The sequence below is a fragment of the Paenibacillus sp. J22R67 genome, from assembly GCF_059692175.1.
Genome location: NZ_JCAUAX010000002.1, coordinates 115,344 through 230,686, shown reverse-complemented (window position 1 = coordinate 230,686; position 115,343 = coordinate 115,344). Strand labels below are relative to the sequence as shown.

General features: G+C 44.2%; 122 protein-coding genes and 5 pseudogenes (1 of these 127 only partly in view). 101 read left to right on the top strand and 26 right to left on the bottom strand.

The window, feature by feature from the left end; genetic code table 11:
* Positions 1 to 25: 25 nt before the first annotated feature.
* Positions 26 to 358, bottom strand: a complete 333-nt coding sequence (locus AC58VC_RS07125) for a winged helix-turn-helix transcriptional regulator (RefSeq protein ID WP_497368986.1) — start codon at positions 356 to 358, stop codon at positions 26 to 28.
* Positions 359 to 505: 147 nt separating this feature from the next.
* Here AC58VC_RS07125 and AC58VC_RS07120 point away from each other — a divergent pair, with 147 nt between their 5' ends.
* Positions 506 to 1,711 (top strand): MFS transporter, encoded by a 1,206-nt coding sequence (locus AC58VC_RS07120; protein ID WP_497368143.1) that lies wholly within the window; start codon positions 506 to 508, stop codon positions 1,709 to 1,711.
* On the opposite strand, the gene AC58VC_RS07115 is transcribed toward AC58VC_RS07120, so the two are convergent.
* Positions 1,690 to 1,950, bottom strand: coding sequence for a hypothetical protein (locus tag AC58VC_RS07115; protein WP_497368142.1), 261 nt, complete (start codon positions 1,948 to 1,950; stop codon positions 1,690 to 1,692). The genes AC58VC_RS07120 and AC58VC_RS07115 overlap by 22 nt on opposite strands.
* A gap of 20 nt (positions 1,951 to 1,970) precedes the next feature.
* Here AC58VC_RS07115 and AC58VC_RS07110 point away from each other — a divergent pair, with 20 nt between their 5' ends.
* On the top strand, positions 1,971 to 3,029 hold the full coding sequence (locus tag AC58VC_RS07110) for a hypothetical protein (RefSeq protein WP_497368141.1): 1,059 nt from the start codon (positions 1,971 to 1,973) through the stop codon (positions 3,027 to 3,029).
* A gap of 43 nt (positions 3,030 to 3,072) precedes the next feature.
* Here the strand turns inward: AC58VC_RS07110 and AC58VC_RS07105 are convergent, their stop codons facing one another.
* The 3 genes from AC58VC_RS07105 to AC58VC_RS07095 form a co-directional block, all read right to left on the bottom strand.
* Positions 3,073 to 3,291: a hypothetical protein gene (locus AC58VC_RS07105; protein WP_497368140.1), complete on the bottom strand. Its 219-nt coding sequence runs from the start codon at positions 3,289 to 3,291 to the stop codon at positions 3,073 to 3,075.
* A gap of 160 nt (positions 3,292 to 3,451) precedes the next feature.
* On the bottom strand, positions 3,452 to 4,216 hold the full coding sequence (locus tag AC58VC_RS07100) for an AIM24 family protein (protein ID WP_497368139.1): 765 nt from the start codon (positions 4,214 to 4,216) through the stop codon (positions 3,452 to 3,454).
* A 115-nt stretch (positions 4,217 to 4,331) separates the two neighbouring features.
* On the bottom strand, positions 4,332 to 4,823 hold the full coding sequence (locus AC58VC_RS07095) for a DUF6022 family protein (RefSeq protein ID WP_497368138.1): 492 nt from the start codon (positions 4,821 to 4,823) through the stop codon (positions 4,332 to 4,334).
* Between the two features lie 153 nt (positions 4,824 to 4,976).
* Between AC58VC_RS07095 and AC58VC_RS07090 the strand changes: the two genes are divergently transcribed.
* Together AC58VC_RS07090 and AC58VC_RS07085 are read left to right on the top strand one after the other, a co-directional pair.
* Positions 4,977 to 5,681, top strand: coding sequence for a MerR family DNA-binding transcriptional regulator (locus AC58VC_RS07090; RefSeq protein ID WP_497368137.1), 705 nt, complete (start codon positions 4,977 to 4,979; stop codon positions 5,679 to 5,681).
* 15 nt (positions 5,682 to 5,696) lie between these two features.
* Positions 5,697 to 6,090: pseudogene (locus tag AC58VC_RS07085) on the top strand (GNAT family N-acetyltransferase).
* 87 nt (positions 6,091 to 6,177) lie between these two features.
* Here the strand turns inward: AC58VC_RS07085 and AC58VC_RS07080 are convergent.
* The 3 genes from AC58VC_RS07080 to AC58VC_RS07070 are packed head-to-tail and all read right to left on the bottom strand — an operon-like array spanning position 6,178 to position 9,826.
* Positions 6,178 to 7,281, bottom strand: coding sequence for a GerAB/ArcD/ProY family transporter (locus AC58VC_RS07080; RefSeq protein WP_497368136.1), 1,104 nt, complete (start codon positions 7,279 to 7,281; stop codon positions 6,178 to 6,180).
* A gap of 8 nt (positions 7,282 to 7,289) precedes the next feature.
* Positions 7,290 to 8,351: a Ger(x)C family spore germination protein gene (locus AC58VC_RS07075; RefSeq protein ID WP_497368135.1), complete on the bottom strand. Its 1,062-nt coding sequence runs from the start codon at positions 8,349 to 8,351 to the stop codon at positions 7,290 to 7,292.
* A gap of 26 nt (positions 8,352 to 8,377) precedes the next feature.
* On the bottom strand, positions 8,378 to 9,826 hold the full coding sequence (locus AC58VC_RS07070; protein WP_497368134.1) for a spore germination protein: 1,449 nt from the start codon (positions 9,824 to 9,826) through the stop codon (positions 8,378 to 8,380).
* A 192-nt stretch (positions 9,827 to 10,018) separates the two neighbouring features.
* Between AC58VC_RS07070 and AC58VC_RS07065 the strand changes: the two genes are divergently transcribed.
* On the top strand, positions 10,019 to 10,348 hold the full coding sequence (locus AC58VC_RS07065; RefSeq protein ID WP_497368133.1) for a MazG nucleotide pyrophosphohydrolase domain-containing protein: 330 nt from the start codon (positions 10,019 to 10,021) through the stop codon (positions 10,346 to 10,348).
* A gap of 85 nt (positions 10,349 to 10,433) precedes the next feature.
* Here AC58VC_RS07065 and AC58VC_RS07060 read toward each other — a convergent pair whose 3' ends face one another.
* Positions 10,434 to 10,613: a hypothetical protein gene (locus AC58VC_RS07060; RefSeq protein ID WP_497368132.1), complete on the bottom strand. Its 180-nt coding sequence runs from the start codon at positions 10,611 to 10,613 to the stop codon at positions 10,434 to 10,436.
* Positions 10,614 to 10,865: 252 nt separating this feature from the next.
* On the opposite strand from AC58VC_RS07060, the gene AC58VC_RS07055 reads away from it, so the two are divergent.
* Genes AC58VC_RS07055 through AC58VC_RS07045 form a run of 3 tightly spaced genes read left to right on the top strand, consistent with a single transcriptional unit; the run spans position 10,866 to position 11,857 of the window.
* Positions 10,866 to 11,171 carry a PadR family transcriptional regulator gene (locus AC58VC_RS07055; protein WP_497368985.1) on the top strand — a complete coding sequence of 102 codons (306 nt, stop codon included), beginning with the start codon at positions 10,866 to 10,868 and terminating at the stop codon, positions 11,169 to 11,171.
* On the top strand, positions 11,171 to 11,518 hold the full coding sequence (locus AC58VC_RS07050; protein ID WP_497368131.1) for a DUF1048 domain-containing protein: 348 nt from the start codon (positions 11,171 to 11,173) through the stop codon (positions 11,516 to 11,518). Before AC58VC_RS07055 ends, AC58VC_RS07050 begins: the two co-directional genes overlap by 1 nt.
* 9 nt (positions 11,519 to 11,527) lie before the next feature.
* Positions 11,528 to 11,857, top strand: coding sequence for a DUF1048 domain-containing protein (locus AC58VC_RS07045; protein ID WP_497368130.1), 330 nt, complete (start codon positions 11,528 to 11,530; stop codon positions 11,855 to 11,857).
* A 107-nt stretch (positions 11,858 to 11,964) separates the two neighbouring features.
* Here the strand turns inward: AC58VC_RS07045 and AC58VC_RS07040 are convergent, their stop codons facing one another.
* Positions 11,965 to 12,324 carry a MerR family transcriptional regulator gene (locus AC58VC_RS07040; protein WP_497368129.1) on the bottom strand — a complete coding sequence of 120 codons (360 nt, stop codon included), beginning with the start codon at positions 12,322 to 12,324 and terminating at the stop codon, positions 11,965 to 11,967.
* Positions 12,325 to 12,426: 102 nt separating this feature from the next.
* Here AC58VC_RS07040 and AC58VC_RS07035 point away from each other — a divergent pair, with 102 nt between their 5' ends.
* On the top strand, positions 12,427 to 13,137 hold the full coding sequence (locus tag AC58VC_RS07035; protein ID WP_497368128.1) for an SDR family NAD(P)-dependent oxidoreductase: 711 nt from the start codon (positions 12,427 to 12,429) through the stop codon (positions 13,135 to 13,137).
* Between the two features lie 159 nt (positions 13,138 to 13,296).
* The gene (locus tag AC58VC_RS07030) at positions 13,297 to 14,037 is read left to right on the top strand and encodes an NAD(P)-dependent oxidoreductase (protein ID WP_497368127.1); all 741 of its coding nucleotides are present in this window, start codon (positions 13,297 to 13,299) and stop codon (positions 14,035 to 14,037) included.
* A gap of 52 nt (positions 14,038 to 14,089) precedes the next feature.
* Here the strand turns inward: AC58VC_RS07030 and AC58VC_RS07025 are convergent, their stop codons facing one another.
* Together AC58VC_RS07025 and AC58VC_RS07020 are read right to left on the bottom strand one after the other, a co-directional pair.
* Positions 14,090 to 14,566: a heme-degrading domain-containing protein gene (locus tag AC58VC_RS07025; RefSeq protein ID WP_497368126.1), complete on the bottom strand. Its 477-nt coding sequence runs from the start codon at positions 14,564 to 14,566 to the stop codon at positions 14,090 to 14,092.
* Positions 14,567 to 14,715: 149 nt separating this feature from the next.
* Complete coding sequence (locus tag AC58VC_RS07020; RefSeq protein ID WP_497368125.1) at positions 14,716 to 15,936, bottom strand: MFS transporter; 1,221 nt, start codon at positions 15,934 to 15,936, stop codon at positions 14,716 to 14,718.
* 306 nt (positions 15,937 to 16,242) lie between these two features.
* On the opposite strand from AC58VC_RS07020, the gene AC58VC_RS07015 reads away from it, so the two are divergent.
* On the top strand, positions 16,243 to 17,283 hold the full coding sequence (locus AC58VC_RS07015; RefSeq protein WP_497368124.1) for an NAD(P)-dependent alcohol dehydrogenase: 1,041 nt from the start codon (positions 16,243 to 16,245) through the stop codon (positions 17,281 to 17,283).
* A 117-nt stretch (positions 17,284 to 17,400) separates the two neighbouring features.
* On the opposite strand, the gene AC58VC_RS07010 is transcribed toward AC58VC_RS07015, so the two are convergent.
* Positions 17,401 to 18,276, bottom strand: a complete 876-nt coding sequence (locus tag AC58VC_RS07010; protein WP_497368123.1) for a LysR family transcriptional regulator — start codon at positions 18,274 to 18,276, stop codon at positions 17,401 to 17,403.
* Positions 18,277 to 18,391: 115 nt separating this feature from the next.
* On the opposite strand from AC58VC_RS07010, the gene AC58VC_RS07005 reads away from it, so the two are divergent.
* Together AC58VC_RS07005 and AC58VC_RS07000 are read left to right on the top strand one after the other, a co-directional pair.
* A complete protein-coding gene (locus AC58VC_RS07005; RefSeq protein WP_497368122.1) occupies positions 18,392 to 19,630 on the top strand; it encodes a YbfB/YjiJ family MFS transporter in 1,239 nt (412 codons plus the stop codon).
* 26 nt (positions 19,631 to 19,656) lie between these two features.
* The gene (locus tag AC58VC_RS07000; RefSeq protein WP_497368121.1) at positions 19,657 to 20,484 is read left to right on the top strand and encodes an alpha/beta fold hydrolase; all 828 of its coding nucleotides are present in this window, start codon (positions 19,657 to 19,659) and stop codon (positions 20,482 to 20,484) included.
* Between the two features lie 111 nt (positions 20,485 to 20,595).
* On the opposite strand, the gene AC58VC_RS06995 is transcribed toward AC58VC_RS07000, so the two are convergent.
* Entirely contained in the window at positions 20,596 to 21,480 is an 885-nt protein-coding gene (locus tag AC58VC_RS06995) for an NmrA family NAD(P)-binding protein (RefSeq protein ID WP_497368120.1), read from the bottom strand.
* 253 nt (positions 21,481 to 21,733) lie between these two features.
* On the opposite strand from AC58VC_RS06995, the gene AC58VC_RS06990 reads away from it, so the two are divergent.
* Positions 21,734 to 22,315, top strand: a complete 582-nt coding sequence (locus AC58VC_RS06990; protein ID WP_497368119.1) for a TetR family transcriptional regulator — start codon at positions 21,734 to 21,736, stop codon at positions 22,313 to 22,315.
* A gap of 94 nt (positions 22,316 to 22,409) precedes the next feature.
* Here AC58VC_RS06990 and AC58VC_RS06985 read toward each other — a convergent pair whose 3' ends face one another.
* The 3 genes from AC58VC_RS06985 to AC58VC_RS06975 all read right to left on the bottom strand — a co-directional run bounded on the left by AC58VC_RS06985 (position 22,410) and on the right by AC58VC_RS06975 (position 23,472).
* A complete protein-coding gene (locus AC58VC_RS06985; RefSeq protein WP_497368118.1) occupies positions 22,410 to 22,715 on the bottom strand; it encodes a hypothetical protein in 306 nt (101 codons plus the stop codon).
* Positions 22,716 to 22,837: 122 nt separating this feature from the next.
* Positions 22,838 to 23,269 (bottom strand): hypothetical protein, encoded by a 432-nt coding sequence (locus AC58VC_RS06980; RefSeq protein WP_497368117.1) that lies wholly within the window; start codon positions 23,267 to 23,269, stop codon positions 22,838 to 22,840.
* On the bottom strand, positions 23,266 to 23,472 hold the full coding sequence (locus tag AC58VC_RS06975) for a helix-turn-helix transcriptional regulator (RefSeq protein WP_497368116.1): 207 nt from the start codon (positions 23,470 to 23,472) through the stop codon (positions 23,266 to 23,268). Before AC58VC_RS06975 ends, AC58VC_RS06980 begins: the two co-directional genes overlap by 4 nt.
* A 236-nt stretch (positions 23,473 to 23,708) precedes the next feature.
* Here AC58VC_RS06975 and AC58VC_RS06970 point away from each other — a divergent pair.
* The 5 genes and pseudogenes from AC58VC_RS06970 to AC58VC_RS06950 form a co-directional block, all read left to right on the top strand.
* Positions 23,709 to 24,425 (top strand): annotated as a pseudogene (locus AC58VC_RS06970) (ABC transporter ATP-binding protein); the annotation flags it as partial.
* 56 nt (positions 24,426 to 24,481) lie between these two features.
* Positions 24,482 to 25,996, top strand: coding sequence for an ABC transporter permease/substrate-binding protein (locus tag AC58VC_RS06965; protein WP_497368115.1), 1,515 nt, complete (start codon positions 24,482 to 24,484; stop codon positions 25,994 to 25,996).
* A 190-nt stretch (positions 25,997 to 26,186) separates the two neighbouring features.
* A complete protein-coding gene (locus tag AC58VC_RS06960) occupies positions 26,187 to 26,927 on the top strand; it encodes an N-acetylmuramoyl-L-alanine amidase family protein (protein ID WP_497368114.1) in 741 nt (246 codons plus the stop codon).
* A gap of 252 nt (positions 26,928 to 27,179) precedes the next feature.
* Entirely contained in the window at positions 27,180 to 29,462 is a 2,283-nt protein-coding gene (locus AC58VC_RS06955) for an Ig-like domain-containing protein (RefSeq protein ID WP_497368113.1), read from the top strand.
* 194 nt (positions 29,463 to 29,656) lie between these two features.
* On the top strand, positions 29,657 to 30,526 hold the full coding sequence (locus tag AC58VC_RS06950) for an aminoglycoside phosphotransferase family protein (RefSeq protein ID WP_497368112.1): 870 nt from the start codon (positions 29,657 to 29,659) through the stop codon (positions 30,524 to 30,526).
* An 18-nt stretch (positions 30,527 to 30,544) separates the two neighbouring features.
* Here AC58VC_RS06950 and AC58VC_RS06945 read toward each other — a convergent pair whose 3' ends face one another.
* Positions 30,545 to 30,949 carry a VOC family protein gene (locus tag AC58VC_RS06945; RefSeq protein WP_497368111.1) on the bottom strand — a complete coding sequence of 135 codons (405 nt, stop codon included), beginning with the start codon at positions 30,947 to 30,949 and terminating at the stop codon, positions 30,545 to 30,547.
* Positions 30,950 to 31,183: 234 nt separating this feature from the next.
* Between AC58VC_RS06945 and AC58VC_RS06940 the strand changes: the two genes are divergently transcribed.
* The 7 genes from AC58VC_RS06940 (at position 31,184) to AC58VC_RS06910 (ending at position 37,838) form a co-directional block, all read left to right on the top strand.
* Complete coding sequence (locus tag AC58VC_RS06940; protein ID WP_497368110.1) at positions 31,184 to 32,281, top strand: FAD-dependent monooxygenase; 1,098 nt, start codon at positions 31,184 to 31,186, stop codon at positions 32,279 to 32,281.
* A 185-nt stretch (positions 32,282 to 32,466) separates the two neighbouring features.
* Entirely contained in the window at positions 32,467 to 33,279 is an 813-nt protein-coding gene (locus AC58VC_RS06935; protein ID WP_497368109.1) for an MOSC domain-containing protein, read from the top strand.
* A 188-nt stretch (positions 33,280 to 33,467) separates the two neighbouring features.
* Positions 33,468 to 33,758, top strand: coding sequence for an ArsR/SmtB family transcription factor (locus AC58VC_RS06930; protein WP_497368108.1), 291 nt, complete (start codon positions 33,468 to 33,470; stop codon positions 33,756 to 33,758).
* A 158-nt stretch (positions 33,759 to 33,916) separates the two neighbouring features.
* On the top strand, positions 33,917 to 35,101 hold the full coding sequence (locus tag AC58VC_RS06925) for an MFS transporter (RefSeq protein WP_497368107.1): 1,185 nt from the start codon (positions 33,917 to 33,919) through the stop codon (positions 35,099 to 35,101).
* Positions 35,102 to 35,117: 16 nt separating this feature from the next.
* Entirely contained in the window at positions 35,118 to 36,383 is a 1,266-nt protein-coding gene (locus AC58VC_RS06920; RefSeq protein WP_497368106.1) for an ISL3 family transposase, read from the top strand.
* A 62-nt stretch (positions 36,384 to 36,445) separates the two neighbouring features.
* Positions 36,446 to 37,096 (top strand): FMN-dependent NADH-azoreductase, encoded by a 651-nt coding sequence (locus AC58VC_RS06915; RefSeq protein WP_497368105.1) that lies wholly within the window; start codon positions 36,446 to 36,448, stop codon positions 37,094 to 37,096.
* A gap of 46 nt (positions 37,097 to 37,142) precedes the next feature.
* The gene (locus AC58VC_RS06910) at positions 37,143 to 37,838 is read left to right on the top strand and encodes an alpha/beta fold hydrolase (RefSeq protein WP_497368104.1); all 696 of its coding nucleotides are present in this window, start codon (positions 37,143 to 37,145) and stop codon (positions 37,836 to 37,838) included.
* 131 nt (positions 37,839 to 37,969) lie between these two features.
* Here AC58VC_RS06910 and AC58VC_RS06905 read toward each other — a convergent pair whose 3' ends face one another.
* On the bottom strand, positions 37,970 to 38,809 hold the full coding sequence (locus AC58VC_RS06905; protein WP_497368103.1) for an amidohydrolase family protein: 840 nt from the start codon (positions 38,807 to 38,809) through the stop codon (positions 37,970 to 37,972).
* Between the two features lie 217 nt (positions 38,810 to 39,026).
* On the opposite strand from AC58VC_RS06905, the gene AC58VC_RS06900 reads away from it, so the two are divergent.
* From AC58VC_RS06900 to AC58VC_RS06640, 53 genes and pseudogenes are all read left to right on the top strand, one after another.
* Complete coding sequence (locus AC58VC_RS06900) at positions 39,027 to 39,470, top strand: cell wall hydrolase (RefSeq protein ID WP_497368102.1); 444 nt, start codon at positions 39,027 to 39,029, stop codon at positions 39,468 to 39,470.
* Between the two features lie 195 nt (positions 39,471 to 39,665).
* Positions 39,666 to 40,712, top strand: coding sequence for a phosphotransferase (locus tag AC58VC_RS06895; protein WP_497368101.1), 1,047 nt, complete (start codon positions 39,666 to 39,668; stop codon positions 40,710 to 40,712).
* A 55-nt stretch (positions 40,713 to 40,767) separates the two neighbouring features.
* A complete protein-coding gene (locus AC58VC_RS06890) occupies positions 40,768 to 41,277 on the top strand; it encodes a P-loop nucleotide/nucleoside kinase family protein (protein WP_497368100.1) in 510 nt (169 codons plus the stop codon).
* A 136-nt stretch (positions 41,278 to 41,413) separates the two neighbouring features.
* Positions 41,414 to 41,692: a PQ-loop domain-containing transporter gene (locus AC58VC_RS06885; RefSeq protein ID WP_497368099.1), complete on the top strand. Its 279-nt coding sequence runs from the start codon at positions 41,414 to 41,416 to the stop codon at positions 41,690 to 41,692.
* Between the two features lie 148 nt (positions 41,693 to 41,840).
* The gene (locus tag AC58VC_RS06880) at positions 41,841 to 42,275 is read left to right on the top strand and encodes a DUF2975 domain-containing protein (protein WP_497368098.1); all 435 of its coding nucleotides are present in this window, start codon (positions 41,841 to 41,843) and stop codon (positions 42,273 to 42,275) included.
* Positions 42,276 to 42,285: 10 nt separating this feature from the next.
* A pseudogene (locus tag AC58VC_RS06875) lies at positions 42,286 to 42,387 on the top strand (helix-turn-helix domain-containing protein); the annotation flags it as partial.
* Between the two features lie 188 nt (positions 42,388 to 42,575).
* Complete coding sequence (locus AC58VC_RS06870; RefSeq protein WP_497368097.1) at positions 42,576 to 42,926, top strand: YciI family protein; 351 nt, start codon at positions 42,576 to 42,578, stop codon at positions 42,924 to 42,926.
* On the top strand, positions 42,923 to 43,414 hold the full coding sequence (locus AC58VC_RS06865; RefSeq protein ID WP_497368096.1) for a sigma factor: 492 nt from the start codon (positions 42,923 to 42,925) through the stop codon (positions 43,412 to 43,414). Before AC58VC_RS06870 ends, AC58VC_RS06865 begins: the two co-directional genes overlap by 4 nt.
* 23 nt (positions 43,415 to 43,437) lie before the next feature.
* On the top strand, positions 43,438 to 44,178 hold the full coding sequence (locus tag AC58VC_RS06860) for a DUF6596 domain-containing protein (RefSeq protein WP_497368095.1): 741 nt from the start codon (positions 43,438 to 43,440) through the stop codon (positions 44,176 to 44,178).
* Between the two features lie 75 nt (positions 44,179 to 44,253).
* Positions 44,254 to 44,676, top strand: a complete 423-nt coding sequence (locus AC58VC_RS06855) for a VOC family protein (protein WP_497368094.1) — start codon at positions 44,254 to 44,256, stop codon at positions 44,674 to 44,676.
* 86 nt (positions 44,677 to 44,762) lie between these two features.
* On the top strand, positions 44,763 to 45,191 hold the full coding sequence (locus tag AC58VC_RS06850; protein ID WP_497368093.1) for an HIT family protein: 429 nt from the start codon (positions 44,763 to 44,765) through the stop codon (positions 45,189 to 45,191).
* Between the two features lie 45 nt (positions 45,192 to 45,236).
* On the top strand, positions 45,237 to 45,746 hold the full coding sequence (locus tag AC58VC_RS06845) for an AAA family ATPase (RefSeq protein ID WP_497368092.1): 510 nt from the start codon (positions 45,237 to 45,239) through the stop codon (positions 45,744 to 45,746).
* 287 nt (positions 45,747 to 46,033) lie between these two features.
* A pseudogene (locus AC58VC_RS06840) lies at positions 46,034 to 46,444 on the top strand (glutathione peroxidase); the annotation flags it as partial.
* A 43-nt stretch (positions 46,445 to 46,487) separates the two neighbouring features.
* Positions 46,488 to 47,405: an AEC family transporter gene (locus AC58VC_RS06835; protein WP_497368091.1), complete on the top strand. Its 918-nt coding sequence runs from the start codon at positions 46,488 to 46,490 to the stop codon at positions 47,403 to 47,405.
* Between the two features lie 112 nt (positions 47,406 to 47,517).
* Positions 47,518 to 48,003, top strand: coding sequence for a DinB family protein (locus tag AC58VC_RS06830; protein WP_497368984.1), 486 nt, complete (start codon positions 47,518 to 47,520; stop codon positions 48,001 to 48,003).
* 188 nt (positions 48,004 to 48,191) lie between these two features.
* Positions 48,192 to 48,560: a YrdB family protein gene (locus tag AC58VC_RS06825; protein WP_497368090.1), complete on the top strand. Its 369-nt coding sequence runs from the start codon at positions 48,192 to 48,194 to the stop codon at positions 48,558 to 48,560.
* Between the two features lie 342 nt (positions 48,561 to 48,902).
* Entirely contained in the window at positions 48,903 to 49,787 is an 885-nt protein-coding gene (locus tag AC58VC_RS06820; RefSeq protein WP_497368089.1) for a phosphotransferase family protein, read from the top strand.
* Positions 49,788 to 49,861: 74 nt separating this feature from the next.
* Positions 49,862 to 50,929, top strand: coding sequence for a DUF4037 domain-containing protein (locus AC58VC_RS06815; protein ID WP_497368088.1), 1,068 nt, complete (start codon positions 49,862 to 49,864; stop codon positions 50,927 to 50,929).
* 92 nt (positions 50,930 to 51,021) lie between these two features.
* A complete protein-coding gene (locus tag AC58VC_RS06810) occupies positions 51,022 to 52,254 on the top strand; it encodes a mandelate racemase/muconate lactonizing enzyme family protein (RefSeq protein ID WP_497368087.1) in 1,233 nt (410 codons plus the stop codon).
* Positions 52,255 to 52,326: 72 nt separating this feature from the next.
* Positions 52,327 to 53,709 (top strand): ABC transporter substrate-binding protein, encoded by a 1,383-nt coding sequence (locus tag AC58VC_RS06805; protein ID WP_497368086.1) that lies wholly within the window; start codon positions 52,327 to 52,329, stop codon positions 53,707 to 53,709.
* Positions 53,710 to 53,824: 115 nt separating this feature from the next.
* Positions 53,825 to 55,570 (top strand): sensor histidine kinase, encoded by a 1,746-nt coding sequence (locus AC58VC_RS06800; RefSeq protein WP_497368085.1) that lies wholly within the window; start codon positions 53,825 to 53,827, stop codon positions 55,568 to 55,570.
* The gene (locus AC58VC_RS06795) at positions 55,567 to 57,165 is read left to right on the top strand and encodes a response regulator (protein WP_497368084.1); all 1,599 of its coding nucleotides are present in this window, start codon (positions 55,567 to 55,569) and stop codon (positions 57,163 to 57,165) included. Before AC58VC_RS06800 ends, AC58VC_RS06795 begins: the two co-directional genes overlap by 4 nt.
* A 288-nt stretch (positions 57,166 to 57,453) precedes the next feature.
* Complete coding sequence (locus AC58VC_RS06790; protein WP_497368083.1) at positions 57,454 to 58,830, top strand: ABC transporter substrate-binding protein; 1,377 nt, start codon at positions 57,454 to 57,456, stop codon at positions 58,828 to 58,830.
* Between the two features lie 22 nt (positions 58,831 to 58,852).
* Complete coding sequence (locus tag AC58VC_RS06785) at positions 58,853 to 59,794, top strand: carbohydrate ABC transporter permease (protein ID WP_497368082.1); 942 nt, start codon at positions 58,853 to 58,855, stop codon at positions 59,792 to 59,794.
* Positions 59,795 to 59,812: 18 nt separating this feature from the next.
* The gene (locus AC58VC_RS06780; RefSeq protein WP_497368081.1) at positions 59,813 to 60,643 is read left to right on the top strand and encodes a carbohydrate ABC transporter permease; all 831 of its coding nucleotides are present in this window, start codon (positions 59,813 to 59,815) and stop codon (positions 60,641 to 60,643) included.
* Between the two features lie 40 nt (positions 60,644 to 60,683).
* On the top strand, positions 60,684 to 63,335 hold the full coding sequence (locus AC58VC_RS06775; RefSeq protein ID WP_497368080.1) for a hypothetical protein: 2,652 nt from the start codon (positions 60,684 to 60,686) through the stop codon (positions 63,333 to 63,335).
* A gap of 91 nt (positions 63,336 to 63,426) precedes the next feature.
* Positions 63,427 to 64,485, top strand: coding sequence for an amidohydrolase family protein (locus AC58VC_RS06770; protein WP_497368079.1), 1,059 nt, complete (start codon positions 63,427 to 63,429; stop codon positions 64,483 to 64,485).
* A 17-nt stretch (positions 64,486 to 64,502) separates the two neighbouring features.
* The gene (locus AC58VC_RS06765; protein ID WP_497368078.1) at positions 64,503 to 64,898 is read left to right on the top strand and encodes a Rieske (2Fe-2S) protein; all 396 of its coding nucleotides are present in this window, start codon (positions 64,503 to 64,505) and stop codon (positions 64,896 to 64,898) included.
* A gap of 88 nt (positions 64,899 to 64,986) precedes the next feature.
* Complete coding sequence (locus tag AC58VC_RS06760) at positions 64,987 to 67,080, top strand: AraC family transcriptional regulator (RefSeq protein ID WP_497368077.1); 2,094 nt, start codon at positions 64,987 to 64,989, stop codon at positions 67,078 to 67,080.
* Between the two features lie 244 nt (positions 67,081 to 67,324).
* Positions 67,325 to 68,326: an ABC transporter permease gene (locus tag AC58VC_RS06755; RefSeq protein WP_497368076.1), complete on the top strand. Its 1,002-nt coding sequence runs from the start codon at positions 67,325 to 67,327 to the stop codon at positions 68,324 to 68,326.
* Entirely contained in the window at positions 68,326 to 69,207 is an 882-nt protein-coding gene (locus tag AC58VC_RS06750) for a carbohydrate ABC transporter permease (RefSeq protein WP_497368075.1), read from the top strand. The genes AC58VC_RS06755 and AC58VC_RS06750 overlap by 1 nt, the downstream gene beginning before the upstream one ends.
* A gap of 76 nt (positions 69,208 to 69,283) precedes the next feature.
* Positions 69,284 to 70,810, top strand: a complete 1,527-nt coding sequence (locus AC58VC_RS06745) for an extracellular solute-binding protein (protein WP_497368074.1) — start codon at positions 69,284 to 69,286, stop codon at positions 70,808 to 70,810.
* A gap of 61 nt (positions 70,811 to 70,871) precedes the next feature.
* Positions 70,872 to 71,693: an SDR family NAD(P)-dependent oxidoreductase gene (locus AC58VC_RS06740; RefSeq protein WP_497368073.1), complete on the top strand. Its 822-nt coding sequence runs from the start codon at positions 70,872 to 70,874 to the stop codon at positions 71,691 to 71,693.
* 25 nt (positions 71,694 to 71,718) lie between these two features.
* Positions 71,719 to 72,795, top strand: a complete 1,077-nt coding sequence (locus AC58VC_RS06735; protein WP_497368072.1) for a lactonase family protein — start codon at positions 71,719 to 71,721, stop codon at positions 72,793 to 72,795.
* A 185-nt stretch (positions 72,796 to 72,980) separates the two neighbouring features.
* Positions 72,981 to 73,316: an HIT domain-containing protein gene (locus tag AC58VC_RS06730; protein ID WP_497368983.1), complete on the top strand. Its 336-nt coding sequence runs from the start codon at positions 72,981 to 72,983 to the stop codon at positions 73,314 to 73,316.
* Positions 73,317 to 73,344: 28 nt separating this feature from the next.
* A complete protein-coding gene (locus AC58VC_RS06725) occupies positions 73,345 to 74,013 on the top strand; it encodes an HAD family hydrolase (protein WP_497368071.1) in 669 nt (222 codons plus the stop codon).
* 52 nt (positions 74,014 to 74,065) lie between these two features.
* Positions 74,066 to 74,977, top strand: coding sequence for an aldo/keto reductase (locus AC58VC_RS06720; protein ID WP_497368070.1), 912 nt, complete (start codon positions 74,066 to 74,068; stop codon positions 74,975 to 74,977).
* A gap of 250 nt (positions 74,978 to 75,227) precedes the next feature.
* Entirely contained in the window at positions 75,228 to 75,563 is a 336-nt protein-coding gene (locus tag AC58VC_RS06715) for a DUF1801 domain-containing protein (RefSeq protein ID WP_497368069.1), read from the top strand.
* 22 nt (positions 75,564 to 75,585) lie between these two features.
* Positions 75,586 to 75,930, top strand: coding sequence for an ArsR/SmtB family transcription factor (locus AC58VC_RS06710; protein WP_497368068.1), 345 nt, complete (start codon positions 75,586 to 75,588; stop codon positions 75,928 to 75,930).
* Complete coding sequence (locus AC58VC_RS06705) at positions 75,930 to 76,430, top strand: SRPBCC family protein (protein ID WP_497368067.1); 501 nt, start codon at positions 75,930 to 75,932, stop codon at positions 76,428 to 76,430. The genes AC58VC_RS06710 and AC58VC_RS06705 overlap by 1 nt, the downstream gene beginning before the upstream one ends.
* 271 nt (positions 76,431 to 76,701) lie before the next feature.
* Positions 76,702 to 78,111, top strand: coding sequence for a phospholipase D-like domain-containing protein (locus AC58VC_RS06700; RefSeq protein WP_497368066.1), 1,410 nt, complete (start codon positions 76,702 to 76,704; stop codon positions 78,109 to 78,111).
* A 108-nt stretch (positions 78,112 to 78,219) separates the two neighbouring features.
* Positions 78,220 to 78,675 carry a DinB family protein gene (locus AC58VC_RS06695; protein ID WP_497368065.1) on the top strand — a complete coding sequence of 152 codons (456 nt, stop codon included), beginning with the start codon at positions 78,220 to 78,222 and terminating at the stop codon, positions 78,673 to 78,675.
* A gap of 413 nt (positions 78,676 to 79,088) precedes the next feature.
* The gene (locus AC58VC_RS06690; protein ID WP_497368982.1) at positions 79,089 to 80,660 is read left to right on the top strand and encodes an FAD-dependent oxidoreductase; all 1,572 of its coding nucleotides are present in this window, start codon (positions 79,089 to 79,091) and stop codon (positions 80,658 to 80,660) included.
* Positions 80,661 to 80,819: 159 nt separating this feature from the next.
* The gene (locus AC58VC_RS06685) at positions 80,820 to 82,775 is read left to right on the top strand and encodes a hypothetical protein (RefSeq protein WP_497368064.1); all 1,956 of its coding nucleotides are present in this window, start codon (positions 80,820 to 80,822) and stop codon (positions 82,773 to 82,775) included.
* Positions 82,776 to 83,282: 507 nt separating this feature from the next.
* Positions 83,283 to 85,004, top strand: a complete 1,722-nt coding sequence (gene poxB, locus AC58VC_RS06680; RefSeq protein WP_497368063.1) for a ubiquinone-dependent pyruvate dehydrogenase — start codon at positions 83,283 to 83,285, stop codon at positions 85,002 to 85,004.
* 260 nt (positions 85,005 to 85,264) lie between these two features.
* Positions 85,265 to 86,086 carry an oxidoreductase gene (locus AC58VC_RS06675; RefSeq protein WP_497368062.1) on the top strand — a complete coding sequence of 274 codons (822 nt, stop codon included), beginning with the start codon at positions 85,265 to 85,267 and terminating at the stop codon, positions 86,084 to 86,086.
* A gap of 92 nt (positions 86,087 to 86,178) precedes the next feature.
* Positions 86,179 to 86,859 carry a TetR/AcrR family transcriptional regulator gene (locus tag AC58VC_RS06670; RefSeq protein ID WP_497368061.1) on the top strand — a complete coding sequence of 227 codons (681 nt, stop codon included), beginning with the start codon at positions 86,179 to 86,181 and terminating at the stop codon, positions 86,857 to 86,859.
* Positions 86,860 to 87,086: 227 nt separating this feature from the next.
* On the top strand, positions 87,087 to 87,653 hold the full coding sequence (locus AC58VC_RS06665) for a CBO0543 family protein (protein WP_497368060.1): 567 nt from the start codon (positions 87,087 to 87,089) through the stop codon (positions 87,651 to 87,653).
* Positions 87,654 to 88,016: 363 nt separating this feature from the next.
* A complete protein-coding gene (locus AC58VC_RS06660; protein WP_497368059.1) occupies positions 88,017 to 89,291 on the top strand; it encodes an epoxide hydrolase family protein in 1,275 nt (424 codons plus the stop codon).
* A gap of 423 nt (positions 89,292 to 89,714) precedes the next feature.
* A complete protein-coding gene (locus AC58VC_RS06655; protein ID WP_497368058.1) occupies positions 89,715 to 91,202 on the top strand; it encodes a spore germination protein in 1,488 nt (495 codons plus the stop codon).
* A 14-nt stretch (positions 91,203 to 91,216) separates the two neighbouring features.
* A complete protein-coding gene (locus AC58VC_RS06650) occupies positions 91,217 to 92,365 on the top strand; it encodes a Ger(x)C family spore germination protein (RefSeq protein ID WP_497368057.1) in 1,149 nt (382 codons plus the stop codon).
* Between the two features lie 7 nt (positions 92,366 to 92,372).
* The gene (locus AC58VC_RS06645; RefSeq protein ID WP_497368056.1) at positions 92,373 to 93,476 is read left to right on the top strand and encodes a GerAB/ArcD/ProY family transporter; all 1,104 of its coding nucleotides are present in this window, start codon (positions 92,373 to 92,375) and stop codon (positions 93,474 to 93,476) included.
* Positions 93,473 to 93,676 carry a hypothetical protein gene (locus AC58VC_RS06640; RefSeq protein ID WP_497368055.1) on the top strand — a complete coding sequence of 68 codons (204 nt, stop codon included), beginning with the start codon at positions 93,473 to 93,475 and terminating at the stop codon, positions 93,674 to 93,676. Before AC58VC_RS06645 ends, AC58VC_RS06640 begins: the two co-directional genes overlap by 4 nt.
* A 266-nt stretch (positions 93,677 to 93,942) precedes the next feature.
* Here the strand turns inward: AC58VC_RS06640 and AC58VC_RS06635 are convergent, their stop codons facing one another.
* Positions 93,943 to 94,611: a CAP domain-containing protein gene (locus AC58VC_RS06635; protein ID WP_497368054.1), complete on the bottom strand. Its 669-nt coding sequence runs from the start codon at positions 94,609 to 94,611 to the stop codon at positions 93,943 to 93,945.
* 415 nt (positions 94,612 to 95,026) lie between these two features.
* On the bottom strand, positions 95,027 to 95,584 hold the full coding sequence (locus AC58VC_RS06630) for a TetR/AcrR family transcriptional regulator (RefSeq protein WP_497368053.1): 558 nt from the start codon (positions 95,582 to 95,584) through the stop codon (positions 95,027 to 95,029).
* Positions 95,585 to 95,737: 153 nt separating this feature from the next.
* Between AC58VC_RS06630 and AC58VC_RS06625 the strand changes: the two genes are divergently transcribed.
* The 7 genes from AC58VC_RS06625 to AC58VC_RS06595 all read left to right on the top strand — a co-directional run bounded on the left by AC58VC_RS06625 (position 95,738) and on the right by AC58VC_RS06595 (position 101,404).
* Positions 95,738 to 95,887, top strand: a complete 150-nt coding sequence (locus tag AC58VC_RS06625; protein ID WP_497368052.1) for a hypothetical protein — start codon at positions 95,738 to 95,740, stop codon at positions 95,885 to 95,887.
* Positions 95,888 to 96,102: 215 nt separating this feature from the next.
* Entirely contained in the window at positions 96,103 to 96,273 is a 171-nt protein-coding gene (locus AC58VC_RS06620) for a hypothetical protein (RefSeq protein WP_497368051.1), read from the top strand.
* Positions 96,274 to 96,458: 185 nt separating this feature from the next.
* The gene (locus AC58VC_RS06615; RefSeq protein WP_497368050.1) at positions 96,459 to 96,932 is read left to right on the top strand and encodes a DinB family protein; all 474 of its coding nucleotides are present in this window, start codon (positions 96,459 to 96,461) and stop codon (positions 96,930 to 96,932) included.
* 193 nt (positions 96,933 to 97,125) lie between these two features.
* Positions 97,126 to 97,872: an SDR family NAD(P)-dependent oxidoreductase gene (locus tag AC58VC_RS06610; protein WP_497368049.1), complete on the top strand. Its 747-nt coding sequence runs from the start codon at positions 97,126 to 97,128 to the stop codon at positions 97,870 to 97,872.
* Between the two features lie 324 nt (positions 97,873 to 98,196).
* Positions 98,197 to 98,739, top strand: a complete 543-nt coding sequence (locus tag AC58VC_RS06605; protein ID WP_497368048.1) for a hypothetical protein — start codon at positions 98,197 to 98,199, stop codon at positions 98,737 to 98,739.
* A gap of 137 nt (positions 98,740 to 98,876) precedes the next feature.
* Positions 98,877 to 99,584 (top strand): response regulator transcription factor, encoded by a 708-nt coding sequence (locus tag AC58VC_RS06600; protein WP_497368047.1) that lies wholly within the window; start codon positions 98,877 to 98,879, stop codon positions 99,582 to 99,584.
* Positions 99,581 to 101,404, top strand: a complete 1,824-nt coding sequence (locus AC58VC_RS06595; RefSeq protein ID WP_497368046.1) for a sensor histidine kinase — start codon at positions 99,581 to 99,583, stop codon at positions 101,402 to 101,404. Before AC58VC_RS06600 ends, AC58VC_RS06595 begins: the two co-directional genes overlap by 4 nt.
* Positions 101,405 to 101,504: 100 nt before the next feature.
* Here AC58VC_RS06595 and AC58VC_RS06590 read toward each other — a convergent pair whose 3' ends face one another.
* Positions 101,505 to 102,968, bottom strand: coding sequence for an aminotransferase-like domain-containing protein (locus tag AC58VC_RS06590; protein WP_497368045.1), 1,464 nt, complete (start codon positions 102,966 to 102,968; stop codon positions 101,505 to 101,507).
* A gap of 106 nt (positions 102,969 to 103,074) precedes the next feature.
* Here AC58VC_RS06590 and AC58VC_RS06585 point away from each other — a divergent pair, with 106 nt between their 5' ends.
* Positions 103,075 to 104,022 carry a DMT family transporter gene (locus AC58VC_RS06585; protein ID WP_497368044.1) on the top strand — a complete coding sequence of 316 codons (948 nt, stop codon included), beginning with the start codon at positions 103,075 to 103,077 and terminating at the stop codon, positions 104,020 to 104,022.
* On the top strand, positions 103,938 to 105,041 hold the full coding sequence (locus tag AC58VC_RS06580; RefSeq protein WP_497368043.1) for a VanZ family protein: 1,104 nt from the start codon (positions 103,938 to 103,940) through the stop codon (positions 105,039 to 105,041). Before AC58VC_RS06585 ends, AC58VC_RS06580 begins: the two co-directional genes overlap by 85 nt.
* A 72-nt stretch (positions 105,042 to 105,113) precedes the next feature.
* On the opposite strand, the gene AC58VC_RS06575 is transcribed toward AC58VC_RS06580, so the two are convergent.
* Complete coding sequence (locus AC58VC_RS06575) at positions 105,114 to 106,013, bottom strand: NADPH-dependent F420 reductase (protein ID WP_497368042.1); 900 nt, start codon at positions 106,011 to 106,013, stop codon at positions 105,114 to 105,116.
* Between the two features lie 160 nt (positions 106,014 to 106,173).
* On the opposite strand from AC58VC_RS06575, the gene AC58VC_RS06570 reads away from it, so the two are divergent.
* Both AC58VC_RS06570 and AC58VC_RS06565 read left to right on the top strand, forming a co-directional pair.
* The gene (locus tag AC58VC_RS06570; protein ID WP_497368041.1) at positions 106,174 to 106,512 is read left to right on the top strand and encodes a helix-turn-helix transcriptional regulator; all 339 of its coding nucleotides are present in this window, start codon (positions 106,174 to 106,176) and stop codon (positions 106,510 to 106,512) included.
* Positions 106,513 to 106,646: 134 nt separating this feature from the next.
* A complete protein-coding gene (locus AC58VC_RS06565) occupies positions 106,647 to 107,351 on the top strand; it encodes an SDR family oxidoreductase (protein WP_497368040.1) in 705 nt (234 codons plus the stop codon).
* Between the two features lie 50 nt (positions 107,352 to 107,401).
* Here AC58VC_RS06565 and AC58VC_RS06560 read toward each other — a convergent pair whose 3' ends face one another.
* Both AC58VC_RS06560 and AC58VC_RS06555 read right to left on the bottom strand, forming a co-directional pair.
* Positions 107,402 to 107,665: a hypothetical protein gene (locus AC58VC_RS06560; protein WP_497368039.1), complete on the bottom strand. Its 264-nt coding sequence runs from the start codon at positions 107,663 to 107,665 to the stop codon at positions 107,402 to 107,404.
* Positions 107,666 to 107,820: 155 nt separating this feature from the next.
* Positions 107,821 to 108,417 carry a sterol desaturase family protein gene (locus AC58VC_RS06555; RefSeq protein WP_497368038.1) on the bottom strand — a complete coding sequence of 199 codons (597 nt, stop codon included), beginning with the start codon at positions 108,415 to 108,417 and terminating at the stop codon, positions 107,821 to 107,823.
* A 173-nt stretch (positions 108,418 to 108,590) separates the two neighbouring features.
* On the opposite strand from AC58VC_RS06555, the gene AC58VC_RS06550 reads away from it, so the two are divergent.
* The 5 genes from AC58VC_RS06550 to AC58VC_RS06530 all read left to right on the top strand — a co-directional run bounded on the left by AC58VC_RS06550 (position 108,591) and on the right by AC58VC_RS06530 (position 111,949).
* Positions 108,591 to 109,196, top strand: coding sequence for a TetR/AcrR family transcriptional regulator (locus AC58VC_RS06550; RefSeq protein ID WP_497368037.1), 606 nt, complete (start codon positions 108,591 to 108,593; stop codon positions 109,194 to 109,196).
* 187 nt (positions 109,197 to 109,383) lie between these two features.
* Positions 109,384 to 109,830 carry a VOC family protein gene (locus AC58VC_RS06545; protein ID WP_497368036.1) on the top strand — a complete coding sequence of 149 codons (447 nt, stop codon included), beginning with the start codon at positions 109,384 to 109,386 and terminating at the stop codon, positions 109,828 to 109,830.
* Positions 109,831 to 109,962: 132 nt separating this feature from the next.
* The gene (locus AC58VC_RS06540; protein ID WP_497368035.1) at positions 109,963 to 110,451 is read left to right on the top strand and encodes a GNAT family N-acetyltransferase; all 489 of its coding nucleotides are present in this window, start codon (positions 109,963 to 109,965) and stop codon (positions 110,449 to 110,451) included.
* Between the two features lie 134 nt (positions 110,452 to 110,585).
* Entirely contained in the window at positions 110,586 to 111,098 is a 513-nt protein-coding gene (locus AC58VC_RS06535; protein WP_497368034.1) for a GrpB family protein, read from the top strand.
* A 215-nt stretch (positions 111,099 to 111,313) separates the two neighbouring features.
* Positions 111,314 to 111,949, top strand: coding sequence for an S-layer homology domain-containing protein (locus tag AC58VC_RS06530; protein ID WP_497368033.1), 636 nt, complete (start codon positions 111,314 to 111,316; stop codon positions 111,947 to 111,949).
* A gap of 226 nt (positions 111,950 to 112,175) precedes the next feature.
* Here the strand turns inward: AC58VC_RS06530 and AC58VC_RS06525 are convergent.
* Positions 112,176 to 112,313: pseudogene (locus AC58VC_RS06525) on the bottom strand (oxidoreductase); the annotation flags it as partial.
* A gap of 180 nt (positions 112,314 to 112,493) precedes the next feature.
* Here AC58VC_RS06525 and AC58VC_RS06520 point away from each other — a divergent pair.
* The 6 genes from AC58VC_RS06520 to AC58VC_RS06495 form a co-directional block, all read left to right on the top strand.
* On the top strand, positions 112,494 to 112,931 hold the full coding sequence (locus AC58VC_RS06520; RefSeq protein ID WP_497368032.1) for a hypothetical protein: 438 nt from the start codon (positions 112,494 to 112,496) through the stop codon (positions 112,929 to 112,931).
* A 77-nt stretch (positions 112,932 to 113,008) separates the two neighbouring features.
* Positions 113,009 to 113,281 carry a hypothetical protein gene (locus AC58VC_RS06515; RefSeq protein WP_497368031.1) on the top strand — a complete coding sequence of 91 codons (273 nt, stop codon included), beginning with the start codon at positions 113,009 to 113,011 and terminating at the stop codon, positions 113,279 to 113,281.
* A 157-nt stretch (positions 113,282 to 113,438) separates the two neighbouring features.
* Entirely contained in the window at positions 113,439 to 113,813 is a 375-nt protein-coding gene (locus AC58VC_RS06510) for a YciI family protein (protein ID WP_497368030.1), read from the top strand.
* Between the two features lie 110 nt (positions 113,814 to 113,923).
* Positions 113,924 to 114,073 (top strand): hypothetical protein, encoded by a 150-nt coding sequence (locus tag AC58VC_RS06505; RefSeq protein ID WP_497368029.1) that lies wholly within the window; start codon positions 113,924 to 113,926, stop codon positions 114,071 to 114,073.
* A gap of 413 nt (positions 114,074 to 114,486) precedes the next feature.
* Entirely contained in the window at positions 114,487 to 114,765 is a 279-nt protein-coding gene (locus AC58VC_RS06500) for an ADP-ribosylglycohydrolase family protein (protein ID WP_497368028.1), read from the top strand.
* A gap of 278 nt (positions 114,766 to 115,043) precedes the next feature.
* Positions 115,044 to 115,343, top strand: partial view of a helix-turn-helix domain-containing protein gene (locus tag AC58VC_RS06495; protein WP_497368027.1) — the beginning only. Its footprint extends 1,803 nt past the window's final position; only the first 300 of its 2,103 coding nucleotides appear in the window; the start codon lies at positions 115,044 to 115,046; its stop codon lies beyond the right edge, outside the window.

Sequence of the window (115,343 nt, the reverse complement as noted above, 5' to 3'; positions counted from 1 at the left end):
CTCCCAAAAAGCAAAATGATACCCATTACTGGTCAACGGCTCCCCATTTTACCGCCCATTTATCCATTTCCTTCAGAGCGGTTTGGAAATCCATCCCTTTTTCTGTTAACGAGTATTCCACCGATATAGGAACAGTAGGAAACACTTTACGCAGCACGATCCCGTTTAATTCCAAATGTCGAAGGACATCGGTTAGGGATTGCGTTTTAACAACGGCTAAGTCCCGGTGCAGCTGTTTGAACCTTCTTGGTTTCTTCGACAACTCCGCGATGACTAGAAATGCCCATTTGGCTCCAAGAATTCTCAGCACTGAGCAAATGTTAGAGAATTCTTGTATCTCTTCTTCCTCTTTTTCCATCTTCATCCGCCATCACCTGCTTACTTAAATTTAGTTGATCAAAATATTTGGACAATATCCAAATACTTTGCCTTCTTACGCAAAGATTGTAGCTTAATTATAATACATTCATACCCCTTACAAAAGAACACGAGAGGATGGATGATCATGAATCGAATGGCACTATATGTAATTGCACTTGGCGTATTTCTAACTGGAACATCCGAGCTGGTTGTTTCCGGTATTCTTCAGTTAATTGCGAATGATCTACACATTTCTATTGCCTATGCCGGCCAATTAATAACGGTGTATTCCCTTGCTTTCGCCATAGGGACTCCCATCGTTACCGCTTTTACATCACGTCTGGGGCTTAAAAAAGTCCTAGCCGGCTCATTAACTGTGTTTTTCCTAGGAAGCATTCTTGCTTTCGGCTCTAAAACACTTCTCCCGTTGATGGTATCACGCTTGATACTTGGTGTAAGTTCCGGTGTCTTCCTTGTCGCTGCTTTTGGCGCCGCAGCAAAGCTCGTGCCTGCTGAGAAGCTAGGCCGTGCGATTAGCACGATTGTACTCGGATTCAGCAGCGCTATGATCTTAGGCGTCCCGATCGGCATTGCCATTACGAACTGGTTGAACTGGCAAGCGATCTTCCTGATATTAGCTATCGTCAGCTTGGTAATTACTCTTGTGATTATCCGTCTACTGCCGGAAATTGAAGGGGATGTGCCTGTTTCCTTCCGTCAGCAGTTCAAAGTACTTGGCAGCTTTGTCATTGTCATCGGACTGCTGCTCACCTTTTTTAGAGAATCCGGCAACGCGATACTGTTTACGTATTTAACTCCTTTTATGACCCAGATTCTGCACGTGAAAGCCTATAACATCGGACTCATCATGCTGGTATTGGGTATTTTCGGCACGATCGGATCACGAATAAGTGGTTACGGTATAGATCGTTGGGGAGCTTCTCGTATACTTCTAGGTAGCCTGATCGTTCATATCGCAACGTTAATACTTCTTCCTATCGTAGGTGATAACCAGATGGTCGGGCTCAGTTTGATTGCACTGATGATAACCGCTCTATTCATTGGAGGACCAGCTGTTCAGACATACTTCATCCAACGAGCACCGCAGTCTTCCAATTTGGTATTGAGCTTGAATACATCCATCATTCACCTAGGCTTAGCGGCGGGTTCTGGTGCAGGCGGTGCTTTGATTACAACCACTTCAACTGTAGCATACAATCCTTGGGCAGCCGGATTTGTCGTAGCGCTAAGCTTTATAGCCGCAATTGCCTCCTTCTCCATGGGAGGTAAGCGCCAAAAGAGTGAACAGACAACGGGTTCCCTAAACAGTTACACCAAATCAACGTTATGAACCTCCAATTGCTTGACTTTGATATCAAGGCGAAGGGGCAAGGCGCCGCTTTCCAGATGCTTCAAACTTGCACATCGAACGTTAGGCAATCGGGCCGTACAGCGGATGGTGGAGCAGACCGTCCCTCGAATAAAGGAACATACCGGAGCAGAGTCTGTGGCAGCTCCCGAAGTCCAGCGTTTGATGGACAACAACAGCTTCAAAGTTAAGACATCGAGCATGTTTAGCGTGCGAGGCAAAGAAATTAAAGATCGATAACGTGCTTGCCATATATCATGAGATCGCCAAAAATGATTACGCCGAACGAAACGTACAACTGGAGAATATCGTAAAGGAGTGTGACGCGTATATCAATAATCACCCTATAAACAAGTTGGTTTCTAGAGTGGAAGAGCTGAAGCAGCAAGCGACTGAGGAAAAGGGCGTCATAAAGAAGATCTTGCTGGCTGAAGGAGAATCGGGAACGCAGAAGTTTTACAAGATGGTCGAGGCTCAGGATGAATGGCTGCTTGTAAAGGACAAGGTGCCAGGTCTAGGCGACATCGTATTCGGCCCGATGTTTGATAAAATTATCGTGGAGCTAAGAAAGACTCCTGGAGACATCGAAGAAGTATTGCAACACGAGGCCGACCGATTGGTGGATATAGCCGAGGATTCGAATACGCCAGAGATTACGAAGATGGTGTTGAAAGATGTTTTGGACAATAAGGGCAATATCAAGATGAACGCGTTGAACCCGGGAGCACGGTTTACGAACAATTCGGAGAAGAAAAAAGGTGTGAAGGAGAAGTATGTGGTCAATCACAATCTCAATGCGCCGGGCGGTTCAGCGGAACGGCTAGGGTCGCTTACCCACGAATTTACGCACGTATCCATCTCAGAGAAGTTCGGCAACACGCCGTTGTTCTTCGCCTTCGCCCCGAACACGAGCGAGGACGATGTGAAGGAGCTCGTGAATAAGCGCCATCAGGATTTGGACAAGTTGATAACCACTCTCAGCTCGGGTAAGTTCTCACAAGAGCAGCTATCTCTGCTCAACATGAAGCTAGAGTATCCTCGCAAAGGCGGCACTAGCGGTGTGCAGAGATACATTTCGAGCTTTTTCGATAGCAAGAAAATTACGGTGCAGGAGAAAGAAAAAGCCGAATCTTATGTTAATAAAGGAATGGACAATACGGTCATTGAATTCGATACCGTTATTAATCAGATGCTGATCTACATGCATCAGTGGAAAATTGACAGGGAAAACCCGTTTTACAAGCTGCTGTACACGGTTGCCGAAGACGCTTACGCCCACCAGCAAAAAGGTATAAAATAAAGTCATGGAGTCAGTTAGCTTTTGAGAATGTTTATCCGCGTCTTTACTGTGGATTAGCCTCGATTTTACCGCCCTGCCATTCGAATTGATACTCAAATTGCGCCGTCGAACCGTACGCTTCCGGAGAGTAAGGAATGACGACTGGATTCGTTTCCGTGGGCTGGAGGGGTTGATCATCGGAGAGTAATCCGTTAGCGCTTACGCCGATTGCTGTCAGGGAAAACAGACCAAAACATATCCAAACTATTTTCATTGTCTTCATTGATCCCAGCCTCCGCTTCCGTTTGCATGAAGTTTGTCTTCATTGTACGAAAGAATTGTCATGGGTGAATTAGCAGGATGTAAAAATTGCGTTGAAACCAGGATTGAACCCCAAAAAAATGGCGGCAAGGATTCGTCACCCCAAGCCGCCACTTGCTTATTTACTTATAGGTGGACAACGGTGCTAGCCAAACGAGACCCGTTCCCCGGTACACGTTGACAAGCCCCTCGCCGGAGGCTGCGGACCCGAGCAATGATTTCCCCGACCGTTCCACAGAAAAATCCAACGAATGCGACCACATCATTGCGAAATTTCCATCTACTCGAAGCACATCATTTTTCAGCTCAACAATGACCGCTTCTTCCGAAGGAATCGGTGCCTCCACAACAAGCACACCTTTGCCTCTGGCGCTGAGATTGAATAGGCCTTCGCCTCCGAGCGCAGCGGAAGACAAGTTCTTGCGGGATACCACTTGCGTTTGGAGTGACGACTCGCAGGCCAGGAAAAGACCGTCATCCAGCACAATATGGTCATTGTCTACATCGATCAGCCACAAATATTTGTAGGTCGGCTCCATCATGATGGTTCCTTGCCCTTTATATAAGGGTTTGATGGCACTTTCCCCGGATACGGCACCTGAAACGAGATTGCGAAGCAGGCCGCCAGCCCCTTTAACCCCTGAAGTCATTTCAATATTGCCGACATAATACTGCATCGCGCCTGCACTCATCATGATTTCACCGTTCAGTTCAACCATGACCTGCCTTTTTTTCATATTGCTCTTAGTCATATAAAAGTTGGCTTGTGCGTCTGCAATGGTGGTGCTGCTCAAATCCTGCTTATATTCAAGCACACTGAAAGGTCCCAATTTCTCTTTGATCACAACATTGCTGTTATCCGTTAAATTACTTATTGTAAATGCCATATGAATGCCTCCGTTTTATGTAGTGGTGATTATCGCAGCGTCTATCATTTTGGCGAAATCTATCACATTCATACGGATTTCAACTAGAAAGGTTACACAATACTTGCGGAATAGATCATTTTTTTTGCTTTAGTGAAATTATGGACTTAATTTCAGTGCGCTCAGTTTCAGTAAGGGCTGAGAACTTGGGCAGTTCGGGAACATCAAACTGAAGGTGGGAGTGGGCGAATTCCAGGACGAGTGTGCCGATGGGCTGGTTGTGACGATTATTCAGCACGATCCAAAAGACTCGAATTTCCCGCCCGGGGCTGCCCCATTCGGCTTTTTCCAACGAGTTTCGAAAATTTAGGCATCCCGCAATAACAAAATCCCCTGCGTGAGCAGGCTCCGCCGGTTGAAATCCGCATCGCTCAAGCTCTTGCCAGGCCTGCGGAATGAGTCGATCCAAATACATTCCATAGGTAGAGTCCTCTAATTCAGGAAATAGGGCAGTAAGTTCTTGGACATTCGTCTGAAGCACGCTCTCCCAGCTTAGCTCCACATATTCGGACAAAGCCGCGGCCACTTGGCCAATCGACATGTCCGGATTCAATGTGATTATTGGCATAAACGTATACCTCCAACTTTTTTAAGTTTCAGATTGATTGTATAACATTAAAGCAAATGCAAAGGTTTTACTTATTTTATATTGAATTATATGCAAAAGAAATCATAAACCTTACAAGCAGTTTAGACATTCATTCTTATGGAGGGTGATTTCATGAGCCGATCCTTACGTCCCGCGGAAATTGCCAATCAGTTAGGCATCAGTACTAGTTCGCTTAGAAATTACGAAGCCAAGGGAATCGTTCCTCCAGCCAATCGGGCTTCCAATGGTTACAGGGTATATACGAATGAACATGCTGCTTACTTTGCATGCATTGTCGCGATGTCCCCGGGGTTCGGCATGGAAATTACCTCGGCGGTACTTACTCATTTTCAGAGACGAGAACTAGGGCCAGCCCTCTGGCTAATTAATGACGCCCAGGCAGCAACGCATGAAGACAAGTTTGTCCTAGAGGAAGCGGAGGGACTGATGAAGGGTCTGACTGTCAATAGTGACGAAGGGTCCGGATGGATGACCATAGGGGAAATGTCCGCGGCTGCCGGCATCCCGTCTTCGACGCTCCGGTATTGGGAACATGACGGATTAATCGCCGCGGCGCGGCATGAAGACAACAATTACCGATTGTATGATAAGTTTCAAGAGGTGAAGGTGCGGATACTGAAATCAACGCAAAAGATGATGTATTCGAACGATACCGTACGCTTGAAACAAGCGGTCCGGAGCCTGCCTTCATGGGATTTAGCAGCCATGCAAGCGCTGATCGAGTCGGCCCGTGCAGCACTAGCTCATCGGAACCGAGAACAGCTAAGTGGATTGCACAGTCTGTATAGACTCGCTTCCGAGCTGGAACTGGTATGAGAGGGGGGACTTACTTTGAAAGTACTAGAAACTGAACGGCTGATTCTTCGTCAACAAACAATTGAGGATGCGGCTTTTATCCTTGAGCTAGTGAACGATCCTTCTTGGATCCAGTACATAGGCGATAGAGGAGTAAGAACCATCGAAGACGCGCGGGACTATATTTTAAAAGGAGCTCTAGCCATGTATGATCGTTTGGGTTTCGGAGAAAGGATACGCCTACGAGGCCGCTTCTGCAGTGATGCGTTATGCTCAATCCATTTTAGCGTTAAAACGTATTGTAGCTATTACCTCTGAAGATAATCATGCATCGGCCAAACTATTAGAAAAATTGGGGTTGCATTTTGAAAGTATGATCCCATATGCGGGTTCAGAGGAAGAAGTCTGCTTGTATGCAATTAACGTCTAAATTAAACCCTCCCAATTCTAGCAAAGCTAGAGATTATTTATTGGGAGGGTTTTTATCATGACTTAGAGCGAATGAAACCTAAGAGGATTATTCGAACTGTATCGTCTTTGTTTTTTTCTGTGAGATTTTGCTGCGAATCATTGAAAGGATAAAGAGTAATGGAATATACACATATATACAATAGAATCCAATCTCAACTACATTTTTTCCTAACCACTCAATCTTAACACGATCGTTCAACGGTAGAGTTGCCAGAAAGAGTGCTACAAGGATCAGGAGTAGTGACAATGTGGGTTTAAGCTTCGTAACTCTCTTTATTATTCGAGTGCAACTCCAAATCGAGAGACAAAGCATGGGGATAATGATCATAAACCAGATGCAAATGAAAATAAATTCAATTCTTGCAATAATGGAAAACTCAATGACTTTTATCATGACAAGGGTCGGCCAGTAGGTATGCTTTAATAGCCCCTTACTAAAATACATGATGGTTACAAAAATGAGTACGGAGTACTTGAGTGTGAGTAAAAATAAACTGAGATGAGCCCATTTTACATTTTTCTCTGGGGATTTAATAAAAGGAAAATAAATCAGTAAACCTTCGAATCCTATAAACATGATGCCTGAATTTTTAGAAGACGTGAGCAAATCGTTGATAGAATGATTAAACATGGGCAACACATTAATAAAATGTCCATATTTAATATTGAAGTACAGTAACAATGGCAGCAGCCAGGAGAAAATGACCCCAAAAAGGCAAAAGCCGGCTATTACTCGAAATCCTCCAGAAACGACGTGATAAATAACAATGATGAATAAAGTTGCCAGAATCCACGTTCTAAGATTGGGGAACATCCAAATTTGAATGATTTCTATATAGCCGCGAAAGACAGTTAAAGCTAATATAAAATAGTAACCAACGAAAATTAGTGAAATCGCATTCCCTAGAAACTTACCAAATAGGATGCGATGTAAGTCAATAATATCTTTGGCTGGATTGCCAAGCATTTTAAATATCATCCAAATGATAACATGAAGGCTTAAACCCATTAAAAGGACCGAGATCCAAGCATCATTGCCTGCAAATTCAAAAACGAAATGTTGATAACTTAATGCACCAATCCCGACGATAGAAGCATGGATGAGGAAAAATACAAAGAAGCCGGAAACTGTGTAGTTATCCTTTACCACGTTCTGCATTATTGCCCAACTCCCAATGATAATATTTCAACTTCTGTGCTCACATTAAATTTGATGTTTGGGTAAATTTGAGCTGTAAATTTCTGCTCATTCCATTTCTTATGACGAGTACTATAAAGATTGCCTATCCCAATTGGATCGACAAGATTCATCTGGAAATTTTCTAGCAGGGCTTTGATTTTAACAGTTAAGTTAACTTCAATTTGTTTTTTTAAATTAAGCATATCGTTGTTGTTTTCAAAAACATTTAAGGTTGCCGGATACTCGCCAAGGTCAATATTTAGATGGAGCGAAATTGTGGCTATTTCATTTTCTACGATCATTTTTTTTTCTGAATAAATAATTTTAAAAGAAATTTGCTCGTCTTGATCATTTTTGAAGCTATATGTGCTTGAGCGGATATCGTTTTTATCATCTTTAAGAAGTTTAATAAATAAACCTTTTTCATTTGTCAGCAAAAGCCTTAATTTCTCACCACGAAAAACACCTACACCGTCCATTTGCAAAACATCTTTAGGTCCTTTAACTATAAGCGGCAAAAAAACATCCTGTCCTTCTCCAAAAAATTGGTCAAGAAATATATGGCCGTTTGTGGAAGGGGTATTCCCGTTCTCCATATTTTGTTTGATCAGATTTGATAAATAGATGGGTGGGTATTTCAAAGTTTCTGTTAAGATATCACTTGACTGATCGGTTGTTAAAACAAGTGTCGAACGATTGCTAATAAGAGGATCTCGAACAATGGTACTGGCAAGTTCGGAAATTCCATTTCTTGCTATTTTTTCACTGATGACTAAAGTCCGCAATTGACCGACTGCAATAGGGTGATCCGATTGCGAGGTGAAAGCATTAAGTACCTCATAAAGCGATTTAGCTTCTCCCTCAAGTAAAAACAAGTTTGATTTCTTCTCATAAGCACGATAGGTCCCGCTAACTCTTAATGTATCTCCTTGCAAGTCGCAACCTATACTTTGAATGAGTTTGATCCGATCTATGATCTGCTCTTTTGCGCATCCTGATAAAAGGAAGCAAAAGAAAATAAGAGTGACATATCTTTTCATTGACGATAATTCCCTTACTTACAAATTTATTCGTTATTGTAGTCATCATTATTATCTTTCGCTTTACTTACCTTATATCGTTTGTTCCTGAGAGGGCGTAAAAAATTTGGTCGATTTTCAGTAAGATTAAGAGAAGATCGAATTAAACTATCTGTGAAATCACGGAAACGAAATGGGTACAAAGGAACTAGATAAGGAGTACCCAATGATTTTAATCGCAGCAAATGGCCCAAAAGAATGACTAAACCAATCATAATGCCTAATCCGCCCCATGCTGCCGCTAAGATAATCAAAGGAAACCTTAAAAAACGGATTGTATTAGCCATTTTGAATATCGGGGTGGCAAAGGATGGGAGGGCAGATAGTGAGACAATGATGATTAAGATGTTGCTAGTAAGAGCAGCTTGAACCGCTGCTGTACCGAGTACAATACCGCCAACAATCCCGAGCGTTTGTCCGACTTTAGTAGGCAATCTGGCTCCAGCTTCGCGTAACATCTCGACTGTAAATTCCATCAGCAAAACTTCAATAAATGGTGCAAAGGGAACATTCGTTCTAGATTCGATGATCGGACCAAGAAGCGACTGCGGTATGACGGAATAATGAAAGGTTAATATGGCTACATAGGCCGGAGAAGCAAGAATGGATATTAAAACTCCAAAATACCTGATACACCGAAAGAAGGAACCCAAAATCCAGGGCAAGTAATAATCTTCCGGCGAGGCGAAAAAATCAAATACGGTGGTAGGTCCAGAAATGAAATAAGGGGACCCACTACTTAATATGACCACTTGTCCGTTCATCAAATTAAATTTTGCCCTATCTACGCGTTCTGAAGACATAAATAATGGAAATGGTGAATTTGCTTTATCTGCTATGATCTGGTCAAGAATAGAACTGTCAAATAACATGTCAACGTCAGCATCTACGATTCGTTGTCTTACTGTATTTACATGCTGGGGGTTGCAGACACCATCCAAATAAATAATCGTTACTCTTGTTTGTGAAAGTGAACCTACGATGCATTCCTCGAATCGTAAATTCTCCGAAATAAGTTCCTTTCGGATTAAATTTAGGTTGGTATCGATATCTTCAACAAAGCCGACTTTTGGGCCAATAACGCTGTATTCGTTATCCGCTTCATTATTACTACGATATCCGCGCTTTAGATCCGCAATAGGGATTAAAAGCCCTTCATTCAAATCAGGCTCAAGTTGAACATAAATGAAGCCTTTAACTAAACTTTGTGAAACCTCGTTCGCGTTTGAAGATAATGAGACATTTTCCAGTGGAATCAAACTTCTTAATGCAAGAAGATGATTAATTTCTGATTCTGAAATTTGGAGCCGATGTAATAATTCGTGGTGAATAAGTTTCTGGTCTACAATCGCTTTGCAATATGTAAAGTGAATCCGTTTACCATGAATAGTATGCACAGATTGCACCAAATCATTCGATTTGATGGTATCTTTCAAAGCCGTGTATATATTTACTGGAATTAGAAACACACCTCTCCGTATCATCTTCATGTATTATGAACTTGGATGGGGTCTGCTATTCCCATCAAATAGACGTACCGTCAAATCTTAGGGGCAGGATGATGGAATAATATGATGATATAATTGAATAGGAAATTAATAACATTTTGATGATTTGGGGATGAGAGAGTGGCATCTGAAGTTTTTAATAATAAAACGATCAATGACCTATGCAGTGATGCATTTGAGATTGCAAAGCAAAATGGCTGGCACGAGGAAAAAAGAGAATTTGGTACTTTAATTGCTCTTATGCATTCAGAGTTATCGGAAGCCCTTGAAGCATATAGGAAAGATTCTGAGGATGTCATGTGGTCTAATATAACGGAAGAATTGGCTGATGTCTGTATACGGATTTTTAACGCGTGTGGGGAGTATAACCTTGACCTTGCAACAGCAATAGAAAATAAGATGGAGAAAAATAAAGCAAGAGGATATAAGCACGGTGGAAGGCGAATTTAATGTTCGATCAAACAAAAGAAGGATCCGCAACAGCGGATCCTTCTTACATTCACAGAATATTGTCGGCCGCTGAGATTCCTTATCTTTAAATCTGTTTACGATTTCTTTCACGATGCTTTTGATTCAATAGGACCGCAACGCCCATAATGACGACACATGCTGCAGAGCCTAATTCGTAACCTAGTTCTTTTGCTCCCGCGACACCTCCGATTACTCCGCCTGCAATTATACATAATCCGCATATCATACCTGCTTTTCCGATCATTCTGAACACTCCCTCGTTTTTTCTTATGTATTGATCTTACCAGAGTGCATCTTTATAGATTAGTGACCTTCTTCACGAAAATGATATGACTATTCTCACATTATTCGTGCCTGAACTGTGTAATAATCCGTATCAGTGCAAACACTATTGACAATACATCTACTACGTGTTACTTTGTAGTGGTAGTAAGTAATACTTCATACCAGTCATACAGAATAGCAAGGAGTGATTGTGCTGGAAAATCTAACGGAAATGCTCAAAGGGGCGCTTGAGGGCTGTGTTCTTGAAATTATAAGCCGGAAAGAAACCTACGGCTACGAAATAACGCGACGGCTGAACGCCCTCGGCTTTACAGATGTAGTGGAGGGAACGGTGTACACCATCTTGATCCGGCTTGAAAAAAACAAGTTGGTGGAGATCACCAAAAAGCCTTCAGACGTGGGACCGCCGCGAAAGTTTTTCGCGATTAACGAAGCGGGGCGCGAGGAACTGCAGAGGTTCTGGGAAAAATGGGAATTCGTATCATCAAAAATTAACGAGTTAAAGGAGCAAAAATAATGAATTTTTGGGAGAAAATCACCGGCAGCGACATGACGAAAGAAATGAAAACTTTTGAATCGCGAGTCAAAAAACTGCCAGCTGATTATCAAGCGGCATGGGGAAAAATCAATGCCAATCTTTGGCCACACTCCGATTTCACTGGTCGCAATCTTATGCCAATTCTTGACGGTGTGCTTGGCCTGCTCGAAGAAACGGCGGCGGACGGTCAGAGTGTCCTAGAGGTATTGGGTGACGATATCAAAGGGTTCTGTTCAGCGCTGGCCGGCGAAGAAGGGGCAAAGTCTTATCGCGACAAGTGGCGCGAGCAGCTCAACACGAATATCGCTAAAAAATTAGGTAAATAGGAGGATAATATGAGCATACAAGATATCATCAAAGGCAAAAAAGAGTGGCGTGCGCACGTGGCGCGTGTCAAAGCGCTTCCGCAAGATTATCAGATTGTTTATAAAGAGATTCAAACCTATTTCTTTAAGGTTGGCCCAATAGAGCTTACTGACGGGACGGGTTTGCTCTCGGGAATTATTGATCTCTTTGAAGAAGGGGCGGCCTTGGGGAAGGGCGTACTCGAAGTGACGGGCAGTGACGTAGCGGCTTTCTGCGACGATCTAATCAAAGACTCAAAAACTTACGCTGACCTATATCAGGAATCTGTTGTCCAAGAAAGTAAAAAGAAAAGACCATGAACACTGAAATCCTAAAGGGCGTCAATTTTGAAGTGAAGCGAGGCGAGATTTCGCCTTGCTTGGCTCCAAGGGCGCGGGCAAGCCGACGATTGTCATGATCCTTTAAATTAATAATTTTCCCCGCGATAATAGCGCTTCAGTTTTTCTTCCAAATGTACGAGCTGTGCCTCCTTCTCCTCAATATCTTTCAACAGCTTTTGCTTCTGATCTTCAATCTGTTTGATTCTCTCCGGCAGGGTTGAGGTTCCTTCGTTCACCTTATCATAATACTTTTTGATCTCCTCCACACTCATCCCGGTTTCGCGAAGACACTTGATAAAAACCAGCCAGCTCAGATCATCATCCGTGTATAGACGGTTATTCTGCTCGTTTCGGGCAGCTGGTTTGAGTAGTCCCTTTCTTTCGTAAAAGCGGATGGCTCCAATATTGATTCCGACTTCCTTAGCCACTTCTCCAATCGTTAACATACTAACCCTCTTTTATAAAAAATAATTGTTGACCTACACTAAGTGTAGCATAGTAACTTATAAATCGTAAAAGAAAAATCAATGAGGGAAAGAAGGATTCGCATGAAAAAAACCGCTTTAGTAACCGGAGCAAATAAAGGAATTGGATTTGAAATTGTTAAACAGTTAGGTGAAGCAGGCTGGAAAGTCCTCCTTGGAGCACGAAGTGCCGAACGAGGTGAAGCAGCTGCTTCCGAGTTAACTTCCAAGGGGTTAGACGTAGAATTTGTACAGATCGACATGGGAAACTTGAAAACCATCGAACACGCAGCCGAGATAATCAACAAGAATTATCCTGACTTGAAGCTTCTAATCAATAATGCTGGGATGCCTGGGGCTTTCTCCCGCTCTTTTATGGATACCAAAGAGGAGGATCTGCGGAATGCATTCGAAGTTAACTTTTTCGGCACTTTCCGTTTGAACCAGCGCTTGTTCCCTTTAATTAAACATAACGAAGGCACAATCATGAATGTATCGACCGATATGGCTTCTCTGGACCATATGCAAAATGCTGAGTTTACATTAAATGCATTTGATTATAACTCATCTAAAACGGCCAACAATGCCATGACACTGTCAATGGCTTATGAAGTCCGAAACAGCAGCGCTCAAGTATTCACGGTAACGCCTGGATTCACCTCAACAGATCTTAACGGCAATGCCGCAGGCGGTAAATCAAAAGAAGCCGCAGCTGCGATTATTGTGGGTTATGCGACAGATGGCAAACGTCATAACGCCGAATTCTTGGACGAGAAGGGCGTTTACGCCTGGTAATCCTCCCAACCTCCGGCTGACAAAATAGGCTACCTCTTTCTGGCATACTTACTTTCAAGTAAGTACCCTACTTTAAAGTGGGTTCTTAACATAATTTCGAAGCGATGCTAAGCTTGAGTTAACCAAATATTGGGAGCCATTAAAGAGGAGGAATGAACAATGAAAATTATTGTTTTTGGAGCGACGGGGAATACAGGCAAAAGAGTGCTGGCACAAGGGATAAAAATGGGGCACGAAATGACCGCATTTGTACGAAATTCTGAGAAGCTTTATGATCAATTAGGGGAGCAATCCGCAAAGCATGTGAAGGTGATCGTGGACGATATCATGGACCCGGTTAGCGTTGGTGAGGCGCTCGCGCATCAAGACGCTGCTATTATTGCAGCCGGGCATGCGGGGCAGGGAGAAGAGTTTGTTCGTATTATCGATAACATTATAAGCCAATGTGAAGTCCAACCTAATTTCTCTGGGAGAGTATGGATAATGGGAGGAGCCGGTTTGCTCGATATTCCATTTACCAATCTTATCGGTAACAATTTACCTGGCTTCCCAACTGAGTATAGGAATCACAACTTGAATTTCGCAAGGTTACAACAGACTCAACTCGATTGGTCCATTATGTGTCCGGGAACAATGATTGATTCAAGAGTGCATACAGATTCGATTCATCTACATGTAACAACGGAAACCTTGCCCATTCCGATTCCAGAGACGATCAAGGCATATTCCGAGGCAGAAATAGCCGGTCACTTGTTCAGCCGACTTCAAGAGCTTGATGTTGTTTATGACGATGTCGCCATATGTATGCTGGACTATATTGAGCTCGGAGGAGCGTTTAAAAGAAAAAGGGTCGGTTTAGCCTATCAAGCCGAATCTGTCACTGTATGTAAGTATAATTGAAAGGCCGGCTTGTCTGTCATGACAAACCGACCTTGTATACTTTAGCTAACCTTCATTGACTAGTTCCTAAGAGGAAATCCTTTAGTACAGAAGTAACCATCTTGTGATCTTCGTCACCTGGCAGTCCTGATACTGAAATTGTTCCTACAATGCCTTCATCTTTTAGCAATAACGGAAAGGCGCCACCCTCAGCCTTGAAGTCATTCGGATTGAGGCCAGAGGCTTCCACCGTTGAATCGGTTGATTTCAGAAATACGTGCATATAATAGGAACTATGCCCGAAGTGATGGACGACGTTATTTTTCCATGAGACCCATTCATCGTTATGAGAAGATGTACCGTCCAATCTGCTGTAAAATAACAACTCATTGTTTTTTCGAATATCGACGACAATTGATTTATTCTCTCTCATCGCTTTTTCTATAATCCTGTTGCCAACCCTGTAAGCAGTTTCATTCGTGAAAGCGGAAAACTTGAGTTCATTTTCTTCCTGTAGCAAAGTCATTAATAAATCGTCGTATGTATCCAAAGAGAACACTTCCTATTCTACTGAATTATCATTTCCTGTTTGATATTATACACACAATTGATAGTTATTAACTAGAAGTAATGCTGAATTATTCATAGATGGATAAATACAAGCAGTACCTCTTATTGAGTTCGCTTCTTGATTTGGAATTATGACTGTTCGGATAAAGTCCGCATTTTTCGAAGTGATGGAAACAGGAACATCCAGAGTCCAGCAATTACAATTGTACCGATACCACCGACTAAGGTTGCTGGAACCGCTCCAATAAATCCGGCTAATGTACCCGATTCGAACTCTCCCAACTGATTGGAAGTACCGATAAAGAGGGAATTAACGGCATTGACCCGCCCCAGCATTTCATCTGGAGTTTGCAGTTGTACGAGGGATGACCGAATGATGACGCTAATCACATCAGAAGCACCAATAAGGAATAATGCCACAAGGGAAATGAATAAATTGGTCGAAACGGCGAAAAGCATAGTTGCCAATCCAAAGACGGCAAGGGCTGCAAATAGCATGTAGCCAACAGCTTTCTTTAGTGGATAATAGACCAAAATAATAGACATTAGCAAGGCACCGATGGCTGGTGCGGTTCGCATTAATCCTAGTCCCCATGGTCCCGTATGAAGGATATCCTGGGCAAAAATCGGCAGTAGAGCAGTGGCACCACCCAGCAGTACAGCAAAAAGGTCAAGTGATATCGTCCCAAGGATTATCGGTTGGCGGTAAACGAACATGATTCCGGAGAACAGGGAACGCAGGGAAACCGGCTCGGATTTGCGCACTATAGGATTTGAACGGATGAAGAAGGTTAGGATACCCGCAGTTAGAAGGGCGAGTGAAGCAACCGTATAAACGAAAGATGAACCCGCCCAATATAGTAATCCTCCCATCGAAGGCCCGAGTATCTGTGATAATTGTCCGACCGAGGTGTTCCAGGATATAGCCTGTTGAAGGAATTCTTTTGGTACTAATTGAGGCAACAATGCCGAAGAGGAAGGGCCTTCGAAAGCACGGCAGGCTCCTAGAACGGCAGCCATTATTAGGATATGACTCTGGCCTAGCGAATCTGTAAGACTACCTAACAAAAGTAATAAGGCCATACCGGCCTCTACGATCTGGCATAGAAAGACAATATATCGCCGATCATAGCGGTCTGCGAAATGTCCCACAACCAATGTAAGTAGAACCATTGGGAGAAATTGCGCTAAGCCAACAAGACCGAGACTGAAGGCGTCGTGGGTCAATTCATACATTTGCCAACCAATGGCTACGGAAAGCATCTGGAAGGCAATTGAGGATAACATTCGGGATACCCAATAGTTCTTATAATAGGGAATTTGGTGAATTGAACTGCTTGATGGGATCAAGTGTAGGACACATCCTTTCAACTAATAACTTTATAAAGTGTATTATAGTCTATTTAGAATTGAAACCTGAAACAATTTTCAAGAGGAGTATTCTACGTAGAAAATAACCAACCCACCGCGGTTGGTTATTTATGTTTTTTATTTGAGAAAGTGAGAAACAGGATCAAAAGTTATCCTATCATACAAAAAGTATCTGTACTTACAAAATTGTGCGTTCTATTCAATAGAAACGGAAAGGAGGTAAATTAGATAATAGATTTGTCAAAGCGTTTTACTAGTAAATTTATTGAATAGGAGATTACACCCATGTGCAAAACACACGTTTTAAGTGTTTCAATGGCTAAAGCGAAATTTGAGAAGACCACGATTGAGAGACGAGCGTTACGACCTGATGATGTCTCGATTGATATAAAGTTTAGCGGTATTTGCCATTCCGATATTCATATTGCTCATGGGGATTGGGCAGGAGGAATTTTTCCTATGGTGCCTGGACATGAAATTACCGGGATTGTAACGGCAGTAGGTGAGAAGGTAACGAAATTTGCTGTAGGTGACCGAGTCGGCGTAGGCTGCTATGTGGACTCTTGTGGAGAGTGCGAGTACTGCCTCCGTGGCGAAGAGCAGCATTGTTTAAAAGGAAATGTGGCCACCTACAACTCCTTGGACTATGAAGGCAATCCAACCTATGGAGGTTACAGCCAGAACATTGTTGTTACTGAAAGATTCGTTGTGCTGATCCCGGATGGTTTGGAGCTAGATGTTGCAAGTCCGCTTTTGTGCGCTGGTATTACCACATATTCCCCATTGAAACGCTGGAATGCTGGGCCAGGAAAAAGAGTAGCGATTCTGGGGATGGGTGGTCTTGGTCACATTGCAATACAGTTTGCACATGCTCTGGGTGCTGAAGTTACCGTATTAAGCCGCGCAAAAGATAAGGAGAAAGAAGCATTGAACTTTGGCGCGGATCATTACTTTTCAACGCTTGATCCTGAAACTTTCAACACGCTAGCAGGCCGTTTCGACCTGATTCTAAACACAGTATCCGCCAACATTGATGTGGATTTGTACTTATCGCTGCTTCGCCTAGATGGGACATTGATTAATGTCGGAGCATCGGCGGAACCGAGTCAATACAACGTTTTCTCTCTAATCATGAGTCGTCGCAGTATTGCGGGATCCTTTGTAGGTGGACTTCCGGAAACGCAAGAAATGCTTAATTTTGCTGCCGCGCATAACATTATTCCTCAAATCGAGGTTATCGGTGCTGATCAAGTAGATGAAGCCTATGAGCGAATTCTACGCAGCGACGTTCGGTACCGATTCGTTATCGATATATCCACTTTATAGAACGCTAAGATTAGTGACGATCCATACGAGTCCTAAGACTCGGGGATTATTCGCAGCGAAAACAGCAGCAGTCTAGGACTTTTATTTCTCGTCCATGGCTGCTGCTGTTTCGTCTGCTTAGAACCTAGCTTTGATTGCGTCCATTAATAGTAATGTTGCCTTACCCAAGAACTGTTTATCTTTATAAACGATGCCCAAGGACACTAGAGGATTCATGTCGGTGAAAGGCTTGATAACAACGGATCCTTCCAGTTCCAGGCCATCATAAATCGGAACAATGCCTACACTGAATGCTTCTTTGATCATTTGCTGAATCACAAAAAAACTTCCAACTTCAAGGTAAGAGAAGGGATTATTGCCGGTTTGAGAGAGTGCCTTTTCCCATAACTCCCGGTAAATGCAAGTAGGTTCTTTGACAAGAACGGTCATTCCGGCGAGGTCACTTACCGAGATATCATTTTGATGGACTAGCGGATGATCCGCTCTCATCATGACTCCTAATTTCTCCTCAATCAGTGGCTCAAACTCCAGCATGAAAGAAGCAGATGGAGTCGAGCATATGCCGAAATCCAATTCACCAGACCGAACCCTCTCCGAAATTGATTTGCTGCCGCTCACTTCCATGGTTAATTGCACCTTCTGGCGAGTTGCACAAAAGTCGGCTACGACGGTTGCAAGTCTCTGGCTCGCTATGGGCTCAATTGCGGCGAAGTGAACGGTTCCACCGTCCCCCGCTGCGATATCGGAGACGGTCTGCCTCATGGACCCGACCGCTTTGAGCAGAACGGAAGCCTCACGATGGAGCCACCGGCCAGCTTCTGATACGATCACACGTTTGCCATCGCGCACGAACAAAGAAACTCCGAGATCGGCTTCAAGACGTTGAATTTGAAGGGTTACTGTTGATGGAGCGTATTGTAATTCCTCTGCAGCTTTCTGAAAATGACCAAGACGCACGCAGGCTTCAAAGGTTTTTAGGGCTCGAAGATCCATTGTTATCCTCGTTGCTTTAAGATTTATGAATGATTCATTCATATAATTCAATTTTACAAAATATACCTCCGATTGTACACTAGGATCAACATAACATTTTAGGGGAAGATGGGCTATGGGCACGAAATCGGCATTCAGTTGGATTACTCTGTGGGCATCACTTTTGTTTGTCGTCATTCTCGGTTTTTCTCGGCTCTCTTACGGTATGTTCTTGCCTGGGATACAGAGAGAGATCGGAGGGAGCTACGGTCAATTGGGCATATTAGGAACGGTCAACTTTATTGGATATTTGGTCGGTACCTTGTGTCTGTCTCCTTTGATCTCCAAGTTTCCGGAACAGAAGCCTGTTATCAATCGATTGTCGTGTTTCTTGCTCGGACTGGCCATGATCGGTTCGTCATTTAGCCATCACTTTGTTCAACTCGGGTTATGGCGGTTCGCAATCGGTTTGTTCTCCGCTTTCGCAACGGTACTAGTCTTGTCTATAGCGATGGAAGCTGTTCGAGAAACGGAACGAGGAGTGGCGTCGGGGCTTATCTGGCTGGGAGGTTCTGCCGGAATTCTAGTTACGGGATTATTCGCTCCAATCACCATCGATCCTTCTCACTTACAAGGGTGGCGGTATGCTTGGGCATCTATGGGCGTATTCGGTGTCATTGCGGCTTTCGGGTTCGAGCTAGTCACTGTAAAGAAAGGATCCTCAAGAAAAATACGCTCGCCGTCGGTTCCAAGCCTCGGACACGATAATGTCTACAGTTTCTTGTTGAATCCAAAGAAGCTCTTATTTTTAATCGGATCTTATTTCTTCTTCGGTTGGGGATACATCATCTATTTCACATATTTGATTCCCTATCTAGTGAGCAAAGGCGTTCCATCTCTCTATGCAGGTTTGATTTGGTCCACAATTGGGTTCGCGGGTCTTTTTAATGGATGGATTGGGGGCAGAGCGATCGACCGCTGGCCAAATGGGTATACACTTGCGTCTGGGTTAGCGCTGGGGACGCTAGGGGTAATTGGCGTAACCACCAATAATTTGTTTGTAACAGCATTAGGCGCGGTCATACTCGGGATGGTCTCCTTTATTACCCCGCCGCTGATGACAACTGCACTACTTCGGAGACAGGTCTCTGATCACATCTATGCGAAATGTCTTAGCGTAGCCACTGCCTTTTTCGCTTCGGGGCAGATTATCGGTCCTATCGTTGGGGGCATGGGTGTCGAACGTTACGGTTTGCAATTCGGCGTCGCGTCTAGCGCGATCTTTATGGCGATAGCCGCCGTGTTGGCAGGTTTATATGGACATTTACAAAAGAAAAGATCTGATATTGATCCCTCGGAGGTTGTGGGAGAGTAGAGTTGAATAAGGGGAGTGACATTATAATGTCGAGTACAAATAATCATAGCTCGGTAGCAAGGAAATTCTTTCAATCTGGAAATCTTCGGCTTTCTTATCTGGATTATGGCGGAGATAGCGAACGAGTGCTTGTTATGCTGCATGGATATATGGCTAATGCGAGATCATTCTCGGAGCTGGCTGTGCGGTTCAAAGATTGGCGGATTATTTCATTGGATCAACGTGGACACGGTTGGAGCGAGCATCCATCCGGGGTGGAATACACAAGGGATCATTATGTGAAGGATATTCTGAATCTAATTCAGTCAGAGCTAGGGGGACAGCCAGTTACAATCCTGGGGCACTCCTTGGGTGGATTAAATGCTTATCAATTCGCGGCCCAATATCCCGAATTGGTAAAAACCATTATCGTCGAGGATATCGGTGCGGAGATTAACGCTGACTTCTCTTTTGCCGACAAACTTCCTTTTCGCTCGCCTTCTTTGAAGGAACTGAGACGATCGCTAGCAAGTATTGGGCTCAGGGCCATCGATTATTTTGCCGAAAGCGTATTTGAGGATGAACTCGGTTGGGGTTTCAGAACAGATCTAAAAGGACTGCAAGTATCCGTTCCCCTATCCAACGGTATATGGTGGGAGGACTGGTTAGCGTCGAGTTGCCCGATCCTGCTTATACACGGTGGGAAAAGCTTCATTCTTAGTACCGAACACGCGAAGCGAATGGAAGCAAGAAGGCCTAACACGAAGTTGATCGTGTTCGAACAATGCGGCCACGGTGTCCACTCTGATGATTTAAATGGTTATTATCAGGCGGTAAAAAACTTTCTAATGGAACACAATGAAGTACTAAGATAATGAGCGTTCGCTATTCATTCACAAGAAAGAGGGGAGCTTGCCAACGGCAGCTCCTCTTTTTCTTGTTCAACTAACCCTATCCAATGAGGAAATGGCAGGTTGTACCTAATGTCAAACCGTAGCATAGCATTGATAGGCTGGCTTGAGCACTTCTTCACACCACTGACGGAAACTAGTTGCGGCAGGCTGCCCACTACGGACATCATTATCGTAAATACCTTCATTTTGAGCGTTTACCATATCCATATAGTCTTGTGCCCATGCCTCTGTCCCGAATTGAATCAAATTTGCTTTATTGTCAGCTAGAGAGATCTGCTGAAAACGGATAGGCTGTTCTAGTACTTCAGACATCACACGCGCCATTTCATTTGGTGTCAAAGGATGGGGGCTGAACACCGGGACACTTTCCTGGCCACTCCAGGATTCATCGAGCATCAACTTAGCAGCCACTGTGGCAATATCTCGGGTGGCACAAGTAACGAGCTTGCGATCTCCAGAATTAGCCATGAAAAACATACCTTGGTTTTTGATTGCCCCGAGTTGGTGGAGTATATTTTCCAAAAAGAATGGCATACGTAAGGATCGGTAGCTCACGCCTGATCTTTCGATTAAATTGTCCATCGCAAATGCTGGCGATAATAACCCGGCGTTTTTGCCGAACTCGCGACCCATGCTTGACACTCCAATCACTCGTTTCACCCCAAGACTCTTGATTGCTTGGCAGGCTGGCCGAGTGAAATCTAAATAGTAATCCATTGAATTCTCAACTCTAGGGTTCGGAGGTACTAACCAGAATACACTGTCAGCGCCTGCAAACGCCTTCGTAACGACATTCAAGTCATCATGCGAACCCTGAACGACCTCAACACGTTCGCGTACTAGTTTGGATAACCGGGAAGGATCTCGCGCAATCACACGGATAGCTGCTTCACTGTTAATAGCATTGTAAAGAACCTGTTGCCCAATCTGGCCAGTGGGAGTCGTAATAACAATCACATGTACCACCTCCAAGAGAATTTTTCTTTCACATTACTCATCCTTTCTAGTTTTTCTGGACCAATGAACGAACCAACCTGGATTTTACATTGTTGTGTAAGCTACATCGTCAGTGCTAATGTTATACTGAGCGGTTTGAGCTAAACAACCAACAAACATCTGAATTCTTTGCTTAAACAACACATTTACCTATTTGTTGTTCTGTAGCATTTTATAGAACGATCCTAACTATACTTTGAGGTGAGAAGCATACATGCCGACCAACACAAACGATCCCCGTGTGAAACGGACACATCAATTGTTGATGCAAGCTTTTATTGATTTGCTTGAACAGAAGAAGAATATCTATTCTATTACAGTACAGGATATTACGGCTTATGCGACTGTAAATCGCGCCACATTTTATGCGCATTTTGCAGATAAGTACGCATTTCTTGAGTGCTGGATGAGAGAGAAATTTCAAAAAAAGCTGAAGAATGAGCTGCCAAATGCTGTTTTATCTGATACCAAGAGTATGCAAACGCTTATTTTAATCGTTTTCGATTTTCTTGTCCGTACTCGTCAGTATATGACAGTGGCTGATCGTCAGTTTGAACCACTATTTGAGATTACGATACAAAAGGAACTTTATCATCTATTATTGTCCTGGTTAAATGAACAAACGGATGCATCCGTTTCACAAGTGACGGTCGAGACTACCGCCCTCATTGCGAGCTGGGGCATATTTGGATCAGCTATTGAGTGGAGCAGACATCCGCAGGATCAATCAGTAGAAGTTGTGGCGCGAGAAGTTTTGGTTGTAGTTGCAGCAGGGTTAGCACCAGTATTAGGGTAACTACTATAGTTCAAAAAAAAGCGGCAGTCTAGGACTTTTTCATGTCCTAAACTGCCGCTAGTTTGTTATATGGCGTAAGTCATACACTTATTATTCAAACTTGACTTGAGGGCTGTTTGGCTTGCTGCTGCTTAAGTGAAGTTTTCTTCGTAACTAACTGCTTGGAGAGAACTGCTTGTAAACGATTCATGTTTTTGATTTCTTCGTTTAACTTATTTATTCGAGTCATTTTGCTGCTTAAATCGCTGTGCGATTGACTTAATTTCATATCTCTTTGCAATTGATTAATTTTAGATTGAGCTTTTTCTATTCTTTTCTTTTCGTTTACAATTTTGCTTTCAATGGCAGCAATTTCTTGTTGTAACTGATTAGTAATCGCTTTTGTGAAACTAATGGACATTCAAACACCCCATAATCGTTTAGTATAGCTGAGACATCATTCTACTATAAAAAACTCGGTTAAGCGAGTAGGGCGAATTAATAAGTGAATATGCGAAAACCACTCGGCACCAATGAATGTAATTACATCTCTTTATAGTACTTTAAACGGTAATAAGTGCAGTATCCCAGGATAAACATATAGGTGAAAACAAATAGCAATAGCACTATTAAATCTATACCCATCAAAGCAATTGCTGTAATTAAGGCTCCAAACACAAAAATCATCATGTCATAAGCTTTCGCTTTTGCCCCATTAGCGATTGCCAAATTACGTTCATCTTTTATTTCAATCTCTAGCTGCTTTGCTGCGGCAGGATTATTCTTCATAGCGTGTCTGACGACTATTTCTCCCATCCCGTGACCGAAAATTCCACAGCCAAGCCCAACACAGATATAAGGCAACACGCGCAGTATACCATGTGGATCATCAATTGTTTTGATGAAGTACAGACCAACAGCTAATAGTCCTACGCCTACAAGGGTAAGAAAATAAGACGAAATCGTTTTTTTCATATATGTCCATCCTCCTCATAAATAAAGATTTCTTCAATACTCATATCGAAAAAACGAGCAATCTTGAACGCTAAAAGGATCGATGGGTTATAACGTCCGTTTTCAAGCGAACCGATAGTTTGCCTTGACACTTCAAGAGCTGCGGCTAATTCTTCTTGCTTAATTCCGCGTTGCTTGCGGATTTCTTCTAACCGGTTGTTCAATGCGTTCACACCCCTTATGGAAAGCTACCTTTCCGTAAGAGGAGTATATCGTGAAATGAATGAAATGTAAAGCGTACTTTCCATTTTTGGGTGCATCTCTTTTGAGAAAGCGCATTTGAGGATGAACTCGGTAGGGGATTCCGAACTTGGCAAATAACTTCACAAAAAGGAAGCATAATATCTAACAAATATAGTCTTTTTTGGTGATAACAGATTAGTCAAGCAGGAGGAAGTACATGATTCGTTTTGAGCAAGTATCTAAGCAATATTCGGAAAATACATATGCTTTGCAAGGAATCGATCTGCAGATAGAAAAAGGGGAATTTTTCGTTCTTATCGGTCCTAGTGGTTCAGGAAAAACGACACTGATGAAAATGGTTAATCGGTTGATTGAACCGACTTCAGGTACAATCATTCTTGACGAAAAACCCATCCGTGATTATAACATTCACGAACTGCGCTGTAATATCGGATATGTACTTCAGTCTATAGCGCTGTTTCCTCATATGACGGTAGAACAAAACATTTCGATCGTTCCTGAGCTGCGAGGATGGAATGCGAAAGCGATCCGCATAAGGGTAAATGAACTGCTTGAAATGGTAGGTTTAGACCCGTTCACATATAGAAATAGACGACCAGCTGAACTTTCTGGCGGACAGCAACAGAGAGTCGGCGTAGTCCGAGCTCTAGCTGCTAATCCAGACATCGTCTTGATGGATGAGCCGTTCAGCGCGCTGGACCCAATTAGCCGAGAGCAACTGCAACAGGATTTGGTCGCACTGAAAAAAACAATTTCTAAAACTATTTTGTTCGTCACTCATGATATACAAGAAGCAGTTTTACTTGGCGACCGTGTCTGTTTGATGAAGGAGGGGGTAATCATCCAAGTGGGTTCCTCTAAGGAGCTAATACAGAATCCGGCAACTAATTTTGTGAAGGAGTTCGTCGGTTCAGCTTATGGGAATAGCCACAAGTAGTACACAGTTGGAGACGAAGAAGGGATGAGGCAATGAGCGCGTTGTATCAAGCTTTTATGGAACGCAAATTCGAGATCATTAAGGCAATCGGTGAACATATTCAAATTTCATTTATAGCTCTAATGATAGCTGTCGTCATAGCTATTCCCATTGCCATTTACGGGACAAGGCGTCCACGGTGGGCAGAAGGAATAATCGGAGCGTCGGCAGTGTTGCAAACGATTCCTTCCTTAGCACTGCTAGGGCTGCTCATTCCTTTCGTAGGGATTGGTAAAAAGCCAGCGATTATTGCACTCATTATCTATTCTTTACTGCCCATTTTACGAAATACATACACGGGTATTCGGCAAATTGACCCTAACTTGATTGAGGCATCTAATGCAATGGGAATGAATGGCCGGCAACGACTTTGGCGTGTCGAGCTTCCACTTGCGTTACCGTTTATTATGTCTGGTATTCGCACGGCTACGGTGCTTGTTATAGGAACAACAACACTCGCGGCGCTCGTCGGAGCAGGAGGATTAGGCAAATTGATCCTGCTCGGCATTGATAGGAACAACCATGACTTGATCATCCTCGGCGCTGTACCTGTTGCCTTGCTAGCAATGGCATTTGATTACGTATTGCGCTTTGCGGAGCGTACTTCTCTCATTCGAATACGCGTATTTGTCGGTGTCGGCTTGATTTGTGCAGTTCTTATTATCGTTTCGCTATTACGAGGGACTGCCGCCGGAGTGATTGTGATTGGTGGTAAATTAGGTGCTGAGCCGGAAATTTTGATCAACATGTACAAGCTACTTATTGAACGAGAGTCGAAAATAAAAGTCGAACTTAAGCCTGGCTTAGGTAAAACGACGTTTGTGTTCGAGGCACTTAAATCTGGGTCTATTGATATTTACCCAGAATTCACGGGGACAATCGTTTCAACTTTTCTGAAAGAGAAAGCCGCCAGCACGAATAGCTCTGATGTATACGAGCAAGCTCGAGCAGGCATTCTTCTTAGCAATAATATGGTACTGCTGCACCCTATGAAATATAACAATACCTATGCTCTGGCAGTGCCAACACAGCTAGCGGATCAATACCAGCTAAAAACCATCTCCGATCTGGGTCGAATTTCCACAAAAATTCGCCCAGGTATGACACTAGAGTTTTCCGATCGGGAAGACGGGTATCGTGGCATTGAGAAATTGTATGGGCTTCATTTTGCTAATATTAAAACAATGGAAGCAAAGTTGCGTTACACGGCAATCCAATCTGGCGACGTTAATCTCGTCGATGCCTATTCAACGGACAGCGAGATCCAGCAGTATCACTTAACCGTTCTTGAAGATGATAAAAAGCTGTTCCCGCCTTACCAAGGTGCATCGCTTCTGAGGCAGGAAACGCTGGAGAAATATCCGGAGCTCGAACGGATTCTCAATAAACTAGGAGATAAAATTACGGACGACGACATGCGCAAAATGAATTACCAAGTCAATGTGCAACAAATGTCCGCGGAACTAGTTGCTCAAAACTACTTGAAGAACGCGGGTTTACTTCCTTAAAGGAGAAGGTTGTTTCCAGTAAAGAACGGCATCTGCGAAACACCGTCCATGAAAAGACGGTGTTTTTATTGTGAGTGGAACCCATAGTGGGAAGATTCAGAAACAAAAAGTTTACAAGTTGGCAACGTGCTTGCTACGTATGGAAGGTATAACTAGGAGATGGAAGTCGAGATCCCTAGGGAGGCCCAACATGAGCACATACAGAAGGAAAAAACGATTCATCCGATTCACTTTGCCCTTAATCTTTCTACTTATTCTAGGAAGTACATTAGTAAGCTTGGCCAAAAGCCTATCCTTGCCCGTGCCTTACCTGTCCGCAAATCCTGTCACACATGACAAGAAATCGGGCACAGAGCAGGCGGCATCACCGAATCATAAGATCAAGATCGTGATTGATCCGGGACATGGCGGCAAAGATCCAGGCGCGACAGGTTATGACGGGAAGATGGAGAAAGACTTTACATTGTCCTTAGGTTTAAAGGTATTTGAATTATTGGAAAAGGATCCCCGGTTCCAACCCAAATTAACCCGTTCAAACGATACTTTTATCGAATTGGAAGACCGTGCTGGCATGGCGAACGACTGGCATGCCGATGCCTTGGTGTCCATTCATGGAAACACTTATACGGATCAGAGTGTAGGCGGGACGGAAACGTATTATCGCTATGACAATAGCTTTCAGTTGGCCCAATCGATTCATAGGCAGGTTGTGAAGGCGATGGGTTTCCGGGACCGAGAGGTCAGGGAAGATCAGCTGAAGGTTCTTACGCTTAGCGATATGCCGGCAACATTAGTGGAAGTCGGATATCTCACGAATCCAGATGAGGAAGGGGCCATGCTCGGCAAAGATGGACAAGCTAATGCGGCCAAAGCAATTGTAGATGGAATTAAGCAATATTTTTCCGAAAACGATACTCCTATTCACTCATAACTGGAGTTACGCGCTTCTAGTACTTCTGGATTCGTCGGCACGGTAAATGGCTCATGGCTGCGAATTTGGATGATTTTGATTATGCTTCATATAACCTGCGTATCATCACTGCTGTGAATAGGCGCTACAGGCCTAAAAGTTGTTTCAGAGCTATAGCTTGGCATCCGTCTAGGGGCACATAATGAGTTGACTACTTGGGAATGAAACTGCAAGCGATTACAAGCAGTCAACTTATTGGAGGAGGACGATGTAGTGAAGAAAAAAACGCTCATTTCTGTACTAGCAGCAGTTCAACTGATAGGTTCCGTGCACGTGAGTGCCTCGACAGGCGAAACGGTGAATGGGACAGGCGTGGTGCCCGCATTTCCGGGAGCCGAAGGCGGTGGTATGTATACGAGCGGTGGACGCGGATACGACGCATACGAGGTCACGACTTTGGCGGATTATGGGCTTAATGATACGCCGATTTCAGGCTCGTTACGCGATGGGGTGAGTCAAGGAAATCGAAATCTTATCTTCCGCACATCTGGGACCATCCATTTAAAGCAACCTCTAAAAATCAAGCAAAAGAATCTAACGATATCCGGTCAAACAGCGCCGGGCGATGGTATCGCTGTTGCCGGTTATGGCACAGATATTTCGGGCTCGGAGAATATGATTATTCGTTATTTGCGGTTTCGACCTGGTAGCGCCAACATTGATTCGGAACCCGACGCCTTTGGCGGAAGAGATGTAAAAAACGCCATCATCGACCATATTTCCACAAGCTGGTCGGTGGACGAGACGTTGTCTTTTTACCGGAATGAAAATACGACCTTGCAATGGAGCATCATAAGCGAAAGCATGTTGTTATCGGGACATGTAAAGGGAAGACATGGGTATGGCGGAATATGGGGCGGCGAGAACGCTACCTTCGCCAATAACCTGCTAGCGAGTCACGTAAGCCGCGTACCTGCACTCGGGAATACAGGCAATAATGTTAATCCTGTCTCCAGTACGGATTTGGTGAACAACGTCATGTATAATTGGGGCTTTAATTCCACCTATGGCGGGAACGATCAAGAAAATAACATGATTAACAATTACTATAAGCCTGGCCCATCTACACACGAAAAAGTGATGAAACGGGTTGTCAGCCCCGGTCAGGATGGCAGGCTAAGCTGGTTCCACATTTCAGGTAATTATATGTACGGGAACAAAGCCGTTACTATCGACAATACGCTCGGAACTGAAGAAATTAAAAGCGGAACATCGTTCTCAGGCACGCCATACGAGGTGCTAGGTCATGATACGCTCAACATTAGCACTGCTGAACAGGCTTATGAAAAGGTATTGAGTCAGGCAGGAGCGACATATCCGCGCAGAGATGCTGTCGATGCTCGAGTCGTAAATGACGTGAGGAACGGGACCGGTAGACTGATAAACAATGAATGGGAAGTAGGTGGTTACCCGGAACTGAAGTCGGCTGAAGCCCCGAAAGATACGGATCATGATGGCATGCCGGATGCCTGGGAAATCAAGGAAGGCCTGAACCCTAATGATGCTGCAGATGGTAGACAGATTACTGAATCAGGGTATTCCAACCTGGAATTGTATGTGAACGGGCTAGTCCGTATCGATCACAAAGCCGAAAATCCAGACGTCGTCCTTCAATCACCTGCACTCAACAGTATTCATAAAGCCGGATCGTCCATTAAAATGAACGCAAAGCTAAAAAATAAAGGAAATATCGCCAAGGTCGAGTTTTATTCCAATGATGTGAAAATTGGCGAAGCGACGAAAGGCTCCTTCGATTTTACATGGCAAGATGTTCCTAACGGCACTTGGTTCGTTTCTGCGAAAGCGATCGATTACGAAGGTAATGCGACACAGACGACCTCAATGCCTATACATGTAAACACAGAGAAACAAAATGGTGATTGGACATCCAAGGATGTTGGCCAAGTACCTATTCAAGGAAATGCCTCATTATCTGATGGGGTGCTTACGGTTAAGGGAGCCGGCCGCATCGATCAAACAGCAGATTCCTTCCAGTTTGCCTCTCAAACAGTAAAAGGCGATACTGAGCTGGTGGCAAGGATTGATTCGTTAACAAAGGTTGACAACAATGCGATCTCGGGCTTGATGATTCGAGAAAGTCTCGCGGCAGATGCTGCCACAGCCATAATCAGTACGTCGATCGTAAAGGCTGATAAGCAAGATACACCATATTCCGTTCATTTTTCAACAAGAGCATCCAAAGGGGAGCCAATCTTGGCACTTGGTGAGAATGATCGACCGGAAGATTATGGCGTACCTACCTTGAAAGCCACAACACTGCCTTACTGGTTGAAAATCGCTAGGAAAGGTGACACCATAACAGGGTACGCTTCGCCAGACGGAATCAACTGGACGGAAGTGGGTCAAAAAACGATTAAGATGAACGAAACCGTGTTTATCGGTTTTGCCGTAGATGCAGCTCAAAATACGAGTCGTATTCACAATTATAATACGGCAACCTTCTCTAATCTTTCATTGGTAGGGGAAAAAAGATAGCTTTGCATTAATCAAGACAGGCAGCCGATATCAAAATGGCTGCCTCTTCTCATTCTTACCCTTGTTTTTTATTAATCAGGATAGTTTTATTTTAGTTGGGTTTTACCAGCTTAATTCATTACTTTTTTGATACACTATTTAGAAGGTAGACTAGTTATACAAGAGCTACAAAGATTGCGAGGAGGAGGCAACTAATGGGTGAGAAGATGCATGTCGACGAAATGGAAATAGATGAGGCACTGGTGCGCCGTCTGCTTATCGCCCAGTTTCCCCACTGGGCAGAGCTATCCCTGAGACGGATCGAGCCGGCTGGAACAGTGAACGCCATCTTCCGGCTAGGCGAAGAATACTCCATTCGTCTAGCACGGCGGACGGGCCCAACGACACCAGAAAGTCGCGAGTTTACTTGGCTGCCCAAGATCGCATCATGGGTTCAACTTGAAATCCCTGTACCTATCGCTCAAGGGTATCCGAATAGCGAATATCCGTGGTATTGGGAGATACATACGTGGGTTGAGGGCGAGACGGTGCCAATAGAGGAGATTGACGCGATTCAAGCAGCGCAAGATCTCGCGGCGTTTGTTGTAGCACTGCAACAAGTCAATTCATCAGGTGGGCCGCAGGGTCGCGGCATTCCTTTGGCTGAGCGGGATGAGGAGTTCCGGTACTGGCTGACGCAGTTCGATGGCGATCCTGCCGTGTTGGCTGTGTGGGAATCGGCACTTGCTGCGCCTTCGTGGCAGGGTCCGCCGGTTTGGCATCACGGCGACCTTGACGTACGTAACTGGCTTGTGCGAAATGGACGCATCACCGGTGTGATTGATTGGGGTACAATGGGCATTGGCGATCCTGCATGCGATATCATGGTTGCTTGGAAGTTACATTCGCCAGCGGCACGTGATGCTTTCCGAGAATATCTTCCAACGGACGATGCTACGTGGGCAAGAGCCCGCGGATGGGTCGTATCGCAGGCGGTGGCAGTGCTGGCGTATTACACGCCGGAAAACAATCCAGTTCTGTACCATGAGGCGAAATCCTGGCTCGACCTCGTACTGTCAGAATGATGCTTGATCAAGGATACATCAACGTCTGCCGCTGAACCGTTTGATCGCTTCTTCGGTCACCGGCGTGAATAGGTTAACCAGGTTGCCGTCGGGATCGCGAAACAAAATAGCACGGTTCCCCCACGGCATCGTGGTTGGTTCTTTCACCCAATCGAGAACAAAAGGTTTCAAGCGTTCGAATTCGGCGTCGACATCGTGAACGAGGAACTCGAGGATGACAGTATGATTGTCGGCCGCCACTGCGGAACCTGCTCCGAACAGTTGAACTGTCTGGGAGTGGCCAATCGCAAGGGTGCAAGATGGCAAAATGAGTTCGGCAAAGACGGGCGCTGGGCGTTCCGCGGAAGCACCCATGACTTTCTCATAGAATTCGACGAGACGATCCACGTCGTCGGTAATGATGCGCACAGAAACAAAATTCATAAGATACAATCCTTCCTATAATAAATGATACAATTTTGCAGTTACTTAGATTGATTATAAAAAACGCCACTGACAACAGTATGTCAGTGGCGTTTAAATTTTTATTGGTTTCTTCCGAATATGCTCCTGAATATCAATGCCAGGCTTAGCACCATTTAGATATATTCAGTTTATAAACTTATTTTACGCTATACAAAGTCAATAAAAATATTGCGGTTTACTGGAGGAACGAATATGAAGAAAAATATCCTGATTAGCGGGGCGAGTTTCGCCGGCCTCTCAACAGCCTACTGGATGAAGAAATTGGGTTACAACGTCACCGTTGTTGAGATCTCCAAAGGTCTCAAAAAAGGCGGCACGCCTGTAAATATCGGCAAGAACACCGTCGACATTGTGAAACGTATGGGGTTGCTCGACCAAATCCAGTTGAACAATATAAACATGAAATTGATGGAATTCAAAAATTCAGATGATGTTACTGCAAGAGTGGAATTGCGTGAGGAGCTCGGAGAAGATGAATATGAAATCGAACGAGATGTATTGCTGAATATGATGTTTGAAGCTGTCAAAGATGATGTGGAATTTATTTTCGGCGATAGCATCGTGTCGTTGAAGGAAGAAAGTAACGGTGTCGACGTTGCATTCAAAGGGGGCCAAAAGCGCTCATATGACCTAGTATTCGGCTGTGATGGTATTCATTCGATCGTCAGAAAATTGTGCTTCGGCGAGGAGGCTGAATTTTCGCATTTTCTTAAAACTTATTTCTCTATCACGATCGTGAATAAATTGTTGATCCAGGAGAATACGACACAGATGTACAATGAGCCGGGCAAGGCGATCATGCTGAACGCCTACAACAATAAAACGGATATTGTTCTTTGCTTTTCATCGGATAAGGAAATCCCTTACGACTACCGAAACGAAGAACAGCAGCGGCAGATCATTTTGGATCAGTTTTCCGGGCTAGGCTGGCGAACGCCGGAATTGCTGGCAGAAGTGAAGAACTCGAAAACATTTTACTTTGACAAGCTGTGCCAAATGAAAATGCCGTCATGGACGAAAGGCAGGGTAGCGCTAGTCGGTGATGCTGGATTCTGCGCCTCACCGGCTGCTGGCATGGGTGGATCGCTGGCAATAGATGGGGCGGCCGCATTGGCCGATGCGTTCCAGAAGTGCCATGGAAATGTTGTACTCGCGTTCCAAGAATACAATACGAGTTTCCGTCCTTTCATCGAGGAAGTGCAAGCAACCGCGGAAATGTCTGTAGAATTTCTTGTCCCCCGAACGGAAGAAGCCATTCGCGAAAGAAATTCGCAAGTACCATTTGCATAGGAATGGCCCTGAGTATTGATCTGGTTTTTCTATCATTTCAATTCAATATCCAATATTGATCAATTATTCTATTGAAAGTAGACTATTAGACAGGAAGTAGATGCTACTTCCTGTACACTTGAAGCATAAAGGTTTGCCCCCTGGGAAAAATATGTCATACTCTGTACCTAAAAAGGAGATGTTTTATGAGCTATCCTAGTTTGGTTTCACTTTGGAGATATCCCGTAAAATCGATGATGGGTGAAGAGTTGAATGCTACAGATATGACAGAAAAAGGAGTCCTTGGCGATAGAAAGTATGCGTTGATCGATACTTCAACTGGCAAACTTGCCAATGCTAAGAATCCTATAAAATGGCCAAACATGTTTGATTATCGTGCTGTGTATATCGATCCTATTGAAGATTCAACCAAACTTCCTCCTGTTAGAATCACTTTCCCTGATGGTAGCTCGGGAGCAACGACGGATGAAGATGTAAGTCAGAGGCTCTCTGAAAAACTGGGTCGGCCGGTTCAAGTGACCGCAACTTCCGATCAATTAAGTGATGTTCAGTTTGAGGGGTATATACCTGATTTGGAGGGATTAAATAATAGAAAAACGATTTTTACACGTAGTTCCCCAGAAGGAACTTTCTATGATATTGCCATGGTTCATTTACTGACAACAGCAAGTATAAATAAAATGAGGGAACTGATTCCTGAAAGTCGTATTGAAGTTAGGCGGTATAGAACGAATATCGTAATTGATGTTCCTGATGAATCAGGATTTGTTGAAAACAATTGGGTTGGTAAAACCATTCGCATTGGGGATGATGTAGTATTAGAGGTTACACAGCCTTGCGTTCGCTGTATTATGACAACCTTACCTCAAGGAGATTTACCCCAGGATTCAGCTATCCTTCAAGCTTCCGTAAAGTATAATAATGGGGCTATGGGGGTATATGCGAAGGTCATTCGCACAGGACGCATTTATCGTGGAGATAGGATTGTAGTCGAATAACTTGTTTTTTCATAAAATAAAAAGGCAAGAACATGTATCCTTAGAGATCTGTGCGCAGCGCGGGTTTACTATTTTAAGGATGTAAGTTCTTGTCTTTTTAACTCATAACATTTCACTCATAAATCGGAAGATCTGGTGGTTTATCGCGAAAGTCTTGATTATTGACGATCATTTAGTACAATAGTTTTATGACTACTCTAAAAGTATTAAATGATGATGACAGGGAAAGAATTTTTAAAGCTTTAGCAGATGTAACAAGACTGCAAATCATACGAAGTCTATACGCGAGTATGAAGGAAATGAGTTGTGGAGAAGTGGGAGATATTCAGGGTATTTCAAAATCGAATAATTCGTATCATTTGCGTACTTTAAGGGAGGCGAAATTGATCAAGGTACGAAAAGAAGCTCAAACGAGGTATATGAGCATTGATATGGAGACCTTTGAAACTTACTTACCAGGATTTCTGGATACGTTGTAGAAAGAAATTCTTTTTTTGTTCTGTAGTTCAACAACATTTGAACTACAGAACTAGAAAATACACAATTTCTCATGTGATGAATTCAGAAACAACGATATTTTTTTGTACAGTAGTTCAAAAACTTTTGAACTACTGAATAATTGCTAGGGGTGAACAACATGAATAAATTAACAGCTTTATTCTTCATCATCATGTTTCTTATCGGTACGGATACATTTATTATTTCTCCACTAATCCCCACACTTCAGGAATTGTTTCACATCCAGACCGAATATGCCGGTTGGATGGTGGGAGCCTACGCTTTAGGTTATGCCATATTTGCACTCATTGCCGGACCGCTATCCGATGGGTGGGATCGCAAGAAAGTAATGCTTTTTGGGATGTTTTGCTTCTCGATTGCAACCATCTTATGCGGCTTTGCCTTTAATTTTTGGTCGATGTTTATATTCCGCGCTTTGGCCGGATTCGGCGCAGCGTTTACAACGCCTCAAATTTGGGCCTCCATCCCGACATTGTTTCCTGCGCAGAAGGTGGCCAAAGTGCTCGGAATTGTCATGGCGGGACTGGCTTCTGCCCAAGCGTTCGGCATACCTATTGGAGGCTTGCTTGCTGCAACCCATTGGTCTTATCCATTTTATACAATCGGCGCATGTTCGCTGCTCGCGACGGTATTTATCTTTTACACATTGCCCGCAATTAAACCGAATCAAGACCAAAGAACCAAGATGCCAATCTTTAAAAGATACGTCTTGCTATTGAACAGCCGAATGGCCAGAAGATCTTTCCTAGCTCATTTCTTGTTTCAATGCGGATTCATGGCTGCTTTTGCTTTCATTGGAAAATGGATGACGGACCGCTTTGAGCTTTCGGTCGATCATGTGGGGTTCGTGATGTTTTTTCTAGGTCTCGGGAATATGGCAGGAAGCTTTGGTGGTGCTTATGTGACCAAAATATGGGGTCGTCTCAACACTCTGGTAATTGGCTTTGTTGTCTCCATTGTATGTTTTCTTATTGCACCTCACTTGTCGTCGGTTTCGGCTTTCGAAAGTGTATACTTTTTCATCTTCGCTACCATGGGGATTTCCTTTCCGCTTATCATGGGACTTCTGACTTCGTTAAATCCGACGATCCGTGGCACGACAACAAGCTTGGCCAATTCAATCATGTACACTGCGACAGCGCTTGGTTCTTGGATCGCAGGCTTGATCTATGCGACTTTTAACGGTTTTACTGCAGTCGGTATATTTGCGGCTCTATGCATTGCCGGTTCGTTGTTAGCTTTTTTTTCAAGTGGCATTTTTCCTGCTCACCAGAAAACAAAGAACCAGCTTGTAGAATCATAATTGGGTAGAAACTCAAATGGATATTCTAAAACTTTCCCAATTCAACATCCAAAGTATTCGTGAGAATGCATATGATTTTCAAATAGAGGTGATATCGAACACTCCACCTTCGAAATGCCCTCATTGTGGACGCTTAGCGAACCTACAAAAACATGGTAACAGGGAACAGATTTGTATGGACTTGCCTATTGACGGCAAGCGTGTAGAGCTTCTAATAAAGCGACAAAGATATCGCTGTAGATGCTGCGATCGAACCTTCTGGGAACGCATGGACCACACCATTGATGAGAAGAGAAGCTGCACCAAACGACTATTGATTTATGTAGAGAAGCAAAGCCTTAAACGTACGTTTGTCAGCATATCTGACGATGTTGGATTGAATGAAAAAACGGTTCGCAGCATTTTTCGTGATTACATCAATCGTAATAAAGAAACGTTCGGGTTTGAAACTCCTCATTGGCTTGGAATTGACGACATGCAGATTATTAAACCAAGATGCGTTTTAACAAACCTGGAGGAACATAGTTTGTTAGACGTTCTGCCCAATCGTAACAAAGATACCCTAGTAGCTTATCTCATACGCCTTGCAAATAAAGAACGAATTCAATATGTCACTATGGATATGTGGAAACCGTATAAGGACGCTGTGAGGGCTGCATTGCCAAAAGCTATTATCATCATTAACAAGTTTTCCGTTCTTTGTTTGGCTAACCAAGCGTTAGAAACTATCCGAAAACAGCATAGAGAAAACTTATCGCCTAAGGAAAGGCGTGGACTTATGCACGATCGCCTTATCCTTCTTAAACGCCATAAAGAGCTTACAGAGATAGATAAGAAACTACTGAGTCATCACCCGTCACTGGGCATTGCGTATAACATGAAGGAATCTTTTTTTGACTTATGGGATAGCGACAGCAGACAAAAGGCATACGTCAACTATCACGCTTGGAAAGCTAAGTTACCAAATGAGCTCCATGCAGCTTTTGAACCTCTGACGACTGCTATCGAGAAATGGGAAGAAGAGATATTCGCTTACTTTGAACATCGCGTCCCCAATGCTAATACGGAGTCACTGAATAAACTTAGTGGTATCACGGACCGCTTAGGTAGGATCTGTTCGTTTGAAGCCCTACGAGCCAAAATTCTCTTTTCAGAGGAGCATGCAAAGCAACGTAAGCCAAAGTCTCAATACCGGCCCGATATCTACGTATCAGAAGAAAAAATTACACTTGGAATTGATATTTTCGCCTTAATTGAAACATTGGAGAGGGGCATTCCATAAGTCCTTCTCCATTAATTTCACGATTGAAGTACTCAAAAATAAACTCAAAGGAATGATTATCTATGTCTAAAATGCTAGTTATCAATGCCCATCCTCGCGTGGAGTCGCAACAATCCATAAGTTTGCTCGTACTGAACCGCTTCCTAAGTGCATATAAGCAGCTAAATCCTACGGAAACTGTAGAGCAAATCAACTTGTACAATGAACAGATTCCAATTGTGGACCTTACGGCATTAAGCGCAAGTGACAAACTTAGTAAGGGAGAGCACCTTTCTGATACCGAACTGCAAGTTACGAATCGAAGCAACGAAATTCTTAAACAATTTAAAGATGCGACGATATATGTCATTGTGATGCCAATGCACAATTTTAACATTCCTTCTAAACTGAAGGATTATATGGATACGATTATTGTTCCGCGCGAGACGTATAAATTTACTGAAAACGGCTCCGTAGGGTTGCTAAACGACGGCCGCAGCATTCTAGTTATACAAGGGAGTGGTTCCATTTATACGAATGATGATTGGTATACGGAGGTTGAATATTCGCATAAGTACCTTAAATCGATGTTTAATTTCCTAGGGATCGAGGATTATCAAATCATTAGGGCGCAAGGGACGGCCATCTTAAAATGGGATGATATATTGGATAAAGCGTACCATGAAGCGGAGGAAGCAGCTCAACGTTTAACGGATGTCAGCTATAAAGTCTGAAACTTAATTTCATTGTATTACAACATTTTATTCAGAGGTGATTTCGTTGTCTACGTATCTGCTCATTCATGGCGCCTGGCACGGAGCTTGGTGTTGGGAGAAAATCGTTCCATTGTTAGAAACCGCCGGACATCGTGTAATCACGATTGATTTACCGGGACACGGAAAAGACCAAACCCCAATTTCAGAGGTATCTCTCGCGGTGTATACTGATCGTGTGGTAGCTGCTATTGATAAACTAGATCAGGAGGTTATTTTAGTCGGACACAGCATGGGCGGGATTGTTGTATCCCAAGCAGCAGAGTACCGTCCCAATCGAATTAAATCGCTCGTATATTTAACAGCATTTCTCTTGCAGAATGGTCAAAACATGCTCGTAATTCCGCCTAATCCCAATATGTTGGTCTCAAAAGATGGGCGTACAATTAACGTTCCAGCAGACAAAGCAAAGCAAACATTCTACAATAATTGTTTAGATGAGGATGTAGCTGGAGCCGTATCTCGATTACAGGAACAAGCTACGAGTCCATTCGTGACACCTCTGAGCCTGACGCAAAATAAATTTGGTCAAGTTCCTCGTTACTACATCGAAGGCCTTCGAGATAATGCCATACCAATCGATAGGCAGAGGCAAATGCATGCCGCATCTCCCTGCCAGGAAGTATTCACGTTGGATACAGATCATTCTCCGTTTTATTCAACTCCTGATCAACTATGTAACATTTTGCTCAATATTGGTTAAGGTTGAGAATGAAATTTCTAGTTAACGCAAGTTTTCAAAATCCTAGTCTTTCTCACGACAAACAGACTGCTCGCAAAAGACGCGGCAGTCTGTTTGTCTTCATGGCTTCGGAGAATGTATTTAATCAAGCTTTAGTTATTCTGTTTTAGCTTATAGAATTGGGTTGCATTATTGCCGTATGCAGCAGCTTTCTCATCTTCGTTCCAATTTGTTCCTAGGCAATAATCAAACAAACCAATGACTTCATCATAAGTTGCAGCGAATAAGCAAACAGGCCAATCGCTACCGAACATTACTCGCTGAATACCAAACGAATGAATAACACTTTGCGCGAACGGAAGAATAGCTTCTCGAGACCATGGGGCATCGAGTTGTTCAGGAACCATTCCCGAAAGCTTGCACATTGTATTGGGGTAAGCTGCAATCTGTTGAATAAACGATTTCCATGGTTCGAGTTCTCCCTTTTCGATTGGCGGTTTCGCCAAATGATCGATCACAGCCCGCAGATTAGGCGTGTACTTCAGCATTTCGACAATATAGGGCAAATGCCTTGGATTCGCTTGTAGGTCAACAGGGAATTGTTCGCTTTCCAACAGCTTGAAATGATTAAGTACCTTTGGCTTGATGATCCAGTTTGAAGGTAAATCCTGAATCATGGGGCGGATACCGATAAACTTCGGATGTTTTCGCATAAGTACCAGATCTCGTTCAAAGTTATCGGATTCTATGTCCAGCCAACCGACAACACCGGCAACGGTAGACTCCCTGTCCGCTATTTGCAAGAGGAATTTCGTTTCATCAATTGTAGGTGCAGCTTGCACAATAATCGTTTGCTCTATGCTATGTCGTGCCAGTAAAGGCTTTAGCTGCTCTGGTAGATAATCGGCATATAATCTCCCTAGCGAATGCTGCAACCACCCGTAGTCCGTTCTTGACGTGATCCAGTAATGCTGATGTGCATCGATTCTCATTGTTTGAATGCCTCCAAGCGGAATAGTCTGGGCTTTCCGTAATACGAATAGAACGCCTAGTAAGTATAATAATAGCATGATCCTGGCTGTTGAGAGTCGATCAAAGGCGCTGCAGTATCATTTTGGAATTATTTTATTTTCGCTCTCTATATTGACAGGGTAACACATCCGCTTCACCTACAATATAATGAGTCTAGAAATCTAAAGAGGTGAGCTAATGGCAGTCGTAAAAGCGAGGAAACAGGATATAGATATGTTGGCAAGATTGCTTCGAGCTGAAGCTGAGACCGAAGGCGAAAAGGGCATGCTCCTTGTTGGGAATGTAGGTATTAACCGAATAAGAGCGAATTGCTCCGATTTTAAAGGAATTCGAACAATTCCCCAAATGATCAACCAGGCGCATGCATTCGAGGCGTTGCACCATGGTTTGTACTATCAAAACGCAAGAGAGAGGGAACGCCGTCTGGCGCAACGGGCCGTGAATGGGGAGCGGGATTGGCCAGGCAAATTCTCCCTATGGTATTTCCGGCCAGGTACGTTCCAAAATCCCGGGCCATGTCCGTCAACTTGGTATAATCAGCCGTTCGCAGGACGATGGAAGAAGCACTGTTTTTATGAACCAACGGCGCAAGAATGTCAAAATGTATATAATACGTTTTAACTTTGTTATTGAATTATGCGTGGTAAAGACAAGAGGCTGTCCCGTAAGTCATTTAATGACCGAGAGACAGCTTTTTTCTGTTGAACTTTTGGGACAGCCTATTTGGCAATACGTCAGTAACGAGAAAGTTTTTGACTCATGGAGGATACTTAATGAATGTAGGAGAAATTTACATATACGGAGCTATTGAGGGGAGTGAAAAGTTTGGAGGTTAATTATAATATCGAAAATAGTGTGCTTATAATGAACCTTGATAAGGAGTACGGGATAGAGATTGCAAGTGTTCATTTCATCCCGCTGGGGGACTCAGCCTACTCATATTGGGTGAATTGTGCGAACGGAGAAAGATATTATTTGAAATTATTTGATCACCAAAATGACGGACAAAAGAGAAGTATGGAGCGTCTTCGGTTTTATTTACCGTTAACTTGGCTGATGTATCATCAAGGGCTTTTTCAAAACTTGTCATATCCAATAATAAATCGGAATGGTGTTTTTAAAACAACATTTAACAATATCACAGTGGTATTATTTAACTATATAGAAGGGGAGACATTGGCTGAAGCCTATCCTTTCTCAAAGGAGATGCTTGAAGACATCGCTAAATCAGTGGCTGCGATACAGCTGATTACACCTTTTATAGATAAGACAACGCTCTTGGCAGATACATTTGATATTTCCTTTGAGTCTGACCTTGAGAAGTGTATATCGATGATTGATTGCACCATAAGATTTAACAATCCTATTAAACAGGGTTTACGTCAGGTTGTTTTGTCAAAGAAAGAGCAAATATTCGACTTATTGCATCTTGTGCGCAAACTTCAAGTTATATCCATCGCAGAAACTAAAGAGAAAGTATTGTGCCATGGCGATATTTGGGGAGGCAATTTGATTCGTCATAAAAACGAGTTGTATTTTGTTGATTGGGAATCAGCCATCTTAGCGCCGCCAGAATATAATTTCGTTTACTATATGGGGGAGGAGTTTGATGTTTTCTTCTCCGCTTACGAAAAAAATATAGGTAAAATTCTGACGTTAAATCTTGACATATTACGGTTCTACGCATATCGTAACCATCTTCGTAATCTAACCAATTGGTTAATGAATATCCTCTATCGCAACACGGAAGAAGTCCAGAATGAAAAGGATTTGGAAAAGATTCTTTATCATTGTATGAACCGTTGGGATAGTATTGAAGCAAATGTCAGAGCTATAGATGCTTTATTGCAAAAACGAAAATAACAGGTCTGTTTAGAAATCGCTCAGATTAGAGTAGGAACTGTGAAGGAGGGATCAAATGGCTGTCTTTATTATCTCTGGACCGCTTGGAGTAGGGAAGTCGACCGTCTCCAGATCGCTGGCCGATTCAATGAACCATTGTGTTTTGGTTGAGGGTGATCTTCTACTCCATGTATATCGAGGGGAGAACGAACCTCCATGGCAGGAACGACTGCAACTTGCTTGGCTTAATATTACTGCTGTAACCCGTAATTTTCTCCAGCACGGGTTAGATGTGGTTATCGATTTCGTCGTTGAAGATGAACTGCAATGGTTCTATGAGCAACTGTCAGATCTTAACACGACGTTCCACTATGTTGTGCTGCATGCAGAACCGGAAACCCTCGCCGCTCGACTCAGTCAGCGAGGAGATTCTCAGTATATCCAACGTTCGCTCTTCCTTCGGAACAAGTTAATGGCATCAGCTGCTAATGAGCCATTTCTACTGGATGCTAACCACAAGTGTCCTGAGGAACTCGCTAAGGAAATCGTTAAAGATGTTAGATTTCGGATACATGAATTACTCTAAGGGAGAAAATTACCGAACGTTAAGACAACATTGGGAACTATAAGTGAGGGAGTCAATAATAACGCTTGTTAAAGGAAGATGATCACCAATTGGATGCACCGAATATAGTATTAACAAAAATCGGTGAGGTGCGTATATGCATGTAATGCTGTTTTCAATCATGCAACTAATTGGTGGAATCATTCTTTCTTTAGGTTGGATTCCTCAGATCATTCAAATTATGAAAAGAAAATCTGTTGCAGACTTAAGTTTAAAATCATATTTACTCATCTTATTGGGAATTAGTCTCATGGAAGCATATGCTATTAGTTTGGCTGTAACGGGTGTTGGTTTAGCTTTTTTGATAACTAATACAATGTCTTTATGTGTTGTATTACTTGTTAACATCCTTATTGTTAGATATCAATCTCGGTAATTAATGATGGATAAAACCAACTATAGAGTAATTATAGCTGAATAGTCACTTAGCTTTGCATCTGCAGGGCTTTTTTTTGATTTTCATTTTTATCAACTAGTTTTGATAGGATTTTGTTCTTTGAAAATACCCATTTTACGGAAATTATTTGAGTGCAACTGGAGCGACTGGCGATACCGGAGCTATCGGTGCAACAGGAGCTACGGGTGCTACCGGCGCCACGGGTACGTCCTTCACAAACGTTAACAGCTTTGGCGCGAATACGAGCGGCTCTATCATCGCCGTTGTCCTTGCCGGAACTAACGTTCCACTACCAGACAATCAATTGCTTAATGGCGGCATTACTGTCAATGGTGCTGACTTACAGAATATTAAATACTGTGCCATCACGATCAGTACCTTGTACTTGCTAGGTATGCCACTCTACTATTTAATGGCAGAAGGAGTTGACCCTCCAAGTTTCATACCAATCGGATGGATCATTATTTTCTCCTCCATCGTGATCGCCGTTTTTGCAGCTGTTCTCCAAAGACTTTTACAGGAAACTATTCATATAAAATCAGAAAATGAGTTAACGATCTGAGGCGAATTTCATGGCGATTATCATCAATGTTGATGTAATGTTGGCAAAAAGGAAAATGAGCGTAACAGAACTTTCGGAGAGGGTTGGAATTACTATGGCGAATCTTTCCATTGGAGGAGCTTGCCGAGATGCAGCTCCTATTTTCATTGAAGAAAAGGGGAGGATAGTTAAATAAGGCTGCCGAATCATATGACTGACAACTGAAATATTTTCGCAGGATGTAGAAATGGACCAATCTGAATCGTCATTATAGTGAAGACATGAAACACTCTATTATTCTTATCGAGAGGAGCAATTGCCATGAATTACACACTGCTAATGTATGAAACAACGGAGGATTTTGCTAAACGAACGGATCCAAATCACAATGAGGCGTATGCCGCAAGCTGGGCTCATTATGTTACAGCACTGCGCGATGCTGGTATTGTTGTTAACAGCGCAGGTCTACAGTCTCCGGAGACGTCGACCACACTTAGCCGCAGAGGCGGGGAATTGCTGGTTCAGGATGGTCCGATTAGCGAAACGAAGGAGCACATCGGAGGATTGATCATCATCGATGTGCCAGATTTGGATACGGCTCTGGAATGGGCAGCACGTAGTCCCGGAAGCTCGGTTGAAGTCCGCCCTAACTTGGCTCCAATTTCAAAATGAGTAACCTTTATGCTCACCAAATGATCGAACAGACGGCCCGTGATTCCTACGGCCGTCTCGTTGCTTATCTTGCTGTGCGTTGGCGTGATCTGACCGCTGCGGAGGATGCACTTGCAGATGCTTTCCTGGCCGCGCTGGAATCATGGCCCGAGACCGGAGTACCGGATAAGCCTGAAGCCTGGCTGCTTACTGCTGCTCGGCGCCGGCTGATCGATGGTACTCGACATGCCCGAGTACATGCTGGTGCGGAGCAAACATTAATCGAAATGGCGAAAAATGCGCATCAATGGGCCGGCCCCGAAAAGTCTTTTCCAGATGAACGGCTCAAGATGCTCTTCATTTGCGCCCATCCCGAAATTGATCCAACCGTCCGAACACCGCTTATGCTCCAGTCTGTGCTTGGCCTTGATGCAGCCCGCATTGCTTCTGCTTTCATTGTTAAGCCAGCTACGATGGGCAGCGCATATCTCGTGCAAAAGCGAAACTGAAGAGCGGCGACATTCAATTCGACTTGCCTGGAAAGGACGAATGGCCTGAGCGCCTTGAAGCCGTTCTTGAAGCCATTTATGCAGCTTATGGGAGCAGCTGGGATCATGCGGCCGGCGTAGATCCACGCTGGACAGGTCTGGCCGAAGAAGCAATTTTCATGGGAAGGTTGATCCTGAAGTTCATGCCGGGGGAACCGGAAGTACTGGGATTGATCGCGCTTATGCTGCACTGCGAAGCACGCCGCCATGCGCGGCGCAATGAGGCAGGCGACTATATTCCGATAACCGAACAGGATCATTCGCGTTGGTTAATCCCGATGATAGAGGAAGCGGAGCATTTCCTTCGAGATGCTTCGAAAGGAAACCGCATCGGGCGGTTCCAGCTTGAAGCGGCGATTCAGTCCGTGCATGCCCAACGTGCCTGGACTGGCCGAACAGAGTGGGAGGAGATTGCGTTATTATACGAGGGGCTCGTGGGTATTGCTCCAACGATCGGCGTAATTGTTGGCCGGGCAGCAGCCGTTGCTGAGGCGCGTGGTGCCGAAATCGTGATGGCGCTGTTGAAGGAAGTGCCAGTAGAAGCGGTAAAGAGCTATCAGCCTTATTGGGCGCTGAGTGCTTATTTGTTCAAGCGGATGCAGAGGTTCGAAGAGGCTCGTGCTTCATACAGCCGCGCCAGCGGACTGTGCGTAGATTCTTCCATTCGTGCGTTCCTTGAGGGAGCAAGCTGGGGAATTGGAAGCAGGTGGCAGAAATACAGGTAATTAGACTTAGACGGAACATAGAATTTTAAAAGACATACGCAAGAAGGAAAAATAATCGAATTGGGGGACAAAGAAATGATTCAGTCCATTATTCACATCGCTTTGGTTGTAAAAGATTATGATGAAGCGATAGAATTTTATACAAAAAAGCTAAATTTTACATTGGTTGAAGATACGTATCAACCCGAGCAAGATAAACGATGGGTAGTGATTTCTCCTCCTGGCTCTGTCGGTACTACAATTTTACTTGCTAGAGCATCGAAACTTGAACAAGAGCAGTTTATTGGCAACCAAACAGGTGGACGCGTATTTCTGTTTCTAAACACCGACGACTTTTGGAGAGATTATAATGACATGGTCTCAAAGGGAATAGAATTCGTAAGAGATCCAAAAGAACAACCATACGGAATTGTTGCTGTATTTAAAGATTTGTATGGAAACCTGTGGGACCTACTGGAAATGAATGAAGACCATCCTATTTCCAAACGAGTTAGGTGAGTTGCTTTTACGTTAACGGGAGGTTTCTTAGGAATTAATGGCGAATGTACGTATATGGATAGTTAAAGTTGGGGGAAACGTTATTAGTGAATACTTGTATAGGTTGTCAATTAGCAAATAAAGAGATAGAAACAAATATTATTTATGAAAATGATTTGGTGACTTGTATTTTAGATATCTCACCATTAAATGAAGGGCACATACTAATACTGCCTAAACGGCATTACCATGATGTCGATGACTTAGAGGAAATTACAGCAATTGAGATTATGAATACTTCCATATTGCTCTCAAGGTTACTAAAATCCTACTTTCAACCAGACGGAGTAACCATTATTCAAAATAATGGGAAATTTAATGATTTGACGCACTATCATATGCATATATTCCCTCGCTATGATTCAGATGGTTTTTCTTGGGTAGAGCCAATAGACTTTACAAATGCAAAAGGACGTTTAAAAGAAACAACTAAGAAGTTAGTTGAATTGATTAACGAGCAGTTTAGCGGCAGATAGACATTTAATATAATGCGCTTATCCAGTTGAATGGAGGGAGTAGCCATGGGCATCAGAAATTATCTGATTGAAGGCGTTTCCGGCACCGGTAAAACTTCAGTCTGCAATGAGTTGCAGCGGCGCGGCTACCATGCTATTCATGGTGACCGTGAATTGGCTTATCAAGGAGATCCAGAAACTGGTACAAGGACGGATGGCGTCACGCACGAGCACCACATATGGGATGTAGATAAAGTAAAAGCTTTGGTCACCAACCAGGATGATTCGGTAACGTTTTTCTGCGGTGGTTCTAGGAACTTTTCGAAATTAATAAATCTATTTGACGGCGTGTTTGTCCTCGAAGTCGACCTTGACACATTGAGCCGGCGGCTTGACGAGCGACCGGAAAATGAGTGGGGCGGAAAGAAAACGGAACGGGAGCTCATTGCGCGATTGCACCAAACGAAAGAAGACATTCCGAAAAACGCAATTATAATCGATGCCACTGCATCGATTGCACACGTCGTTGACGAGATCATACGTCAAAGCGAAGCCAATAAAGGCAACCGACAGTAGCGTACTTACCGTCGTTAATATCAAAAAACTTTGAATGCAAAAGCAAAATGGCGTGCTATTCGGCAAGCCATTTTTTTTGTTTATTCCAGAAACAATTTAGTGTTACTTGCCGAGCAAAATCGCATGTAAATTTGGAAGGTGAATTCACAAAGATAAAGAATATATATTCTTATCTTCGTCAATCACAGGATTTATTTATTGATTTTACCTATAAAAATAATACTTTTTATATATTAGACCAATAAGAACTTTGGATATATGATGTATTCAATAAATAAAAATTAAAAAGAAAGGTTTACGAAAGCCGACGAGAGCAGGGCTTTGAAATTCTCGCATTTCCTTGCAACCAATTCAACGAGAAAGAGCCGGGCAGTAATCCGGAAGTACAGGAATATTGCGAGATTAATCATGGAGTAACGTTCCCGATATTTGAGAAAACAGATGTAAGAGGCCTATCTTCACATCCATTATTTCAATATCTAACGCAGCATGCACCGTTTCAAGGTTTCGATCAGACCAAAGACGGTCAATGGATGGACAATTTTTTACGGGAAAAGTATCCGGAAATATACACAGGAGACGGAATCAAATGGAATTTCTCAAAGTTTCTAATCGATCGTGATGGGAATGTAAGAGGGAGATTTGAATCAACGAAGGTACCCTTCGATATAGATTCTGCTATTGAATCACTACTGTAAAGTTAGCTCATCAAAATTCGATTGACCGAAGGAAGTCATTGTCATGAGTAGTTATGTATCTTTGTTTGGGACGGTAAGTGTACCGATTCTGCTTGCATGCTTTCTTGGTTTTCTGTATCAGAAGTACAAGTCACCTGATTCGAAGGTGCTAGCGGATTTGAGTTTGTTTGTTCTCTCGCCATGCCTCATTGTGAGTGCTGTATCAGGCAGCGACCTGAATAGCTCATCTTTTGTCCATATTGCCTTATTTACCGTGATACAGACGATTCTTTGTTGGGTGGCTTCTCTTGGTGTAGGAAAATTGTTTCGTTTCAATACTTCTTCATTACGGGCAATGGAACTAACGACGATATTTGCCAACTCGAATAATTATGGGCTACCTTTACTGCTTCTTGCATTCGGAAATGCTGGCTTCGCCATAGGTGTCACGAATGTGGTGCTTCATATCGTACTTGTGAATACACTTGGTATGTATATAGCCTCGCGAAGTTCCTTCAGTCCACGGCAAGCTGCTGCCAAAATGGTACGGACCCCTCTGATTTATGCGGCTGCAGTAGGTCTGGTACTGTATTTTTTCCAAATCCCGTTACCGAAAAGCTTACATACAGGCTTGGAACTTATTGGCGGAGCTTATGCTGCTATCGTGCTTCTTATGCTAGGTATGCAACTCAAGAAAACAAACTGGCATGCGAGCATGCGCCGCGAACTGTGGATTTCGATCGCAATGCGAATTGTAGGCGTGCCTCTTCTGTCCCTATTGGCCATTCATCTGATTGGACTTCACGGCCTAGAAGCATCGGTATTGTTCGTACAGTCTTCTATGCCTTCGGCTATTAATTCTGTGGTACTCATGGAGAAATACGGGGGAGACAAGGAACTAGTTTCGGTCAACGTGGCGATGACGACAGCTGCAAGCTTTCTGTATCTTCCAATTCTTATTTATTGGTCAGGTGGGTTTTGAGTGATAGCAATTGATGTGCTAATATATGAATGTCTGGTCTCTGAGGTACTGAGTAGCGTGATTTTGAACGTGAACAGGCCGCCGCATATCATTAAGAAGGAGTGTGGAACGTATTTTTCATGTAAAAGATATTTTATCCGATCAGTTATTAGCAAATGCTAATGACCCTAGTTGGTACCAACCATTTTCTAAGGCAGTTGAAAATTTGTCAGAGGAAGTAGCGTTTTGGAAACCTAGTAAAGATAGTAATAGTATTGCTGAAATTGTGCAGCATTTACTTTATTGGAATGAAACTTGGCAAACTAGGTACCAACAATCTCATGTCAATGCTGTGCCTTCCATAGGAGACAATAATAAAAGTTTTATAATTCCCAAAGATCAACAATTCACTGACTTAAAAGAACGATTATTAGCGGTACTTTTACATTGGCAAGATCTACTTACTGAAGAAAAAGTCGAAAGTGATGTAAATGGTTTCCCAGAGGCTGTCAAGTGGTGGGAGATACTCGGGAATGTATCAACTCATAATGCCTATCACATTGGTCAAATATGTTATATTCGGAAGCTACAAAAAAGCTGGAAAGTAGATACAAACTAAAAAATTACCAAGAGTAAATAGTGAAGGAGCTTGCAAAGTGGCAACTCCTCTTTTTGTTCGTTCAAGTAATAGGCAAAAGAACGGAGCTGTAACATTAGAGTGGATTATTAAAGACTACATTGAACATTTGGAGCACCATTACGGACTTGAATGTATTTGAAAAGATATTTAAAAAAGGAGCAACTATCATGTTTATTTCATTCAATTTAGTGATCCGATTCATAATGGAACTGCTCCTTCTCACTTCTTTGGGCGTCTGGGGTTATCATCTTGGTGGCGGTACTTTTGCGAAAATCATCCTCACCTGCGGGCTACCACTAGCAGCTGCAATCATATGGGGGCTATTTATTTCCCCAAAAGCCAAGTTCTCTCTACCAATAGCTATAATAGTCTTCATCGAGTTTCTGTTGGTTGGAACAGCAGCCTACGGATTAATTAGGTCAGGCTATCTTCTCACCGCCATCATCTTTGCAGTAGTTCACATTGGAAATCGGCTTCTGCTGATCTTCATCGGTGGGAAAAATGAGGATCTGCTGAAGCCTTTTACCCGAAAATGAAAGTAGTATGCTGGATTGAAAAGGAACGTATTTCACTTCTAAAGTGGACAGATGGCAGAGTTGTGGACACTTTTAATAAATGAATATGGGCAAAGTAATCAAGAAGGATTTACCAATTTTACAATGAATACTTTAAGGAAGAGATGAAATGGAAGGAAGGGGACGGATTAAGACTTAAATTACTAGAGCTAGCTGAATCCGTATATGAACAGTTATTCCATAGTTGATTTGGTTAACGCAAGGCTGCCGACGATCATAGTTCGGCAGCCTTCTCAACGAGCAGGGTAGTTAAAGATTAGGAGAATGGTTAACTGAAGCATTTATTGAAGAAATGGAGGAGCAATGTTGAACACAATACAAAACATAATAAAAGTGTTTAATCTTCATGTATTAAGTATAGATAATGTTCCTGAGTCATTTAGTTCGCAAGTCTATAAGCTTAATCTTATGAATGGCGGATCCGTGTATGCAAAGATACCCTATAACAAGGATAAATTGTTTAGAGAATATCGTATGCTTGAAAAATTGAAAGACGTATTACCGGTTCCAAGAGTTTTAGACTTCTGGAGTGGGGATGACGCCATTACGGGTGCCTTACTACTATCCGAGATCCCAGGAATTCCATGCACTAGTGTCATTAACGAAAAAATTGCATTTGAAATTGGCGTACATCATGCAAAGCTTCATGAAGTCAAAATGCCAGAATATGGCGTAGAAGTTAAAGACGGCTTTCAACCACTTGATCAGAACAATTGGAGACAGTACACAAAAAATAACTTTGAAAAGTTGAAAGAACCCTGTAGAGAAATCCTTGATAAAAGGCTATTTGAAAAAGCTGTTAATCATTTCGAGAGGGCATTCTCAGTTCTTCCACAACCTGATGGCCCCTGTATTGTCCATATGGACTTTCGACCAGGCAATATACTAATAAATGAAAACAAGGTCGTAGGTGTAATTGACTTCGAAAGTGCTAGGGGAGGATCTTCTGAAATAGATTTCACTAAAATTAACCGATATGTTTGGGAAGTGAATCCTCGAAGCAGAGTACACTATACAGAGGGGTATTCAACAATTCGTCCCCTGATAGATCTGGATACAATATTACCCTTCTATGATTTATACGATGCTTTTAGTGCTGTTGTTTGGTGTAAAAATAGAGGAATTGAAAAGCATACTACTTTTCTCAAGGAAAGTATATCTGTCTTACAGAAATCGGTAAGCTATTAACGCGAAACAATCATTCAATCACGACATGAAGTCTGGGTTTGCTTGAAACCACTTGCTGAAAGGAGTCTCAAATTGTGAGCGACACTATCTCAGGAGTTCAGTTAAGCCAACGGTTCTATGAAGATTATATCGTGCCTCGTCTTTCGACTGCTATGCCCACATTATCGTATGCATCAGCGCTTATCGGACCAGGTAGTGAGGTTCTAGGTCTTGATACACCGATGTCGCGCGACCACGACTGGGGGCCGCGTGTGCAGATATTCGTCCGTGAAGATGACGTTTCTCAGCGTGAAGCCATTGAAGCAGCTCTCTATATGGAAGCACCTGCAACGTTTAATGGTTTTTCGCTTAAAGTCGATCAAACGCTTGTTACCACAGTTCCTACTTATTACGGCAGACGATTAGGACTCTCAACCGACAGATTACTCGAGGGATTGGAACTGCTCGATTGGTTGACTATCCCTTCTCAGACATTGGCAGAGCTTACAGGTGGTACCGTCTTCCGGGATGATATCGGTGAGCTGACAGTCATTCGCGATTACTTAAGTTTTTATCCGCAGGATGTATGGCTTTTTCTGATGGCAGCAATTTGGAACCGTATCGGACAGGAAGAGCATCTGATGCCGAGAGCAGGCTTTGTGGGAGATGAACTGGGGGCAGGTCTTATTGCATCTCGACTCATTAGGGACGTAATGAGTCTTTGTTTCCTAATAGAACGGCGCTATGCACCTTATCCCAAATGGTTCGGCACCGCCTTCCAGCAACTTACTTGTGCGAATGAGTTATTTCCTTCTCTGAAAGCTGCACAAAACGCAAAAGAGTGGCAAGAGCGAGAGCAAGCACTATCGACGACCTATCAAATCGTCGCACAGATGCATAACGAACTGCAATTGACCGAACCAATTGAAGGGAAGGTAAAGCTCTTCTTCGATCGACCGTTTTCGGTAATCGGCGGAAATTGTTTTGCAGAGGCATTGGTTTCTAAGATACAGGATTCATCGCTACGCAAGCTTGCTGCCTTTAGGTTCGGCGGCATCGACCAAATCAGTGACAACACTGATTTTCGCGCTGTCCAGGAACGATTCCAGATACCAATTGGCGAGAAAAACCCGCTTCGCGCTTTATTGGACCGCTTGTTGTAGAATTCGCTAACAGTAACAAAGTAGGAAAGTTTCTAGTAGCAGTTCGAATGAATCATGATAAAATTAGAATAACTTAAAGGAGGCGCTTTCTTATGACATTGGATGCTGAATCAACCATTCAGGAAGTCAGAATCATCGAAATAGCCGATCATAACTTGCAAAATGAGCAAAAGTACGTGGAAATTGTTTGCTATGGAGGGTTAACGGGGCATGCCGGACCTTTGGACGGGCAGTATCAGTTTCTTGCCGTCAAAAACCGACTTCATGTATTTAACAAATTTCTTGCGAAACGTGATGTTTTTGATCCCGAAATCGAGTTTGCTTCCCTGTGGGGTGCTGTCTACCCCGAACATCCGCTGTCATCGTATGAGCATGGAAAAGATCCGTTAAACGGTGACAATATTTGGCGTTCTCACCGTACGTCCAGACATTCCGCAACAGGTGAAATCATTACGGCTTTCAGCGCAATTGATATTGCCATCTGGGATTTGCGGGGCAAGGCGAGCGCCAAGCCTGTAAATCAGCTACTGCATGGCGGACGCACCGAACTTGAGGCGTACGTCAGCTGCATGGGCAGCAAGACACCGCAAGAGGCGGTGGAAAAGGCAACTTATTGGTATGACAAAGGCTTCAAGCGGCATAAATGCTTTCTTCCCCACAGACCAGTAGAAGCTGCAGGAGTCAGGAACAATCTTCATATCATGGAAGCGCTTCACCAAACGTTACCGCAGGACGCGCAGGTGATGTATGACCTGAGCCGATTAAGCGACCAGCTGGACGATCCATCCACCAGGAGCCAAAGGCTGTCTTGGGTTAACGAGCAGGTGAAGGAACTGCTGTCTTATCGCCCGATTTGGATCGAAGAGCCTGTGTCCCCAGATGACATTGAAGGGTACGCGATGATCAAACAAGCCAATCCAGAGGCGGTGCTGGCCGGCGGGGAGCATCTTTATACCCGGTGGAGCTTGAAGCCGTATCTCGATAAAGGACTGCTGGATTATGTCCAATGCGATCCGGAATGGTGCGGCGGCATCTCCGAATCGATCGCTATCTGCAAGATGATTGAAACATCTTACCCTAATGTACGCGTAGTTCCGCACGGTCATATGATTATGGCAGCATCGCAAATTATAGCAGCCCAGTCCGAGGCCTTATCTCCGTTTACCGAATATTTATATCAGGTCATTCCCGAACGAAACCGTTATTTTACCTATGCACCGGAACCAGTAAACGGGATCCTGACTGTGCCGCAAGACCCAGGGGTGGGGCCAGCGCTTGACGCTTCAAAATATAAGATCATTCGAATCCATAAGGATGAAGAATAAGAGCAGCGGTCGGATTCAGACTTATGAAGTTGTACGTACCTTATTTTCTCAGGTGGAAGGGAGATTATGACCATGAACCTTAAACCAGTTAGTATTCTGGCTGCAAGTGTTCTGACAATGTTCCTTTTCGAAACTGCCTGTTCCTCGGATGACCAGCTGGCTGACAAGCATGAAACGACAGCTTCTCGGGATAAGGTTAAAATTGATATTTGGCATTGGACAGCAGAGCCAGGAATGAAACCGGCGTTTGAAGCGTTTAATAAGTCGCATTCCAATATTGAAGCCATCTTCCATCAGTTTCCCAGCACCTCTAACATTCCATCCAAAATTAACTCTATTCTTATTTCCGGCGAATCCATTGATGTAACCGCCCAGTTTAGTCCGGATGACCTTAGGGAGAGGGTGAAAAATAACTTGTATTTGCCCCTCGACGATTTTCTGGAAGAAAACCATATCGATTATGAACAAACCTTCGGCAAGGCTATAAACGATTTAACCAAAATCAATGGGCATTATTACAGTGTTCCTTACGGGGTCAATAAATTTGCTGTGTTTTATAATAAACAATTGTTCGATGAAGCAAATGTCCCTTATCCTAAAGCGGATTGGACGTGGCAAGATTTTATGAAAACCGCCAAGCTGTTAACGAAAGGGGAAGGTCCGGACAAAATATACGGCTCCGTCATCTATCCACTCGACACGACAATCGGCTGGAGCACGTTAGCCATTCAAACACTTGGGTTAAACGGTATGTATAAGAACGATCGTGAAACGAATTTTGATCATCCTAGCTACAAGCAAAGCCTCCAGTTATTTATCGATATGCAAAATAAAGATCAATCCATTATGCCACTCACCGAATTTCCGGCGCAAAAGCTGGACATAGGGACGAATCGGACCCGTTTATTTTTCAAAGGGAAATTCGCGATGTTTATTGAACCGATTTATAATATTTGGAGAAGCCGTCTTCCTGAATATAAACATGATTTCCAAATGGGGGTCGTACAGATGCCAAGAATTGACGCGAATACTCCTACGGTTTCCCCGATTACCTTCAGTGATATGAGTATCCCAAGAAGCAGCAAGCATCCGAAAGAAGCGTTTGAGTTCATTCAATTTTATTGTTTGGTCCGTCCTGATGAAACGGTAGCTCCGAAAGGAATGATGCCTGCGGCTGGACTCTCAGACCCCAAAGTCATCCAATTAGTCGATCAATTGATTTACAGTGCGCCCGGGGTTAATGAGCGAGAAGCCAAGCAAGTGTTCGAAGATCCGAATACGCGGTATGTGACTCCGGAGACAACCATTACGGTTGCCAAGAAGGAAATATTGCAGGTGGTCAGTGAAGATGTCACCAAGGCATTTCTCGGAGAGTGGAGTGTAGATGAGGCATTGAAGGATATGAAACAGAGATCCGACGCAAGGATTGCTTCCAAAAATCAGCCGCAAAATTAGCATTTTATGAATGCGCTATCAGACCCTATTTCGCAGAAATTCGGTGATTCGAATGAATTTTAAAGATTGGTTAGGGATAAAAAGCAGCATCCATCGCAAAATTTTCATCTCATTTATGTTAGTTATGTTATTGCCGACAACTTTAATTAGTGTAAGCACCTATTATTTCTCCATTGACTTGCTGAAGCGCAAAGTCAGCGAGTCTTTTCTGGATAATCTTGCTTACAACAAGAACATCATCGGTATGGAGTTTAAGCAATTCGAACAAATCGCTGATTATATTCTCTATAATTCGGATATTCAGAAGGTGCTTTCTCCCAGTTTCAAATCGCCCTCCATACAAGGCTATTATGATCTGCAAGGCGCGCAGCAATCGCTCAATAATTTTACTATGCAGGCATTTGCCGTTTCCAATGTGGCTTCCATCCAGATTTTTGGGGACAACGGTGTCATTCTTTTTACCGGCGCTTCAAGCGATATTTATCCGGATGACGAGAAGTTCAAGGAAAAGTTCTGGTACCGGCAAGCGGTTCAGACGGATCAGCCTCAGTTTAGGTTCGGTACATCGAATGAAGACTCCGACGGGGCGGTTGGATCAGGGAACGGGTACAATCCATCAATGATCAAGACCTTTAGGAATAGCGCCACATTAGAGAAGCTTGGAGTCATCTACATTAAAATCAGAAGTGATTTGTTCGATAGCTTGTTTGAAGACAGCACTATGAAGAAAGTCGGGAAATTAGTGATCCTTGATGATAACGGTCAAATTGTGTACCATCCCGACAAAAGTATGTTGCTGAAGGCGTTTCCAGGCCTGGATAAATTAAGAGAGCAGCAGGGAGACCACGGTTCATTTATTACCCAGGACGAGCAGTTAATGGTATATTACCACATTGAACGCTACGGCTGGTGGTTAACGGACAGCATTCCTCTCAGCGAGCTTCTGAAAGACAATAAAATTATTTTTAATATTACGATTGTAGTTGTTTTGTTTTGTTTTATATTATCAGGGATTATTTGGTATTTTGTTGCATCCGGCATCGTCCACCCGATCAAGAAGCTAGCATTTGTCATGCGAAGCGTGAAAGAAGACGGATTGGCAGTTAAATCCGAGTATACGGGCAAGGATGAAATTGGCCTGTTAAGCTCGAGTTTTAATTATATGATCGAGAAAATTCAAGAACTGATCTCGAGGATGGTCGAGGAGCAATCAAAGAAAAAGGATATGGAGTACCAGTCGCTGCAAGCCCAAATTAATCCCCATTTTTTATATAACACACTTAATTCCATCCGGTGGATGGCTATGATTCAAAAGGCGGATAACATTAAAGAGATGGTGGAGGCACTCGGTCGGTTGCTCGCGAATAGCACCAGCAAAAGCGAAGCCATGATTACAATGGAAGAGGAACTGGCTATCGTCAAGGATTACATCAAAATCCAAGAGATGAAATATTCGGACAAGTTTCACGTCGATTTTGACATCGATCCGAAATTACTTAAGGCCAAATGCGTGAAGTTTATTTTACAGCCGTTTATAGAGAATGCTATTTTCCACGGGATAGAGCCTAAAAGCGGTACCGGCTGCATTCGTATCCAGTTGAAGCTGATTGGCTATGTGGCGGAAATTAATGTGTTTGACGACGGAGTAGGTATGGATGTAGAGCAGATCATGTGTGAGGGACAAGACAAGGGTAACGGCAGACGCTTCAATGGCATTGGAATTAAGAATGTTGACGAACGCCTGCGGTTGACTTATGGGGATGCATACGGCGTCACCATACAAAGCGTAAAAGGACAATTTACGTCCGTAACGATCCGATTTCCTGTGGATGCAGATTGCGAGGCAGGAGGACCTAAATGATCAGTGTGATGATTGCAGATGACGAAACGTTAGCAAGGGTAGGACTTAAAACGATGATTCCTTGGGAGAAATACGGGTTTAATTTAGTGGCGGAGGCGGAGAATGGCAAGGTAGCATTGGATTTAGCCCTGCAATTAAAGCCGGATATTATCATTACCGATATCAAGATGCCGTTATTAAACGGAGTGGAGCTTATTTCCGCTTTACGTGAGCAGTTAAAGGAAACGAAATTCATCGTACTGAGTTCCTACGGCGACTTCGATTATGTGAAAGAAGCGATGCTGATTGGTGCTGAAGACTACGTTTTAAAGCTGGAAATGGAGCCTGAGCCGTTCGCCAAGCTGCTTAACAAAGTCAAAGGGAAGATTGAAGCTGAACGAAGCAAGCATAAGGAAGAGCGCGCTGACGAATGGTATAAAAGGCGGAATTTACCTGCGTTGCGGGAAAAATTGTTCCAGAACCTCCTGTTCAGCTACTATATCAATGAAGATGAGGTTCAAGTGCAATTCGATTATCTGGATATCAAGCTTTATGCCGAAAATCTGGTATGCTTGTTAGTTCGAGTGGAAAACAGGGAGTTATATGAAAAATACGATGTGGACGACAGGTATGTATTAACCTATGGCGTCACGAATATGATTGAAGAAATTTTGCAAAATTATCCTCCCGCTTACGTCACTTCGACCAATTCCATGGAGTTTACCATTATTCATTCTATCAAGGCCGGTTCAGAGACTGAAACGAACTATGCTGCCGAGAAATTAGCTATTCATCTGGAAAGCGCTTTAAAAACATTTTTTAACTTTAAATCCCGAATCGGGATCAGTGAGGCATGCAGCAGCCTTCTAAAGCTGAAATCCGCCTATCGCCAGGCAAGCACAGCACTTGACCAAGGTTTTTCGGAGCTGAAGCGTAGCATTCATCATTATCAGAGGCAGCTAGATGCTGGCCACACGGTTAGCTTTGAAGAAGAGTTTAAACAAATCGAGAAGGCATTTCACGTACTTGACGGGGAGATGCTTACGAAAGCATTCGATCAATTCATCCAGAAAATCGATGACAGCCGCTTTAATAAATCGGAGGAGTCGCTTCGTGGCAGTTGTTGGTCACTGACTTTTATGGTGACGGTTTGGGAGAAGGAATTCACGGGCGAAGATTTGGATAGAAACGTGCCCTTGTCAAGCTTAGAGCAGTTTCGTACACTGGACGATTTTCGCAACTGGATTCTGGAACTGAAAGACAAGGTTATTTCGCTGCTGCACCATATAGACGACGGGAAAAATATTGTCGTGCGCGCCAAAAAATATATGTTGAAGCATTACGATAAGGATATCTCCTTAAAGACGGTTTCCCAACATCATAACATATCCCCTAATTATTTGAGTTCTCTGTTCAAAAGAACCACGAATGAAAACTTTATTGATTTCCTCATTCATGTTCGGATCGAGGAAGCTCAGCATTTGCTTAAAAACAGTAGTTGCAAGATATATGAAGTCGGCATGAAGGTCGGCTATCCGGATGCCTATTATTTCAGTAAAATTTTCAAAAAAGTGACTGGATTAACGCCTCAAGAATACAGGAATTTTCAGAAGTGAGACAGTCCGCATGCGGGCTGTTTTTTTTTACTGAGAAAAGAACAGACAAAGGTGAGATCATTATATTCATGCGTAAAATAAAACAACAGATCGTGAATAAAGACAATGCCCGGATTTTACGTAGTTAGATCCGTTGGAGTTTGCTTTTGCTAGATGGTTTATTTTGTAATATAAAACAAGGGTTGCCTTAAGAAATCACATTTCAACTTGCTGTTCGACTTTTTATAATGAAGACATAAACACATAACAACATAACAACATAACAATGAGAATAAGGGAGTGAACACGTTGAAAAATTCTGCTTTTAGAAAAGTTAAACGTTTTTTAATACCACTGACACTTACCGTAAGCACGATTGTAGCAGCGGGATGCCAAAGTCAAAATGCGGGGACGGCTGCCAAACCATCCGATGCAGCGCCGGGGCAAACTGTACTGAATGTTTACAGTTGGACGGTTGAGGAGAGCATGAAGCCATTTTTCGAAGCATTTGAGAAGAAATATCCGAATATCAAAGTGAAGTATACGAAAATGGCGGATTCCAATCCTGCCACTGCGAATTCTCTGCTGACCTCGGGTGAATCGATTGACGTCATCCCGCAAGCCTCGGTTGACGATATGCGGGTCAGGGCTGCAAGTGGGATGTACGAGTCGTTGGATGATTATCTAACAAAAGACAAAATGGACTACAAGCAAATTTTCGGGGATTCCATTAATGAGTTGGAAACGGTGAATGGAAAACATTATGCGCTTCCATACAGTATGGCTACCTACGGTCTTTACTATAATAAAGCCATGTTTGATAAAGCCGGGGTCCCATATCCAACCGACGACTGGACATGGGACGATCTCAGGGCGGCAGCGCTGAAATTGACTTCAGGCAGCGGAGCTAACAAAATATATGGCTTCTTACCGGACTACACCGGCCAGTGGGCTTTCCCCGCTATTCAACAGCTCGGTCTTAACTATGTCTATAAAAATAATGGGCAGGAATCGAATTGGGACAATCCCGCTTTCTTGAACGCATTGCAATATTATTACGATATGGAAACGAAGGATAAGTCGGCGTGGCCGATTTCAGAATACAAGGCGCTCAAGATCGATACCAATCCGCACGCTATTTTTATGCAGGGTAAAGCTGCGATGTATATTCAGCCGTCATTTATTGTCAAGTACAGCTCGCAGGAGTCCTATGGCTTTACCAATTTTGAGTACGGCGTTGTCAATCTGCCTAAAGTGAAAAAAGAAGAAAGCTTGAGCAATGTATACTATTTAAGCGATTTCAGTATTCCTGCGAGTGCACCCAATAAAGAGGCGGCCTGGACGTTCCTGAAGTTTTACTGCTTGGAGGCACCGGAAATTTTCGCTCAATCCAAAGCGATGACGCCTGCCAATCTTTCATCCATGGATGCTGCAGTAAATGAAAAGGTGGGCAAAATCATCTTTGATTACCCGCATTTTGATCAGCCTTCAGGCATGAAAACATTTATTAATAATAAGCTGACGCTAACCCCATACTTGACTACAATTAACACGGCAAAAGCTGAAATGATGGATATGGTAAAATCGGAAATTACTTCGTGCTTAATGGGAAATCAAACCCCGGCGGAGACCTTAGCCAAATTGAAAAAACAGTCCGATGAGTTAATAAAAAAAGCAGGGAAATAGGAGATGTGTGGAGGAATGCTAGATGGAACTGGCAAAGAAGAACTCATTAACAGCACCTAAACCCAGAAAGAAGATTCGTAAGGATATCTTGCATGAAAATATAGCAGGATGGCTGTTTCTTTCACTTAATTTAATTGGTTATATTATTTTCAAATTAATTCCGATCATTCTTTCGTTGATATTCAGCTTTTGCGAGTGGAACTTGGTTTCCGGCTTAAAAGGAATCAAATTTATCGGGCTGAAAAATTATATTGATTTGTGGACGGACAACACATTCATTAAGTCCTTGGTGAATACCATCGTTTACGCAGCTGCTACGGTTCCCTTCTCTGTATTCCTTGCCTTGATCCTTGCAGTGGTACTAAACGATAAAATCTTCTTTAAGAACTTAGTCCGATTAGGATTTTATTTACCTAATATCGCTTCCATGGTTGCGATATCCGTGGTGTGGAGTATTTTGTACATGCCCACCTTCGGTCCAATTAATATGTTTCTGACATCGATTGGGATCGAAAACCCACCTGGCTGGCTGTCTTCGTCCCAGTGGGCGCTAATCTCGATTATCATCATGAGCGTTTGGCAGGCCGTTGGGTACAACGCCGTTATTTTACTGGCAGGGCTGCAAGGTATCCCCGGATCCTTGTACGAATCGGCTGAAATCGACGGAGCCGGACCGCTGCGCAAATTTTTTCGGATTACGATTCCAATGTTATCTCCAACCTTATTCTTCGTAACGGTGATCTCCATTATAGGATCGTTTCAGGTGTTCACCCAGGTGAACGTCATGACGCAGGGAGGTCCGGGTACCTCTACGTCGGTGCTGGTCTACTATATTTATAAAGCTGCCTTTACGTACAACAAGATTGGATATGCCAACGCGATCGGATGGGTGCTGTTCATCTTGGTGTTCATCTTTACGGCGCTGCAGTGGAAATTTTCCAATAAAGACTCGCATGTAAACTAGAGGGAGAGGAGGAGCGAGATGAATGCGAGGTCTTTTAAATTAGCAAAAAAAACGGTTTTAACAGTAATAATGCTCATACTTTCGCTCATATCCGTCATGCCTTTTTTCTGGATGCTGTCCGCATCCTTCAAGCCAACTGCGGAAGTATTTGAATTTCCGGTCCGATGGATACCCAAAACGTTTATTTTGGATAACTATGTAACCGTATGGTTCGCTCGTTTCCAAACGTATTTCTTGAACTCGGTCAAGGTTTCCGTGGTCAGTGTCGCCGGAGAGGTGATTACAAGCGCACTTGCAGGGTATGCTTTTGCGAAGATCAAGTTTAAAGGAAGAGAACCTGCCTTCGTCATGTATATCGCCACCCTGATGTTTCCGCACCAAATGCTTTTGGTACCAAGATTCGTTTTATATCGTTTAATGGGTTTGTACAACAGCCTGTGGGCGTTGATGCTTCCCGGTATTTTCAGTGCTTTCGGTACATTTCTATTTCGGCAGTTTTTCACCACGATCCCGGATGAATTGATTGAAGCCGCTAAATTGGACGGCTGCAACCACTTTAAAACGTTTACGAGAATCATACTCCCGCTTTCCATGCCGGTTGTTTCTACGCTAGTTATTTTTTCGTTTGTCGGTTCGTGGAACAATTACGAAAATGCGCTGGTCTTCTTAAGCAACAAAGATAAATTCACCATACCACTTGGACTGCTGCAGTTTCAAACCGAGGAGCAAACGAATTATGGCGCCATCATGGCGGCATCCGTCTTGTCGCTACTGCCAATCTTTGTGATCTTTTTGAGCCTGCAAAAATATTTTATTGAAGGCATTGCGACTGCTGGTCTGAAGGGATAAAAACCTATACATGTATATACCGAATTGGAGGAGATCGTCCGTGTCACATGCAAATCAATCGAACAAGTTGCCTGATATTAGAATTGTACAGGATCATCAAACTGCATTAGCTTCAGAGCCATCCGTCCAATGGGCGAAGCAAACCTTAATTGACACGTTGGAAAGTCGCGGAATGGTTGTCGCACTTGAACAAGTGGAGGCCGATCAATCCGCCAAGGTTCAAATTATCATTTCGGGTAATGATTCCCCGGCTGCAATCGAGACAGCAAGTGAGCTTGGGGTTGCTTTGCCGGAGGAAGCGGAATCGCTTGCGATCCTTGCCGCACAAGGGAACATCGTACTCACGGCACCTGATGGACGTGGGCTTGTGTACGCTCTCCTGGAACTGACGGATCGAATTCAGCATGCTTCCGGCGACATAGTCGGGGAATTGCTTGATGTTCATACGCTCATCGACAAACCGGCCAATGAGATTCGCAGCGTAACCCGCTTATTCGCTTGCGAGCCGGAAGATAAGCCTTGGTTTTATGATAAGTCGTTCTGGGATGAATATTTGACGGAATTGGCGACACAACGGTTTAACCGTTTCACCCTGTCTTTAGGAATGGGGTACGATTATGGCCACGATCCGAATGTACGCGACAATTATTTTTGCTTTGCATACCCGTTCTTGTTTGATGTACCGGGCTACGAGGTGAAAGTGCTTGAACTGTCTGAAGAGGAGAGAAGGCTTAACTTTGAAACGCTGCATTATATCGGCCAGGAAACTAAACGGCGTGGGATGCATTTTCAGCTTGGACTTTGGAATCATTCTTACCTATTTACGGACAGTCCGAATATGGACTATACGATCGCTGGTATCGACGAAAAGAATCATGCCCCCTATTGCCGTGATGCGATCAGCAAGCTGCTTAAGGAGTATACAGAGATCGACGGTTTGACCTTTCGCGTACATTATGAAGGCGGAATTCCAGAGCCTGCTTACGAATTTTGGCGCGTTGCTCTGGAAGGAACGAAAGATATAGGTCGCAGGGTAGAAATCGATATGCATGCAAAGGGCATTAATGACGAGCTGATCCAGATCGCACTTGACACCCGTCAGCCGATATTTATCTCGCCGAAATATTGGGCGGAGCATATGGGTCCAAGCTATCATCAGGCGGCTATCCGAGACAACGAATTCTCACTGCCGAAGAACCAGACAATGGATATGCAGGCCATTACCGCATGGTCGCGTCGATTTACACGGTACGGGTATGCCGATTATTTGCAGGATGATCGCAAAATAGGCATTTTGTTCCGGCTGTGGCCCGGCACCCAGAAGCTTCTATTGTGGGGTGACCCCGCTTTAGCTGCAGGCTATGGACGGCATTCTCATTTCAGTGGAACGCAAGGTATCGAGCTGTGCGAGCCTCTGACCTTCAAGGGACGCAAAGGTTCTGGCTCGGAGGGCGGACGGGAGCCTTATCTCGCTGAAGAGCTCAAGCTGCCGAACCGGGATTGGCTGAAGTATAAATATACATACCGGCTGTGGGGACGGCTGCTCTATAACCCGGAAACAAATCCTGACGTATGGCGCAGATATTTGCGTTTTGAATTCGGCGAGGCGGCGGACAGCTATGAATTAGCGCTTGCGCATGCCAGCCGCATCCTGCCTCTGGTTACTGCAGCTTATTGCCCATCCGCTGCGAACGTCGTGTACTGGCCCGAAATGCATACCAACCAGCCGATTGCCGATTCGGACCTTCCGTCGCCGTTTGGCTTCGATACGCCAAAACCGGGAACGTTCGGTGCAGCAAGCCCGCTGGATACCGCATTATTTTACCGGGTCGACGACTTTGCCGACGATATTACCCAAGGTTTCCGTCATGGCAAGTATTCTCCGCTCGAAACAGCGGATCGTTTGGAGTCCATGGCGACAACAGCCGCTCAATATTTGTCCAAAGCCGTAGAGCTGGCCGTGGAACCGCAAGCTGCAAATTTTCAGCGGTTTGTCACGGATACGCGAATGCTGGTCCATATTGGTCAGTTCTTCGCGAACAAATTCCGGGCAGCGTTAAGCTACGCTTTGTCCGAGCGTACCGGAGACACTACTGAACTGGAACGGGCGCTGGATTTTTACAAACTGGCCAGAGAGCATTGGGTCAAGGTCGTTGCGATTTCGCAGGATAAGTACAAGGCGGATATTTCGTTTGGCTATACGGGTCCGGTCAGAGGACACTGGGCGGACCGGCTGCCTGCAATCGAAGCGGATATCCAGGCTATGGAACGACAACTGCAAACAGCTCGTGTGGACGCCAGCCGGACGGTGGATACCGAAAAGCTGCAGGCTGCCATGAGAGTGCTGACCGCTTCCACTGTTGACCGCAGGCAGCTTTTCGTACATCAGATGCCGCCATATTTCACCAAAGGTGAGAAACTCGGAGTGGTGCTCGAGCTGCCGGGCGCATCCGATGGCCTGAAGGTAGTCCTACACTATCGGCACGCCAATCAAAGCGAGCATTACGTTGTTAGAGAAATGAATCGAGACGGTGTAAACTTTGCCACCGAGATTCCGGCAGCCTACACCGAGTCGCCTTTCGGCATACTCTACTTCTTTGAGGTGGTTGAAAGCGACAGCGGAGCCCGGCTTTATCCGGGTTTGAACGAGGACATCTCGAATCAGCCGTATTATTTCATCCAAAGCCGCTAATCCAATTCTCCAAGCTTCTCAGTATGTAGGTGCTGCGAAGCTTGTCATCACAAATCATGCACCACTTTAACGCATAATGGGAGGGATTCAGGTGAGTTCAAAGCAAACGAGTGGAAAAAAAGGCATTATTGACTGCGATGTCCATGTCTACCCTAAATCCAGGGAAGAGCTGAACAAGTATTTGCCTCAGCCTTGGAGAGACTGGTATCGTCCGTTAACCCGAGCCTACGGCAATATTCAGGGGAACCGTGCGGATGCCAAGCCGCCGAACGGCGGAGGGGCGGGAACCGATCCCGATTTTTTACGGGAACAGCTGATTGACGAGTACGGAGTCGATTACGCTATACTGCTACCTCGCGCGATGCTGAACAACCTGCCGGACCCTGATATGGCTTCCGCAGTAGCCGCTGCCTATAACGATTGGCTTGCCGATACATGGCTGGATAAATATAATCACGACGGCGTGTTCAAAGGCTCGCTGTATATCGCTACCCAGGATCCTCTCGGAGCGGCCAAGGAGATTGAGCGATGGGCTGGTCATCCCCATTTCGTACAGGTAATGACCGACTCCGGTGCAACGGCGCCCTTCGGTCAACGGCAGTATTATCCGATCTATGAAGCATGTGAAAAATATGGCTTTCCTCTGGCGATTCATCCTGGTACAGATGGGATGGGCATTAACCATCAGCCCACACCGGGCCATCCTACTCGCTACATTGAGTTTCATACCTGCTTGTCGCTTGCCTTCCAGGCACATCTGGTCAGTATGCTGACCGAAGGGGTTTTCGTGAAGTTTCCTAAATTCAAAATCGTGCTTGTCGAGGGAGGCGTTTCCTGGCTTGCGCCTTTAATGTGGCGGCTGGATGCAGAATACAAGGGACTCCGCTATGAAGTGCCTTGGCTTGAAAAGCGGCCGAGCGAATTTTTACGAGACCATGTGCGTTTTACGAGCCAGCCGATCGAGCGACCGGATGACGACAAATATTTGTTTGCGATGCTGGAAGCGATGGATGCCGAGCATATTCTAATGTTTGCCAGCGACTACCCGCATTGGGACTTCGATTCGCCGAGAAGAGCGTTTCCGAAGCTTCCGGACGAGCTTTACCGGCGAATCTTTTTTGAGAATGCGAAGGAGTTTTACAACCTTTAAACAGGAGGCTGCCGATCATGGAGCGATTCGTAGTATGTAAAACGACTGACATGCAGCCGGGAGAGCGAAAAATCGTTCAAGTCGGCGGAAGGTCTATTGGCGTATTTAACGCAAACGGGAAGTATTACGCTTTACGCAACAGTTGTCCGCATCAGGGAGCGCCTTTGTGTGTGGGCAGACTTACGGGGACAACGATGCCTTCGCAACCAGGCAGCTACCGTTACGGTCGCGAAGGTGAAATATTGGCCTGTCCTTGGCACGGGTGGGAGTTTGACGTCACCACGGGGAAATCGCTATTCAATCCCCATCAGTGCTTGGTCAAGAAATTCGATGTGGCCGTAGAGCCGCTGGAGGAGAGTCTTGAAACCTTCCCAGTGTCTGTGGAAGAGGAGCATGTTGTGCTATATGCCTAAAACATATGGAAGAGGTGTTTGGAGTTGAACGAGAACATGCTTCATGCTGTTTGGATCAACCTGTGACAGGGAGATAAGGAGGAGGAACATGGGATTCAACCTCATCGGGAGGCGAGTATTCAGCAGTCGGTCAGCATTGCTTCATCGCATGATCATGCTGACCTTGGCTGCTTCTATCCTGCCGACTTTAATTGTAGGCATCAGCAGTTATCTCTTCTCCACTTCTACTCTGCAGAATGAAGTCAATCGCGCCCATGTTCAATTGCTGGAGAATACTTCGGCCAGTATTGACCGGGATCTGCAAAATATGCAGGACAGCACATTGCAGATGTTATTTCATCCTCTTTTCGCGAATGAAGCCTTGCAGCGAGGTCTAAAGGAAAATGAATTTGAATTTAACTTGCAGGTCTCGCAGTTTTTTTCAACTTTTCAGTATAACCATAAACAAATTCTGGACATATCCATGTACATTGAAGACAATTATCTGCTATCTTCCTCTTACGGTTTATTTAAGGTTGCCCCGGTCTACGACCGCAACAGGCTTAACAATGCTATAGTTTCTACGAAGGAGCTACAATGGACCAACACTGTGTTTCACATCCGGGAGAACGATGAAGCTAGTGGCGTTACCTTTATTTGCAAGCTGCCTCTTCAAGCACCTAATCCAATCGGTTTAATGCTGGTCCGCATAGATCAGAGGTTGTTTCAGGATTCGCTCCAGCGCTCGACCGTATATCCAGGTCAGATGACGCTGATTGTCGACCAAGAAGGACAAACCGTTGCCGCCTCTTCCGCTTTTACTCTTCCTTCCGAACTGCTCGAAACGATTCGTCAAAGAAATATATCTGAACATAAGCTCAAATATAATTGGAACAACCGCGATTATCTGGTCACGACGTTAACGTCTCCCTATACCGGCTGGCAGTATATTGATTTGATCCCGACCCTGGAGTTAAATGCCAAATCGATGGGGATCGGTGTCATCACAGCAATCGTGCTGGTTGTCGTGCTTCTGCTCGCGCTTGTTCTCACACTTCTGGGTACGCAATGGATTTACCGGCCTATTGCCAACCTGATGAGTTATTTAAACCGGGAGGCTTCCTCAAGCAATGAAGAGGGAGAAGACGAAATGGGGTATATGAAACAAAGCTGGCAGGCTTTAAAGCATGAAACGAAGCAGCTACAGCATCAGTTATCCGTTCAACTGCCCATGCTCAGGGAATCATTTGTCATGCAGATGATGCTTGGGCATTATATGCATTACACCAAAGGTGAGCTGGAACAGTTGTTCATGCGGTACGAGCTTCCCCACCAAACCCAATTCGCGGTTTTTATTATGGCTTATGACAGTAGCGGCCCGGACAAAGGGAAATTTTTGGATCAGGACCGGGACCTCGTTATTTTTGCAATGAAAAATATCATCATGGATATGGTGCATACGAATGCTCGGGATTTTCTTGGAATTACAGTCAATTGCTTAAACGATCAGCTAGCTGTGCTGCTCTGGCATCATGCGGAAGCCGAAAATAAAGTCGATTATGAAACGATAGGGTTATGGGAGAATTCCGTGAAGGCATTCGTTGAGGAGCTCCGGAATGTATTAACCAATTATTTGCGGCTTCCGGTAACGGCAGGGCTCGGAGTAGGTACGAACGAGATCGGCAATCTTCCGCAGGTATATCGGCAAGCGCTTTCAGCGCTTACTTCGCGTCTCGTCGTTGGGGGAGAGCAGGTAATAGCTCCGGAAGAACCCTACGTCTATTTACGTAATTTTCAAAATATGGATGATTTGAACCGTTGGTTTCTCCAAAGTCTGATAATGCCAATTGTTCAGTTTGTACAAAATAAAACGATTGTAGAGCACGAGCAAATTATCGACAAAGTGACCGCTTTTATGCACGATAACTACTATCAGGATATTTCACAGGATCAGTGCGCTCGTAATTTCGGAGTCAGCCGTACCCATCTCAGCAAGCTATTCAAAAAATTCAAACACATCGGATTTAGCGATTATTTAACGCAGATCCGGGTCGAGAAGGCGAAGGACCTGCTTCGTGAAACCGATTTTCCCGTCTCTGATATTTCAGAGAAAGTAGGTTATCTCCATCCGCAAAACTTTATCCGTGTTTTTAAAAAGTTGGAAGGGATCACACCTGGTCAATTCCGCGAGGAACGCGAGTAGAGGAACTGACGTGTTGAAAACCCTCTATACAGCTGTGAGCAGAAAGCCCCAGCTATATAGGGGTTTTTTACTTAAGTAGGCGAATACTCGTTTTGTGACAGAGCTGGGAGGTCACAGAATGAGCATGCACAATTGGCTTATTGAGAATTACCGGAGCCCTCCCTAGAATACAGATTGCGGCATGGAAATTTAGCACGGATGGAGATCAGGATGGATAGATTTCATTTAAATTTGTGTAGAAAGGATGAGTGCATTGCCAGATCAACCTAGAAGCGCAGTTTCCGCCAATGATTTAAAGAAGCCACGACAGACGAGACAGGCAAGTAACCGCTTTCTGCTCTGGCTGAAGAGCTGGAAGCCGACATGGAAGCAGGAAAAGTATTTGTATGTTCTCGCGTTACCGGGACTGTTGTATTTCATTATTTTCAAGTACATCCCTTTATGGGGGCTGTCGCTTGCCTTTACCGAGTACTCTCCTTACCTGGGCTTGTTCAAAAGCGAGTGGGTCGGATTGAAGCATTTCCAAAGTTTTTTTGCCAATCCCGATTTTTGGCTGCTGTTCCGCAATACACTAGCAATCAGTTTCCTAAATATCACGTTATTTTTCCCGATGCCCATTATTATTGCATTGCTTCTGAACGAGTTGAAAAACGTAACCTTCAAAAAATGGGTGCAAACCGCCATTTATTTGCCTCATTTTTTATCGTGGGTCGTTATCGTCGGTATCTGCTTTCTAACCTTGAGCGGCAGCGGAATTATCAATAAGCTGGCCGTCGATTCGGGAGGGCAGGCCATCAACTTTTTAACGAATCCCCAAACATTTTGGGGCATGTTGACTGCACAGACGATTTGGAAAGAAACCGGCTGGGGAACAATTATATTCTTGGCCGCCTTGGCCAGCCTTAATCCTGAGCTATACGAAGCGGCAAAGATCGACGGAGCGAACAGGTGGAAGCAAATGCTGCATGTGACGATTCCGGGCATTAAAGGAACGGTGATTATCTTATTAATTCTCCGTCTGGGGCAGGTTCTGGATATCGGCTTTGAGCATATTTACTTGATGTCCAGCTCGGCTGTGACGGAGGTTGCGGATGTCTTCGACACTTACGCGTATCGGGTAGGGATTCAAAACGGCCGATTTAGCTTTGCGACCGCTGTCGGTATCTTCAAATCGGTGGTCGGCTTGATTCTTGTCCTATTGGCAAACCGTGCGGCTAAGAAGCTGGGAGAGGAGGGAGTGTACTAATGAAGATGCGCCTAGGCTCGCGTGTGTTTGACATTTTCAATTATGCGTTACTAGGACTGATTGCGTTAGCAACTTTGCTGCCGTTTCTTTATGTTATTCTCGTTTCATTTACCGATCCTATCGAATACCAGACCAGTCCCATCGTCATCATCCCCAAACATTGGAGCTTGGCCTCGTATGAGTTCATCCTATCAACACGGACCTTTTTGAACTCATTAAGCGTAAGTGCAATTCTGGCGCTTGTCGGCACAGCCTGCAGTCTCATATTGACAAGTGGACTAGCGTACACCTTATCCCGCAAAAAGTTCAGGCTGAAGCGGGTGTTCATGATCGGCATTTTGTTTACCATGCTGTTCAATCCGGGGATGATTCCGAACTATTTGCTGGTCAAGGAGCTGGGCTTAATCAATACCATATGGTCGCTTATTCTTCCGGTGCTTAGCAGTGCATGGTATGTCATTCTGATGAAAAGCTTTTACCAGGAAATTCCTGAGGAGTTGGAAGAGTCGGCCAAAATGGATGGCTGTACAGACGTCGGCGTATTTTTCCGGATTATGCTGCCTGTTTCCGTAACGGCGCTTGTCGCCTTCGGCTTATTTTTCGCCGTCGCTTATTGGAACACGTACTTTAATGCGGTGTTGTATATTAACAAAGATACGCTTCGACCTATGCAGGTCGTGCTGCAAGTGTTGCTTATTCAAGCATCAACACAGGTAGGCGACCCATCTGTTGCGCAAATGCTGCAGAGCGATCAGATGTTGCCTCCGGAAACGATAAAGATGTCGGCGGTCGTTGTGGCTTCCCTGCCGATTATCATTGTATACCCATTCTTGCAAAAATATTTTGTCAAAGGCATGATGGTCGGCTCTGTGAAAGGTTAAGTCCTGGAAGAGAGTGAGGTTTCCGAGGTATACCGGTTTGAGACGGGCGTTTCCATATTATAAGGAGGTCGTGAAGATGAACAAATGGTTAAAAAAGATGAATCTGGGAGCCGTTGCGGCGGTTGTGCTCCTTGCTGGCTGCAGCTCTCCGGAAGGAGCCTCCAATTCGGCAGGCGGTTCAGCGGGCAAACAGGAACCGACAGAGATCAATATGTTGACCACAACCTACAATTCAGCTCCCGGTAACGATCTGGACAGTTTGAAGCAAATCAACGAGAAATTTAATGTCAAAATCAATGTGACCTACGTTCCAGCTAATAATTATCAGGACAAATTGAACGTTATGCTGGCCTCGGGCGATCTTCCCGATGTGAGCCTGGTTTGGGACATCAATACGCAGACATTCGCCAACGCGACGAACCAGGGAGCATTCTGGGACTTAACGCCGTATATGAAGGATTATCCTAATTTGGCTGCTTATCCTGAACAAATTTATGGAAATGTCGCCTTTAAAGGGAAAACCATGGGGATTCCGCGTGTTCGCCCGATTGATGGGCACCAGTCTCTGCTCATCCGGCAGGATTGGTTAGATAAGCTGGGATTGAAGGCGCCAACAACAATGGATGAGTTTTATCAGGTTATGGAAGCCTTTACAAAAAATGATCCTGACGGTAACGGCAAAAACGATACGTACGGATTTGTCGGTCAAGGAACACCAACGTTATCCAATTATTTCTTATCGATGTTTGGTGCAGGTCTGCAGCATTACGTGGATGAAAACGGCCAGGTACAGCCTAGCTTCTTCAATCCCAAAATCAAGGATGCGATGGCCTTTTGGAACAAAGTGAACAAAGCAGGCATCATGGTACCCGATCTTCCTTTGCTGCAAACGAGCCAAACCCGTGATTTCATGACGCAAGGCAAAGTCGGTATGGGCTTTACCAATGTGTATGACGGCCATTTGTACACCGATGACTTGAAGAAGGTCAATCCGAACGCGGTTATCAAGCCTTATTTGTTCCCGGCAGCGCCTGACGGCAAGGTTTATATGGAAGCGGCACCAGGGTCGTTTGGTATTTTCATGATTAACAAAAAGGTCAGTGAACAAAAGCTGAAAAAAATTCTCGAAGTTTACAACTACACTGCAACGAGAGAAACGTACAATCTGGTTGCTTACGGAATCAAAGGTGTCGATTACAACGAGAACGAGGCAGGGGACATCACACAGACGGAGGAAGGCAAGAAGAAGGGGTACGCCTTCGACACTTCTGCGCAATGGGTATCGAGCTACTACGATAAATACGTAAAAGCGGATTTGCCGGGAATGACGCCGGAAACGAAGGCATACAACCACAATCTGGTAGACACGATTTCTACCGTGTCCGTCCCGAACCCGGCGCTGGGGCTTGTCACTCCGACGGCTTTGGAGAAAAGTGCGGATTGGAACAAAAAAATCAACGATATGATTACGAATGTCATTATAGGCAAAAACAGCTTTGAAGATTTTGATAAATTTGTCCAAAGCTTTAAAGACGACCCCTCGTATCAGAGGCATCTAAAGGAACTCAATGAATTGTACAAGGAAAAAACAGCGAAAAAATGAGGCGGAAAGGTGGGAAACCTCTTTTGTCTGCTAATTCTACAATCTAAGGAGGCATATAAGTATGGGAACAAGATTACAGGGCAAGGTAGCCGTTATCACAGGCTCGTCATCCGGCATCGGAAGAGCAAGCGCCGAGGTGTTCGCTGAAGAAGGAGCTCATGTCATTGTCAATGATGATGGTGGACGTGAAGGTTTGGGGCAGCAGGTTGCCGATGGCATCCATGCGAACGGAGGATCTGCCGTGTATGTTCAGGCGGATGTATTCAAAGGCGAAGAATTGAAGCGGTTGATTGATTATGCCTACGAAAAATTCGGCAAATTAGATATTTTGATGAACAATGCATACAGAGGGCACACCGATTCCGTAATAGACCATGAAGAAGCGGAATGGGACCGGGTATTTGCCTCTTCGGTTAAAGCCGTATTTCTGGGAAGTAAATATGCGCTGCCCGGCATGATTAAAGCGGGTGGCGGTTCCATTATTAATACCGCTTCGGTCCACGGCCTGCTCGGGGGAAGAAGGCACTCATCCTATGACGCTGCCAAAGCGGCGATCATTAATCTGACTCGCCAGATGGCGGTCGATTACGGGAAGTACGGCATTCGGTTCAACTCGATTTGTCCGGGCCGCATTGTGACGGAAGGGAAGATTGATTTCCTGGAAAAATATCCGGAGGAGGTTCGTCGGCAAAAGGCGGTCTATCTGCTGGGACGGCCGGGAACCATGCGCGAGGCCGGTCTGGCCGCACTGTTCCTGGCATCGGACGATTCTTCCTTCGTCACCGGCCATGCTCTGGTCGTAGACGGCGGCTTGACCGCTCAGCTCGCAGACAGTGTTTCCGAACCGCTAGAGGAAGGTCTTGGCCTTGCCCGCTTCAATTAAATATGCGTAAACAGGGAGAATATGTATGAATAAGCAGGCAGCGACTTTTGCTTATATCGGCACGCAAACCGACGGCAGCAGCAGCGAAGGGATTTATGTCTATCGGATGAATCCGTCGACCGGTGAATTGGACTATTCTAGCACGGCTGCAGCGGGAATCAATCCTACTTACTTGGCGATCCATCCTTCGAAACGGTATCTTTATGCAGCCAATACAATTGAAGGTGAGGGCTTGATCAGCTCCTTCTGCATTGATCCCTTCACGGGGCGGCTGACGCTTATGAACAGTCAGCCCTCCGGGGGCTCTAAGCCTGTTCATTTGCTTGTAAACGGGACGGGCAAATTCGTGCTTGCCGGTAATTTCGGCGACGGCAGCGTGTGTCTTCTTCCGATCCAAGCGGACGGCAGACTTGGAGCGATGACGGATTTCATCCGCCATACCGGCTCCAGCATCCATCCGACGCGTCAGCAGGGTCCTCGCGTTCATTCGGTCACGCTCGACCCAGCCAGCCAATATGCGGTTGCCGCTGAATATGGGGCTGATCAGCTGCGGGTTTATCGGCTGGATGGGGAACACGGGAAGCTGCTTGCGGCAGCCGTGCCGTCGATTGCCGTTGCAGAGGGCTCGGGACCTCGTCATACCGCCTTTCATCCCAATGAACGTTGGGCTTACGTAATCAATGAACTGGGCAATACGCTGATGAATTATGACTATGATCCGGTCCAAGGCATTCTTCTGCTTAGGGAGACGCATTCCACGTTGCCAGAAGGCTATGCAGGAACGAGCTTCTGCGCCGATGTTCATGTACATCCGGATGGCTCCTTTGTCTATGGCTCGAACCGTGGGCATAACAGCATTGTCATTTATGCGGTTGAGCCTGATACGGGCAGGCTCCGGCTTGTAGGCCATGAGCCGACTCTTGGCAGAGCGCCGCGAAGCTTCATCATCGATCCGACGGGACACTATCTGTATGCGGCGCACCAGGATACGGACAATATCGTTGCTTTTACTCTGGATCGTCAGACCGGTATGCTACGACCAGCCGGACACAGCATCAAGGTGCCGATGCCGGTATGTATCAAGATGATTTCGCTGCCATAATGAAGTGGTGCTGAGCCGGTTTACGGATCGGTACCGCTTTCCGAAGAATAAAATATTCGAAATTGTAAAAAAAGCCTCCTCAGAGAGGCTTTTTTGCTATGCACTCGGGAATAGGATCTATGGGCAGAATTGCAGCTGGCTGTGTTAAAATAAGGAAAAGTATGATGGGAGGCCCGTATAAGCATATGACGGAAGATTTTTATTGCAAAGAAGTATTAAGTGGTCGAACACCTGTACAAAAGGTATTAGAAACCGAAAATGTACTTGCTTATTACCATACTCGACCATTCTATCCCGTACACATTGTGACGATTCCGAAAAAGCATATTCCATCACTGGTTACGTTAGAGGAAGACGACGACGCTTTGCTAATCGAACTTATGAACATTGTTAAAAAGGTAGCATCTAATGTTGTTTCAGAACATGGTGCTTGTAGAGTAATAACCAATTTAGGTAAATATCAAGATTCAAAACATCTTCATTTTCATGTGGTTTTCGGACAACCTTTAAATAAGAATTGACTAAGCTTTTTAAAGTTTGGAGGAGTATATGAAGATCATTGATACCGTACTTTTTGACCTAGACCAAACATTGCTTGATAAAAACCGATCACTATTTAACTTTGCAAATTACCAATATGACCATTTCTCATTAGTCAGATTTAGTTCAGATAAGCAATGTTTTATTGATAAGTTCTCCGAACTAAACAATATGGTGATTCCTAAAGAGGAAGTTTATGAAAAGTTAGTATCCTATTTCAAAATTGAGAAGTACTTATACGATGAATTGCTTGATGATTTGAATGTAAACTTTCATATTCACTGTGTTGGATTTCCTGGGCTGCAAGAGATGCTTAAACGATTAAAGGAATGTGGGTATAAATTAGGAATAGTCACTAATGGTAGGGACTTTTATCAACGCAACAAAATTTCAGCTTTAGGAATATCTGATTATTTCGACACAATAGTTACTTCAGGTGCGGTAAATATTAAAAAACCAGACCACAAAATATTTAAAATTGCTTTAAAACATTTAAACTCTTCGAGTAATTGTTCAGTATTTATTGGAGATAGTCTTAAAGCTGATGTAATTCCAGCTAAGGAACTAGGGATGTTCACAATCTTAAAGAGTAATGACTTTTCGTATCCACAACCTGATGCAACGTGCACTAACTTAATGGAAATGCCCAACATTATTAATCATTTATCAACAAGGTGATACTTTAATAATCGAACAGATATTAGAACAATATTTGGGAGGATACATAGTAATGAAACGAAACAGATTAGGTACTTCGGAGCTCATGGTAGGCGAAGTGGGATTAGGCTGCATGTCGTTAGGCACAGATCACCAGCATGCAATCTCTATGATTCATGCAGCATTGGAACGTGGGGTGAACTTTCTAGATACGGCAGATTTGTACGATGAAGGTCTTAACGAAGAAATCGTAGGTGAAGCGATTCATGGTCGCAACCGTGGTGAACTCATTATAGCAACAAAAGTGGGAAATAGAAGAATTCCAGGCAGAGAGGGCTGGGTATGGGATGCATCCAAGGCGTACATACTCTCCGCAGTTAAAGAAAGCTTGAAACGGCTGCGTACTGATTATATTGATTTATATCAATTGCATGGTGGTACGCTTGCAGACCCGATCGACGAGACGATCGAAGCTTTTGAACAATTGAAGCGAGAGGGAGTCATTCGCTATTATGGTATATCCTCGATTCGTCCAAATGTCATTCGTGAATATACAAGCCGCTCATCGATTGTTAGTGTCATGAGTCAATATAGTTTATTAGATCGACGACCGGAGGAAGCGGTGCTACCTTTGCTTAACGAGCATTCAATCAGCATGATAGCTCGTGGTCCAGTGGCGAAAGGAATACTGTCGAATGGTGGGCAGCGACTTCAGGAAGGATACCTTGATTACACAGGAGAATCACTTTACACCCTTTATCCTAAATTGCTGAATTTAGCCGACTCAAATGGCCGTAATCTAAGTCAGCTTGCAATTCGCTATGCACTATCGCATCCTGCGGTTGCCGTGACTATCCCAGGAGCCAGCTCTCTAAACCAATTGTTGGAGAACATCGACGGCGCAGAGGCTTCTCCCCTAAGAGAAGAAGAGGTCATCCTGTTACAGAGATTGACCCGACCTAATAGGTATGAACAACATCGTTAAATGGTATAAATCACAACAATAGCTCCCCCAGCCCGTACCTGAGAGGAGTCAATTGAAGAACATTTATCTCATTAAGGGCCGCGCAAATCGCGGCTTTTATTATTTATGGGATGAAGTTCTTGTAAGTTGGCTCTTGGAAGTTTGAATCAGCATGATAAGGAAAAACTTAAATATTCCTTGACGGGAATATTCCGTAAATGGTATATTTTCTTCATAAGGAATGTATTACCAAATAGGAGGAGAAAACAAAATGAATCAAGAAGTTACGGCTTACATTGAAAATCTGCCAAAATGGCAGGGTGGGATCAGTTCGACCCTGCGAGACATGATCCATGAGACGATTCAGGAAGCCGAAGAACGCATTCAGTACAAGAAACCGCATTTTCTGAAAAATGGACATTATGCAGCGGTTATTTCGCCTTCAAAGGACGCCATTGCGTTCATGATCATGAATGCAAACGGTATTGACTTTCCGAAGGGATTCGAAGGACCTTCCGAACGGAAGTGGATAAAATTGCGGGAAGGCGACACTCCGGATCTTGACCTTCTGTCAGGCCTTCTGAAGCAAGCCTCCAGTACACTGTAACTGAAATCATCGGGAGGGGCCAATGAATACGACAACCTTGAACGCGCTCGCGGAACCCAACCGATTGCAGATCATCGAACTGTTGCGCGAAGGTTCACTTACGGTCGGGGAAATTGCGGATCGGTTGCACCTTCGTCAACCCCAGGCATCCAAACATCTGAAAATCTTGAGTGAAGCTGGTCTTGTCGAAGTACGTGCGGACGCCAATCGTCGAATCTACCGATTGCGCCCGGAACCTTTAATGGAAATGGATGAATGGCTCGGATCGTTTCGCGGCATGTGGGAACAACGTTTTGACCGTCTTTCCGATTATCTCAATCATTTGAAAAGATCAGGTTCGTCCCTAAACCCTAAGGAGGAAATCTAATGAACATCCAACAAGGACTTTTATTGAAACGTGAGTTTAAAGCTCCTCGAGAACTGGTATTTAAGGTGTGGACCGATCCGACGCATTTTGGCAATTGGTGGGGACCCAAGGGTTTCTCACTTGAAGTGGCAAAGATGGATGTCCGTCCAGGCGGAATGTTCATTGGCTGTCAGAAGTCTCCAGATGGGCAGCATGCCATGTGGGGCAAGTTCGTTTACCAGGAAGTGCAGGCGCCAGAGAAACTGGTATGGGTCCAATCCTTTTCCGATGAAAAAGGGAACACCATTCGCGCCCCATTCAATCCGAACTGGCCGCTTGAGATTCTGAATATTCTAACGCTGGAAGAAAACGAGGGAACGACGGTTTTGACACTGCAGGGTGGACCGCTCAATGCCTCTACGGAGGAACAGGAAGCATTCGACGCGATGGCACCGATGGTTGCACAAGGGTTCGAAGGCACGTTCGAGCAACTTGCCAATTACTTGGCTAGCCAACTGTAAGCCGATACTAAACAGTGCGACGGAAGCCTCGGGGGAATTACTCCGAGGCTTTTTCATTTGCCTAGAGATATAGCAGAATCTACCTAACCGGCAGACGTTTGGAATTTTCATGATCGACTTATCGTATGAGTAGTCTGAATGGTTTTACCGAAATTCCTCCAGTGGACCGAGAAATTATTGAGTATTTTATTCTTTATTTTATCTCAACAATTACTTTAAATAAGATGTGATATGATCGTTTTACTTTCACATTGAAGGAGGCGTAGCAGTTTTGAGTAAAGAAGGTTCCAGGACGAATATTGGATTTATCGAATCTGGCTCTTACCCTATCAGGAATGGTAATAGGGTTCGCCCTTTAGTGGATAGCGCCCCTACCTTCCGGCGCATTTGTGAAGCCATTGAAGAGGCGCAGCACAGTATCTGGTTAACGATTACATTCATGGACCCAGATTTTCAGATGCCAGGCGATCGCGGCACTTTGTTCGATGTGTTGGACCACGCAGTAGAGCGAGGGTTGGACGTTCGGATTATTTTCTGGCGTCCAAATCCTGAGAGCAGTGGGTATGGTCAAGCCTTTCCGGGAACTGACACTGACCGTGAAATGCTCGCTGCTCGGGGATCGCGCTTTCGCATCAGATGGGACAGGGCTCAAGGTAAGTATTGCCAACACCAAAAAACTTGGCTTATGGATGCCGGACATGAATCTGAGACGTCATTCGTCGGTGGGATCAATCCGACGTTCAAGGCTTTTGAACCCGGCCATAGTGGTGAAGGACATCGGCACGATGTTTATGTCGAGGTGACGGGTCCTTCAGCTACCGATGTCCATCACAATTTCGTTCAAAGATGGAACGAGGCCAGCGAGCGATTTAAGGTAGATGGTGTTTGGAACCATAACGGGGAGGATGAACTGTTATTCCCGACACGCGTATCCACTCCGCGAGGAAACACGCAAGTGCAGATTCAAAGACAAGTATATCCGGGTCGTTACAGCGGTAGTAATCCTACTCCAGAAGGATCTCCTTACGATATAGCAAAGGGGGAACGAACTGTATTAGAGCAATACAAACAGGCTATCGACGCAGCACAGTGTTCCATTTACCTTGAAAATCAGGCTTTACCAGTTCTGGAGATCGTGGAGAGATTGGAGGAAGCTCTTAGGCGCGGCGTGGACGTCGTTCTCCTCGCTCCCGATCCCGAATCCTATGTTCTTGCATTCAGCGGAATGGATATAAAAAAGTTTTTCGGGCAAGTAGAGAGACTCTGCCAATATGAGAATTTCACTCTAGTTGGTATTGCTGGACCGAATGGACAGGGAAGGAGGAGTAATATTTACATCCATGCCAAGATTATGCTCATTGACGACTCTTGGGCAACAATAGGTTCTTGTAATCTACACTCGAATTCACTTTATGGTCATACTGAGATGAATGCATCATTCTGGGACCTTAGTGTAGTGAGTTCACTTCGTTGTCAACTTCTATCTGAACATTTGGGGGAAGACACCCAGCAGTTGGACGATCGTGAGGCGCTAAGACTTTACCGGAACATCGCTCGCGAAAACCAGCTTAGACGAGAAAAAGGCAACTTCGAGTGGAAAGGTCTTGCCTATCATATGGACTCCACGAATTATGAGGAATTGCAAATTGTGAATAAGGATAGGCCCATTAGAAGATCATGATTCGTGAACGCCTTTTATCACACGATCAGCTGCCGTTGAAGAACGGTAGGGTAATATAACTAAATAGCGAATAGATAATCTTTGAATACCGAAGAGGGGGAAACCGAAATGAAGACGATCAAGTGCATGATGGACCACCTGTACTGGGCGGATGGACGCATCTTGGAGGCGCTCGAGGAGAGTGAAACGAAGAACAAGGACCTTCTAAAACTGGTTCGGCACGTAGCGGTAGGAGAACGAGTCTGGCTGTCCCGACTGCAGGGCAAGGGCAGCGCGCAATATTCGTTGTGGGAGGAAGCGGAAGACCTGATGTCGATCCAGACGATGTTCGAAGAAAACGCCCAGCAATATCGCGTCTATATCGAAGGGCTCGAGGAATCCGAGTTGGACGAGATGATCGACTATGCGAACCAGAGTGGGGTTCCGTTCCGAACGTCTGTCAGGGACATCCTGTTGCAGGTGCTCTTACATGGGCAATATCACCGGGGACAGATCAACCGGGCACTTCGGATCGAATCGGCAGAGCCTGTCCAAATCGATTACATCACGTTCGCGAGGCTCTAACAAGCTTGAAATATGTTGATTAAGGTGAGTCCATGGAGTGGTGAACTATAGTTGAATAAAGGACAGTGGCAGTCTAAGACTTTATTTTTTTAAGTCTTGGTCAGCCGCTGTTTCATTTTTTGGTCTATTGCTGGATCGGGAGCTTATGCTGCAACCTAAGCTGCTTTGAACATGATTTCCGATACAGCACGCGGGCATCTGCCGATGTCTTCCAAACAACTGCTTGGGGCTATCATTCGGCAGCCCTTTTTACATTGGAATTAATTTTCTTCCATTAAATGATCTCGACCGATGAATCCATGGAAGCTTATGAAGTTAAGCTAATTTTGCAACTTTAAGAAGTTACCTTCCGTCTATTTAATAGGCTTAAATTTACTATTGTGGATGAAGGAGGTAATTGGTGAATGGGGAATATGGGAAGAGATCTGCACACAGATATTGTAATTATAGGCGGAGGAGTAGGAGGGTGCGCTGCAGCTCTAGCTGCCTGTAGGATGGGGAAAAATGTGTACATGACCGATGAGTACGACTGGATCGGCGGTCAGCTGACGAGTCAGGCAGTGCCGCCTGACGAGCATAAATGGATTGAGCAATTCGGCTGTACGCGAAGCTATCGCAAGTTCCGCGACGAAGTCAGAGAGTACTACGGTCAACACTATCCGTTATCAGAGTATGGGCGTTCGGCCTACTATTTGAATCCAGGAAATGGTGGGGTTAGCCGGCTGTGCGCCGAACCACGCGTCACGCATGCCGTATTGCAGCAGATGCTCGCGCCTTTCATTAACAGCGGGAAGCTTACCATCCATACACGTTGTAAAATCGTAAAAGCACATAGACATGGAAGCGAGATCCAAGCAGTTACTGTCAAACGCGAAAACGGGGAGAAGCTGACTGTTCATGCACCTTATTTTCTTGATGCAACGGAATGCGGGGATGTATTGCCACTTGCGTATGTGGAATACGTAATAGGGGCAGAATCGAAGTCGGAAACAAACGAGCCTCATGCCTTGGAGGGTCCCCCAGATCCTCAAGATATACAGGCTTTTACTTACTGCTTTGCGATGGATTACATCGAAGGTGAGAATCATGTCATAGATAAACCCAACGATTACGAGTTCTGGCGCTCTTTTCAAGCACCGTTTTGGCCGAATCCGCAGTTGAATTGGGTGTCGCCTGATCCCAAGACGCTGGAACCAACAGAAGAAACGCTTTTTCCCGGTACGGATAAATATCCTTTATTTATCTATCGCCGGATTGTGGATAGAGCGAACTTCGCAACTGGGACATACCCGTCAGATATTTCGTTAGTCAATTGGGCGCAGAACGACTACTTTCTTGGCAATGTTTACGATGTACCTGAGCAGTTGGCCGAAAAGCATCTGCATCAAGCGAAACAACTGAGCTTATCCTTGTTATACTGGCTGCAGACGGAAGCTCCTCGGCCTGACGGGGGAGTGGGGTATCCGGGGCTAAGGCTGCGTCCGGACGTCGTCGGGACCGCTGATGGCATGGCCCAGGCGCCGTATATTCGGGAATCGCGTAGGATCAAAGCGGAGTTTACGGTTTTAGAACAGCATGTAAGCACAGCCATACGAGGCGATCAAGGGGCAGTAGAGTTTCCGGACAGCGTAGGCATTGGTTGTTACCGGATCGATTTGCATCCGAGTATGAAGGGACGGAATTTCCTCGATATTTCTTCGTTGCCTTTTCAGATTCCATTAGGGAGTCTGATTCCCAAACAGGTTACCAACTTGCTAGCTGCCTGCAAAAATATAGGAACAACCCATATTACCAATGGCTGCTACAGGCTTCACCCCGTTGAATGGAATATCGGGGAGTCCGCAGGCTATACAGCTGCTTTTTGTTTGGATCAAGGCATGTCCCCTAGTAGTGTTCGCGCTGACGCAGCAAAGCTCAAAGAACTTCAAGCTATACTGACGGCGAACGGCATCGAACTGGCATGGCCTAAGATTGGAGCTGTATAACCTATCATTCAGGCATATACATGTGTCGTAGAAAATTAGTGATGATATCCATCTCAACGCTTCAACTAAAGTTAACATGAAAATGAAAACTTTGGAATGAATACCGAGTATAACCAATGTACAGGTTTAACTTGAGAGAATGGATAGGAGTGTGATCCAATGAGCTGGAAAAAAGCAGCCATTGCGGCTGTAGTTGGAGCGCAGGTCATCATGGCGAGTGCTTTCGAAGCATCAGCGGAAGGGGCAACTGTTGTTTGGAAGCCCATTCCTAGTGTGCAGCCGGAGTTTCAGCATGAAATGTTCCCTTCGGATGTACCCGAGTCAGGTAGAGTGCCTGCCGTTATTCGGTTGCTGAGCAATATCCCTTATTATGACAAATATGAGGATTCCGGTGGTCCACCTCAGGGCTATCTGGCTCCTCAGGAGGTGCAAGTAGTCAAGGCAGGCATGCCATGGTCGGACACGAATAATTGGTGGAAAGTCAAAACCTGGCTTGGTGATAAGTGGATCAATGTACCTTCAAAATCGTTAGACGTCGCTCCTCCGAAGCAAGTATCACTGCTGGACAATACGCTGATGTACGCCAACCCGAATACCAATTCACCATCAACGGGTTCATTGTCACCGCAGGATGTCGAAGTGGTCGCTGCTACAAAAAGATGGTTTGTTGCCGATAACTTCGATTACAGCACGATGGCATGGCTGCAGATTCATACGACCTGGCTCGGTGATCAATGGATTCGAATTCCCCTTAATCGTATTGGTACGCTGCGCAGCGTTGTGCCGGAGAAAGAATATTTCTTGAACGAAAGCAGCATGCCGCAAGGTGTTGGGCAAATAACTGCAGAGTTTATTTCGCCATTCAACAATACGGCCTACCGTGTGGAGACAGTGAGCGGTGTTCAATGGATGTTTTACCGAGGTGCGAAGATAGAAGAGTCCCAAGAAAGCTTGGAGCTGGAAACGCGAACAACGCTTTTTGCACAACCATATTCTTATGGGGAAGAGGTGGCAATTCTTCAGCCACAGAACGTGGACGTTTTCGAGCGAATTAACAACAATCCATATGGGAATTCACCGGATGAACCAATCTGGTATCATGTTCATACTTCGGCAGGGGATGGTTGGGTGAATAAACAGTTTGCCGATCCTATTGCTGCCAAACCGACAGACGTGGCCATTGAATTGAAATCCAATGCACAGCTGATGAACTACCCCTCAGGTAACTGGTATAAATACGCGCAAGCGTCGCCTCAAACTATTCACCCGATTCGTTATTGGGATGATACGGTAGGAAACCGTTGGTACCAAATCGATTCTTATGTCGGGCTTGTCTGGTTGAAATTAAATCCATATTCCGATCATATTGTGGGTGAAGGATTTGATCCGGCTATAGACATGTCCTTCTACACCTTGTACTACAACAGTGCGAAGATTGATGGCGACGAGCTTAAGTTTCAAGATCGACAAGTGGGATATATGCGCGATAACGCTTGGTATGTATCCATTCCCTTTCTATCTGAAGGTTTCCGTTACGATAAAAGTGAGTCAGGCGGTTGGACTACATACCAGAGCAGCAGGTTTGGTAATGGCTTCCGCATTCAGGCTGGTTCATTGCAGGCGACAACGCTTTGGAACGATAAAGAGGTTCAGAAGGTGAGCTTGACCGCAGCACCACAGGTCTCGTCAAACGGAGAGATATATCTGAACGAAGCCGATGTACGGAACTTGTTCGGTTCACTTATAGCTAACGTTGATAACTCCCTTACCTTCACCCTTCAGGCGTATAATGTGACTGCTCTTGCTATTCCCACTTCAGTCGATTCAGATCATATGGAACTTAATGTAGCCTTTAGGGACAGCACCCAGCAGATCCCAGTCAATGCTTCACCTGAGTTAAGACCCAAGTTGACTGTAGAAGAGATCGGAGCACCAACAGATGAGGCCATCCATACCTACTCAAAATGGATTGCACCAATTCAGTGGGATATGGCTTTCTTCCAATACAAAGCCGCCAAGCCGCTGAAGGTCGGGCAGAACCAGCTGCGGGCTAGGCTTGAGATTGGCGGTAGGGTTTTATGGCAACAAGAATTCACGATTTTGAGGACGAAATAGATTGAACACGAGAGTGAGCGGTAAATGAAGTGGAACAGGTGAGCGAAAAAGGCTATCTCAAAAGTCATCCAATGACTAAGGGAGAGTCTTTTTTTTGTTTTGGGAGCGCTCCCTTAGATAAATGGGAAATACTACCGCTATTTATTTGAGTACCACAGCTACTGGATGAATAAATGGAATTTCTGCAGTTAATGGGGACAATTGAGCCAGGAAGTAGGGGAGTTGGAGTGGATTAACGGTATAATTTCCAGTTATTTGTATTTATAATTGCAGCACCTTCGTCTCCAAATCTATTTATAATATCCATCCATGCTACCATTTCATTGATCCTCGCGTATATGAGCGGAGGCAAGAATAAGAATGCGGATTCCGTTCCTCAAGGGGTGCACCTTTAAAGGCAATGAGGAACTCCGATTTCGTGAATAAGGTGTTTTGTTCTTATGTATGGATCAAGAATAGGCTGCTCGCATTATGGCAAACTAAGAAAAACAAAAAGGAGAGATTCCCTTGCGAAGAACGATAGCTGATTCCATTGTTGAATCCCTACTAAACGCCGGCGTGACGCGAATTTACGGCATTATCGGCGATTCGCTGAATGCCTTGCTCGATGCGATCCGTCGTTCAGGAAAAATAGAGTGGATTCATGTCCGCCACGAAGAGGTTGCAGCGTTCGCGGCGGGTGCTGATGCTGCCCTGAGCGGAGGAATCGCCGTATGTGCAGGTAGCAGCGGACCAGGTAATCTGCATCTCATTAACGGATTATACGATTGCCATCGAAACCGGGTGCCAGTACTTGCGATTGCCGCTCACATACCTAGCAGTGAAATCGGCAGCGGCTTTTTTCAAGAGACCCGTCCGGACATGTTGTTTCAAGAATGCAGCTTTTTTTGTGAGGTCATAACCGGTCCGAGGCAAATGCCTAGAGCGGTTTCGATGGCCATGCAAACCGCGACGGCAAGGTCGGGAGTTTCTGTCTTAGTGCTTCCGGGTGATGTAGCCGCTTTCGAATACGACGAAAGCCCCGTTCCGGAACGCATTATCCATGCCACACGGCCGATTGTCTGCCCATCTGCAGACGAATTGAAGACGCTTGCCGACTACTTAAACAAAGGCAATAGGATCACCTTGCTGTGCGGTGCCGGTTGCGTGGGAGCTCATGCTTCACTCATGAAGTTGTGCGAGAAACTACAATCCCCGATGGTCATAGCGCTGCGAGGAAAAGAATACCTGGAATACGACAACCCGTATTCCGTTGGATTAACCGGCCTTATCGGATATTCTTCCGGATACCACGCCATGATGGAATGCGATGTCTTACTCATGCTGGGTACCGATTTTCCATACCGGCAATTTTATCCGCAAGAAGCGACTATCCTTCAAGTTGATTTGGATCCATCCCGACTAGGCCGGCGAACGACGCTAGCATATGGCTTGTGCGGAGACGTGAAGACGACGGTCGAAATGTTAATACCCTTGTTAAACGAATCGCACTCCCCTGATCATCTGCAGCAATTTGCTGCACATTATGCCAAAGTCCGAGAGGAATTGGACAATCTTGCTGCACCAGGCCGAGCGCCTATTCATCCGCAATTCCTCATGAAGGTAATCAGTGATCTCGCAGATGAGGATGCTGTTTTGACTTGCGATGTTGGGACGCCAACAGTTTGGGCTGCCAGATACTTGAATATGAATGGAAAAAGAAGGCTTCTGGGCTCGTTTAACCACGGGACAATGGCGAACGCCATGCCCCAGGCGATTGGGGCCCAGGTTGCGCAGCCAGGGCGCCAGGTCATTTCGCTGTCGGGGGACGGGGGACTCACCATGCTGCTCGGAGATCTATTGACCCTGCGTCAGCATAAGCTCCCGATCAAGATTGTTGTCTTTAATAATGGCGCGCTTGCATTCGTGGAATTGGAGATGAAAGCGGCCGGTTTTTTGGAATTTGGGACCGAACTCGACAATCCCAATTTTGCGGCCATGGCTCAAGCGATGGGAATCGAAGGAATTCGGGTCGAGGATCCGAATGACTTGGAAAGCGCTGTTCGCCGAGCGTTCGAACACAACGGTCCGGTTTTGCTGGACGTTATCGTCAATCGTCAGGAGCTGGCTATGCCGCCGAAGATCAACTTCGAGCAGGCGCGCGGATTTACGATGTGGATGCTGAAAGCTGTTTTGAACGGACAAGGTAACGAAATCATCGAACTGGCGAAAACCAATCTCCTTCGGTAAAAAATAGCCCCCATCTGATTTCTCAGGTGGGGGCTATTTAGGTTGGTTTGAGCCAACAGTTTTCGCAATGTCGGCATGTAATTGGACTCAAAACACCCAAGACCTCGGTTTAATACGGATGACCGGGGTGTTTGATTTGTCCTATTATCTCATTAGGCTAATTATTCCATTTACAATTGACTCTAAGTCATTTATTATTGACTCAGAGTCATTGACTAATAGTCAATAATGATCACCGTTAAATAATGGAGGAATATGTCATGATCAAAAAAGTTATTTTAATCACAGGCGCATCATCTGGTATTGGTAAAGAAACTGCCAAGAAGCTACTGTCCGAAGGTCATATTGTCTATGCTGCAGCAAGAAGGCTCGATCAAATGCAGGACCTGCACGAAGTGGGGGCGATTATCGTGCAATTGGATATTTCGAAAGAGGAAGAGATTAAAGCTTGTATGGACAAAATCATCAGTGAGCAGGGAAGAATTGACGTACTATTCAATAACGCCGGATTCGGCCTTTACGGGAGTGTTGAGGAAGTTAGCCTCGATGATGCGAGATACCAGTTTGAAGTAAATCTATTCGGTCTTGCCAGAATGACCCAGCTTGTCGTGCCTTATATGAGGGAGCAGCGAAACGGAAAAATCATTAATACCTCCTCTGTCGGGGGGAAGATTTATACACCGCTTGGCGCATGGTACCATGCGAGCAAACATGCACTGGAGGGATGGTCTGATTGCTTGAGACTCGAACTGCAGCCGTTTGGGATAGATGTCATCATCCTTGAGCCGGGAATTATTGAGACCTCATTCGGAAATGTGATGAGCGAACCGATGATGAGAAATTCTGGGAACGGACCGTATAGGGATTTGGCAAAAAAAATCGCGAATACAACACGAAAATCTTATCAAGCAGGAGGCGGGTCACCCGCTGACTTAGTGGCGAATATCGTTGCGAAATCCATTGCAACAAACAATCCCAAAATCAGATACTCCGTCGGTAAACTGGCAAAACCATTGATCATGTTGAGAAAATGGATCAGCGACAGGAATTTCGATAGACTCATTATGAGTCAGATGAAATAAAACCAGTATTTTTCTGGCCCCTTGACAAGTTTCCTGGTATTCCTTACGATTGACTGCAAGTCAATAAAAGGTTTATCGATGGGGGTGTTTGAATGAAAAGAGCCATGACCGATAGTGCGAAAGCAGAGAAAGCCAAGTTAATTTTAGATACTGCACGCGAAATGTATCGGAATCGTGATTTTGATGAAATCAAAATGAGTGATATCGCGAAAGCGGCGAACGTTTCAAACGGGACGTTATTTTACTACTACAAGACGAAGGAAATTTTGTTTATGGAAATGTTGTTTCAAGAATACGTGAAGCGATTTCATAACTTTGCGAATATCCTTCTTCCGCATGGAGAAATGACCTATGATGAATTCAAATCCATTTTTCTGGACGAAATGGCAAGCATCCTTGATCAGAAATCCTTATTGATTCGGTTGAGCGCCATCAAGAGTACGATTTTGGAAAAGAATATCGATTTGGAAACTGCCGTTAAAGATAGTACAGGGTTGTACCCGATATTGGAAAATATCGTGGGCTTATTGTCTGAACGAGTAAGCGTCTTGAACGCGGAAGCCTTCTATGAGCTACTGTTGGCACAGAATGCCTTAATTGTAGGCTATGTCAATATGGCGAGTATGCCCGATGTGCTGCTTCAAGCAATCGATGAGCATGAACTTGAAGGTTTTAAGGTTAATTTCAAAAATAACGCATTGACTGCAATGGAATATTACCTGGTTGGCTTCTATGAGAGATGGAAGATTACAGACGAACATACGCTATCATAGAACCTATGGTCGGATGACCAAGTTATATTCAAGTGGCTTTCATATAAAACGTAGACCCTCAGCCTGCTGCTGAGGGTTATTAATGCTGGTTTGGTGTTGCAGACCTAACCATGAGAAAAGCACGGATTGGGAAAATAAGCGAAAGAAGGAAACAGGCTCCTTCATATATGTAAGCATTTGAAAGCACAATATCGATAAGAGATATTCCCATCGAGGAGGTAATCACATTGGAAAAACTGCTGCTAAGGGCGCTATTTTTGGCTTCCGTAGCCTCAACCCCGTTTATTTTGAAAAGAAAAAACTTGCTTATGCTCTTAACGGTGTTTTTTGCGAAAGGTGTGATTTGTACTGTAATGGACTCTTTTTTTATTAAAAGAAAGATGATTTCATATCCAGTGAGGCCTTTTTCCAAGACGTTTGACACGAACATTATGTTCGATTTATTGTTTTACCCGCTGCTGAGTGTGGTATGGGTGAGAACGAGCTACAACAGCAAGCCTGCCGAACTATTGATTCAAAGTTTATATTTCAGCGTACCGATGACGGTGCTGCAGTGGGCGCTAGAAAAGAAAACGAAGTTGTTTAAGTGGAAGTCTTGGTCGATCTTGCATACTTTTGTGTGCATCAGTTTCACCTTGCTTACAATTCGGGGGCTCGTGGGGCTGCTAAGAAGGCTTGTGCCAAGTGAAAAACCTGTAAACGCGGAAGCAACTCAAATCAGTACTAACAACAAATACGAGCATACCTACAAGAACTACGAAAGCGAAGAGCTAACTGCAAATGCGGTCATGTGACAGGAGGAATGCTTCATGCGTCGAGCAAAACCGATTTTCTCGATCAGGTTACCAACATATTTACAAAAAAATGTTGTTGTCCAAGTAACCACGGAAGAATAGATAAAGCTGAATAAACAAATGGGCCTATTTAAATGAACATGGAATGAAATAGCTTCGCTGAACGAAAGGAATAAAATAGTTGACAAGTCGACGGGTCGCGGACTGGTTATTCTGAAACATAGTACGCATACCCAATTAATACATAATTAGTCTGGTTTCTTATGAATCTAATGATATGGATGACTCAATAACTTTAAGAAAGGAGAATTATTACAATTGAAATTAAACAGAAGAAAGTTCTGCTTACGTTTGGCCATGTTTGTGGCTTTATCTTTGGAGTTGACGACGTTCTGCACGATGGCCCAGAAAGTTAGCGCGAATTCGTATGGAGCTCCGCATGAATCCGAAATGGATTCGAATGCCATTCGACCGTTTCAGGTGCATATTCCAGAGTCGGAGCTTACCGATTTGCGTAGGCGTATACTTGCGACAAGATGGCCGGACAAAGAAACGGTGTTGGATCAAACGCAAGGCACGCAGCTTGCAACCATGAAGAACCTAGCCCATTATTGGGTGAACGATTACGACTGGCGCAAATTTGAGGCCAAGTTGAACGCTTTGCCGATGTACGTCACCAATATCGATGGGGAGGATATTCACTTTATTCACGTCCGATCGAAGCATAAAGACGCGCTACCAGTTATCCTTATGCACGGATGGCCCGGCTCGATTGTCGAGAAGCTGAAGGTAATCGGCCCACTGACCAATCCTACTGCCTATGGCGGGAAGGCATCGGACGCATTCGATGTTGTTATTCCGTCGATGCCTGGCTATGGGTTTTCTGGCAAGCCGACCACGACCGGTTGGGGCCCTGACCGCATTGCTCGTGCTTATGGAGAATTGATGAATCGTCTTGGGCACAAGAAGTATGTGGCGCAAGGGGGCGACTGGGGCGCCATTATTGCAGACGTAATGGGTGTCCAACAGCCAAGTGGACTAATCGGCATTCATACCAACTTGCCCTTTGTAGTTCCGTCCGATCTCGAGATGGCGATTCAGGCCGGCAAGGGTTGCCCGCCTGGTCTGATAGGCGAAGAAAAACGCGCATGCGAGCAACTGGACTTCTTTTACAAGCGCGTTGCATACGCCCAGATCATGGGAACGCGTCCGCAGACGCTGATGGGACTCGCGGATTCACCTGTAGGTTTGGCCGCCTTTATGCTGGACCATGACGCGAAGAGCCTTGCGCTGATCTCTCAGGCATTCAATGGACAACCAGGGGGCCTTTCACGAGACGATGTTCTGGACAACATCACGCTCTACTGGTTGACGAATATGCCGATTTCTTCAGCTCGCCTATACTGGGAGAATAAATATCCGTTCTTTGGCATTAAGGGAGTCAAACTTCCCGTTGCGGTGAGCGTGTTTCCCGACGAGGTCTATGAAGCGCCGAAGAGCTGGACACAAAAGGCGTATCCGAATCTTATCTATTTCAATAAGCTCGACAAAGGCGGACACTTCGCCGCGTGGGAACAGCCGATGCTCTTTGTGGATGAACTACGAAATGGACTCAGGGCGCTGCGCAATTTTAAATAATACCACCTATTGTCGCAATAGGAGGGAAGGGATGTTCCGTCTCATTTCGAGATAAAAACATGGACATTAGCGCTTTTTTATTTATAGGGTACATATTCTTGAGATTCCAATTTCAAGAATATGTACCCTTTTGTACTGTCATGACAGTTCCACGTCTAGAATGGTTTGCTCATCCTTGGATCCGTTGCACTTGCCGACGTTCCAATCGAAGAGGAAGAGGAATACGATCTGGGCTGGCTTCTGTGGTATATTTTTCTAATGTTTATACACAATAACTAAAACTAATGATGTAGGGTTCAACAGTGCATAAACTCTCCGTAACCGAACCAATGCAGTAGTAAATCTGAAATTGTATGCAGCGGCCACTGACTTCGTCATTCGAGAGAATACGATTTGGGCTGGCTTCAGTGGTATATTTTTCTAATGGATGTACAAAATAACCCATTGATGGAGGGTTCAACAGTGCATAAACTTTCCGTTACCGAGCCGATGCAGGAGCAAATACGAAATCGGATGAAGGGGGCCATTGACTTTGTCATTCGGCAGTTCCCTCTCCGTGGATCTTCGGCTTTCACCTGCCTCTATCTATCCTCGATTGTGGAATCAGCTCTCGTAGATGAGTTTGTCGTCAAACCCATACTTGCCGCCGTTCCAGTCGAAGAGGAAGAGGAATACGATCTGGACGACCTGGGCTGGTATCATCGCCACATCCCCTTCGTCCAAAACAAAGAATGGACAGATGCTGATGAGGGTGTCCGCCTGCTGCTGGAGGGCCAGTGCCTGCTGATTCCAACGCACGTTAACCATTTCCTAAGCTTTGATGTCAAACGTAGTGACTATCGCAGTATAACCGAGCCTCAGTCGGAAGCCACAGTACGCGGACCACGGGAAGGTTTCGTCGAAGACATTGGACGGAACGTGGCTCTCATCCGTAAACGGCTCAAAAGTGAACATTTAGTTTTTGAAGAGATGACTATCGGATCTAAGACGCAGACCAAAGTGTATTTGACCTATTTACCCGACGTAGCCCCCACTGACGTCGTAGAAGAATTCCGTCGTCGGCTGCAGGCCATCCAGGCAGACAGCATTCTGGAAAGCTCTTATATGGAAGATTGGATCCAAGACAAGACGTTTTCACCGTTTCCGCAACTCATCGGAACAGAACGGCCGGACGCGGTGACTGGCAAACTGTTGGACGGGCAAGTAGCGCTTCTCACTGACGGCACTCCGATTGCATTGATCGGTCCAGTGACATTTTTCCAACTCTTCTCTTCACCAGAAGATTACTACCAGAGGCCTGATATCGCCACACTTTCACGATGGTTGCGAATGTTCTCTTTCATGCTCTCGATCTTTATCCCTCCTTTATACATTGCGGTGGTCACATTCCACCAGGAACTACTACCGACTTCACTCTTGATCAACTTGGCCGCGCAGCGGGAAGCTGTGCCTTTCCCCGCGTTCCTCGAAGCAATGATCATGATGGTCACGTTCGAGATTTTACGCGAAGCCGGTTTGCGGATGCCTCGGATTGCCGGTCAATCGATCTCCATCGTAGGCGCGCTAGTACTCGGCATGACCACGGTTGAAGCAGGACTCGTCTCCGCTGCTATGGTTATCGTCGTTTCGATCACAGCCATCTCCAATTTTGTGTCGCCAATTTACGGCTTTGGCATTGCGCAGCGGATCCTCCAGTACGTGTTCATGTTGCTGGCCGGCTTTATGGGATTATACGGTATTCTGTGCGGAACACTGTTTGTTTTGATCCATCTAGTCTCATTGCGTTCCTTCGGTGTGAAGTACATGTCTCCAATTGCCCCTTTGGTGCTGTCGGACTTCAAAGATACAATCCTACGCGTTCCACGGTACTGGATGAATCGAAAACCTCAGATGTTCTCTAGGAAAAAATAGGGAGGGGGCGAACAGTGCGAAAATTATGGCTCTTGAGCTTACTAGTAGCCTTACTTGTCTGTCCAGGTTGCTGGGACAAGAAGGAAATCAACGAACTGGCAATCGTCACCTCAATCGGCATAGACCGAGAACCATCGACTGGTATGTATATTGCTTATTACCAAGTAATCAACCCACCGGCTCTTTCCTCCAGACAAGGTGGTGGATCCAAGGCTTCGGTTTACACGTATCGTTTCAAAGAATATAGCTTGGGTCGATTCATTCAAAAATCGAGCACGATGATGCCGCGTTTGCTTTTCACCTCACATTTGCATTGCTATATATTATCCGAAGAGGTGGCCCGTCATGGAATCATTGATATTCTCAACTACTTGGAAACCACTCCCGAATGGCGCATGAACGCGTATCTGTTTGTGACGGATTCCCCCCTACAGGCTGTAATGAATAGCTTTACGACACTCGAAAAGATGCCCGGTCGCCATGCCACCTCACTTGTTCGCGTTCTTTCGCGGGGTTCCTTTGCGGGGGGCGTAGAGCCAATCCGTGTTAAAGACATCGTGACAGGTATGGAATTCCAATTACCGACACTTATACCAATGATCCACTACCGCGGCAAACCGGCGGAAACTACGGAGAGATTGGAGCAGATTGACGCCAGCAAAAAAGCGCCGTCCTTTTTTGAGGACAGCGCGGTTTTCTTCAAAGGACGCATGGATGGACGTTTGGATAGTCAGAATAAATACTATTATCACATCCTGAACACGAAATATCGGAAATTCACAGAAACGGTTAAAGTAGACGGAAGTTACGTCGACGTCGAGACGAATAATGTCCAAGTGAAACGGAAATGGGACCGATCCGCCAACCATCTCAACATCCTCATTCATGCTGATCTGCGTATTTTGAACAACCAACAAAATACCAAATTAACGTTGCAAAACGTACATATGATCGAAAAGGCGTTTAATCGCGTCGTAGCGGACAAAGCGGAGAAGATGGTTCTGTTGGGAAGGCTAAAGAATTGGGATCTGCTGGGTTTGCAGGATGAAGGGGCTACATCAGATTCATGGCGGCGGACGTCAGTTAATTTCTCCGTCACTTCTGACGTTACGACGACCGGCAACAAGAGAGATCCCTATACCAATGAAGGCAAGGAGGGATGAAGAGCATATGGATTCCGACCGGCTCAGCGCGTGGCAGTTTCACTTGTTGACGCAAATCTATGTCATCGGTACTGCGTTTATTTTGCTACCCGGCCCTATCATTTCGAGTGCAAAACAATATGGTTGGGTTGTCGTCATTTGGGCGACCTTGTATGGGCTGATGCTTGCATTTGGCTACTTGTACCTTGCCAAACTGTATCCAGGAAAGACACTTGTCGAGATCGCTTTACAGGCATTCGGCAAGTGGGCCGGTGGCCTCGTCTCGTTACTGTATATTGTCTTTTTCATCCAAATCGCATCGTGGGTAACCCACAATCTAGGCGATTTCATGCATATTAATCTCATGCCGCTCACACCTATTTCTGTATTCCATATCATGATATTGCTCGTCAGTGCGTACGCCGTGTCGAAGGGGATCGAATCAATCGCCTTAGTGAACGAGCTTCTGGTGCCTTACCTCTATTCAGCGTTCTGGGTTCCGATAGTCATCATGCTGCGGGAGTGGAAGTGGCGCTATTTTCACGTCACTTACCCGTTCCAGCTGAGTGATGTCGTTATTCAAACCCGATTCGTGTTGGCGTTCCCCTTTATGGAAACGGTGGCATTCTTGATGCTTATTCCATTCGTCCAGAGGAAAGTGAAAACCGCGTTTATTACGGGAATCGCTGTCGCCGGCGCAATGTTGACCGCTTGCGTATTTATTTCGATTGGGGTTCTAGGCGTGTATCGCGGCCAGCAGTTGGTTTACCCAATCTTTTCGATGTTCCGCGAAATGAGATTTACCGGTTTTATCGAGCATTTGGAAGCGATTCTGGCTGTGAATATTGTGCTGGTAGTATGTATTAAGCTGTGCATACTATTCTATTGCGCCGTTTTGGGCGTCTGCCAGCTGTTCAAAATTGAGAGGCGAAACATCGTCATTTATCCGATGGTGTGGGTCATTTCTGCGTATTCGATGCTGTTTATTAATAACATCGAAAATCTCGATTGGATAAAAAAGTATTTATTCGAATACTACTTCTTATTCGCGGTGGCTTTTCCCGTCCTCTTCATCGTTGCGGCCAAATGGAGAAATAACGGTCGACGAATGAAAAAGGAAGGCTCTGCATGACGATTTTGGTCGCCGCCTATGCCTTAACCATCGGAATTGGTTATGCGATGCGAAAATTTGGCACTTACAGCAGCAAAGAAACTACAGTTTTCCTCTCAATCGCAACTATCGGCGCCGTTTTGTGGCTCAGTATCATTCTGCGTCATCCGTTAGATTTGAATGATGCGATCGCCTTCATCGTCGAGTGGGTCCTGCCTTAGATTTACATTATTTCGCCGGGATGAGAGAAATGCGTGAGTGAGGTGTAGGCGATTTATTAGGGAACAAAAAAGAAGAACCGGCAGATAATGCCGGTTCTTCTTGATATAAAAATCATTTACAAGCAGAGGAAAGCTGCTGCCGTCTCCCTACTTCGGGCGTAAGCTGCGTTCGATAGCATTCTTACACCGCGGCGAAAGAAAGATATCAAGAAGTTATTATTGACCGGACTTATATGGTCTGCTCACGCTTTTTTGAAGTCTTTGAACTAGCCAATAAATTCCTGAACCCACTCGCCGTTATAGTAAGCTATCCCGATTTGGGTGTAGCTACTATTCAGGATGTTGGCACGATGGCCAGGACTGTTCATCCATTGGTTCATCACTTCCGTCGGGCTCGTCTGGCCTTTGGCGATGTTTTCCCCTGCAGAGTTATATGTGACCCCGAAGGCAGTCATCATATCAAACGGGGATCCATAAGTCGGAGACTGATGATCAAAATAATTATTGTTGTACATATCCTGAGCCTTAGCCATTGCTACTTTCGAGAGACTGCTGTTCAAGCTAAGGGAATTCAAGCCTGCTTTCGTTCTTTCTTGATTCACCAGATCCAAGACTTGCTGCGCAGATTGGGATGGATTTACGGACTGTTGTGGATTGGCGGACTGTTGCGGTTTTACCGCTTGATTCGCTGGGCTTTCTGCCGGTGCATAGTTGCCTTGGAACCAATCCAGCCAATTCGAAGCTTCATTGGGTGCTTGTTTAATCGTAATCGGTGATTTCCCTGCACCCGCAGTAGAAATGGATGATGCTTGAGTTAAGGTTGACGTTGAAGCAGCATTAGGAGCATGAGTTTCAAGCTTCGTTTGTTTAGCATTCATTTGATTGTTTGTCGAATTATTACTCGAACAACCTATAACGAGTAGTAATGCTGCCATTATGACCAATGGTTTTATAACAATCCCTCCTCAACCTTCAAAGTGTAACGTCATCAAATAAAGGTTTTGTAAAGTTCCATTGTTTTATTCAGACCTCAATTAAATTAGACCTACCGCTGAATTTTTGAGTGTTATGGAGTCGCTTTGTGAATAGTGAACCTAAAATAGCCCCCACCTAGCGGCGGGAGCGAATTTGGGATGTACTTCTATGGCTATGGATTCACTCTGCTTCATCAGGAAATCGGCGAGGAGCGAGGCTGACCAGGGGAGAAACATTTCCAGTTCAGCACACGCTGCGAGTCATTGTATTTTCACCTTCGCTGTCTCGATTACGCTATAAATCGTCGTACTCACTTTTGCACCGCACGGTGTGTTGGCTAACAGCCAGTTCATTTCCGAATTACAAGTGGCTTGATCAACCGCTTGCTCGATTCGTTATGATCGCACTCGCGATAATACTGAAGTGATGCTCAGCTCGTGGCGCGGATGAGGGCTGGTCTCCGAGCCACGCGAGCGCAGCAGCTAGTGAGAATAAGTCATCACCATTGATGTCGGTACGCGCAAGACCCTCGGCCTGAGCGCGAGTGAGAAGCCGCGTACCTGTCGATCGCAACGTGACGCACGAAGCATGGAGTGCGGAATCCGTGTCCTCGATGGCTGCAATCATAGCTGCCACAACCCCTTGATAGTTACCCGTGAATGTAACGACATCGTGTAGCCACGACACAAGTGCATCGTCGGGTGAACTCGCAGTTTCGAGCTCACGTGCCTTTGCCGTCAGTTCATCGAAGCCTGCACGGAGCAATGCATCAAGCAGCGCCTCTCTGGTAGGGAAATGACGATACAATGTGCCGAGTCCGACGCCAGCTCTGCGTGCAATATCACGCAGCGATGCATCAGCGCCGTGCTGGGTTACAACCACGTTCGCGACTGCCAGTATGTGTTCATAGTTTTTCTGCGCATCGGCTCGCATATTCTTCCTCCTTGACAATCGGAGCGGTGCTCCGTATAATCATAAACGGAACGGTGATCCTTTTATGTGGAGCACTGCTCAGGTAATTATAACTCATCTGCATGTAGGGAGAAAGCAAGATCTCTACAGATGCAATAAAGGCGATTCGTTTGTATGCATACAGCAGACCTGAGGTACTGCGCTACGAGGCAGCTTCCCGAGCTGAAGCAGAAGCCAGGTGAGGTGCTTGTCCGCGTTCACGCGGTTGGCATCACCCGCCCCAACTGGCGTGAGGCGTATAAGGATCTTCCTCCAGATTGTTAGCTAGCGGTGTCTTTTGCCTTCAATCCAGGTCGGACTTTCGTGTGTCGTCGAGGCGGTAGCTACGGGGGGACAAGGCTTTCCGTCAGCGATGAAGTTGTCGGCATAGTTTGCTTTCCTAGCATGGAGCGAGTGCTGTTTATAGCGAGTACGTCGCCGCGCCAGCGTCGGATCTTGTACTCAAATCGGCTGACATCGATCAAATTCTCGTCACAGGGGTGCCAATGGTAAGTCTCACCGTGTGGTATTTCTTGATTAAAATAGTCGAGTCGACGGAAGCCATGCAAGCTTTATGCTGGACAAGTGTACCAGCCTATTATGATCGGCCGCTGGGTGGACTCAGTTTGATCAGTATGTTCCTCGCTAAGAAGCAAAATCGCCATTTTTAAGTTAAGCGCGGTCACCTTGTTGACCAAAGAGAAGGCAGAAATTGCTGATCGTATGTTGTATGAAGGTAGATCAGTTATCAGTAAAATCATATTTCGGGCGCGTCACATTACTTGCAAGCCGTCGCGATTAAAAATAGATAGTTATTACTTTCGTGATATAAACCAGGAATCAAGGAGTGATAAAGATGAAAACAACGATTTTCGAAGACTTGGGCATTATCAGAGCACAAACGCTGCTAGCAATGGAAGGTCTGACTGAGGAACTCGCTGATATTATTCCCGATGGTTGCCGCAATAATATTCGTTGGCAACTCGGTCATATCTATTTCGTTACAGAGCACTTGACGCAGTCTCAATTGAATCTTTCGATGAATCTGCCGGAGGGGTTTGTTGAACGGTTCGGATCAGGTAAGGGACCGTTGGATTACCCTGCTTCCCTTCCAAAACCGACATTGCCAGAACTGAAAGTCCTGTTGACAGAACAACTGGACAGAATCCGCAAGCAGTATCCGATGGACCGCTTGAGCGAAAGTGTGGATGCGATTAATACTTCCACTGGACTCCCTTTGGTAACTCCTGAGCAATCGCTGCGCTACAACCTGTACCATGAAGGATTGCACGCCGGAGTCTTCTCCACCTATAAAAGAATAGTGTCGTAATAAACTTTCGTTGAATAGAAAAAAAGCACAATCGCTTCTGCTTATGCCGCATGACTGACAGGCGAGAGAATCAAAGCTTTCTGTGGCATCCAATGAGCCGAAATGCGGCAATTCCTGTAGGATAATTGGGCAAATTAAAACGCAAAAAAGTTCAAAAAACATATTTTTAATTATGAGAGGGAGAATATAAAACATGGCAAATTTAACAGGTAAAGTGGCAATAGTAACGGGTGCTTCGAAGGGAATCGGTGCCGGCATCGCGAAGGGATTGGCGGAGGCTGGTGCGGCTGTCGTCGTCAATTATTCCTCCAGCAGGCAGGGGGCGGACTTTGTCGTAACAGAAATTACCAAAGGAGGGGGCCGAGCAATCGCGGTTCAGGGTGATATGTCCAAAGCGGCGGACGTCGAGCGGCTGTTCGAGGAGACGAAAAATGCTCTTGGTACGCCGAGTATTCTGGTCAACAACGCTGGCATCTTCGAGTTCCAGCCATTAGAAGACGTGACGGAGGAGTTGTTCCATCGCCAATATAACATTAATGTTCTTGGGCCGATTCTGACCACACAGCAAGCGTTGAAACATTTCCCTGCGGAAGGTGGAAGCATTATCAATATCGGCACGATCGCAACCAAGAACCCGGTTCCGACCACCATGCTTTACGCGTCGAGCAAAGCTGCAGTGGATACGATGACGATGGCACTCGCGAAGGAGCTCGGTCCGCGTAACATTCGCGTTAATACCGTTGCCCCGGGCTTTACGGATACGGAAGGCAACGCCGGTTTCGTCGCCAGCGAGGCAGGAAGGGCTCTTGCTGCGGCTACTCCGCTGGGCGGCCGGTTCGGGAAACCGGAAGATATAGCCCCGACAGTGGTCTTCCTCGCCTCAGATGACGCCGCATGGCTGACGGGTGAGAGAATCAGCGCATCCGGAGGCGTGCATTAAGTACAGCCTTAGTATGTCCAATTGGACGAGTCGTTGAGCTCGAAACCTCTTGTAAATCTAACGAACGGCGTATAATAAGGTCCTTTGAAGATAGGTGTTGTCATATACTCCTCCATTTCAATAAAACAAACCATCGTTCCACTGGAAAGATGGTTTGTTTATTCTCAGACAGTAAGAAGAAGCCAGCAAACCCTGCTGGCTTTTTGCATTTTTAAACTAATAAAATCTCAATTTGAACTTGATATTATCTTCACTTCATCTTGATATGTGCCCATTATATTTATACCTGTAACAGCCAATAAAACAATGAAAGAGGTTATTGACATGGTAAAGAACAAAACAAAATTATTTACTGTACTTGGTGTTTCAGCAGTACTACTAGTGGGAGCTGCTAGTGCATATGCGGCCAATTCAGCCAATGCATCCCAAAAACAACTAGTAAATGAGGTAGCACAAGTACAAACAACGGACAAAGCACCAACTCCACAAGAAATTGAAGCCGTATTAAAAGGTGAACCAACACCTTCAACGATTAAAGTAGAAGGTTTATTTGCAACAGATGGTAAGCCTGATCATACGGCAGATTTTTTTCTGAACGATGATAAATTAATCTCGCTATTAAGAATGAGCACACAGGAATTAAAACAAGAATTAGCAACAGGAAAATCTGTCGTTGAGATAGCAGCATCCAGAAATGTTACAAAACAGCAATTGTTAGATGCCATTGGAGAAACACAGGTTGACGCACAAATTCAAGCTGAAAAGAAGGGCCAAGTTCCTAAAAGCGGCAGTTCCATGGAAAAAGATGTTGCAAGGAAAGTGGAACGAGTCATCGAACATAAAACGGATACCCCATGGAGTAAATAAATCATTCAACGAAAAAGGAACAGCTCTGCCGACGTAGGCATCTGTTCCTTTTTTAATTTCTTTACACCATCTTTATTTGGCTATGTTACAACTAAGTAGGTAAGAATGGTATTCATAAGCATAGTAGGAGCAATGAGATGCAAAAAACAATTTTAATTGTAGAAGATGAAGATATTCTGCGTGAAATTATTAAAGATTATCTCATGAATGAAGGCTATCACGTATTAGAAGCGGCCGATGGGAAAGAGGCTTTACTGTTATTTCAAGCGCATGACGTTCATTTAATTATGCTGGATATCATGTTGCCAGAGCTTGATGGTTGGTCTGTTTGCAAACGAATAAGGAAATCTTCGAGTGTCCCGATCATAATGTTGACCGCAAGAGTGGACGAAGATGACACATTGCTAGGATTTGAGCTTGGTGCAGATGATTATGTCACGAAACCCTACAGTCCAGCCGTTTTATTAGCCAGGGCCAAACGACTGATTGATAGCAGGAATAGGGAAGAACGACAATCAAATGTCCCCGTCCTCCCACATGCTAGCAGCGATACCTTCTCTACAAATGGGATTCAGATAAATCTATCTTCCCGAACCTTAACTGTAGAAGGGGAACAAATCCACCTCACCTATACAGAATTCCAAATCTTAGCCTATCTCATGCAAAATAAAGGCATCGTCATCTCGAGAGATCAGCTCATCTCCAAAATTTGGGGCTACGAATACGAGGGAGATGATCGTACAGTGAATACCCATATCCGTAACCTAAGAGGGAAGCTGGGAGATAAATCGAAACTGATTACGACGATTGTGAGGACAGGCTATAAGTTCGAGGGTAACGCATGAGAGCGAGTATTGTAGTTAAATTATTTTCGCTGACCACCCTGTTATGCCTATTCCTATTAACTACGATTTATCTAGGACAGACGCTATTTTTCAAGCAATACTACGCAAACAGAAAAGTAAACGACATTCAGACGAATATCCAATCCTTTAAAGAAAATTATTTGAAAAGTAGCGGGGATGTCCTTTCCATTCAGAAGTTGGAACAGGATTTTTATAGGCAAAATAATGCATGGATTACGACTTTAGATAGCTTTGGAAACTTAGAAAATATGAATGATTTCTATGTGGAAGTCAAGATGGATACAGCTAAATCTAACGCGGAATTCTCTGGTAAAACGATGATCCTTCCGCTTTATCATATGATGAACATCAATGAGATTTTAACAAGCACCCCAAGTCAAGCGAAATCCATTCTGACCTCGAATACACGTGTTGCTATTGCAGCGTTTAAAGAGGATCTGGCCTTAATTCCATATCGTGTGCAATTGGTGGGAAAAGGAAATACAATGTGGGAGAATGAGAAAATTTCAAAAAAGATTTACGATCTTCAAATTGATATGAAATATAACAAGTCGGTTAAAACCGTACCCCCTGAGATTTTACTCAGCGGTTCGATTACCAAAGTACATTTCCCAACGGGTAATGAATCCTCAAGTTTTATTTACACCAATAGCTTGTTTATGGACAGATTGAAGGATTTTCAAACGAATTTAATATTCGGTGATACGAAAATCAGCTATGGGTCCTTGCAAATTCTTGATTTTACGCAAAGTGACGTGAAGTACAAACTGTTCATCGATCCGATCAAAGATCAAGAGGGAACAATTCGTTTTATTTTCTCCATGGCTTCGCTACAACCCGTTGATGAAGCGGTGCAGATGCTCCAAGATTATTACGTGTACTTGATTGGACTAGTTATGCTTCTTATTGTTCTTGCTGCTTGGTATTATTCTAGAAAGATCGCGAACCCCTTGCTGCAAATCAATAGGACGACTAAGCGGATGGCAAGTTTAGATTTTTCGGAAACGATTGCCATTCGATCGAATGATGAAATCGGCGACTTGTCTCAAAGTATTAATTCTCTTTCCCAATCCTTGCACTCTTATATCGAGCAATTGCAGATGGACATTGAGAAGGAAAAGCAGTTGGAAAATACGCGAAAAGAATTTATTTCAGGGGTATCCCACGAGCTAAAGACGCCTCTGAGTATTGTGAAAAGTTGTATTTCGATTCTGAAGGATGGCGTTGCTACTCATAAAAAAGATTATTACTTCAATGCCATGGATAAAGAAGTGGATAAGATGAATCTGTTGATTGAGGATATGCTTGAGTTGGCTAAGTTTGAATCAGGCACCTATACAATGCAGATGGAAACGTTTAATATCGATAAGCTTATAGAGGATATTTGTGAAAAACTATCCATGGAGCTCAGCACGAAACAACTTCATTTGCATACCGAGCTTGCAACCGTTGAAGTTCTGGCGAATCAACATCGGATCGAGCAAGTTCTTACAAATTTTCTAACTAATGCGATTCGCTATACGCCAGAGAAAGAGCACATTTTCATTTCGACTAAGGAAGAACTAGATGCAGTTAAGGTGTGTATTGAAAATAAAGGGGCTCACATTCCAGCAGATCAGCTAGATAAAATATGGGATCGCTTTTATAGAGGTGATGCGGCACGTCACCGCGCACAGGGCGGAACCGGTTTAGGACTTGCCATTTCGAAAAATATTTTGGAGTTACATGGAGTGCCTTACGGCGCGGCGAACACAGAAGACGGGGTTTTGTTTTTCTTCTATTTAAATAAACAAGGTTAACACGTGCAGTGACTACTACAGAACACCTCTACACAGAGGTCCATATCCAACCTATATATGAAGCCTCTCACACTTTAGCGATCGAGTGAGAGGCTTCTTTTCAATGCGGATCGACATGATGCAAAAGCTGGCAGAGCGTCAGAATCGCCTCGTGAATTTGCGCTTCTGGCAGGGTTGCAAAGCCGAGTCGTAGACTGTTTCCCTCGGGATTTGCTGAATAGAAGAAAGAGCCTGGGAAGAATAAAACACCTTGGCGTTCGGCCTCGACAAACAAGGCGTCCGTGTTCACGCCAACTGTCGATGTCAGCCAAAAAAAGGGACCGGCAGCCGGGGGTGTCCAGGTCCAAACGGAGGGAGCGTGACGCTTCAAAAGTTGATGAATCTCGTCACGTCTCTTTGTTAATTGGCCACGGACTTTGTCAAAATGTTCATTCATGTTCTGTTCTAACAGGTTTAGCAAAATGCGCTGGTTATATAAAGGGGTAGATAAATCCGTCACTGCTTTTGCATGGAGCAAGCGTTGGTACACAGAACCTCTTGCCGCGATTACGGATAGACGGAGTCCCGGTGCGATTGATTTGCTAAATCCCTTCATATAGATCACATGTCCGGTTCGATCCAAGCTTAATAGAGAACGCGGTGGCTGATCCTCAAAGTAAAGCTCTTCCCAGGGATCATCTTCCACAATCAGGCTGTTGTAGCTCTGGGCAATTTCCAGTAAAGTGACGCGTTTTTGAATAGACATGACGCTACCTGTCGGGTTTTGACCTGTGGGCAGTGTGTAAATCATTTTCGGAGGATGAATGTCGCACAACTGCTGAAGAATATCGAGTCTCATGCCTGTATGGTCTGTAGGAATGGGAATCAGTGTGACACCACGTGAGCGAAAAGCATCCAAGGCACCGGGATATGTAGGAGATTCAACCGCGACAAGATCACCAGGTCCAAGAAACGTTCGAGCGACGAGATCAATGGCTTGCTGGGTTCCCGTTGTAATCAATAGTTCGGATGCTGTGAGCGCAGAACTCTTGTGCTGGAAATAAGAAGCAAGCTTGATACGCAACGCTTCGTCTCCTGCGGCTGGTGCATAGTCGCCAATCGACGACTGATCAGATGAAGCAAGTTGAAGTGCCCGTTGAAAGTGTTGTATGGGTAAGAGTTCCTCAGTATTTAGTTTGATCCTGTGTAAGGGGTATTTCGCATCTTTGCGATTTACAGCCCCTACATGACGGAACATCGACCTTCCTAAATAGTCGGGAATCGCCAACTGCCAATCATACGAAGGTTTTGGATTGATTTCCTCTAATATCTCGTTTTTCTCCGAACTTGGAATCCTGACGAACGTGCCTTTGCCATGATGTCGCTGTGCATATCCAGTTGCTTCTAACTTCCCGTAGGCTAGGACTGCTGTCATCAAACTAACCCCAATGTCACGGCTCAATTCTCGTACGGATGGAAGAGGGTCGCCTGCTTGATACAAGCCCGAACGGATACGTTCTGCCAAGGCCAATTGAATTTGTTCGGCGAGTGGAACACGTGATTTACGATCTAACGAAATATTCATCTCCATCCCTCACTCCTTCCTGCCAACTGTTATAGCATGTCGTTTACTGTTCTAGCAAGTATATGTTTTGATAGGGGTGAATCTAAGACCTACAGGATGGGAGCAAATGAAGATGATGATCGCGTACTTGGTAATGTGTTTGATTTTCGGGACGACTTTTCTGTCGATCAAGATTGGAATAGAAGGAGGAATGCCTCCTTTTTTCTTTGCGGGTGCTCGTTTTTTCCTCGCAGGGGTTATTATTTTGTTCTTGCTAGGGGGAGCTAAATCACTCAAACAACTTACCAGACAACAACTGAAAGAGATCGCCTTCGGAGGGTTGGGATTGACAGGGATTCAGTTTGGGGCTGTGTATTGGGCAGAACAGTATTTGACTTCTGGAACAGTAGCGATACTGGCAGGTACGAGCCCGATTTTTACAACGTTGCTGGCCATGTGGACCGGTCAAAAAAAGAGAAGTTTACATCTTATGATCGGAATTGCACTTGGCTTTTTGGGCACGTACTTGGTCGCAACAGGTACTAGTCATGAGACGTCAAATGGAGGACAAAAGCTAGCTTATGTAGGAATCGCATTGGTTTTGTTCGTGAAGTTTCTATATGCGATTGCACTGACTCGATTTCAAAAACATACACGCTCTGTACCTTCCATGACCAGTAATGGTTTGCAGATGGTAATAGGTGGTTTGTTTTTACTGTTGCTCTCTGTCTGCTTTGAGCATGTGACTCCAAGTGAGTATTCCCCAGCAGCTTTCGGTGCCCTCGTGTACTTGATCGTTTTTGGTTCCGTAGTAGGCTATTCCATTTTTTATTGGTTACTTCGTGTCACGAACGCCGTCTTTCCTACCACATTTACGTTTGTTTCACCTGTAATCGCGATGTATGTAGGAGCGCTTTTCATGAACGAAGAACTCACCTTTGCGATGGAAATAGGAGCGGGTAGTGTCATTTCCAGCGTGGTGTTTTTGAATTGGGGAATACGGAAGAATTCCAAACACCAGCAGATGGATACGATCAAAAGAAGGCAGCCGATTTTCAGAAAAGAGAGGATGTAAGTATGTATCAAGGAAAGTTAAGAAAAATCACCCTAATACTGTTAGCATTATATACCGTCGTGATCCTCTGCTTTTTGTATATAGGCTTCGGCAGATCTCTTCAAGATTCAAGCATGCGATACAGTCTAATACCTAATGGGATTCCATTACACTTTCCAATGGGAGACTTTCAATATATGTTTTTTGAGTTGGGCAACTTTGTAGCATTTATACCTTTTGGAACTGTAATCCCTCTTCTTTTTCGTTATAATTTCATTCGATTTATAGCCTTATTTATTCTCTCTATTACGATTCTTGAAATCTTACAAATGCTTTCTCACTTAGGATCTCTTGATATTGACGATATCATACTTAATACGTTGGGGGCGGCAGTAGGATTTTGGGCGCAGCGGTTAGTGCACAGTGATCGAGATAATTTTAAAGGGATCCGTCGAATCATCTTAACTTCCCTTGTACTTACCGTTGGAGTCTATGCCATTGTTGGTAGCATGAATAATTATTTAGAAAAGGGAGGCGGCGGAGCCGTAGCCCTGAATGAACTTACATTAAAGGATGGGTCTGTCTTTTGGGACGAAACCCTCTTAAGTTTTACAGCAATTCAAAAAAAAGTTGAGCCTCAAATCAATATGTACAGTAGAAAAAATACAGGAAATAATGAGTTTACGTATCTTTTAAATGGCAAATATACAAAAATCACAGGGAATGCCGTTATACCAGATGATGTAGTCGCCAATGCTAGCAAAGAGATGAGTGACATCATCATCAGTTTTATCGCAGATGGCACAAGTATTTATTCATTTAATTTATCAGCAAAAAGCGGATCGAATGGTCAAAATCCATTTGAAGTCCCTTTAAATGGAGTAAATGAACTTACCATTAAGTTAATTAACGATAACCCAAATTCGACTACAAATGCCGTTATGTGGGACGTTACTCTTACAGAAGTCAACACAGGACAAAGGGTTATTAACCGTATAAAAGAAAAATTAAGAACACTGGTCGCGGCAAGATTAAAATGAACAAAGGGCGCGACTGACAACTTCATCAGTTACGCCCTTTGTCTTTCAGTTGTCGTTATCCTATGCTATCTATTAGTCCAGTCGTTTATGCTCGAATATGAATCCCAAAATCTCTCCAGGAGATTGATTGCCCGCCATAAATTGTGCGACTAACCGCTTAGTTGCAGAAGCTTCCGACCATTGATTCGATTCCATTAGAACTTGAATAGCTTTGTTGAAGCTCTCATAAAACGCGATTTGCATTTCTTGCGCCGCTTTAAGTTCTTCTTCGCTTGTGCGGATGCCGGACGCTTCCGGTTTCCGCTCATTGGTCGCTTGTGATAGAGCTACAAGTATGCGCTCTACGTCGAGATCGGTGCAGTAAGCTGGAGTTCCGGGCTGCTGACGCCAGGATTCGTCCAGACCGCCGGCATCGACCGGATCAAAGCCCGCTTCGTTCACCAATTGGGACACGATCGCCTTAGCTGCAGGGTCGTCGCCGGACACGGGCAATGCCAGGCGTCCAGGTAGATCCGACTGGATTTCTCCCGTCAAGTTATAAAAATTAGTGGCACTGAACGTTTTGATGACCGGATGCTTGATTTGTTGCTCAACCCAGCGGCTTTCCGGCAAACCGTTCTCGATGGGCTCGATTGCGCCGTCGCGGTGCAAAGGATAATAATTGCTGGTATCGATGACTATTGCTTCCTGAGCGATTTTATCGAGGAATTCCGCCTGCAAATCGCGAATTCCCTTTGTGGGAATGGCGAGGATAACAACGTCGGCGCCTTGAGCGACGTCCTGCATCGTTGCTGGCGTTGCTCCCGTTTCCTTGGCTAACTCGTGCAAAGCTTTGGAGTTGCTCGAATTGGCGATAGAGACAGTATGCCCTTTTCGAGTGAAAATCCGGGCAAGGTTTCCTCCGATATTCCCCGTTCCGACAATAGCGATTTTCATGTTGAAGAACCTTCTCTCTCTTTTTTTTGGCCACAATAAAAGTGACTGCAGTATATGTGACTACAGTCATAATACTACGGTCATATTTGTTTTGTCAATTAGTAGGGTTATGAAAAACTTGCTTGCTTATTTATCAAATTTCTTTAATTACACTTTGGCAATCCACAAAATACTAAAGGAGTTTAGAGCCAAACCTATGTCAATCAACAGGTATTTCGAGTTGGTCTACTTACTAATCAGTAAGAAGAGAACAACAGCAAAAGAACTCGCGGAACAATTTGACGTATCTACACGTACGATCTATAGAAATATTAATACCTTAAGTGAAGCAGGAATACCTGTTCTTAGCAATAAAGGAAAGAACGGCGGTATATTCCTTATGAGCAACAAATCGACGGTTTCTTCTCAGGTAATGTCAAAAGAAGAGCTAAACGAGTTTCTGATTGCTCTCCAAAATCTTACAGCCAATAGCTATCCCGAAAGTGAAGATATGCTTAGCCATCTCAACAACTTTTTTAATCAACATAAACCTTGATATTGAAGGCACGTTTTATTCATTTATATGAAGACCAATAATTTTTAAATATGTTGTGTAAAATATAAAATGAAGATTTTTTGCGAAATTACGTAATAATTACTCAAAAGTAAAAAGGTTAAGGAGAATAGATAATGGACATTTCAAAACAAATAGCTCTTGTAACAGGTGCTAACCGAGGTCTAGGTCGTCATCTTGCAAAGGAACTCCTCTCTAGGGGAGCTAAAGTTTATGCGGGGGCAAGAGACCCTGAATCAGTGGATCTACCGGGAGTGATCCCATTGAAACTAGATATTACAGACGAGAAGTCGGTTGCTGCGGCAGCCGAGGTTGCTAGTGATGTAACGTTACTAATAAATAATGCGGGTTCGAGTACTGGCGCAACGCTGTTAGACGGTGATTTGGAGAAAATTCATTTGGAGATGAACACGCATTTCTTTGGCACACTCTCGATGATGCGAGCTTTTGCCCCGATTATTGAGAAAAACGGCGGCGGAACAATCCTGAACATTTTATCGGTTCTATCCTGGTTCAGCTTTGGCGGCGCTGGAGCGTACTCAGCGGCTAAGTCGGCACAATGGAGCTTAACGAACTCATTCCGGGTGACTCTGGCACCTAAAAATATTCGTGTTTCAGGACTGCACGTTGGATTTATGGACACTGATATGACGGCAGACATTCAAGCGCCGAAAGTGAACCCGGCCGAAATTGCCAAGATTGCGATCAACGGCATCGAGGCCGACAGTTATGAAATTGTGGCAGATGAAACCAGCCGCAAAGTGCTGCAGGATTTATCCGGTGGGGTAAGAACGGTGTACCCTCAATTATTTAATAAATAAAAAGAGCTGCATGAAGCAGCTCTCGTTTTAAATATATTCATATTTAAGTTTTAAAGTCTCCTGGTAGAATGTGGTGGCAAGTGTACTGCTGTATCAATAACTACAACAACACTTCCTTTTTTGTATCTCTGAATAACTACTGGAAATACCTTACCTCTTGGAGTAGTGTTTGTTAACTTAATGGTTGAATTATTTGAAAGGGCGATATATGTTGCTCTTCCGTTAGTGAAAGATCGTTTCCAAAGGCTGTTAAAATAGAGTATTTCATCTCTCATATCATGGACCGTATAATTTCTTGTCAATCTTGCTGCCATTGAGGTCACATCCTTATATTGAAAGTTCTACTCTAACTTATATATGCATGATATAAGATCATGGCTTGTTTATCTGTCCTAGTGAAACTATAAATAGATTGATATCGTTAGGACGAGGTTATAAAATAGGGCATCTCTTTAACAGGATAGGATGGTTACATTTTGGATGATTTAGACGACGATTTAGGCTGGTTCGTCCTCATGACGATATCCAACATAGGATTAGTTACGCTGTATAATGATTTCTCATCCAAATGATGATGCAGCAGATGTCTTTTTTTCATCCATTTGCCCCAAGGTGTCAATGGTTTGATGGGACGATGGGAAATATAGTGCTTCCATTGATAATAAACTTGAAAGCTGGATGCACCGAACACAACGGCCAAAGCTAGATGCCAGTCGAATCCGGTCACCATAAACGCTGTCCCGTAAATGAGTAAATATGCAAAGATATCAAAAGAGATGGGACCGAACAAATATTTCACGTCATTCGGAGAATCATGATGGGCAACATGCCCCTTATACGCTAAGGGAGCAATCCGCGGGAATTCATGTAAAAGGTATCGGTGAACCATGTATTCGATAAAGACAACAAGTACGGGACCTACACACATAGCTGCAATCGTCCGGAAACTGCCGAAAGTCGCAATGACCCCGCAACCGCTAAAGAAGCAAAGAGCGAATAGGAACAAAATAAGTCGCTGGCCCATAAATTCTTTTACATATTGAATAAAGGGCGTTTCCGATCTCATTGACATCTCCTCCTACTTAATGAACTTGGTGTTGATTAATGCTTACACAGCTTATTATAATTAGTTGGAGGTTAAATTCAATGATCAAGATCCCTTCAAAAGTCGCTTACCCGACACGCTGTATAACGTATGTTCATTAGTTCAATAAATAGTTGCGGAAGAGGCGGAAGTGTATGCAAGACAGGACGGATCCTAGAATTATTCGAACGAAGATGCTGCTTAGGAATGCTTTAATTGACCTAATCGACGAAAAAGGCTTCGAGGGCACGACCATCCGGGATTTGATGCAGAAGGCCGGCTTGAATCGGGGTACATTTTATTTGCACTACCGTGATAAATACGATCTATTGGAACAAAGCAAAGAGGATATGCTCAACGACATTTTAAAAATAGTCAAAAACATCGACCCGATTCAAATCATGAATTATGCTTCACGTAACGAGCCTCATCCCATTTTCCTGAAATTGTTCGATTTTTTTACCTTGCATGCCGTATTTTTCAAAGTTCTCTTGGGATCCAAAGGTGATCCGGCTTATCCAGGCCAAGTGAAACAGATTATGGAAAAGCATCTCTATAATAAGTTGTCTCTGCTTCAATCTGAGCATATTCCGGCACCACGCGAGTATATGATTTCTTATTTGGCATCCGCAAATTTAGGGATGATTCAGCACTGGCTGGAAAGCGGTATGCAGCTTTCTCCGCAAGAGATGGCGTTGCTGTTAACCTGCATGACAACTTTCGGTCCATTACAGACTTTCGGACTGAAGGGAGAAGCATAAAAGATTTGCCAATCAAAAAGAGAGGTTGCCGTCATGTTCGCGGCAGTCTCTTTTTCGCTCTTGTAAATGCTCCGTTAGCCGGGCAAGTTGGCTTTATATATATAAAGAATAATAGCAACTTTACAAATTCCTTTAACTATGGATACACTGAGAAGAACAACTTTTCATTCACGGAGGTGTTATTCACATGTATAACCGCTCAGTTCCTATGGATACTTTACTTCCCCATGTGTTTTACGAGGATGTCGCCACAGCAGCAGCATGGCTTGGGAGTACCTTTGGTTTTGTAGAACACTACAACTTCAAGCTGCCAGATGGGAGGATTCATGGGTCATTGCTTCATTTAAAAGATGTTTGGATCATGCTCAAAAGTCCTGGCGTATCGGCAACCAGTCCTTCTAAACTCGGCGGGTTAACACAGACTCTCATGATATTCGTCGAGGACATCGAATCGCATTATCAGATTGCCAAGACAGGTAATGCTATTATCGTAGAAGAGTTACATCTAACTGAATACGGTGAACAACAGTATGTGGTCGTCGATCCCGAAGGTCATCAATGGATCTTTGCGAAGCACTTCCGAGATGTTAATCCAGAAGCATGGGGAGCAGAGCTTACCTCTCTAAAAGAATGATTCGTTGAACTAATGCAGGACGTTAGCACAATCACAATATTACGGCAGTTGGTCAAACGATCGACTGCCGTTTTCCTCGCTTCAGCTACTTGCCTAAGCGTAACTCCTTATTATGTAGTGAGGTGTCGAGTCATGAGAGGCATTATGATACAAAGAGCAACCAGAGAAGATGCTGAACATATATCTAAAGTTCATTATGACGCTGTTCATAACACCGCTAGTAAGTTTTACATATTGGAAGTAATAAATAATTGGTCTCCAGGTATAGATGAAAATAGCATTAGTCGCATAGAAAGAGCAATTACAGGAAATGAGGAACTATTTTTAGTAGCAAAGATTGAGGGTAATGTCGTTGGTTTTGGTTCTATTGTTCCTAAAAATAATGAACTGAGAGTTGTTTACGTTCATTCAGGATTTGGACGAATGGGCATAGGGACCGAAATATTAAGACACTTGGAAGAAGTTGCAATCAAGTTTGCTCTCAATTATTTAGAAATGGATGCTTCCAGTAATGCAGAAAACTTTTATTTGAAAAATGGTTACTCCATTCTTGAACGAGGGACACATACGCTGCAGTCAGGGCACAAAATGGAGTGCACGAAAATGAGAAAAAATATATAGGTTAACCAGTTGACGAAAGAATACAACATGTTTGGAATAACGCAGTGGCAACAATCTGTGTGCTGATTATCACGAGGCATCTACTATCTGGGTTCATTGAAATCATAGATGCTATATTAACGCGGAGGGGACCCATGGAAACGGTGAGGATTGAAGAATATAACGATGAATGGCCACTAAATTACCAAGAAGAGAGAAGAAAAATTGGGGAGGTTATGACTGATAAAGCTATTGCTATTGAACATATTGGCAGCACTTCTGTACCGAGTCTAGGTGCAAAACCGATTATTGATTTGATGGTCGGAGTAAAGGGTTTAAAAAAAGTTGAATCATTTATTGAACCCCTTGCAGAGATAGGGTACGAACATGTTTTTCATAAAGATTTTCCTAACAGAAGATTCTTCAGAAGAGGTCAATGGAGAGCAGGGACGCATCATTTGCATATTTACGTTTATGGAAGTGTAGAATGGAATAACAATATCCTTTTCAGAGATTATTTAAGAACCCATTTTGAAGTACTTAAGCAGTACTATCATTTGAAAAAAGAACTTGCAGAAAAGTATCCTCATGACAGGGCTGCTTATACCAAGGCCAAGCACACATTTATCATTGATGTAATTCAAAAGGCAAATTTAGCAGAAAAATAACCTTCGGTGATTACACGAACTGTAACGATAGTTGAACAAAACAAGGAGCAGTCTGCCGTGGCAGCTGCTCCTTGTTTTATTGAGCTTATTTGTATGAAGTTAATAAAATAGAAATAATCAATCCCACTTACTAGAAAATCATGGTAATATAAGGTAAGTATTTCGGAGAGGTGTGGATTTAACTGCGGAAAAAATCACTGTTGATCTGTTTGTGTATGATATTCACTTTAATAACAGCAAACGTAGAGACTCATACTGCTATTGCGAAAACATCTGCTGATTTCAAAGACCTTATCGGCTTGGATGAGAAGACGAAGGCTAAAGTAGACAAATGGTTATATAGAGGCTTAATACAGGGGATCTCAGAGGAAAGGTTCGGTATCAATGAAACAATAACCCGTGCTGAGTTCGCGAAGATTGTAGCTCTTGCCGTAGGAATAGAAATAAATAACACATTGAAAATTTCAAGCTTCAACGATGTGAAATCAGATGATCCTGTTTTTGGTGATAAGCTTCCTTTTATAGAAGCACTTCGCGAAGTGGGTGTTACGGATGGTATAGATATAGATCGTTTTAATCCTAGTGGATTGGTGACAAAAGAGCAGTTTGCTGTTTTTTTAATTCGCGCTCTTGGTAAAGAAGCAGATGGTAAACAAACGCCAGGAGGAACCGATGAGACAGTAAGCGATTATGCCAAAGGGTATGTTGTACTAGCATTAAAGATGTTTCCATATCTACGTTCTGAAGGACCTTTCTATGGCTCAAACCCAATTACTCGTCAAATGGTTCTTCTCGGCTTGGATGACTTAACGGTAAGTTACTGTTGTGGGCCCCCGAAGGTATCGGAGTAAGATAACGATCTTAAATATTAAAATATAAAACTCAGACCCTCAGCCCGTTGCTGTGGGTCTCTTTTTTGCTATTCAAGGGCAGTTATGCGCTGTAAAGCGGAGATAATATGGATTATGGATTGATAATTTAATAATGTAGGGGAAATGAAAGTAGTACCGATGAATGATCGCTTCATTGGTACCGCTTATCCCAGTTTCGACTTTCTTTACCCCATACCTGTTTACCTCACCCCTGCGCAGTGGGACGTACAATAAGCTCGCCCACATCAATATCGGCCGGCTGCTCGATCGCAAATGCAATAGCTCGGGCGATAGCTTCCGGCGGCATCGCGAATTCACGATACTCTTCGAGCTTGGCTTTTATCTAAACGGGCAGTAAAACGGAACTGAACGTTGTCTTAAGGCGTCTAAGTATTTAGAGAAGGAAATAATTACTAATAGGGTGTTAGGATAGGAGTGTTGTTCCAGTGAAAAATCTGTTCATCATTACGACACTTTTTTTATATTTGGTTGTTCGTCCTCAACCAATAATCCAGGAGTAAAGGTGACTCAGAACCAAGCCGCTACAAGAGAAATTACAGCAAAAGATGTTAATGAACAAGCGATTTTAAAAACTATCAACGTTTCTCTATATTCCTCTAAACATTCTACAAAGTCGCAACCAATACTAGTGAAGGTGATTTCCGAACGTAATGAAATTATGGAATTCGATTCAAAGCTAAAAATGAGAGAAGCTGTGGAAATTCCAATTAATGATGTTACTGAAGTGTATTATTTACAACTTGAATACGTGAAAAATGATGTATCTGAATATAAGGATATTGTCTATGTAAGGAGCTCCGAAACCAAAACTTATATTAAAGAGAATATGATGGGGTCGGAATACAACTATGATAAATTTGATGATACCGCAAAAAAATTACTTTTACACTCGATTGGGACAAAGGGTTGGTATAAATTATCTAACCAATTACCGTTATAATTACACATAATATTTCAAACAACTACCGCTAGAAGACAGAATTTCACAGAACAATAACTCATAAGGATGTGAAATATTTGAAGATAACCTATGAGATAAAGACGTTTGAGGATTTCAAGAAAATACCTTTGATCTCAAAAATCGGAATCTGTACTTTCTGTTGTAGTGTTTTAATTGGTATCTTATTTGGTTTCTTTCGTGTATTCGATATACAGATTGGTGAAATAATTTTGAAAGATGAGTATTTTTTTTATTGCGTAGGTATAGGGCTTATAGGATTTTTTACAGCGATTTTGTTTGATAAGGATCGCAAAAAGAGAACAAAAATTGGAATTAAGGGACCTAATTAAAGCATACCTGTGGAAGATTGATCTATATAAAGTTCAAGAAGCCTTCGATTGTTTTTAGAAATATTATTAAGGGTATGTCGATTTATTTGTATACCGTTCGTCGATTAAATAGAGGCAAGAATGAATGCTTCAAACTCACGAAAGAGGAGAAATGAAAATGAAATTTCTGTGTTTGGGTTACTTGGAGTCAGATAAAATGGATGCCCGCCCAAAAGATGAGATTGATGCGATAATGAACGAATGTTCGCCCCACCTGGAAAATTTCTACAAGAGCGGCCAAGTGATTATTGATGCTGGTCTCGCTTCCGAAACGAAATGCTTGCGGCGGGCGAATGGGAAAGTGAAGGTTATGGACGGTCCTTTTATCGAAACGAAGGAGATGATCGGCAGTGCTTTTCTCATAGAAGCACGGGACATGGAGGAAGCAATCCGGATTGCTTCCTTACATCCAACCGTACAAGTGGCATCGGGCGAGCAGTTTGGATGGGGGATTGAGATCCGTCCGATCCACTACTTTGAATCGAGAGATTAGAATTAACTGTTTACGGAGAAGATCGTTCAATGTATGAAAATAAGGGCCATCTCGCAAGGAGAGGCCTTAAAAACTTGCCGTTACAGTTAGTGCGGAGATCCGTACCATAGATGACAGGTAAGGTCATTACGCTAACGAGGAAACGATACTTGAATAATCAGGGAGCAGATCGCCGCGGCGAAGCTGCTCCTTTTATTAAATTTACGGAGCAGGATAGTTTAAATCCTTCACGAATACCATTAGGCATGTCGAATATTTAAAGGTTGCAAAAGCCAATAATCAGGGCTGTTGAAAGGTTGGATTAAATACTCCAGTTTATTTCTAAAAGGAAGTGAATAAATGAAACTGCCTTATAAAATTGGATATTTACTAACAGTATTGTGGTTTTTCTTGGTTGTTTATGGAATTATAAATTTTGATTCAGATAATGAAAGTAAAAAGGTTGAATTGGTTTTGTTTTCTGCTATTGCAGGGCTAATTTTATTTCCGGTTTATTTCATTAGTATTTATGTGTATTATCGGTTATTCAAGAGAACATCATGAATCAGGAACGTTCAAGTCATTCAGCGATTATGAATAAGGGTCTTTTTTGCTATTGAAGAACTTTTGGACAGTTACGAGACGTTCCTTATGCTACAAATATTCTTAATATGCGTTTTCAAGGAAAATTATTATGATCAGTCGTTTCCAAGGTAGCCTAATTGGTTTAGCCATTGGAGAAGCAATTGGCACGACCGTCGAATTCAAAGAACCAGGGACGTTCTCTGAGGTCATAGAAATGATAGGCGGGGGTGTCTTCGACTTACCGATAGGAAGCTTGACTGATGACACTTATGAGAACATATGTTTGAATTTCTACCATTTTCTTAATCTTGAAGTCCGAAGAAATTCTTCAGTGCGGAAGATCGGATTTGTTTTGCCGTCCGAACTGTCGAGACGGGTGGGTCTTTGAGGTTGGATAAGTAGAATTGAACCGGGACTCCTATGGGGTGCCGGTTTTTGCTTCAGTTGGCGTCGGTCAATCACCGAATAATTAGTAATTGATTGTTCGCCGGTATGGTCATTCTGATAGAAGCGGGTGGAGCGATAACGATCAGAAAAACCAAACAGATAGCATTGCTCTCTTAACAAAATTTTATTATATAGATTATTCTCCTCGTATATGTCGCAATTATTATAGGAAATAGCTCGATTTACGTCAGAGTGGAATAATTGCAAGGAGAGGTTCAAATGAAAAAAAAGACATGGTATAAACATTTGCTTTTTTCTTACCTTCCTATTTTGGCTATTATTGGAACTATTGTTATTGCGTTTGCTATTACTATGACTTATGAATATCTGATCAAAGAGACGGATAACTCCAATCATGTTTTTACCAGTAAAGTAGTGGACAGCATGCATAATTCTTTTAAAAATATGGAACTCATGTTGGTTTATGAAATGGTTAACAATTCTGCGATTCATGATTTTTTTTACAGGGACACGAATGATTCGACTTTTATTAATTACGAGGCTTCTACAGAAATAACT

Coding starts and splice junctions, on each gene's coding strand:
- AC58VC_RS07125 (WP_497368986.1), bottom strand. CDS start 358: ATGGAAAAAGAGGAAGAAGAGATACAAGAATTCTCTAACATTTGCTCA.
- AC58VC_RS07120 (WP_497368143.1), top strand. CDS start 506: ATGAATCGAATGGCACTATATGTAATTGCACTTGGCGTATTTCTAACT.
- AC58VC_RS07105 (WP_497368140.1), bottom strand. CDS start 3,291: ATGAAGACAATGAAAATAGTTTGGATATGTTTTGGTCTGTTTTCCCTG.
- AC58VC_RS07100 (WP_497368139.1), bottom strand. CDS start 4,216: ATGGCATTTACAATAAGTAATTTAACGGATAACAGCAATGTTGTGATC.
- AC58VC_RS07095 (WP_497368138.1), bottom strand. CDS start 4,823: ATGCCAATAATCACATTGAATCCGGACATGTCGATTGGCCAAGTGGCC.
- AC58VC_RS07090 (WP_497368137.1), top strand. CDS start 4,977: ATGAGCCGATCCTTACGTCCCGCGGAAATTGCCAATCAGTTAGGCATC.
- AC58VC_RS07075 (WP_497368135.1), bottom strand. CDS start 8,351: ATGAAAAGATATGTCACTCTTATTTTCTTTTGCTTCCTTTTATCAGGA.
- AC58VC_RS07060 (WP_497368132.1), bottom strand. CDS start 10,613: ATGATCGGAAAAGCAGGTATGATATGCGGATTATGTATAATTGCAGGC.
- AC58VC_RS07055 (WP_497368985.1), top strand. CDS start 10,866: ATGCTCAAAGGGGCGCTTGAGGGCTGTGTTCTTGAAATTATAAGCCGG.
- AC58VC_RS07050 (WP_497368131.1), top strand. CDS start 11,171: ATGAATTTTTGGGAGAAAATCACCGGCAGCGACATGACGAAAGAAATG.
- AC58VC_RS07045 (WP_497368130.1), top strand. CDS start 11,528: ATGAGCATACAAGATATCATCAAAGGCAAAAAAGAGTGGCGTGCGCAC.
- AC58VC_RS07040 (WP_497368129.1), bottom strand. CDS start 12,324: ATGTTAACGATTGGAGAAGTGGCTAAGGAAGTCGGAATCAATATTGGA.
- AC58VC_RS07035 (WP_497368128.1), top strand. CDS start 12,427: ATGAAAAAAACCGCTTTAGTAACCGGAGCAAATAAAGGAATTGGATTT.
- AC58VC_RS07030 (WP_497368127.1), top strand. CDS start 13,297: ATGAAAATTATTGTTTTTGGAGCGACGGGGAATACAGGCAAAAGAGTG.
- AC58VC_RS07015 (WP_497368124.1), top strand. CDS start 16,243: ATGTGCAAAACACACGTTTTAAGTGTTTCAATGGCTAAAGCGAAATTT.
- AC58VC_RS07010 (WP_497368123.1), bottom strand. CDS start 18,276: ATGGATCTTCGAGCCCTAAAAACCTTTGAAGCCTGCGTGCGTCTTGGT.
- AC58VC_RS07005 (WP_497368122.1), top strand. CDS start 18,392: ATGGGCACGAAATCGGCATTCAGTTGGATTACTCTGTGGGCATCACTT.
- AC58VC_RS07000 (WP_497368121.1), top strand. CDS start 19,657: ATGTCGAGTACAAATAATCATAGCTCGGTAGCAAGGAAATTCTTTCAA.
- AC58VC_RS06990 (WP_497368119.1), top strand. CDS start 21,734: ATGCCGACCAACACAAACGATCCCCGTGTGAAACGGACACATCAATTG.
- AC58VC_RS06985 (WP_497368118.1), bottom strand. CDS start 22,715: ATGTCCATTAGTTTCACAAAAGCGATTACTAATCAGTTACAACAAGAA.
- AC58VC_RS06980 (WP_497368117.1), bottom strand. CDS start 23,269: ATGAAAAAAACGATTTCGTCTTATTTTCTTACCCTTGTAGGCGTAGGA.
- AC58VC_RS06965 (WP_497368115.1), top strand. CDS start 24,482: ATGAGCGCGTTGTATCAAGCTTTTATGGAACGCAAATTCGAGATCATT.
- AC58VC_RS06960 (WP_497368114.1), top strand. CDS start 26,187: ATGAGCACATACAGAAGGAAAAAACGATTCATCCGATTCACTTTGCCC.
- AC58VC_RS06950 (WP_497368112.1), top strand. CDS start 29,657: ATGGGTGAGAAGATGCATGTCGACGAAATGGAAATAGATGAGGCACTG.
- AC58VC_RS06945 (WP_497368111.1), bottom strand. CDS start 30,949: ATGAATTTTGTTTCTGTGCGCATCATTACCGACGACGTGGATCGTCTC.
- AC58VC_RS06940 (WP_497368110.1), top strand. CDS start 31,184: ATGAAGAAAAATATCCTGATTAGCGGGGCGAGTTTCGCCGGCCTCTCA.
- AC58VC_RS06935 (WP_497368109.1), top strand. CDS start 32,467: ATGAGCTATCCTAGTTTGGTTTCACTTTGGAGATATCCCGTAAAATCG.
- AC58VC_RS06930 (WP_497368108.1), top strand. CDS start 33,468: ATGACTACTCTAAAAGTATTAAATGATGATGACAGGGAAAGAATTTTT.
- AC58VC_RS06925 (WP_497368107.1), top strand. CDS start 33,917: ATGAATAAATTAACAGCTTTATTCTTCATCATCATGTTTCTTATCGGT.
- AC58VC_RS06920 (WP_497368106.1), top strand. CDS start 35,118: ATGGATATTCTAAAACTTTCCCAATTCAACATCCAAAGTATTCGTGAG.
- AC58VC_RS06915 (WP_497368105.1), top strand. CDS start 36,446: ATGTCTAAAATGCTAGTTATCAATGCCCATCCTCGCGTGGAGTCGCAA.
- AC58VC_RS06905 (WP_497368103.1), bottom strand. CDS start 38,809: ATGAGAATCGATGCACATCAGCATTACTGGATCACGTCAAGAACGGAC.
- AC58VC_RS06900 (WP_497368102.1), top strand. CDS start 39,027: ATGGCAGTCGTAAAAGCGAGGAAACAGGATATAGATATGTTGGCAAGA.
- AC58VC_RS06890 (WP_497368100.1), top strand. CDS start 40,768: ATGGCTGTCTTTATTATCTCTGGACCGCTTGGAGTAGGGAAGTCGACC.
- AC58VC_RS06885 (WP_497368099.1), top strand. CDS start 41,414: ATGCATGTAATGCTGTTTTCAATCATGCAACTAATTGGTGGAATCATT.
- AC58VC_RS06870 (WP_497368097.1), top strand. CDS start 42,576: ATGAATTACACACTGCTAATGTATGAAACAACGGAGGATTTTGCTAAA.
- AC58VC_RS06865 (WP_497368096.1), top strand. CDS start 42,923: ATGAGTAACCTTTATGCTCACCAAATGATCGAACAGACGGCCCGTGAT.
- AC58VC_RS06855 (WP_497368094.1), top strand. CDS start 44,254: ATGATTCAGTCCATTATTCACATCGCTTTGGTTGTAAAAGATTATGAT.
- AC58VC_RS06845 (WP_497368092.1), top strand. CDS start 45,237: ATGGGCATCAGAAATTATCTGATTGAAGGCGTTTCCGGCACCGGTAAA.
- AC58VC_RS06835 (WP_497368091.1), top strand. CDS start 46,488: ATGAGTAGTTATGTATCTTTGTTTGGGACGGTAAGTGTACCGATTCTG.
- AC58VC_RS06825 (WP_497368090.1), top strand. CDS start 48,192: ATGTTTATTTCATTCAATTTAGTGATCCGATTCATAATGGAACTGCTC.
- AC58VC_RS06820 (WP_497368089.1), top strand. CDS start 48,903: ATGTTGAACACAATACAAAACATAATAAAAGTGTTTAATCTTCATGTA.
- AC58VC_RS06810 (WP_497368087.1), top strand. CDS start 51,022: ATGACATTGGATGCTGAATCAACCATTCAGGAAGTCAGAATCATCGAA.
- AC58VC_RS06805 (WP_497368086.1), top strand. CDS start 52,327: ATGAACCTTAAACCAGTTAGTATTCTGGCTGCAAGTGTTCTGACAATG.
- AC58VC_RS06800 (WP_497368085.1), top strand. CDS start 53,825: ATGTTAGTTATGTTATTGCCGACAACTTTAATTAGTGTAAGCACCTAT.
- AC58VC_RS06795 (WP_497368084.1), top strand. CDS start 55,567: ATGATCAGTGTGATGATTGCAGATGACGAAACGTTAGCAAGGGTAGGA.
- AC58VC_RS06785 (WP_497368082.1), top strand. CDS start 58,853: ATGGAACTGGCAAAGAAGAACTCATTAACAGCACCTAAACCCAGAAAG.
- AC58VC_RS06780 (WP_497368081.1), top strand. CDS start 59,813: ATGAATGCGAGGTCTTTTAAATTAGCAAAAAAAACGGTTTTAACAGTA.
- AC58VC_RS06765 (WP_497368078.1), top strand. CDS start 64,503: ATGGAGCGATTCGTAGTATGTAAAACGACTGACATGCAGCCGGGAGAG.
- AC58VC_RS06760 (WP_497368077.1), top strand. CDS start 64,987: ATGGGATTCAACCTCATCGGGAGGCGAGTATTCAGCAGTCGGTCAGCA.
- AC58VC_RS06755 (WP_497368076.1), top strand. CDS start 67,325: ATGAGTGCATTGCCAGATCAACCTAGAAGCGCAGTTTCCGCCAATGAT.
- AC58VC_RS06750 (WP_497368075.1), top strand. CDS start 68,326: ATGAAGATGCGCCTAGGCTCGCGTGTGTTTGACATTTTCAATTATGCG.
- AC58VC_RS06745 (WP_497368074.1), top strand. CDS start 69,284: ATGAACAAATGGTTAAAAAAGATGAATCTGGGAGCCGTTGCGGCGGTT.
- AC58VC_RS06740 (WP_497368073.1), top strand. CDS start 70,872: ATGGGAACAAGATTACAGGGCAAGGTAGCCGTTATCACAGGCTCGTCA.
- AC58VC_RS06735 (WP_497368072.1), top strand. CDS start 71,719: ATGAATAAGCAGGCAGCGACTTTTGCTTATATCGGCACGCAAACCGAC.
- AC58VC_RS06730 (WP_497368983.1), top strand. CDS start 72,981: ATGACGGAAGATTTTTATTGCAAAGAAGTATTAAGTGGTCGAACACCT.
- AC58VC_RS06725 (WP_497368071.1), top strand. CDS start 73,345: ATGAAGATCATTGATACCGTACTTTTTGACCTAGACCAAACATTGCTT.
- AC58VC_RS06720 (WP_497368070.1), top strand. CDS start 74,066: ATGAAACGAAACAGATTAGGTACTTCGGAGCTCATGGTAGGCGAAGTG.
- AC58VC_RS06715 (WP_497368069.1), top strand. CDS start 75,228: ATGAATCAAGAAGTTACGGCTTACATTGAAAATCTGCCAAAATGGCAG.
- AC58VC_RS06710 (WP_497368068.1), top strand. CDS start 75,586: ATGAATACGACAACCTTGAACGCGCTCGCGGAACCCAACCGATTGCAG.
- AC58VC_RS06705 (WP_497368067.1), top strand. CDS start 75,930: ATGAACATCCAACAAGGACTTTTATTGAAACGTGAGTTTAAAGCTCCT.
- AC58VC_RS06695 (WP_497368065.1), top strand. CDS start 78,220: ATGAAGACGATCAAGTGCATGATGGACCACCTGTACTGGGCGGATGGA.
- AC58VC_RS06690 (WP_497368982.1), top strand. CDS start 79,089: ATGGGAAGAGATCTGCACACAGATATTGTAATTATAGGCGGAGGAGTA.
- AC58VC_RS06685 (WP_497368064.1), top strand. CDS start 80,820: ATGAGCTGGAAAAAAGCAGCCATTGCGGCTGTAGTTGGAGCGCAGGTC.
- AC58VC_RS06675 (WP_497368062.1), top strand. CDS start 85,265: ATGATCAAAAAAGTTATTTTAATCACAGGCGCATCATCTGGTATTGGT.
- AC58VC_RS06670 (WP_497368061.1), top strand. CDS start 86,179: ATGAAAAGAGCCATGACCGATAGTGCGAAAGCAGAGAAAGCCAAGTTA.
- AC58VC_RS06655 (WP_497368058.1), top strand. CDS start 89,715: ATGGATGTACAAAATAACCCATTGATGGAGGGTTCAACAGTGCATAAA.
- AC58VC_RS06645 (WP_497368056.1), top strand. CDS start 92,373: ATGGATTCCGACCGGCTCAGCGCGTGGCAGTTTCACTTGTTGACGCAA.
- AC58VC_RS06640 (WP_497368055.1), top strand. CDS start 93,473: ATGACGATTTTGGTCGCCGCCTATGCCTTAACCATCGGAATTGGTTAT.
- AC58VC_RS06635 (WP_497368054.1), bottom strand. CDS start 94,611: ATGGCAGCATTACTACTCGTTATAGGTTGTTCGAGTAATAATTCGACA.
- AC58VC_RS06630 (WP_497368053.1), bottom strand. CDS start 95,584: ATGCGAGCCGATGCGCAGAAAAACTATGAACACATACTGGCAGTCGCG.
- AC58VC_RS06625 (WP_497368052.1), top strand. CDS start 95,738: ATGCATACAGCAGACCTGAGGTACTGCGCTACGAGGCAGCTTCCCGAG.
- AC58VC_RS06615 (WP_497368050.1), top strand. CDS start 96,459: ATGAAAACAACGATTTTCGAAGACTTGGGCATTATCAGAGCACAAACG.
- AC58VC_RS06610 (WP_497368049.1), top strand. CDS start 97,126: ATGGCAAATTTAACAGGTAAAGTGGCAATAGTAACGGGTGCTTCGAAG.
- AC58VC_RS06605 (WP_497368048.1), top strand. CDS start 98,197: ATGGTAAAGAACAAAACAAAATTATTTACTGTACTTGGTGTTTCAGCA.
- AC58VC_RS06600 (WP_497368047.1), top strand. CDS start 98,877: ATGCAAAAAACAATTTTAATTGTAGAAGATGAAGATATTCTGCGTGAA.
- AC58VC_RS06595 (WP_497368046.1), top strand. CDS start 99,581: ATGAGAGCGAGTATTGTAGTTAAATTATTTTCGCTGACCACCCTGTTA.
- AC58VC_RS06590 (WP_497368045.1), bottom strand. CDS start 102,968: ATGAATATTTCGTTAGATCGTAAATCACGTGTTCCACTCGCCGAACAA.
- AC58VC_RS06585 (WP_497368044.1), top strand. CDS start 103,075: ATGAAGATGATGATCGCGTACTTGGTAATGTGTTTGATTTTCGGGACG.
- AC58VC_RS06570 (WP_497368041.1), top strand. CDS start 106,174: ATGTCAATCAACAGGTATTTCGAGTTGGTCTACTTACTAATCAGTAAG.
- AC58VC_RS06565 (WP_497368040.1), top strand. CDS start 106,647: ATGGACATTTCAAAACAAATAGCTCTTGTAACAGGTGCTAACCGAGGT.
- AC58VC_RS06560 (WP_497368039.1), bottom strand. CDS start 107,665: ATGGCAGCAAGATTGACAAGAAATTATACGGTCCATGATATGAGAGAT.
- AC58VC_RS06555 (WP_497368038.1), bottom strand. CDS start 108,417: ATGAGATCGGAAACGCCCTTTATTCAATATGTAAAAGAATTTATGGGC.
- AC58VC_RS06550 (WP_497368037.1), top strand. CDS start 108,591: ATGCAAGACAGGACGGATCCTAGAATTATTCGAACGAAGATGCTGCTT.
- AC58VC_RS06545 (WP_497368036.1), top strand. CDS start 109,384: ATGTATAACCGCTCAGTTCCTATGGATACTTTACTTCCCCATGTGTTT.
- AC58VC_RS06540 (WP_497368035.1), top strand. CDS start 109,963: ATGAGAGGCATTATGATACAAAGAGCAACCAGAGAAGATGCTGAACAT.
- AC58VC_RS06535 (WP_497368034.1), top strand. CDS start 110,586: ATGGAAACGGTGAGGATTGAAGAATATAACGATGAATGGCCACTAAAT.
- AC58VC_RS06530 (WP_497368033.1), top strand. CDS start 111,314: ATGATATTCACTTTAATAACAGCAAACGTAGAGACTCATACTGCTATT.
- AC58VC_RS06510 (WP_497368030.1), top strand. CDS start 113,439: ATGAAATTTCTGTGTTTGGGTTACTTGGAGTCAGATAAAATGGATGCC.
- AC58VC_RS06505 (WP_497368029.1), top strand. CDS start 113,924: ATGACAGGTAAGGTCATTACGCTAACGAGGAAACGATACTTGAATAAT.
- AC58VC_RS06500 (WP_497368028.1), top strand. CDS start 114,487: ATGATCAGTCGTTTCCAAGGTAGCCTAATTGGTTTAGCCATTGGAGAA.